Origin of the sequence: Burkholderia sp. LS-044 (genome assembly GCF_004803625.1) — a bacterium.
Taxonomy (GTDB): Bacteria; Pseudomonadota; Gammaproteobacteria; order Burkholderiales; family Burkholderiaceae; genus Burkholderia; species Burkholderia cepacia.
The window spans coordinates 285,983-369,032 of the sequence record NZ_SSWO01000009.1 but is presented as its reverse complement, the minus strand read 5'-3'; the positions used below and the strand labels follow the sequence as shown (position 1 = coordinate 369,032).

The window sequence follows — 83,050 nt, the reverse complement described above, 5'->3', positions numbered from 1 at the left end:
CCCGTTCAGGCGCCGGCCTTCGACACTGCGTAACGGTTAAAGCGAGGAAAGAGACGCAGCAAAACCGACCTTAAAACCGGACATCTCTAAATAGCTGGAAGGTGGACATCTGAATCCGGGTATGACAGATTTTGTAGCGGCTAGATTGAAATATCCGCTTTTCGACCCATCGTAAGCTGATCGGCCGCTGGGAATCCAGCGCCGGAGGCTGCGATGGCTGGAACGGATCACGATGACGATGCGCGAGCTGGACAGGTTTAAGGTCATCCAGGACGTCGCGGACCGCAAAAAAGTCATGCTGATTCCATGATGGCCGTGCCGCGGCCATGGGCATCGAATTTGATTCGATAATCCGTGCGATTTTCGAGCATCGCGAAATATTCGCGAAACTCGGTGTTAATGCGTAGCCCGCGGTGTTTACCGCAAGCATGCATCTGCTATCCGGCTGACGTCATTTTTCCATGACAGGGAACGCGGGTTCCCGGAAAGATGTAACGGTTCGGTCGATTATTATGGATTTCGTGTTCGATCGGCGCGATTGCTTCGAAAAATCGCTTGAAAATCGAGAACAGTTCATCCGCTGATCGAACAGTTGGCTGCGGCAAATTGTTGCATTGTTCGAATTCCCGCTTCACCCGATCGGCCGCAGCGTTTGTTACTGCGCGGTTCCCGCCATTTGTCACGGCGATAGTTCGCGCGATCGCAATAACGAATGCAATCGTGAATGCATGGTTCGCGTGCGGCAAAGTTTTAGCCCATGGCCAGTTCCTGATCACGACGGCGATCGATTATCCTATTCAGGATCCGCCACGCGCACGATCCGCAATCGAGATGCGCGAAACCCTCGTGGACAAACCCGCCCGCGCTCGCTCGCCTGCCGCTGCGTGCTACTCTCGCAACCGGCACCGGCCAGGACAGTACAGTACAGTGGTGCGCGACCAGTGAACATTGTGGATTCACGCATCATGTACTCGATCTTGCCCGCGTTCGTCTCTGCGTTGTTTCTCGGGTTCGGCCTCTACGTGCTGGCCACCAAGGGCCTCACGCGGGTATCCGTCCCGTTCGCCTTGATGTGCGCGGCGACCTTCGTCTGGCAGGGAACGTGGGCCTTCCTGTTCCAGACGACCGACGCGGACGTCGCCAACTTGCTGGTCAAAGCAGGTTATCTGTTCATCCTGTTCCTGCCGACGACCTTCTATCATTTCGTGACGGAGATCGTGTCGCGTCGTGACGAGCGGCCGTTCATGTTCGCCTCCTACGGCCTCTGCGTGCTGCTGGCCATATTGCTGGTCACGGGCAATGGGGTCGTCGATGGATTCCGCCTGCATTTCTTCGGCCCGTATCCCAAGGCGGGCCCACTGCATCCGCTGCACGTCGTGCAGACCGTCCTCCTGGTCGGCCGCAGCGGCTGGCTCCTGATCGAGGCACGACGACAGACGCGCGCGCGGGATGTCCGGCAACTGCTCACGCAATGTCTCGTCAGCCTGGGCCTCTACTCGCTCGCGGCCACCGACTACGCGGTGAACTACGGCGTCGAGTTCTATCCGGTGGGGGTACTGTTCATTGCGATGAGTCTCGGGATTCTCGCGACGTCGATCGTCCGCTATGGCCTGATGGGCCCCTATCTCCTGGCCGCGACGGTCGCGCACGAAGTGGCCACGCCGCTGGCGGCGATCGGCCTGCATGCGGACGAGCTGCGCAACGTCCTGCCGGCGCTGCTGCGCGGGTATCGGCTGGCGGTGGAGCACCGGTTGTGCGCCGACAGCTTGTATCCGGGGCAGCTCGACCGGCTGCCGACGCTCGCATCGTCGATCCGGCGCCAGGTCGACACCACGAGCACCGTGGTCGAAATGTCGCTGGCGTCCTTTACGCTGGACCGCCTCGATCGCCACGGCTTCGCGGCCTATCCGATACGGGCCTGTGTCGACGCCGCGGTGGATCGCTTTCCCTTCCGTCCGGGGGAACGCGACCGCGTGTCGGTCGGCGCGATCGATCCGGACCTCCGGTTCTCCGGAACCGACTCGCTCGTGATCTTCGTCATCTTCAACCTGCTGAAAAACGCCCTGTATGCGATCGACGCAAGCGGCCGTGGGCAGATCGAGATCGACGCTCATCGCAGCAACGGTTACTGCGTGGTGCGTTTCAGCGACACGGGTCCGGGCATCGCTGCCGAGGTGCTCCCTCAAATCTTCGACGCCTTCTTCTCGACCAAGTCGCACGGGTGCGGCGCCGGCATGGGATTGAGCTTCTGTCGTCGCGCATGCGAAGCGCTCGGCGGCGCCATCGCGTGTGAATCCATCCCCGGCGTGCGGACCACGTTCACGATTCGGCTGCCGGAGCCCGGTTCGCCGGCGGACCAGGCATTGCGCGATCCGCCGGCGCCCACCCGGCACTATCGCATCGGGTAAGGCAGTCTCACCTTCAGTTCGCGGCGGACGGCAGGATCAGTTCATACGCCTTGACGCGCTCGATGATGCCCGCCGGAAACCGGCTGATCCGCTTGTCGGGCCCGGCAAACACGATCTGCTGGTACCCCAGCGACACCTGTCGCCCGTCGACGTAGAAGCGAAACAGCAGATACGCCGAACACTGCCGAACCTCGAACGTATTGAGGAAGCAGTCGACCCGCTGGAACGGAAACGTCTCCTGGACGTATTCCTGATGCGCGCGCTTCGTCACGAACGACCCGCCGGCCGCCAGCAGGTTGTTGTGGATGCATTCGTGAAACCAGCGTTCACGGCACACGCCCTGCCATTCGAAGTAGCGTGCGAAATAGGTATTCATGAAGGCATTGGAATCCTTGAGGTAAATGTCGACCACGTGGTGGAAGGTTTTTTCGGACTGATGTGCCGTTTCGTTGGAAAGGACGTGAAGAATCGCGTCTTGCGTCAACATGGATAACTCCTTGAATCGCTACTGGCGGTAGCGGCGCATTCCTTCAACGAGAAGGAATGGCCAGATTCTCGCCGTGCAATTCTGTTGAGCGCTTCGGTCAATACATGCCAAATTAGTGGTTGACAAATGGTTGATGTAAATCCCACTTTCGCCCGATAATTGGCGCGGTCATGCAACGCGGCCGTCATTTTTTGGAAACGCGTCTCCGTTATCGAATCTTTTTCTGCTGATTTATCGACACTCGTATGCAAACCTTCGTCAGGCAGCCGGTGCTCTATCCCGTGTCCGTGGTGTTTGTCGACGACAATCCGGATTTCCTGCAGGCACTGCGGGGCGCATTTCCGGACGAACACCTGAACCGCTTTTTTACGCAACCCCGGGTGGCGCTCGACTTCGTGTCGTCGCGTGACGTGGAGATGCCACCAACGGCCGCGGACTATTTCGGTGCGGAGAAAAAAGGCGGCAATGCCATCGGCGAGGATGCGCTCACCGATCCCGCCCGATTCGAGGCGGTGGGCGCGGTGGTCGTGGACTTTTCAATGCCGGAGGTCGACGGCATCCAGCTTCTTTCCTCCATCCGCAACGCAAACTGCATGAAAATCCTGCTCACCGGCGTCGCCGACGAGCGCGAGGCGGTGGACGCGTTCAACGCGGGACTGATCGATTGCTTTCTGAAGAAAACCGACGTCGAGATGCCACGCAAGCTGGCAACCGTGCTGGACAACGCGAAACGCAAGCACTGCGCGGCTCGCGGGCACATCAGCCTGCATGAAGCAGGGTCGACCTACCGGGATCCGAGGATCGTCAAACTGATCGACGAGGTGGCCGCGCGGGAAGGCATCGTCGAATACTACTGGCGCCCCAATCAGGACGCGGTGCTGATGTTCGACGCCGCGGGCGCGCCGAGTGTATTTCTCGCCTGGAACGAAGAGGATTGGTCGTTTCACTGCGATATCGTGGCCGACGCGAACGGTCCGGCCGAATTGCGCCAAGGCATGGAGGCGCGCAGCATCATGCCGCTGTTCTGGCCATCGCAGGCCTATCGGCCGGGCCTCGCCGACGTCAAATGCGCGGCGCCCCTGCCCGTTCCGGGATGGGACGGCACGTTTTACAGCTGGACCCGTCTGGACGATACGGCCACCGAACGCGAGCTGCCGACGTTGGCGAAATGGCGTCACGCTTGAGGGATCATCTGCCTGTCTTCAATCAGGTGGTGCTGTCGTCGAGCCGGCAAGAACTCGATTTGAAGCAATCCCTGTCAATGTTGACAGTTATCGGCGGCACGGACTTTTGTTTCAATAGCGCCCTATTCCGAGGGCCACCCACTATTCCAATCAGGCGGCACATTCATTCAGGGCAGGTATCAGAAGTGCGGAAGGGCCATTCAGCAAGCGACTGATACCGCTGAGTATTGTTTCAGATGCCGCGTGGTAAGCCTTGGCGGATCTGGTTCGATCTACGCCGATAAAACGCAGCAAAATCAAGGCTCCCTGCTATCCCTGCGCGACCTCGATGGGTCGGCAGCACGTTTCCGGCCGGCGCCCATCGCGGTCGATCGTGGCTCCGTGACGCGCGTGTCGCCGCGCGGCGCTTGCACGGCGAGACCGGGTGAATTCTGCCCCAGACATTTCGATGTGCTCGATCTGCGCGTGCGTATTGCACGTGTCGTCGCCCGCGAGAACGTGATCCGCTCAGGACCTGCTGTATGAGGGCGATATCTGATCCAGAATGTCGTTGAACGCCCCTTCCGATACCGAGACGAAGGACTCGAAATGCAGATCGTCTGCGCGTCCAAACGCTCAATAACGGGTTCGTTCCTTATAAATTCTTCTGAAACCAGTTCATATTTGATTACGGCCGAAAACCCGGCGACGGCGGAGCCGTATCCGGTGCGGGTGTATGACGCAGCCCGAGCACGTCGAGATATGTGTCAAGCGAGCGTTGTGCAGATTCGGCAACCAGTCGCGTAATGTCGCCGTAATCGCCACTAACACATGCTTTGTCGAGCGCGTCGTAGTAGGCAAGCCGATCCTCTTTGCGGATGATCGCGGGCGGATAGCCCGCCTTCATCAACTCGAAGTTGAGCAGCAGCCGCCCCGTCCGCCCGTTGCCATCAATGAACGGATGGATCTTCACGAATCGCGTGTGCAGTTCCGCCGCCCGCTCGACCGGATGCCTGTCTCCGGCCGCCTCATACCAGTCGATCAGCGCGGCCATTTCAGCAGGCAGATGCATGAAATCCGGCGGGGTTGTACTCGCACCCGCGATCACCACGTTTTCGCGGCGATACCGGCCCGCTTCTTCAGCATCGATGCCCTTCAACACGAGACTGTGGATGTTGCGAATCTGCCATTCCGACAGTGCCTCCGCTTTCGCCACGATGTCCTCGACATAGACGATCGCGTCACGATGGTTTGTCGCCTCGAAGTGCTCGCGAAGGGATTTTCCGCCGACCGTGATGCCTTCGAGCACCACCTTGGTTTCTCGCAGCGTCAGCGTGTTGCCCTCGATCGCGTTCGAGTGATACGTCCACTCGAGCAACAACTTTTCGCGCAGCGAGGCAACGGTGTGCTGTGGCAGCGGACGCGCGGCGTCGAGTGTCGCCTTGTCGGCGTCGATCGTGTTCAGCAGCGCGGAAGTTTGATTCGGCATTTGCTTCTCAAGGCGAGGTTCACTATTCGTCAGTATATATCCCCAATGGGGACAATCAAGCGGGTTTCCGCATTTTCTGCCACTGCAGGATTTCCAGCACGTATGATCGGCCCATATCGGGCATGGTGCGCGAGTCTGGCGAGTCTGCCGGCAGAAGCCACTTGTCCAGCGTCCGCACGGCAATGCTCAAGCGCGCGGCAAACTCCGCTCGCGTCATACCTAGTCGATCCATCGCTACGCGCAGCAGTTCCTGCTGGGGAAGTGCTGCGAGATCTTCCTTCGTAGTCATGCGTCAATTCAACGGTCAAAGTCACTTCCGGACTTATATCCCCAACGGGGATGACAATCAAGCATCAGCGAAAAATCCGTCGAGATCGGCCATCGCCTTGCGCCTCGCCTTCTTCGAGATCTTGAGATATGGAGCGAAATGATCAAGATGGATGTGGCCGAGAAGTGACTGCACCGTTTCGATTGAGTGACGCTGTGCAATAAGGCGATTCGCGAAGGTCCGGCATCTTGGGTGGCTTGAAATCCCTCGACCGAAACCAGCGGCGCGGTACAGTCCGGTTACATCGTGCTGAAGGCTGTCCACCGCGAGATGTTTGAACGTTTCGCCGTCGTCGTTGACGGGACGCTTCACGTTCAACTCGTGGCGTGTACGCTTGTGCGTCAAGATGAGCGGCACGGCAGGCATAGTCCCCGCCACTTGCTCCGGTCGGGCGGCGTTACTTTGCTGCGCTTCCAGCGCCATTCGATGTATCGGTTCATGGTCGCGACGGTTTTCGGGTGACTCAGGGAGACGCATTGGTGATCACACCTCGAAGGCCCACTTCCTCGCAGCACCCACCGCCATCGCACGACATGGCCGATTTTCGGTGGATCCTCGGGCAGCGTTAGAATAGCGCCCCTTCTCATGGGAGACGAAAATGTCCTGGTTCGTTTACGAAGTACCCGAATACCACGAAGACGCTGCACGCATCGAGCCCTTCAGCGACCTGCGCAACCGTGTGTTGAAAGTCGGTGACCCGGCCATGGCTGAAGAACTGGAAAGCGTTCGCGAGAACGCCGCGGCGACCGCCGACACGCCCGAGCGCCCCCTGCGGACTCCGGAAAATCCGCACGTCTTTCCGATTCCTTACGCCGAATCCATGATCCTGGTCGGGTTCATCTTCGATCTGAAACGCGAATTCCGGCAACTGGTCGTGTCACCCGTGGAGATGCCCTGGCTGAAAGACGCGTAAGAGGCGGTCCGAACGGAAGCGCGACCTCGCGCTCGCGTGCGCGCTACCCGTTGACGTTTGGTCAGGCCCGGCACTCACTCGCGGAAGAAACCGGTGCCGGCGCCGGGCATTGACGCAGGAGCGAACGTCGGCGGCAACGCGAAGGCGCGACAGACGCAAGGTGCCTGCGATCGGCGGTTCTCTACAACAACGACAACTGAGCCGGCATGCTCGTGCGACCTGCCTGATCGCTTTCGTTTACCGCCAAGTCCTGCCGGTTCGTGGACTGAGCATCGCCGTCGTCCTGTCGATATTTCCGCGCCCAATCGACGCCAAGCACATCAGATGAGAACACGACGCCGGGCGCAATCTGAACAAGCTGGCTCATGTGCGGATTTTCCTAAGCAGTCTGAACGTCGAAGTGTGCGGCTGCATAGCGTGCACTGCAGTTCCACACCTCGACGCCGTCACGGGTAAAGGTAGCCCATCCGTCCTTGACGATCACCTCTGCACCGGGAAAGACGTCACCATATCCATTTGCCGTGGCAGCGAAAACCGTTCGCTCGCGACACGTCGCCCAGTATTTCCCGTTTTCCAGGGTTAGCGGCTTTGTGCTCAATCGTCGACTCGACTCATTGTTTGATCAAAAAACGATCGCGGCTCTTTGCTCCCGCAATCCATTGAGGCGCCCTGTCAGGGGCATGAGCAAGGTAAGCGCAATTCCCTATCATAAGCCGTGACGTCATGACATCTCTTGTTATCGGCCCGGTATTGACTCTACCCTTTCCCGTCGCTTGTATTCACGGTCGCTAACCGGTCGTGGCCACCGGAACCGGGAGCGAATCGCCCATCAATTCCGCAGGTGCCTGCTTCGCACCCGGCCCTCGGCTTTCGACCGGCACGCTAGATCCGTCGGACATACCGCTCCGAAACGACCGAGCGTTGCTGGATCCATGCGACGGCAAGCTCCAGCGCTTCATCGCGAGCCTCCTGGGCGTTGGCGAAATCGCCATCGACGCCGAGCGTGCGTGTCTCGCCGGCCCGGTCGGTGACAATGGCCGCTGCCGCGTAGCGGCTGTTTCCGGTGACGGTTACCACCGGCCGGACCTCGCAGCCGTGATACTCCATGACGTTGTCCGTTTGCATATGACACCTCCTGCAGCGTGTTGCACCCGAAGCGAGCCCGGCGATGCGGGATCTTGGCGTGCTTGCCCTAGCCGATATCGATCGTGCGACCGGCGGACTGCACCGGTTCCGATTTCGGCACGGTCAACGTGAGTACACCGTTATCAAACTTTGCCAGGGTGTGGTCGGGATCAGCGTTTTCCGGCATCGGGATCGTGCGCATGAAGCTTCCATGGGCTCGCTCCAGCCGGTAGCAGCCGTTTTCCTCGCTGCGCACATCCTGCTTTTTCTCTCCACGCAGCACGATTGCTCCATCCTCGACGCTCAACTTCAGATCTTCGCGCTCCATTCCGGGCAGTTCGGCGGTCACGCGCAGCACCTGCCCCTCATCGACGACGTCGATGCGCGGCTGGAAGCGCGACGAGCTGAAGTCGCCAAACCAGCGTTCGAGCGCGCCACCGCCTGCAAACGGGTCGTGAAAGAACGCCTCCATTGCACGCCACGGGTCGCGTGAGAACAATCGCGGGATGTCAGGCCACGAAGCCCGCCACTGTTCGCCTGTCGGCGTGCTTTCCGCGCCTTCCGCATCGGACTTGCGGGCAGTTCCGCGAAGGAACTTGAAGGGGTTCCACTTTTTCAAATCGGTATTCATGGCGTCCTCCGATTCAGCTTCAATCTGATTTCACCGCGTACTCGACCGCATCGCGCCGCGCTTCGCCCGCGCTTGTCCAGCGTTTGCTGAAACGCGGCAGATGCCGGTCGGCCGACACCTCATCGTTCCGTTCGATCCGGACGATAGCGATGTAGCCCTCCAGTGCGGACAGGCGGGTCACGATCCGTCGCACGGGAATGGCGCGGAGATCGATCGCGTGTCCTTTCCAGGACTCCTGCGTAACATCAGACACCCGCCCCCCGCTGCTCCTGGTCCGCGCAGGCGGCAGCGCGATCGCTGCCGCCCTGGTTGCCGACCTGCCGTTGCCGAAGGATCAGCTGGTCCTGACTTCAACGCGCCGTGGGCGCGCCTCGTCGCGGCGCGGGATTGTCAGCTTCAGCACCCCGTCGTGAAGGCTCGCCTCTATCCGTGACGTATCGAAGTCCGGTGACAGCGTGAACGTCCGGGCGAAGTGCGGTTCGCGGACCTCGGCATGCTGCAGCCGCAGATTTGCCGGCGTCGGCACCGCCGCCTCGGCCTCGATCGAGAGGCTGTTGTCGTGAACCTTGACGTCCAGCTTGTCCCTCGTCACGCCGGGCAGATCCGCCCATAGCGTGACGACCTGGCTGTCCTCGTATATGTCGACGGCCGGGACGAGCGTGATCCGGCGCTTGGGCTGTTCCGTGTCGCGACGTGCCACGGTGGACGGGCCGCGTTCGGCCAGTTGGGTCGTGTCATTCATGATCGGCTCCTCGGATTACTGGATAGTGATGGCGCGCGGCTTGGACGATTCGCGCCTGCCGACACTGATCGACAGACAGCCATTTTCGTAGCGCGCCTGCACCTTGTCGGGATCGGCGGTGTCGGGCAGCTCGATGACGCGCCTGAAGGCGCCGGCAAAGCGCTCCTGCGCATACGTACGCGTCTCGCTGCCAGTACCGGGCTGTGTCGATTTGCGTTCGCCGCTGATGGTCAGCAAGCCCTTGTCGATCGATACGTCGAGTTCGGCGGCGTTGATGCCCGGGGCGAAGGCGACGATCTCGATCGACTCGTCGGTCGCACCGATATTGATCTGAGGAAACGCGCCAAGCCGGCCAGCGCGGATGCTGGACGGAAAGCCGCCGAGGAGTTGCGCCATCTGCTGCTGCAGGCGGTCGAACTCGCTGAAGAGGTCGGTTCCGAAGTAAAGATCGCTCATGATCGTATCCTCCTTGAATGCAGCCGGGAGGCGAACGGGCCTACGCGCTCCAGTTCGCCTGCCAGACTGTCGGCAAACAAATCGAAACACGCAGCGCGCGGGATCCGGAGGCCCGCGCATCTGCCTGAGCGAAACCTAAGATAGGCACTCCGCGAAAAATTTCAAGGTGCGTCGGCAGATTTTTGCACTTGAAATTCCGGTGCTGGAACCTATCATCGCAGCGGCTTGGAACTGCATGCGGAGGACGCCATGGAATTCGACACGGACTGGCTTACGCTGGGCAGGCATCGTATCCGGCTGCGCTCGACGAAGGGCTTTCCGACCGAGACGATGCGCACTGTGACCGAGGTCGTCAGGCTCGCGATCGACAACAACATGAGCGCGCGGGCGCGACTCGTCGAGGTCGTCTGCCGGCACGAACAGACCTACGACGTGCTGGTCGGCACGACGATGGCGGAGGACAAGGTTTGTGCACCGCAACTTGAAGCCGCGGTTGCGGTTGTGCTGGGCCTGTTGCCCGACCAGATCAACATCACGGTCACCCCGGTCACGCAAAAGGAGGTCGATCTGCACTTTGGCGTGTACGAGCGGATGCTGTCGGAGAAGCTGAGTACGGCCCCGCCGACCCGCTGACCGATCGGTCCAGCGCTCGGCCATGCGTCGACGGGGTCGTGACCGACATTCAGCTCGGCCAGGCAAGCAGCACCGTGCACTTGCTGTTGTTGCCGTAGCTTAACCAGCGGGGCGCGGTGAAAGGACGTATTACCTGACCGGATTCCGGAACCCGGTTTGCACCGACGCCGGACTTCGCATTTCCGATCGGCCGACCCGGCGGGAGCGCTTCCAGGGCGCATGCACTACCGTGCGCGGCGTCCATTTCATCCGCATCATCGCCTCCGATCCGGATCATGCGACCGATGACATGCGAGTCGTCCGATGCACGGATGAATGGCGCCGCTGATCGGCCGGCGTCGCGTGTACGCCATGGCCCCTGAAATACGCCGGCGTGCCGACCGCCGCCATCTCCAGTGACGGCGTGATGGAGACGGCAATCACGTGCGGCGCGAGGCTCTCGCCGATCCGGATGCCGACATCGCATCCGTCCGCCACGATGTTGGCCAGGCTGTCGTCCATGACCAGTTCTAGGCCGAGCGCGAAAAAACGCGTGCCGAACTCCTCCAGGTGCGGCTCGATCAGGATCGAGGCCGCAACGCGGGCGGCCAAGACCAGACGCGCCAGCCCTGGGCCGTCGGCTACGACTACCTACGTGGACAGAGCCCGAACACGTCGCCTCCGGCACGCGCCCGACCGCGCCCGTGCCGATCGCCCGGCCGTTCCCCGTCCCGGTCTACTCGACGTTGTCCGACACGTCCGTCATCCGGATCATGTGCGGCTTCACACCGTCGTCGTCATCGGCAGGCACGGCCTCCTTCGGATGAATCAGCGCTTCGAGCCGCGCCTTCGTCGCGACGAACGCCGGCGAATTGACCTGCGAATAATCGCGCGGCCGTGGCACCGGCACCTCGATCAACTCCTGCACCGCGCCCGGATTCGCCTTGAGAACGAGAATGCGATCCGCCAGGAAAATCGCCTCGTCGAGATCGTGCGTGATGAACAGGATCGTCACGTCGATATTGCGCCAGATGTCGAGCAGATGCGTCTGCATCCGCGCGCGCGTCTGCGCGTCGAGCGCACCGAACGGCTCGTCCATCAGCAGGATGCGCGGGCGGTTCGCCAGCGCACGGGCGATCGCCACGCGCTGCTTCATCCCGCCGGACAACTGGTGCGGATACACGTCGGCGAAGCGCGTCAGCCCGACGAGATCGAGCCACTGCAGCGCTTCGCGTTCGGCCTCGCCGCTGCTGCTCCCGTTCATCCGGAGACCGAACATCACGTTCTTCTTCACGGTGAGCCACGGAAACAGCGTATAGCCCTGGAACACCATCCCGCGATCGGCGCCCGGCCCCTGCACAGGCTTGCCGTCCAGCAGCACTTCGCCGCTTGTCTGCGCTTCGAGCCCCGCCAGGATGCGGATCAGCGTCGACTTGCCGCAACCGGACGGGCCGATCACGCACACGAATTCGCGGCGGTGCGTACGGAAGCTGATGTCGTCGAGCGCGACGCACTCGCCCTGCGGCGTCGCGAAGCGCTTGCCGACGTGGCGCACGTCGAGTATCACGTCGCGGGTTTTCAGTCGTGCGAAGCGCTCGCGCACCGCGTCGGACTGCATCAGGTACTCGGGAACGGCTTGCGGATTCTGCATGATGCCCTCTGCGGAAATCGGTTGACGGTTGCGAATCGAAGGGCATCACGCTTTCAGCGTGCGGTCCCACGGAAACAGCTTGCGGCCGAGCACCCCGAGCACGATGTCGGTCCCGAGGCCGATGACCCCGATCATCAGGATCGCCGCATACACGTTGTCGAAATGCTGGTAGCGCGCCTGCTGGCTGATGTACCACGTGATGCCCGAACTGGTGCCGACGAGTTCGGCAACGATCAGGTAAGTCCACGCCCAGCCGAGCAGGATCCGCTGGTCGCGATACAGGTCCGGCAGCACACCGGGAATCACGACGTGGGTGAGCAGCTTGAGCTTCTTCGTGCCGAGCGTCATCGCGGCCTCGAACAGCCCGTATTCGAGCTTGCGTGTCGTGTTCGCGATGATCAGCACCTGCTGGAACAGCGTCCCGATCACGATGATCGCGATCTTCGGTGCGTCGTAAATGCCCAGGATCGCGACCATCAGCGCGCCGAACGCCGGCGCGGGCAGGTAGCGGAAGAACTCCAGGAACGGCTCCTGAAGTCTCGCGAGCGCGCTGAAGGTGCCGCAGACGATGCCGAGCGGCACACCGATCGCGGACGAGATCACGAAGCCCCAGAAAATGATCCGGATGCTGTGCCACAGGCTCTCGTGCAGCCATACGCCGTCGCGGGATGCGGGCGGGGTCGTGAATGCGGTGTAGAACGCGCGCAACACCTGGTGCGGCGCGGGCAGGTAGACCGGATTCGCGCGCACGCCCTCCGGCACGGCCGCATGCATCTCCCGTGCATGCGCGAGCTCGTCGTCGAAGACGTCGCGATCGATCTGCATGCCGGTCTGGAAATAGTCGACGCTTCCCGGATTCGTGATGCGCATCTGCGGATGCCAGACGAACGGCACATAGCTGATCAGGCACCAGACGGCGAACGGCAGCAGGAAGGACGCCAGGCCGAGCGTCCATTTGCCGCGCGTCGTCAGTTCGCGGCGCACGGCCAGCCATCCGGTCGTGTTGCGGGTCATTGACATGGAAATCTCCGTATCGTTTCGGGTGCCGGTCGCGCAGCGCCCATGGCATCGCGCGACCGGACGTTCATTGCGAGGCGCTGCCCGCGGCGTGGGCGCGGTAAGCCCGCCAGCCGCCGAAGCGCGTGATGTCCGTCGCCTCGTCGAGCGCCGCGCTTTCGCACAGGAAGCCCTGCACGCGCGACCCGTCGGCGAGCGTCAGCGTGCCGATGCCGAGCGGCGCCGCAATGCCCGCGACGAAACTGCCGTACGCGTCGACCGGCATCTCCCAGATCTCGACCGCGATCGGCGCACCGCCGTCCGGCACGCGCACGAGCCCCGGCTTGGCGACGCTGCCGCCGGATGCCGCGCCGGACAGCGCGTAGAGACGGTACGTGGCCGCCGTCGTCGTCGCCGCGACGAAACGCGCGCGTCGCTGCGTGAGCTGCCCGTTCAACGGCTCGCCTCGCAGATGCGCACCGACGACGGCCACGCGCACGACGCCGGTGGAATCCATCGGCGCCGCATCCGCCGTTGCAGCGCCCCCGGACTCACGGACAGCCTGATCGCCGTCGCCCCACGCCTGCGCGAGATCGAGCAGCCGCGCATCGTCGTGCGCGCGGCCGACGAACGTGATCCCGAACGGCAAGCCCGCGTGCGCCCCGGTCTTGCAGACGCCGGCAGGCACCGCGATCGCCGACAGGTCGAGCAGGTTGACGAAGTTCGTGTAGTAGCCGAAGCGCGAATTGATGCCGATCGGATCGGCTTCGAGCGCGTCCACGGTCGCGGTCGTGGCCGAGGTCGGCATCACGATCGCGTCGAGCCCGGCCCATGCGCGGCCCGCCTCGATGCGCAGCGTCGCGAGCCGGTCGAACGCGGCGAACGCGTCGGCCGCGCTGAAGCGCGACGCGCCGCCGACGATCGTGCGAATCACCGGATGGAGCGCATCGGGCTCCCGCGCGGCGAATGCGCCGAGTGCGGCAAGCCGCTCGGCAACCCACGGGCCCTCGTAGAGCAGCCGCGCGGCGGCCAGGAACGGGCTGAAATCGATCTCGACGATCCGCGCGCCCGTCGCCCGCAGGCGTTCGAGCGCCGCCTCCCAGGCTGCACGATACGATTCGTCGCCGAAGAATTCGAGCTGATCGGCACGCGGTACGCCGAAACCCCACTGGCCGAGCGAACGCCCCCGGTCGACATCCGGCAGCGGCTGCCATGCGCGCCCGTAGGGATCACCTTCCGTCACGCCCTGCGCGACGGCGAACACCGACCGTGCGTCGGCCGGCGAGTGCGCGAACACCGACACGCAATCGAGCGACCGGCAAGCCGGCACGACGCCGAGCGTACTCAGCACGCCGCGAGTCGGCTTGAGTCCGACGAGCCCGTGAAACGCTGCCGGCACGCGCCCGGAACCGGCCGTGTCGGTCCCCAGCGAGAACGCCGCGACGCCGAGCGCGACCGCCACCGCCGACCCGGAACTCGATCCGCCCGACGCATAGCGCGGATCGAGCGCATTGCGGCACGCGCCGTACGGCGAGCGCTGCCCCGACAGCCCGGTCGCGAACTGGTCGAGATTGGTCTTGCCGACCGGAATCGCGCCGGCTGCGATCAATCGCTCGACGACGGGCGCGCTGCGATCCGGCGTGTACGCATAGGCCGGACAGGCCGCCGTCGTCGGAATGCCGGCGAGGTCGATGTTGTCCTTGATCGCGAACGGCACGCCGTAGAGCGGCAGCGACGCGATGTCGCGTCCGGCGAGCGCGTCGGCGTAGGTCGTCATCTCGGCATGCGTCAGCGGCCGGATCCACGCATGATGCGGATCGCCCGCGTCGAAATGCGCGGCGATCGCGTCGACGAGCGTGTGCGGCGTCAGGGTGCCCGCCTCGTAGCACGCACGCAGCGCGGCGATCGAGCCCGGCCCGGGCAGCGGCGAACGTTGTGTCGTGCTCATGCCACCTCCTCGGCGGCGCCGGTCTTCTGCACCATCAGCCGCTGGCCGGCCACGACCGCCGCGCCCGGCGCGCAATCGATTGTCTCGATCGTGCCGTCTTCCATTGCCGTCACCGCCACCTCCATCTTCATCGATTCGACGATCGCGACGACCTGCCCTTCGGTCACGCGCTCGCCGGGTTCGACCAGCACCTTCCACACGCTGCCCGACACGTCCGCGGCAATCGCGCGCTGCGTATCGTCGAGCGCGGCCGTTTCCCGCGCCGCCTGCGCGTCGCCCTGCTCCGCTTCGCCGACGTACTCCGCGTGCCCGGCCGCTCGCCACCGCTCGCGCTCGGCTTCGAACGCGGTTTGCTGCGCGGCCTTGAACGTCGCGATCGACTCCGCCTCGTCGCGCAGGAAGCGGTTGTACGCGCCCAGGTCGAACACGGATTCCTCGATCTTCAGCGACGCGCGGCCCGCGATGAAATCCGCGCGCAGCGCAGCCAGCTCGGCCTCGCTGACTTCGTAGAAGCGGATCTCGTCGAAGAAGCGCAGCAGCCACGGCTTGCCGGCTTCGAACTCCCGAGTGGTGCGGTGACGGTTCCACATCTGGACGGTACGGCCGACGAACTGGTAGCCGCCGGGCCCTTCCATGCCGTACACGCACAGATACGCGCCGCCGATACCGACCGCGTTCTCGGGTGTCCAGGTACGCGCGGGGTTGTATTTGGTCGTCACGAGCCGGTGCCGCGGATCGATCGGCGTCGCGACCGGCGCACCGAGGTAGACATCGCCGAGCCCCATCACCAGATAACGCGCGTCGAACACGATGCGCTTCACGTCGTCGATGCTCGCCAGCCCGTTGATCCGCCGGATGAACTCGATATTGCTCGGACACCACGGCGCATCGGGCCGCACCGACTGCATGTAGCGCTCGATCGCGATGCGCGTCGACGGGTCGTCCCACGACAGCGGCAAGTGCACGATGCGGTTCGGCACGCGCATGTCGGCCACGTCGGAGAGTTCCCGCTCCGCAGTCTGCAGATGCGCGAGCAGTGCATCGAGCGGCAGCACGCGTGCATCGAACTGCACCTGAAGCGAGCGGATGCCCGGTGTCAGGTCGAGCATGCCGGGCAACCGGTGCGCGTCGAGCCAGCACATGAGGGCATGCACGCGAAAACGCAGGTTCAGGTCGAGCACGAGCGGCCCGTATTCGACCAGCACGTTGCGGTCGCCCGAGCGCCGGTAGACGACACCGATGCCGCCGCCCGCCGACGGATCGCGATGCAGCACGCATTCGCCGGGCGCGGCGGAGGCAGCCGTGGCGACGTCGCGCGTCGGTTGCGCGACCGCAGCGGCCGCGCGCACGAACTGCACCGTATCGCCCGGGCGCAACTGGCCGAGCTTCCACAGCTCGTCGCGCACGACCGTCACCGGGCACACGAAGCCGCCGAGGCTCGGGCCGTCCGGGCCGAGGATCACCGGCATGTCGCCGGTGAAATCGACCGCGCCGATCGCATACGCGTTGTCGTGGATGTTCGACGGATGCAGGCCGGCCTCACCGCCGTCCGCGCGTGCCCATTGCGGTTTCGGTCCGAGCAGCCGGACGCCGGTGCGGCTCGAGTTGTAGTGGACCGTCCACTGCTTGCCGTAGAGCATCGCGATGTCGTCCGGCGTGAAGAAGTCCGGCGCGCCGTGCGGCCCGTCCAGCACACCGAGCGTCCACGCATGCGTCAAGGCGGGAATGTCGTCTTCGGCCAGCGTCGCGCCGGCATCGCCGCGCCCCGCGTCCGCGTGCAGATGCAGCACGTCGCCCTTGCGCAGCGCGCGCCCCGCGTGGCCGCCGAACTGGCCGAGCGTGAAGGTGGCCTTGCTGCCGAGATAGTCGGGCACCTGCAGCCCGCCTTTCACGGCCAGGCACGCGCGCACGCCCGCGCCCGTCACGCCGCCGAGCTTCAGTACCGTGCCCGGTCGAGCGCGCAGCACCTGCCAGAACGGCGCGGGCTCGCCGTCGAGCGTTGCCGCGAGCGGCGCACCGCCGAGCACGAACAGCGTCGCGGTGTTGAAGCGCAGCGTCGCGCCGACCATCGTGAATTCCAGCCCGGCCGCGTCGCGTGCGTTGCCGAGCAGCGCGTTGGCGAGATCGAACGCGCGATCGTCCATCGGACCGGACGGCGGCACGCCGACGCTCCAGTAACCGACGCGCCCGGGCGCCTGCTGCACGGTGGTCTGCACGCCGCCGTCGAGCACGTCGATCGTGTGCGGCGCGAATGCGAAGCGCGACAGGAACGCCGTCGTCGGCGCGCCGCGCGCGAACGTATCCGAGCCGGCAATCGCGCGCAGGTAGTCGAGGTTGGTTTCGATCCCGTACAGCTCGGTCCGCGCCAGCGCGGCCTGCAGTGCCGCCAGCGCGTCGCGGCGCGTATCGCCGCGCACGATCAGCTTCGCGAGCAACGGATCGTAATGCGCGCTGACCTCGGTGCCCGCGTCGATCCAGCCGTCGACGCGCACGTCGTCCGGAAAGGCGACATGCGTGAGCACGCCGGCACTCGGCTGGAACTGCTTGTGCGGATCTTCCGCATAGAGCCGCACCTGGATGCTCGCGCCGCGCGGCGCGACGGCGAGCGTGTCGAGCGGCGGCAGGTCGCCTTCGGCCTGCAGGATCATCCATTCCACGAGATCGATGCCGGTGACTGCTTCGGTCACGCAATGTTCGACCTGCAACCGCGTGTTCACTTCCAGGAAATAGAACCGGCGCGCGTTCGCGTCGAACACGAACTCGACCGTGCCGGCCGACGCGTAGCCGACCGCGCGGGCGAGCCGCACCGCGCTCGCGTGCAGCGTGGCGCGCTCGGCATCGGTCAGGTCCGGCGCGGGTGTCTCCTCGATCACCTTCTGGTTACGGCGCTGCACGGAGCAATCGCGTTCGCCGAGCGCGATCGCGCCGCCGCGGCCATCGCCGAAGATCTGCACTTCGATATGCCGCGCGTGCTCGACGAATTTCTCGAGATACACGCCCGCATGCGCGAAGTTCGCGTTGCCGAGCCGCACGACGGATTCGAAGGCCGCCTCGAGCTGCGCGGCGTCACGGCACAACGACATGCCGATCCCGCCACCGCCGGCCGTACTCTTCAGCATCACCGGATAGCCGATCGCATCGGCTTCGGCGAGCGCCGTCGCCACGTCGTCGAGCAGGCCCGTGCCCGGCAGCAGCGCGACACCCTGTGCGGCCGCGAGCGCGCGCGCGGTGTGCTTGAGGCCGAACGCTCGCATCTGGTCGCCGCGCGGCCCGATGAAGCGCACGCCGGCCGCTTCGCATGCATCGGCGAAACCGGCATGCTCGGACAGGAAGCCGTAGCCGGGATGCACGGCCTGTGCGCCCGTCTCGCGCGCGGCTGCGAGGATCGCCGCGACGTTCAGGTAGCTCTCCGACGCCGGCGCGGGGCCGACCCGCACGGCTTCGTCGGCGAGCGTCACGTGACGCGCGTCGCGGTCGGCGTCCGAGTAGATCGCGACCGACGCGATGCCGAGCCGCTTCAGCGTCCGGATCACGCGGCACGCGATTTCGCCGCGGTTCGCAACGAGGACTTTGGCGAATCTCATTCGGCCTCCCACACGGTGAGACGCACGGGCGTCGGGTTGTAGCCGTTGCACGGGTTGTTCAGTTGCGGGCAGTTCGAGATCAGCACGGTGATGTCCATCTCCGCGCGCATCTCGACGTACTTGCCGGGCGCGGAAATGCCGTCCTCGAACGTCAGCCCGCCGAGCGGCGTGACGGGTACGTTCATGAAGAAGTTGACGTTGCCGACGAGGTCGCGCTTGGTGAGCCGCGCGCCCGTGCCGCACGTGCAGTGCGCGATTGCATTGAGGAAGCTGTCGCGGCAGTTGTGCATGTGCCGCTTGTCGAGCGCATAGCGCACCGTGTTGCTCTCGGCCGCGCATGCGCCGCCGAGCGTGTCGTGACGCCCGCACGTATCGGCGACGATCGTCGCCATCGCGTTGCCCCGGCTCGACAGCAGCACGCTGCCGGCGCTCAGGTACAGGTTGCGCTGCGCGCGGATCGTGTCCTGCGCGCTGTAGCGCTCCTCGGGGTCGTCGGACCGGTAGAACAGCGTGTCGACGGCCTGGTTGCCCTCGAGGTCGAGGATGCGGAAGACCTGCCCGCGCTTCAGGTCGTGCAGCCACGGTTCGCCCGCGTTCAGCGTGATGTCGTGGATCGCGTCGCGCGGGTCGAGGCGGCTTTCGATGATCGGCATGGTGCGGCTCCTTACGCGAACAGGCGGTCGGTGTTGGTGAAGCCGCGCATGTTCTCGGCGCACGCGCGCCGGCACGGATCGTCTTCGGGTGCGGCGGCGTCCGCCGGATACGCGCGGTACGCGATCAGCTTCACCGGCTTCGGCGCATAGTCCGCACGCGGATCGAGCGGATGCGGCGCGGTCGAGAATGCCGCGAGCGTGTTCATCTCGAAGCGCAGGTCGACGGCACTGCCGGCCGTCGAATGGCCGGGGACGAAATCGAGCGTGCCGTCGTCCCCCGTCTCGAGCTTGCTGAAGAAATTGACGTTCGCGGCGAGGTCGCGCGCCGACAGCCCGTACTTCGCGAGTTCGAGCACGAGGCTGTCGCGGCCGTTGCGGATCATCGCGTTGCGATCGGCCTGGTACGTCGTCGTGCCGTACTTGTGTGCGAACAGGCGCGCGTCGCCGACGCCGCCGAGCGGGTCGTGCCAGCCGAGCGTGTCGGCCGTGATCGACGCGATCACGCGCCCCATGTCCGTGTACAGCGCATGGCCGCGCGTGAGATGCGCGGTGTGCTGCGCCTTCAGCGTATCGGCCATGTTGTAGCGTTCGAGCGGGTCTTCCTGGCGATGAAATACGGCGGACAGGTTCGCACCGCCTTCGACATCGACGATGCGCAGCGCGAGGCCGCGGCGCAGGATGCCGGACCAGTGGGTCCCGGCGGGAATCAGCGTTTCCCACGCGACGTGCGGTAGTGGGGCGAGGACGGCTTGGGGGCTCGGCGACATGGCGGCTCCGTGGTCGGTTGGATAAAAGGCGTGAGAGGGCGACCGAACGACATCGCGACCTCCCGGGCTTTTATCCCTCCGTGGAGCCTCGCCGCTGCCTCGTATCGAGGCGAAGGCAAGACCGGATTGCTCTCGGACCAGGCATCGTGCGGCGCGAACGCCGCATGACCGGAACCCTAGCGATCCTGAAGATGATGCAAATTGCTTCGCACCTCTCGGGCGACGATCAAGCGAGTTGCGTGCCAGCCTCGACGAAACGGCTGCACAACGCGGTGCGGCGGCCCGCACGTGCGCCGCATGCACGACATCGCGGCGGCCCCGTGCCCTCGCGGCGGGCGTGCCGCGCACCAGGCGAACGCGATCCCGCACCGGCGCAGTGCGTGTCGCATGCGCATGCACGGCACGATCCGCAATGGCATGGGCATTGCATCGATGGCGATACCTTCACTCGACATCCAACCGCTCATGAACAAGCTCGACCTGCTCCGGCGCGCGCTGACAGCCCTCTTCTCCGCCCGCTTCATCGAACTGCAACGCGCCGCGCGCCGCCGCTGAGCCGCCCTCGTCGCACGTCGTTGGCACGGTTCTCGCTCGGCATGACGCCGAGAGGTGCGGCGGCGTCGCATCTTAGGGATGCTAGGGTTCCGGTTCATCGAACGTCTGGTCCGAGAGCAGCCCGGCACGGGTTCGTCCGATCGCGAGAGCGGACGCGCACGCGCTACACGGCGGGACAAAAGCCCGGGAGACTGGCGATGGCAACGGCCATCGCGCCTCTCCGTGGCCGCTTCGTTCGTTCCGCATCCGCAGGAACCGGCTACGCAGCCGGACCGTGCTCCTGCACGGTCCGTATCGACGATCCCGATCCCGGTCTCCTGGAGAAACACGATGACCCGTCCCGCCTCGGCACTCCGCCGCCTGCTGTCCTTCCGTTCCGCCCGTCGTGCATTGGGTGCCGCCGCCACGGCCGCGGCGCTGCTCGCGGCGCCCGCCGTTCACGCGGCGGCGCCGCTGAAGATCGGCTACAGCGACTGGCCCGGCTGGGTCGCGTTCCAGGTCGCGCTCGACAAGGGCTGGTTCAAGGAGGCCGGCGTCGACGTCGATTTCGAATGGTTCGATTACTCGGCGTCGCTCGACGCGTTTTCCGCGGGCAAGCTCGACGCGGTCGCGGCAACCAACGGCGATGCGCTCGTGACGGGCGCATCCGGCGCGAAGAACGTGATGATCCTGCTGACCGACTATTCCGCCGGTAACGACATGATCATCGCGAAGCCACCGCTGCGCAGCGTCGAGGGGCTGAAGGGCAAGAAGGTCGGCGTCGAGCTCGGCCTCGTCGATCACCTGTTGCTCGAAACCGCGCTGCAAAAGCACGGATTGAAGGATGGCGACGTGACGCTGGTCAATGCGAAGACCAACGAACTGCCGCAGGTGCTCGGCTCGTCGACCGATGTCGCCGCCGTCGCCGCATGGCAGCCGAACGCGAACGAGGCGTTGAAGCGCGCGCCGGGCGCACGCGCGATCTTCACGTCGGCCGACGCGCCGGGGCTGATCTACGATGCGATCACGGTCGCGCCCGCGAGCCTCGCCGCGCGCCGGGCCGACTGGGCCAAGGTGATCAAGGTCTGGTACCGCTGCGTCGCGTACATCAACGACCCGAAGACGCAGGCAGATGCGGTCAGGATCATGTCCGCGCGCGTCGGGCTCACGCCGGAGCAATACCTCCCGCTGCTGAAAGGCACGCACCTGCTCGACGAAGCGGCCGCGAAGCGTGCGTTCCGCAAGGGCGACGGTCTCGATTCGATCTATGGCTCGACGCGCAACGCGAATGCGTTCAACGTGCGCAACGGCGTGTACAAGCAGTCGCAGAATATCGATGCGTATATCGATCCGCGATTCGGGATGCCGAACTGACCGTTGCGCGCGGTCGGACCTTTGACGGCTCTGTCAGGCTGGCGGGGCGCCTCCCCGGTTCATCGAGCACGGGGAGGCGCATTTTCGAGGATGTCGAGGCAGGCGTCACCCATCAGCGGTGCTTGCGCAGCTGATCGCGTGCTTCACCGGTCGCGTGTTCGGCAATCCGAAGATGATCGACGATTCGATCGGGATCCCGTGACTTTTACCGTCACGAAATCCCCCTTTCCCAAGCCCGCCTCTTTTCCATCATTTCGCTCATTCTCCTCGATCGTTTCTCAAACAAAAATTGATTGATTTGGCGAAACCGCATTCGCATACTGCGCAAGCTTCGTTCGCAATGCGTTGTCGTTGTCCTGAATCGGTCCCGACGCGCTGTGCCAGCGGCAAGCGGGATCGATATCGCGCGGTTTCCACTCTCTCGATGGAGAAACGTAATGGGCGTTACCGTCATTCCCCGGCTGCTCGGCCTGAAGGACGAGAAGAAGATTGCCACCACCGTTGGCGAAGCCCGGTTGAGCGGGATCAACTACCGGCATCCCGATTCCGCGCTGCTGTCCTATCCCGTCGCCGCCGCCGCGCCGTTGGGTACGCTGCCCGCCGGCAACTACAGGATCGCCATCGTCGGCGGCGGAGCAGGCGGCATCGCCGCACTCTACGAACTGGGCCGGCTCGCGGCGACGCTGCCGGCAGGAAGCGGCATCGACGTGCAGATCTACGAAGCCGATCCCGATTCGTTTCTTCATGACCGGCCGGGAATCAAGGCGATCAAGGTACGCGGGCTCAAGGCCGGAAGAGTGTCGGCGGCGCTCGTTCACAACGGCGATCCCGCCAGCGGCGACACCATTTACGAAGTAGGCGCGATGCGCTTTCCGGAAATCGCCGGATTGACCTGGCATTATGCGTCCGCCGCATTCGGGGACGCGGCGCCGATCAAGGTATTTCCGAATCCCGGCAAGGTGCCGACCGAATTCGTGTTCGGCAATCGGGTCGACCGTTATGTCGGGAGCGATCCGAAAGACTGGGAAGATCCGGATTCGCCGACGTTGAAGGTACTGGGTGTCGTCGCCGGCGGGCTGGCGGGCAACCCGCAAGGCGAGAATGTCGCGATGTATCCGATCGCCAATGTGGATCCGGCCAAGATCGCGGCGATCCTGAATGCGGCTACGCCGCCGGCCGATGCCCTCGAGCGGATTCAGACGAAGTACTGGCCCGAGTTCATCGCGCAATACGATGGCCTGACGCTCGGTGCGGCCGTCCGCGAGATCGTGACGGTTGCGTTCGAGAAGGGAACGCTGCCGCCGGTCGACGGTGTGCTCGACGTCGATGAATCGATCAGCTACTACGTCGAACTGTTCGGCCGCTTCGGCTTCGGCACCGGCGGCTTCAAGCCGCTGTACAACATCTCGCTGGTCGAGATGATGCGGCTGATCCTCTGGGACTATTCGAACGAATACACGCTGCCGGTCACGGAAAACGTCGAGTTCATCCGGAATCTGTTCCTCAAGGCGCAGGACGTCGGCGCCGGCAAGCTGGTCGTCCAGGTTCGTCAGGAACGCGTCGCGAACGCCTGTCATTCCGGCACCGCGTCGGCGCGCGCGCAACTGCTGTCATACGACAGCCATAACGCCGTCCATTCCGAAGCCTACGATTTCGTGATCCTCGCCGTCCCGCACGATCAGTTGACGCCGATCGTCAGCCGCAGCGGCTTCGAACATGCCGCCAGCCAGAATCTGGGGGACGCGGGCCTGGGCCTCGAAACGCATACGTACAACCAGGTCTATCCGCCGCTGCTGCTGAGCGATAGCAGCCCCGCCGCGAACGCCCGGATCGTCACGGCGATCGGCCAGCTTCACATGGCGCGCTCGTCGAAGGTGTTCGCCACCGTCAAGACCGCCGCGCTCGACCAGCCGTGGGTTCCGCAATGGCGCGGCGAACCGATCAAGGCCGTCGTCTCCGACAGCGGCCTCGCGGCGAGCTACGTGGTACCGAGCCCCATCGTCGAAGACGGCCAGGCGCCCGAGTATTCGAGCCTGCTGGCCAGCTACACGTGGGAGGACGATTCGACCCGGCTTCAGCACGATTTCGGGTTGTATCCGCAAAACCCGGCAACCGAGACCGGTACGGCGGACGGGATGTACCGGACGATGGTGAATCGCGCGTATCGGTACGTGAAGTATGCGGGCGCGTCGAACGCACAACCGTGGTGGTTCTATCAGTTGCTCGCGGAAGCACGCACGGCGGACCGCTTTGTCTTCGACTGGACGACCAACAAGACAGCCGGCGGCTTCAAGCTCGACATGACGGGCGACCATCACCAGAGCAACCTGTGCTTCCGGTATCACACGCATGCGCTCGCCGCGTCGCTCGACAACCGCTTCTTCATTGCCAGCGACAGCTACAGCCACCTCGGCGGCTGGCTCGAAGGCGCGTTCATGAGCGCACTGAATGCGGTGGCGGGCCTGATCGTGCGCGCCAATCGCGGCGACGTGAGCGCGCTGTCCACTGAGGCACGTCCGCTCGTGATCGGTCTGCGGCCCGTCGTGAAGGTCCCCGCAGCGGAGCTGGCCACCAGCCAGTAATTCGCGAACGAGGAGACGCGTGCGTCGCGCGTCATCATGCGCCCGCCGTCCGGCGGGCGCGTTTCACATCGATCGAAACAGGGGCGCGCGGCCGGACGGCGGAATCGGGGTATCCGGATTAACGCTCGCTCACCTTCACGCGCGGCAGCCATTCCGCCTCGGCACCCTGCGTGCCTTTCAATTGGGCGGGAATCGCGTCTTGCACTTGCGCGTCGTAGCGGCGTACCGCCTCGGTGTCGAGATGACGGCCGTCGAACGTCGACTGGCGACGGGTAATCATGTTGATGCGAAGGCGTTTTGCCGCCATGGTCGGTCTTCCTTGAAAAATCGGCACCCCGCCAACTGGCGAAGTGCAATAGATGTACGTGAGAAAGATGTCGCCAAGATGACGTGATGTGAAACGCACGTCTCCCGCCATCCTACGGCGGCTGCGCATGCACCGCAATGACCTCGAGCAAGCATCGCAGTTCACTTCTCCGCGATCCGCTTGCCGTCCGGCTTGATGGGTCGTTTCAAAGAAGGCACTCGAGGCGCGCCGCACGATCGACACGCTCCGCACTGGGTGCAGCGTCGAGGTACAACGGGTCGAAGGCCTGCCGGACGTGACGCCGTTCGACTTCGACCGCATCTGACCTCGCAGGCCGGACCGTGATCGGGCCGCCGTTATAATCGGTGCGACTCTACGGCGGCCGCGCGTGTCGGCTGCCGGCTGCACGCCGGGATGATTTCCCTTTCGGGCGCGACGCGCTCGAGGATTTCTTTCTCCCCGAGCGTGAAGCGCCTTGCGCCATTCCCCGCGCCTGCCATTCATGCCCGGCCGGGCAACGGATGGTGACTGCGCGAGTTGCTTCAAATATGACGGTTTCCCGTGCTGCCACCGGGTTCACGGGGATCCTCGACAAAAGGACAGAGGGCCTCGCCGATGCCGGTTTCCACTGGTTTTGACCGCAACGCATTCAGGGCGTATCCGCTGGACGGCGCGCTGCTGCGCTTTCACCCCGCGACAGGAACGCACGTCCGGATCGAGAACGCGGCGACCCGCCACTTGCGGCGCCTCGCACCCCGAGTCGTGATGTTCGGGATAACGAACAAGTGCAATCTGTCTTGCGACTTCTGCTCGCGTGATGTGCGGCGCGACAGCGCCTGGTCCGTCCAGTCGGCCGCCGGCGTCCTTCGCGGCCTCGCCACGGCAGGCACGCTGGAAGTCGCCTTCGGCGGCGGAGAGCCGTTCGCGTTCCGTGGATTCGCCGAGCTGATCGACATCCTCCATCACACCACGCCGCTTGCGCTGAACGTCACGACCAATGGAACGCTGATCCGGCGCAACACGTTCGCGCCCTACGCGGGCCGCTTCGGCCAGGCCCGCGTCTCGCTCTACGACGACGTGCGCTGGCGCGACGCGGGCACGGTCCTCTCGGAATACGGGCAAAGGTGGGGCGCCAACCTGATCGTCGACGACGCCGTGCTGCCGGGCCTCCCCGCCCTGCTGGCCGAACTGGCCGCGCTGGGTTGTCAGGATGTCTCGTTGCTGTCCTACATCGGCCCCGATTTGCGCAGGCACCTTTCGCCGAGGGGGCGCGCGCAGCTTGCGGCCATCGTGCAGGATTCGCCGATCGCCTGCTGCCTGTCGGTGTGCTTCGGCGACGCGGTGCCCGTATCCAGATTGTTCGACGGAGCCGATGGCAGTGGCGACTGCGGCGCGGGGCTGGACTTCGTCTCCATCACGCCCGATCAACGCATGCAGGGCTGTTCGTTCCAGGACGGCGGCCTGCCTGCCGCCAGTGCGGAGGACATCCTGCACGGGTGGCGCAACGCGCGTGCGCATCTCGAGCAGCCCAGTGCGCGGCGCGGTTGTGCACGTCGCGGCGCAGATGCCGGTCGAACCCGGTCAACGCCGCCGGTCAGCGTGTGGCAGGCCTTCTCCGGCAACAACAGCGGTGAGTGCGTGATGGTCGCTAAATTCGAGACCATCGCGGATGCGGACGCCTACCTCGCACAACTGCTGCCGTCATGGGCGCCCGATGCCGAGTATTCGTCCGAGTGGAAGCGCCTGTTCAAGGAAGAAGCGGTCGCGGGGCCGGGCTTGTCGGGCGGAGGGTCGCCTCGCGAGCTGGCGGCGATCGGCCGCTCGGTGATCGCGACGGGATACGAGGCAGACGACCTGTTTCCGGAATTGCGTGCGCTGGCCTGGAAGAAAGGCGCATACGTGGTGCCCGGCGGCATCCACGCCCACGACGTGTTCCTGCTGGCCGCGGTGCGTGCGTCAGGCGCGGATGACGCACGCGATCTGGCCGCCCGGAAGCCCCATCCCGCCGCCAGGACCTGGCTGCATGGAGAGGTCGTCCTCGTCACGCTCGAGCTGCAGGGTGATGGCGCGCCAGGTGAACTCGTCGAGATTCGGCAACTGCTCACCGGCTATTGCGCCGGTCGCCCGCTCGCCGCGGAACTCGTGTTCGACGACATCGACGACGCGGCCATGCTGTCGGTCAAGAAGCGGCTCGGCGCGGAAATCGGTCGAACGCCAAGGCTTGCGCTGCATTTCGGCTCGCGTGAGGATTCCGGCGAGCGGGCGGTTCGATTCGCGCAAATGATCGCGGAAGGCCAGACCAACGTCGCCGGCACGTGTGTCCTGGTATCGGGAATCGAGCGGCGCAAGCGGCTCGCGGTGCTCGCCTATCGGCAAGGTGCGCATGTCGGCGCCATCGACGGCCCGGAAGTGCGCGTCAGCGCCTGTTTTTTCGTGCGTGATGTCACCCCTCGGAAAGGCCGGCGCGCGGAACCCGGCGAGATCGATATCGGCCTGGTTCGCGAAGCGCTTCACCAGCGCTTTCCGGGCGGCGTTCGCATCGAAGTCAAGGCGGGATATCGTCGGGGTATGGCCTTCGTGACCATCGTCACCGCGGACCCCGGATACGCTTTCGGTCAACTCGAGCAGCTTGCGGCGTCGTTCGATGCGAGGCTCAGCATCGGGGTGCACGAGGTCGATCCGCTGGCGTTTGCCGTTCGACGCGTGATCTCGGACGTGCATTCCTGACCCGCAACGCAACCCGCCCGGCGCGCGCAATCGTCATCCCGGAATGCACGTTTTCGGCCTTCAATCGATCCGGGTATCGCGCAGTCCGGCCGCGTCGCCGTCGCTCACGCCCGCCTGCCCGTCGACTGCGCAGCCAGCGCGGCCCGCTCGATCCAGCGAATGGCCGGCGCATCGTGCTCGCCCGGCGCGGGCTTGCCGATCAGGAAGCCCTGCACCTCGCGGCAGCCGGCATCCGTGATGCACGCCAGTTGCTCCTCCGTCTCGACGCCTTCCGCGACGGTCGTCACGCCGAGGCGCTTGCCGAGATCGGCCACCGCGCATACGACGGCCGCGCAGTCCGGTCGCGAGATCGCATCGCGCACGAAGCTGCCGTCGATCTTGATCTTGTCGAACGGAAACGCGCGCAGATGCGCGAGCGACGAGAAGCCCGTGCCGAAATCGTCGAGGGCGACGCGCACGCCCATCGAACGCAGCGCGCGCAGGTCCGCGATCGCCTTGCCCTCGTCATGCAGCAGCGCGGTTTCCGTCACCTCGATTTCCAGCCGGTCGGGCGTGAGGCCCGCGCCGGCCAGCGCCGCCGCGAAGGCCGGCACGATCGTGCCGTGGCCGAGCTGCGCCGCCGACACGTTCACGGCGACGCGTGCGCCGTCCGGCCAGCGCGCCGCCTCCCGGCAGGCATGGTCGAGCACGAAGCGGCCGAGCCGGTCGATCAGGCCGCCGCGCTCGGCCACCGGAATGAAGTAGCCCGGCGAAATCCAGCCGGAGCGCGGGTGATGCCAGCGCAGCAGGGCCTCGCGCGTCGTCACCTTGCGAGTCAGGACATCGACGATCGGCTGGTAGAACACGTACAGCCCCTGGTTCTCGTCCAGCGCGACGCGCAGCTTCGATTCGAGCGCGATCCGCTCCTGCGCGCTCGTTTCCATGTCCGGCGAGAACATCCGGTACGTCCCCTTCCCGGCTTTCTTGGCCGCATAGAGCGCCATGTCCGCGCGTGACAGCAGCACGCCGGCGTCGTTGCCGTGATGCGGCGCCAGCACGCAGCCGATCGACGCGCCGATGCGGAACTGCCGCTCGGGCGACGGCGCATAGGGCGCGACGAGCGTGTCGACGAGCCGCGCGGCCGCGCCCATCGCACCGTCCGCGTCGGTGTCGCGCAGCAGCACCGCGAATTCGTCGCCGCCGATGCGCCCGAACATCGTCCTCGCTTCCGGGCACTGCCCGCGAAGGCGTTCCGCAACCTGGCGCAGCACCTCGTCGCCCGCCGAATGCCCGCACGCGTCGTTGATCAGCTTGAAGCCGTCGAGGTCGATGAAGAGCAGCCCGAGCGTCTTGTCCGAGCGGCGCAGGCTCGCGTCGAATTCGGCGAGGAAGGTCGCGCGGTTCGGCAGGCCGGTGAGCGAATCGTGATGCGCGAGCTGGTGGATGCGCGCTTCCGCCTCGGCCTGCTGCGTGACGATCGACCACGACAGCATCGGGCCGATGTAGCGCCCCTCGGCATCGCGCACCGCCGAGACCTGGAGGTCGAGCACTTCCGGCCCGAGCCGCACGCGGCCGCGATGCGGCAGGTTCGCCGGATCGGCGAGCAGGCGGCGCTGGTGCTGCGGGTGCGGATGGAAGAAGTCGATCGATGCGCCGAGCGCATCGTCCGCGCGAATCGGCAGCAAATGCTCGATCGAGCGCAGCAGGTTTCGCGACGCCGTGTTCAGGTAGTTGATGCGGAACGTCTCCGGGTCGGCCGTCATCACGGCCACCGGCATGTCGTCGATCATCCGCATCAGCCGCGTCTGCGCCTGCTCGCGCATCCGCGATTCGGCCTGCGCGTCGACGGTACGCACGAAGCCCCGGTAGTTGACCGAGATGACGGCGATCAGCGCGGCCGACACGAAAGCCATGTTGACCGCGGTGGCGACGAGCGTCGGCTGGCCCGTCGAGAGGAAGAACGCGATGAACGCGGCGTTGACGATCACAGCCACGATCAGCGCGGCCGTGCGCAGGTACATCAGGCTGAAGATGCAGCCGATCACCGTGATCGCCATGTAGAACGCGACCTGGGCCTTTTGCCACGCGTCGCCGTACGGGAACAGCAGCAGCGCCCAGAGGGTGAACGTCACCGCGATCGGGATCACCAGCCAGTTCGTCATCGTGAGCGCACGCGACACGGTGTCCGGCGTCGGCTCCACCAGCCGCGCGCGGCGCCAGTGCAGCAGCCGCGCGAGCGACACGAGCGTCATCCCGGCCGGCATCGCGACCGACAGCCACCACGGCGTGCTGCGCAGGTGCGTGACGGCGAGGCTCCAGGTGCTCGAGACGAGGATCAGGTACATCACCGGTAGCTGGCCGGCGAATACCCGGAATTGCGCCGCGAGCAGGTCCGGGTTCCGGGCCGGCGCCGCGATGCTTGCCAGTCTGACCATCCGTGCGTAGTGGGTTTTCATGTGAGCCTGCCTGCTGCAACCTGCGTTCGGATTGCCGTATCCGGCGTTGTCGCTTACCGGCGCGGGCCCGGATCCAGCTCGGCCGTGACGGCCGATCCGGACGCGGGAACCGGCGCGCTGGCGCGGTTGCTGCCGGTCAGCGCGATCTGCCCGCTGCCGACAATCTCGTTGAGTGGTGCGGGCCTGCCGAGCAGGAAGCCCTGCGCTTCGTCGCAGCCTTCGTCGGCCAGCAGCACGAGCTGGTCGCGCGTCTCGATGCCTTCGGCCAGGATCGGAATGCCCAGGCTCTTGCCGAGCGCGAGCACGGCGCGGATGATCGCGCGATCCTGCGGTTTCGCTTCCGCGTCCGCGACGAACGACTGGTCGAGCTTGATGCGGTCGAACGGGAACGAGCGCAGCGTGTCGAGCGACGAATAGCCGGTACCGAAATCGTCGAGCGCGATGCTCACGCCCAGCGCCTTGATCTGCCGCAGCGTATCCAGCGCGCGCTCGCGGCCGGCGAAGATCGTCGATTCCGTCAGTTCCAGCTGCAGGCGCGATGCCGGCAGGCCGGTTTCCTCGAGCACCTCCGCCACGAGCGCCGTCAGGTCCGCGTGCATGAACTGCACGGCCGATACGTTCACCGAGACCGTATAGGGCGGCTCCCACGTGGCCGCGCGCGCGCATGCCTCGCGCAGCACCCACGCGCCGATCTCCAGGATCACGCCGTTTTCCTCGGCGAGCGGAATGAACTCGGTGGGCGGTATCGTGCCGAGCGTCGCATGCTGCCAGCGCAGCAGCGCCTCGTAGCCGCGGATCTCGCCGGTCGTCAGCGACGTCTGCACCTGGTAGTGGATGCTCAGCTGGTTGTCGGCCACCGCGCGGCGCAGGTCGGCCGCGAGGCTGCGGCGCGCGCGGACGATCAGGTCCATCGCCGGCTCGTAGAAGCAGATCGATTGCGCGACGCTGCCCTTCGCACGGTACATCGCGAGGTCCGCGTTGTTGATGAGGATCGCCTTGGTGGCTGCGTCGTCCGGGTAGATGGCCACACCGAAGCTCGCGCCCGGCACGACCTCGTAGTCGTCCAGCCTGACCGGCTTGTAGAGCGCGGGCTCGAGCCGTTCGAGCAGGTCCATCAGGCGTGCGTCGTCGCCCATCCGGCAGAGCGCCGCGAATTCGTCGCCGCCGATGCGGGCGACGAATTCGCCTTCGCGCAGCAGGTTCGACATGCGCCGCGCGAGGATGCGCAGCACCTCGTCGCCGGCGTGGTGGCCGCGCAGGTCGTTGATTTCCTTGAAGCGGTTCAGGTCGATGCCGATCAGCGCGAGCTTCGTGCCCTGCTCTTGCGCCAGCGCGATTTCGAGGTCCAGCCGCTCGTTGAAGCTCGCCCGGTTCGGCAGGCCGGTCAGCATGTCGCTCAGTGCCAGCCGGCGCAGGTGCTCGAGCGATTCGGCCCGCACGTTGCTGTCGATCACGTAGCTCACGAGCCCCGTGCAGACGATCACGAGCGACGTACCCGCGACCGCGAGCGCCAGCGGACGCAGCGTGTTCACGTCGGTCCACGCGCCGTCGAGCGTCAGCGGCGTGATGCGCAGCGCGGACATCCCGGTGAAATGCAGCGCGAGGATCGCGAGCGACAGCACGCCGGCCATCTGGTTGACCGCGTGCGGCGACGGCCGCAGCGCGAGGTGCAGCGCGAGCGCCGCGAGGGTCATCGCCAGCAGCACCGACGCGACCAGGTAGCCGATGTCCCACGACACGATGCCCTCGACCCGCCACGCGAGCATGCCGGTGTAATGCATCAGCACGATCGCGACGCCGACGATCGCGCCGCCGAGCGCGGGCGCGATCCTGACGATGCGGCAGGTCGTCAGCACGAAGCCGATCGTGCTGCCGCCGACCGCGATGAGCAGCGACACGAGCGTGAGCGGCAGGTCGAATTGCACGGGCGCGCCGGCATCGAAGCCGAGCATCGCGATGAAGTGCGTGCACCAGATCGCCACGCCGGCCGAAATGGCCGTCAGCACCTGCCAGCCGAACCGCTGCGTGCCGGAGGTGTTCACCGTGCGCTGGAACAAACGCGCGGTGACCCACGAGCCGGCCCCGCACAACAGCGCGGCAAGCAGGACCAGCCAGTGATTGTGCCGTTGAACGATGCACCCTAAAACTGTCGCCAAAACCTTTCTTCCCCTATCCGTCGCATGCGTGGATGCCGTTCCCGATCGAAACCGCGGGGCGATGCCGCTTCGATCAGGCGCGCCTTCCGGATATCGGCATGCGATGAATAAACTGAACGCCGCGCGGCGGCACGCAAACGATTGCCCGGAAGATATTTTTTCTGGGAAAAGTGCCGGAACGAGACGGGGCGGGATATCGAAGGATCGGCCGATGGTTTGCCGATCGACCGACGGGTGTGGGCGATGGGTGATACGGCTGGATTCCGCCGCGCTTCACCGTCAGGTTTCTTCCAGGTTCGTCACGGACAGCCGGGGAACGCGGCGCGGTTATCGAGGAAGGTGCGGCAGGCGCAACCATGTCGGCACGCAGTGCCGAAAAGCGGGCTACGTGGCTGGCGGGATAAAAACCGGATTCCAGAGATCGACCGCCAGCAATTGCAGGCGGTCGATCAACACGCGTCCGTCATTTGCCCGGGCGTCGCGTGGCCTCGATCGGCTCTCCGTTCTCCGACACGAAATGCCGCCACGCGATCGATCCTCGGGCATTCAACGCACTGGCACACACGCCATCAATTCACCCCGACCGCGCTCCATGCGCGAGCGACCGTCGCGCTTTCGGCCGAATTCGCGCCGTACAGGTCGTTCGCCGCCTGGATCGACGCACGCCGCGCGTTCGGGTAGCTGGAGTTGGCGTTCAGATACACGGTCAGCGTCCGGTACCAGATCTTGCCGGCCTTCTCGCGCCCCAACCCGGTGAAGGTCGTGTCGCCGTTGCAGACCAGTTTCGCCTTCGTCAGGCCGGTATCGGTCGACGGCACCGTCGGGCCCTCCGCCAGCAGGTAGAAAAGGCGGTTGCCGACACCCGACGTGAAATGCGGATCGTGGCGCGGATTCGACCACGAGAATCCGCCGGACGGGTAACAGCTGAACGACCTGCCATCGAGATCCTGCTTGTACATCTTGCGCAGGCCGCCGCTCACCACGCGCGCACCGATCACGTAGTTGCCGGGATCGTTCGGGTTGTTCGCGTAGTACTTGACGAGCGTGCCGAAAATGTCGGAAGTCGCTTCGTTCAGCCCACCCGCGTCGCCCGAATAGTTCAGGTTCGCCGTGGCCTCGGTCACGCCGTGGCTCATCTCGTGTCCGGCCACGTCGACCGACACGACCGGCTTCGGCAGGCTCGTGCCCGGCTGGCCGTCGCCGTACACCATGATGTGCGACGGCATCCATGCCGCGTTCGCGCCGGTCGTGCCGCTGCCGGTGTCGAACACCACGTGCGCGAAACTCTTCACGCCGCGCCCGTCGTTGAAGATACCGTTGCGATTGTGCGTCGTCTTGTAGTAATCCCAAGTTAACGCCAGACCGTAATCGATGTCGGCGGCGACGGTCTGCCGGTCAGTGGTCGCGTTGTTGCCCCACACGTTCGTGCTGCTCGTGAAGATCGGCAGGTCGGTCGCCTGCTCGACGTCCTCCGCGATCAGTCCGCGGCCGTCGTATACGGAGCCGCCGCCGCGATTCGGATCGAGCATCCGGTACGCGTTCGTGCCTGTCTGGTCGGTGGTCAGCGTCAGGTTGCCGTAGTACAGCGAGCGGCCGGTGCCGGTCGCGGCGGCGGTCTTGATCAGGTCCTGCGCATCGAGCACGGCGCCCGTGCGTGCGTCGACGTAGTACAGCACCGCATCGCCGTGCACGTCGTTCGACTTGCCGTATACGCGCACCGCGTAGGCCAGCGTCGGCGTGACGTCGCGTACGAACACCACGAGTTCCGCGTCGTCGACGCGGCGCACGTCCGAGTTGAAGCGCGCGGTCGCGATGCGCTTGACCCTGGCGTTGCCGATGTCGGGCGCGTTGCGTATCACGGAGCGGTTTCCGACCTTGCCGATCGTGCCGGCGAGATTGATCGGCGCGAGCTGGGTCACGCTCGCCTGCTTCAACTGCCCCTTGCTCGAATGGACGACCACGTCACCGCCGATCACGGGCAGGCCCGCGTAGAAACGGTCGAAACGCACGTGCTCGGTGCCGTCGGGATCGACGATCACGTCGCGCACCTCGAATTGATCGCCGTCCGTCGGCGCACTCGCCTGCGGCCCTGCGAACTTCAACGTGCGTGCTGCGCCGCCAGCGGCCAGACTGAAGGCGGACGGGTTCTGCTGGATCAGTTGCAGTGCCTTGTCGACCGTGGCCGACTGGTCGCCGGCCTGGGCAAAAGCACTGAGACTCGCGACGGTAATCGCGGTGATGGACAGCAGGCGAGACAGTTTCTTCATGTAATCCCCCGGTTATGTATGGGTGATGTTCGAGGAATGCATCAAGTACAGACTTTGATCCAGGACATGTCACGAACTGCAGAGGGATGCTAGGAGGTCATTTTTATAATTACAAGATATTTTCTGACAGGTTAATATTTTCTGTCGGCGATGTTAATCGAGTCATGATTTGGTGAGAAATCTGAAATGATCTCGTCGGCTGCGATGCCGGTTTCGGCAACGCCGCATCGGCGGAATGCGCGTGCCGGGCCCGCCGTTACTGGGGAAAGGCGTGCGTGGCGCGGGTCGGACGGAATGGAAGATGTGAAGCTCGAGGTAGCGCGGCAGATGCTATTTGCTTTATTAAATATTGATTTTGATTATTGCCATTCCGGGCGCACCACCGGGATTTTTAGTGGCTTTCCGATTCTCGCCCTTGATGACACCGCCTTTTAATGCGTAGTAAAAGCCTCGCGAACGACGCATGAGAACAAGTTTTCTACGAATCGTTCGTTTAAGCGGTACGGCTCATCCGGCAGCATGAGTGCGTCACACTGCCTCTGCATCGCCCTATCCGCGCAGCGTGACGCGGATGCGCGGCCGCACGCCGCTGTTTTCGCGAGAGATGCATACGGCCGATGAACCGTCCGTTGACGTCGGCCGCCTACTTGCCCCGCACCTTGACCTGCACCACCAGCCACGTCAGCGCCCCCAGCACGAATACGGCGAGCGTCCACGCGCCGCCATGGTGCTGCAGCACCGCGGCCGTCGCGGCGATGCCCGCCAGTCCCTGCTGCAGGAAACCGCACAAGGCCATCGCATGCGCGCCGTGTTCATGCGCATCGCTGACGGCGGTCGCCATACTGTTCGGAAACAGCACCGCCTGGCCGAAGATCGCCAGGCAATACAGCGCGATGAAGATCCACAGGCCGGTGAAATGGGTCAGCAGGCCGCTCAGCCACGACACCAGCATCAACGTGGTTGCGAACGCAAGCAACGCGGCACCGGCATGCATCAGCCGGGCGCCGCCATGCCGTCTCACGAGGCGGTTGACCAGCATCGCCCCGCTGAAATAAGCCACGCCGAGCAGCAGGCCGATACTGCCGAAGCTCGTCACGGCCAGCTTGAAATGCTCCTGGAACACGAACGGGCTCACCTCCTGCAAGGTGACGGTCGTCGCGAACCCCAATCCGCCCGCGCAGGCTGGCCACAGGAAGCCCGGGCGCCGCAGCAGGAGCCAGTAAGTACCGGCCAGGCCCGACGGTTTGGCGGCACGGCTTCCCGCCTTCAACGGCAACGCGTACGACAGCGCGATCGCCAGCGCGGCGACGACGGCCATCAGCACGAAACCCGTTTGCCAATGACTGTATCGGCCGATGAGCCCGCCGATGAACTGGCCGCCGCCCAGGGCCGTGATGAAGGCGATCGACAACACGGAGAGGCGTCGCGCCAGTTCATCGCCGCGCCAGTTGTCGCGGACGATGATTCGGGCGATGATCGCCGCGCCGCCGCCGCCGATGCCCTGGATGGCGCGCAACACGAGCAGTGCCGGTGCGACCGTGCAGCCGGCGAGCAGCAGGCTGCTGCCAATGAACAGCAGCAGCGAAATCAGCAGCGGGCCGCGCCGGCCCCAGCGTTCCGCGGCAGCGCCCCAGAATGGCACCGGCAGCGCGGCACCGATCACATAGGCGGAGATGGATAACTCGGCACCGCCTTGCGTCATCTTCAACTCGCGCATGACGACAGGCAGCGACGGCAGGTACACCGTCGTCGCCATTTGCGCCATGAATACGACCAGGCACGCCAGCGCCATCAAGGAAGCAGCCGACGCCGCAGGTTCGCACGGCGCACCGGCGGCAAGAACGGGTTTGTCGCTCATGCCAGCCCTCGATCCGATCGGGACGCGCACCCGGTCGTTGCCCATCCGGGCGCACATGACGAGCTCCCGTCGCGGGCGCTATCCGCGTACATGCGCGTCTGAAATCCGGGTTCGGTCGCCATCGTTTCTCTCACGTTATTTTTTTCGGGGTTTGCCGCGGCAGTGGGCGGCAGGACTGAAGCGGCTGATTGTACAAAGGTGCGGGAAACGAATGGTAGACGCCGAATTCAAATGACCGTTGCGGAGCGGCGAGGGGCTCCCGGCTCCGCCCGCTCCGACAATGCAGGGAGTGCGGGGGGCAAACCGGGCCATGGCCGATATTCAATGACGAACCGCAGTCGAGCGACCGCTTCGTGCATGAGGCACAATACCCGGCTTCAACATTCAACCGCGATCAAACCCATGCGCTTCGTCGTCGTTGGAACCAGCGGAGCGGGGAAATCCACCTTTTCCAGCGCACTGGCGGTGGCAGCAGGCTGCCCGTACATCGAGCTGGATCGACTCTACTGGGGCCCCGACTGGACAGCCGTGCCGCCGGAACAGTTCGAGCGCGCCGTGCTGGCCGCGACGGCCGGCGACCGATGGGTCGCCGACGGGAACTACAGCGCCGTGCGCGACGTGCTCTGGTCGAGAGCCACTCACGTGATCTGGCTCAACTTCGGGCGGCGGACGGTGTTCTCCCGCGTGCTCTGGCGCACGTTGAGCCGCGGGCTCATGCGCACCGAACTTTCGCACGGCAACCGCGAGTCGCTGCGGATGGCATTTTCGCGAGAGTCGGTGCTGCTGTGGTCGTACACCACGTTCGCCAGGAATCGTGTCAAGTTCGCCGGCCTGCGTGACGACCCGAAATACGCGCATCTGCACTGGACGGAGATCACCCGGCCGTCGCGCACCCGCGCGGTCATCGACATGCTGGTTCGCGCCGGCGGTTGAGCGCGGCGCGACGCGCGTTTGCGGCGATGCGAATTCACTTCACGGCCGCATTGCCTCCGTCGGCGAACAGGGCCGAGCCGGTAACGAAACTGGCCATCGGGCTCGCCAGAAACAGCGCCGCGGATGCGATCTCGTCGGGGCGGGCGATGCGCTTCATCGCGTGGAGCCCGGCCGCCCATTCCTTTTGCTCGGGGTCTCCCCCCATCGCGGTGTCCACACCGCCCGGCAACAGTGCGTTTGCCCGAATCCCCCGTGCCGCGTAGTCGGCGGTGATGCCCTTCACCAGTCCCATCAAGCCGGCCTTGGACGCACCATACGCGGACATGCCGGGTAGCCCGACGCTGGTTCCGACGAAGCTGGACGTGAAGACGATCGAGCCGCCTCCGCGTTCGAGCATCGCGGGAATCTGGTTGCTTGCGCCCAGGAAGGCGGCCGTCAGATTGGTAGACAGCGTGTGCTGCCAATCGTCGAGCGAGATGTCCGCGAGCGGTTTGAGCGGCCCGACGGTTCCCGCGTTGTTGATCGCGATGTCGAGACCGCCGAACTCGCGCAGGGCCGTCGCGACGAGCCTTCGATGCGTATCGACGTGACAGACGTCGCCGGCGCAGGCGAACGCCTGCCCGCCGTGACGACGAATCTCGCTGGCCACCTGATTCAACGCGGATTCGCTTCGCGCACCCAATACGATTGACGCGCCATGCGCCGCGAACATCAATGCGATCGCCCGGCCGATTCCGGTGGAGGCACCGGTGACGATGGCGACTTTCCCGTCGAGTAAGGTCATCTTCTTCACATCCCGTGAGTGAGGTCAGTCACGGCAATGTAGGCGACCGTTTGCAGGCAGACACTCCGTTTCTTGCTGTTGAAGTCCGGTGCAACGGCATCGCGGGTGGTGCGGCACGGCCATGTCGCGCGCTGCGGCGATCTGCACGTGATGGAGATGCGCAGCCTTCCCGACCTGCACGGTCATTGAAATGGCGGCCCGCGCCGGCACCCGAACGCGGTATGACGCTTGCCGGCGTCAGTCGTCGAACGTGCCTTGATATTCCGGCGCGGCATCCGCGCGCGTGTTCAGCTCGAACATCACGCCGCCCGGCGCGCGGCAGAAGAAGCGCGAACCGCGCCCGTTGTTGAAGACGTCCGTCACCATCTCGACGCCCTCTTCCCTGAAGCGTTCGAACAACGTGCGAACGGCATCGAGGCTCGGCAGTTCGAACCCGACGTGGAAATTCGTCGGCCACGCGGTCTCATCGTCGCCGGCGTGATCGATCACTACGTCGAAGCCCGGGCGCTTGAGGATCCAGGATTTGTCCCAGCTTCCCGCGATCGTGAAGCCGAGATGCCGCTCGAAGAATCGGGCCGTCGCCAGTGTGTCGGCGGAGGGGAAGCTCAGGTGATTGAGCTTCATGGTTTGCGTCATGGCAGTCATTGCGAGTCTCCGTCATGCGTCGATCGGCGGAGGCCCCATGCCGTTCCGCCCGACGCACCCAGAATACGAGCCGCGGCTCGCATTCGACAATTCGCATTCGCCGCCTGGCTCGACAGCGCGCGAACCCGCGAGAAATCGCGGATCGGGGCGCGGTTGCGAGCGCGGCGGATCGCGCCATTCGCATTTGTATCTGTCCGTGATTTGGCTGAACCACATCACTTCCGGCAGCCGCCCACCTTATTGCTCGAGAGAGCCATCTCCATTGGATCCTCTTTCTGGACAGGTGGAACCTTCGTTGAAAGCGACACGCCCCATGCCGCCCTACGTCTTCACCGCTTCGTAAACCTTCGTCTTCGGATTGAACCGGTATTCGACGACATCCGCGGCGCCGTCGGTCTTTTTCCGGCCGGCGTTGTCGATGCCCGTCCCGGTCATCGCCACGCGAAGGCGCGGCCAGTCCCGGCCGTCTGCCGGCAGGAACGTCAGCGTCGCAGAGCCTTCCACGCACGGTATCCGGTTGCCGGTACCCGCGGCATCGCATGCCGCGCCGCTGTCGTTGCCGCGAAATACGTTGCCGGCATAGGTCCAGTCGGTATCGTCAGGATTGCTGGACGCATCGGTGCGCCGATAGACGAACATGCCGAACGACTTGATCCGGGTACCGGAAGCCAGGTACCAGGTCGGCACGGCCAGCACGATCCGCCCGTCCGGCAGGGTCGTGCTCACGGCGGATTCCTTGTCGTCGATCGTGTCAGCCTTTTCGTAGCGGCCAAACTCGCCGATCGAGCGTTCCGACTCGACCATGTTCCAGCCGGCCACGCCGCCGTCCGAGATCCATTCGAAGGTCGCCTCCGTGATCGTCACCCTGGCATCGGGCGCCGGCTCGGCGGTTTTCTCCTGTTCGGCGTACTTGTTCGGCGTCTCGTACGCGAAGCCGGTGAAGTAGCGGCCGCCGTTCAGGTCGAACGCGTGGCCGTACCAATACGTGGCCTGGCTTCCGTTGGCGATCTCCATCGTCGCCTCGCCATGCGCGTCCTTCTGGTAAATGCCCTCCAGCACCTGGCCCGGCCTGGGCGGCACAGGCGAGTCGCGCCCTTCGCGCTGCGAGGTAACGGCCTGCGTCGCCGACGCGGCCGCCGGCTGCGCATTCGATGCGGTATCGGCCTGACCGGAACGATCCCCGCATGCCGCGACCAGAAGCGAAACGACGGACAGCCATGCAATTTTCCCGATCATGTGCCTTTACCCCGGATGCGTCTTCAAGTGACCCGATGCACGCTCACGGGTGCACCAATTGATATCGCCGTTCGATACCGGTTGCCCGGCCGATCGATTCGGGCGCCGGTTCTCTTGTCGAACCCATGGCGCGGATTGTCCGGGCGCTAGCGGCACCTGCCGCCGTAACCGGCCGGCAAAGCCGATGGCAACGCGGCGCTCGCCGCGAAGGCAGGCAGCCCAATGTGACGCGGCAACGCGACGCGCTGCGCGGGAAGCATCCTGTTCTCGGGTTTCATCGTTTTCATTTTGTCGTTGTCGGCGCCAATACGGGACTTGAAGACGTGCTCGGACACGCTCAATGCGGAGTGCATTGCGCCAGCGCCGATTATCTCCACAATCGGCGAATAAATCATCCATCGACGGCATCGCCTGCCGGACGAGCCCGGCGTAGCCATACCGCTCTTCGCGACGCCTCAAGCGTCGATGGCCCGGGGTCGACAGACACACCCCGGGCCACGGATCGCCCGCCGGTGCCGGGCATCACGACCGCTGCCCGACACCACCGTTCGATCGATACTGCGCGGACAACGTCAGAACTGGTAACCCGCGCCCACCACCGCGCCGAAGTCCGAACGCGTGTTGCCCGTCACCGACGCCTTGACGACCCAGCGGTTGCTTTCCGTCACGTACGAGTACCCGGCGGCGAAACCCTGCTGGCCGTGATAGTTCGACGTCGCCGCCGAGACCATCGAGCGGCCCGCGCCCGTCGGTTGCGGCAGGCCGGCCACGGCCATTGCCGATGCCACGCCGCCGTACATGTCCTTCTTCAGGTCGTTGAACGAGTTGTACACCTGGCCGATGCGCTGGTCGGTGTAGCCCTTCGCCTGAGACGTGGCGGTCGACAGGTTGTCGTTCAGCTGCTGCACGTTCACCGCGTCGGTCGGCGCCGTGCCGGCCGCGACGTTCGTGACCTGGCGCTCGCTGCCCTTCGCACCGACCGAGAACGAATTGTCGCGATCGGCCACGGAGCCCTGGCCGACCGCCACCGCGTTCTTGCCGGTTGCGGTTGCCGTCGACCCGATCGAACCCGCATCGGCACGTGCGATCCACGTCGTGTTCGCATCGGTCGCCGCCGCGCGGATCTGGTCGTTGGCCGCCGCGTTCTTCAGCGCGTTGTTGAACTGGCCCATGTTGACCGCGTCGTTGTCCTTCACGCCCGCCGCGACACCGGTCAGCACGCGGTCGCCCGACGTGCCGGAGAAGTTCACGCTGGTGCCGCCGGTGTCCTTCCCGACCGTGATCGCGCCGTTCGGATCCTGCTGCTGCACGAGGCCGGCCTTGCCGTTCGCGATGTTGTTCACGTTCCCCTGCAGGTTCGTGATGTCGGTCGTGTTCTTCGCGACCTGCTGGTTGGTCGCGTAGAGCTGCGAGCCGTTCACCGCATCCGTGCTGGTTGCGCTGAGCGTGCCGGCCTGCACGTTGGTGATGCGCGTGCCGCCTGCGCCGCCGAGCGTGATCGAGCTCTTCGACGCGTCGTCGTATTGCACCGCGAGCGCACCGAGCTGGTTGAGGCTCGACTGCACGCCCTTCAGCTGCTTGACGTTCACCGCGTCGGTATCGGCGGTGCCCGCGGCGACGTTCTTCAGCACGACGGCCGCATTCGCGTCGCCGCCGATGAGCGATACCGAATTCAACCGGTTGCCGTTCGCGTCGACGTCGTACTTGACGACGTTCTTCACGGCCTCGCCCGCCTGGTTGGACACCTGCGTGATCTGCTGTTCGAGCGACGATTTCACGCCCGACAACTGGCCGCCGTTCACCGCGTCCGTGCTGCCCGCGGCGACGTCGCCGTCGGCCACGTTCGTCAGCTTCGTCGGTGCACCGCCGCGCGCCGCGTTGTAGGCACCGAGCGTCGGGTCGAACTGCAGCGCGTCCTGCTGCAGCCCCGCGATCGCGGCCGTGTTGCCGGCGATGTTCGTTTCCGCATTGCCGAGGCGCGTTTCGTGATTCTCGAGCGTCGTCGTGTTGTTGAGAACGCGGCCGTCGAGATTCGTGAGCGCGTCGCCGACATTGTTGAACGAACCGCCGCCGACCTTATAGTCCGGCGCGCTGATCGAGCCGTCCGGATTCGCCGTCGCACCGCCGCCCAGCGCGGCCGCCGCGCCGTCGGTTGCACGGCGCAGTTGCGCGCCGTTCACCGCGTCCGTGCTGCCGGCCGCGACGTTGCCTTCCGCGACGTTGGTCAGGCGCACCGGGCTCCCGCCGTTGCCCGCGCCGAGCGAAACCTGCTTCTTGCTCGCATCGTCGTACTTCACGGCGAGTGCATCGAGCTGGCTCGTGCCGTCCTGGATCGCCGCGTTCAGCTGGTCGACGTTGACCGCGTCCGTGCCGTTCTTGCCGGCCGCGACGTTGCCGATGCGTTGCGGGCCGTTGCCGCCGTGGCTCGCGTCGTAGGTGCCGAGGTTCGCGTTCCACTGGAGCGCGTCCTGCTGGAGCGCCGCGATATTGCCGGTGTTCGTCGTCACCTGGTTGCCGAGCGTCGTCACGTTGTTGCTGACGTTCGTAATCGACTGGTTCAGCGTATCGGTTGCCTTGCCGAGCTGGCCGACGTTCACGGCGTCGCTCGCGGCAGTGCCGTCCGCCACGTTGTGCAGGCCGACCGTCGACTGCGCGCCCTTGCCGCCGAGCGTCACGCCGCTGTGCGCATCGTCGTCGTACTGCACCGCGTTCTTCGTCGCGTTGCCGATCTGGTTGTTGATCGACGTGCTCAGGTTGCCGAGCGTCGTATTGATGTTGTTCGTCACGCTCGTGCTGAGCGACGACAGGCCGCCGTTCAGTTGCCCGACGTTCACCGCGTCGGTGTTCGCGACACCGGCCGCGACATTGTGCAGCGTCGTGCCGTTCGTGCCGGCGAACGTCACCGAGTCGAAGCCGCTCTGGCCGTCGTACTTGACGTTGCGCGTGTCGGCCGCCTGCAGGTTGCTGATGTTGGTGGTCGCCGTGCTCAGCGATGCGTTGATGCCGGTGACGTTGCTCTGCAGGTTCGTGATGTTCGACGCGGCGGTCGAGATCGACGATTGCAGCGGCGCGACGCTGCCGTTCAGCTGACCGACGTTGACCGCATCGGTGTCGGCGACGCCGGCCGCGACGTTGCCGATGCGTTGCGGGCCGTTGCCGCCGTGGCTGGCATCATATGCGCCGAGGTTCGTGTTCCACAGAAGCGCGTCCTGCTGGAGCGCCGCAATGTTGCCCGTGTTCGTCGTCACCTGGTTGCCGACATTCGTAATCGACTGGTTCAGCGAGTCGGTTGCCTTGCCGAGCTGGCCGACGTTCACGGCGTCGCTCGCGGCAACGCCGTCCGCCACGTTGTGCAGGCCGACCGGCGACTGCGCACCCTTGCCGCCGAGCGTCACGCCGCTGTGCGCGTCATCGTCGTACTGCACCGCATTCTTCGTCGCGTCGCCGATCTGGTTGGTGATCGACGTGCTCAGGTTGCCGAGCGTCGTGCTGAGGTTGTTCGTCACACTCGTGCTGAGCGACGACAGGCCGCCGTTCAGTTGCCCGACGTTCACCGCGTCGGTATCGGCGACACCGGCCGCGACGTTGTGCAGCGTCGTGCCGTTCGTGCCGGCGAACGTCACCGAATCGAAGCCGCTCTGGCCGTCGTACTTGACGTTGCGCGCGTCGGCCGCCTGCAGGTTGCCGATATTCGTCGTTGCCGTGCTCAGCGATGTATTGATGTCCGTGACGCTGCTTTGCAGGTTCGTGATGTTCGACGCCGCCGTCGAAATGGACGTCTGCAGCGGGGCGACACTGCCCTTCAGCTGGCCGACGTTGACCGCATCGGTGTCGGCGACGCCGGCCGCGACGCCGCCGATCGTGGTGCCGTTGCTGCCGTCGAGCGCGATCGCCGCGTGCGAATCGTCGGTGTATTTCACGACGTTCTTCGTCGCCGTCACGATGCTGGTGCTGAGGCTGTTGCCCACGCTGGTCACACGCTGGTCGACGTTCGAAATCGTGGTCGACAGCGAATTGCCGACCGACGTCACGCGCGCGTCGACGTTGGCGATGCTCGTGCTGAGCGTGCCGTTCACGTTCTTCAGCTGCTGGACGTTGACGGCATCCGTATCGGCCGCGCCCGCCGCGACATTCTTGAGCTGACGCTCGGCGCCGATGGCGCCGAACGACACCGCGCCGCCGACCGGCGCGGCCGTGCCGCCGAACACCGGCGTGCCGCCGTTGTTCGCGCCGACGCTGCCCGAGCCGATCGCCACCTGGTTGTTGTCGTTCGTCTGCGCGCCCGCACCGATCGCCACGGACTGCGTGCCGCCGGCGCGCGTCTGTGTCGCCGCGTCGTACGACGCGCCGGCCGACACGCCGTCGCTCGAGGTCGGGTTCGCACCGCCGATCGCAACCGAACGGTCGCCGCTTGCCAGCGCCGAGTGGCCGAGTGCGATCGAGCTCGTGCCGCGCGCATCGGCGACGTTGCCGAGCGCCATCGAGAAGTCGCCGACCGCGGCCGACTGGCGGCCGACGGCGAGCGACGTATTGCCTTGCGCGACGGCTACCGTGCCGATCGCCGTGGCCGAGTTTGCCAGCGCCTGCGAACCGACGCCGATCGCAATCGCGCCCCCGCTGCTGGTGCCGCCCTTGCTGCTCGCATTCGACTGGTCACCGATCGCGATCCCGCTGGTACCGGCCCTGGCGTTCGTCCCCATCGTGACGTTTGCCGTGCTCACCGCCACGTAACTTCCGCTCTTGGTCGACACGCACAGCGGGTTCGTCCCGTCGATGCACTGGCCGTTCAGCGCGTTGTCCGGGTTGCCGCGGTCGACGAAGTTGTCCGCATGCGCGGCCCCCGCGATCAGGACACCTGCACCCGTGAACATGGCGGCGGCAAGCGCCGAAATCTGCTTCCTCTTCATGGTCTTCTGCTCCGTTTTGTAGCGTCTGGTTTGTATACGGACTACTTAATTTGCTTGAAGGATTCAGCTGCGATTGCGACTGCGATTACGATTACGACTTCAGTGCGGAACCCGATTTCGATGCCCGGCCCGAGCGTGCCGAAGGCGACACGCATCGCCCGCCCGTAGCGACGGGACGTTCGAAAGCCCGGGCACGCCGTTGGTGTGACGGCCCGTTCCGTTAATCCGCTTAATGCATTAGGAATGCATATCGTTTTATATGGGCGAATTCGCCCATCGATTGAATCCGGAGATTCAACCCGCCGTTATGGACACCCCTGATTTGATGTCGCGCCGACCGCGACCAACCCCGCTTCTTTTATTTCATCGACGGCAACCGGACGTGCGCCTGAGCGCTACGGACATGCGTTCGGACGAGCATCAATTGATGCCACGGCCCCGAATCACGCAACGTCCGTCACAACCCTCCGTGCCTTGTGCTGCCCCGTGCAACCCTGCGTTCAAAGTTCGGACGAATTATGAGACACGCACTTAAATTATTGAAGGCGACATTCTTTATAGATTGTAAAATCCAATATATTCAATAAGTTGCGTTAAAAATGCGCATCTCGCAAACGATTTCGCGGCGCCGGAATTAATCCAGATGTTTTGTCGAGCGGACAAATGCTTTGCCGAAGCGGATTAAAAATAAATTCCGGCGAAAATATTTCTGCAGAAAAACCACCGAGCCGCTCGATCACGTGCGGGCAAGAATGAAAATGGCGGAAATGGACAGGCATCAGGGTGCCACACCGCCAACGCAAATCGCAATATCTGATTAAGAATCAGAGAACTTGAATGAAGTAAATAGAGTCAATGCGTCTGGCAAGAATCGAAATATCCCCCTACAATTCGGCTCGCATCGACACGGTCAGCCGCACCCTTTTCCACGCGCGGCGACGGCAACGCTTCGCGTCCTTACCGGATCAGCGATCAATACAAGCAACGCCGGGTATTACGCCGACCGGTCGTCTGTCGCGCGGTTCGCGCGAAATCCGAATATCGATGCGCTTGTGCGTTGCCATAGAGCAGTTTCCAACGATTATCCGAGCCGGGCCGGCCACCCGCAGGAACGCAGCCAGCAGCCATTCCAGAACAGGTGCACGATGCATCCATCGACCTCCGCATTGGGCGACGCCCATATCCTGATCGTCGACGATCAGCCCGACCAGCTTCGCTTGCTGATCGACATCCTGCGCGGCACCGGGTGCCGGATCAGCATTGCATCCGACGGGCTGCAGGCGTGCCAGCGCGCGCAGGCGCTCATGCCCGACCTGATCCTGATGGATGTCCGGATGCCGCGCATGGACGGCTTCACCGCGTGCCGGCTGCTGGCCGCCGATCCGCTGACGTGCGCGATTCCTGTCATCTTCCTGACCGTGGCGGGCGCGTTGCACGAGCGCCTCGAGGGGTTCGAGATCGGCTGCGTCGACTACGTGGTGAAGCCGTTCGAGCCGGCCGAAGTGCTCGCGCGGATTCGCGTGCAGCTCGCGCGGGCGACGCGCGAGCGGCCCGTCGACACGGAAAGCGTGTTCGTGACCGGCAAGGACGACGACATCATCGTGCGCGCGGCCATCCGCCACCTGGCGCGGACGCTGAACGATCCGCCGACGGTGGAACAACTGGCACGCGCGGTCGGCACGCATGAAAAGCGGCTGTCGCGGGCGTTTCGCGACAATCTCGGCCAGACGGTGTTCGAGTATCTGCGGCACGAGCGGTTGCGGATCGCGCAGGATCTGCTGGATTCGACGTCGCTCAGCATTGCCAGCATCGCGAAGGAGATCGGTTTTTCCACGCCGGCGAATTTCGCCACCGCATTCCGCGAACGTTTCGGCCTCACGCCGACCGAGTGGCGGCGCCAGCGCCACGCCGGTGAACGCGCCGCGCGCCGGGAGCCGCAACGCGACGCCTAGGACGCGTTCCGCGCGCTCGCGCTACCAGTTGTATTTCGCGCTGGCCAGCGCGGTCCGCTCGTTGCCGAACACGCACACGTTGTACGACTGGCAACCGCTGACATAACGCCGGTCGAACAGGTTCGCGACGTTCAGCGCGAACCGCCAGTGCGGGATCTCGTAGTGCAGCGCCAGGTCGACCAGCGTCACGCTCGGCACCGTCAGCGAGTTGTCGGGCGCGCCCGCCGACGCGCTCTGGTAACGCACGCCGCCGCCGAGCCCGAGGCCCGACAGCGCGCCCGTGCGCCAGGTCCAGTCGGCCCACATCGAAGCCATCTGCCGCGGCAGCGGCACGGCCACCGGCCAGTGGTTCAGCGACGCGTCGTTCGCCTGCACGTTCTTGACGTCCTGATGAACGTACGACGCGACGACCGACAGCTCGCGGGTGACCTTGCCGACCGCGCTCAGCTCGATCCCGCGCGAGCGGACCTTGCCGGTCTGCACGGACGTCGTGCCGGTCGGGTCGAGATTGACCGGCGTCGGCGTCACGACGTTGGTCTGGTCGATCTGGTAGAGGGCCGCACTCAGCATCAGGTTCCGGCCCGGCGGCTGCCAGCGCAACCCGGCTTCCGTCTGCGTGCCGCGTGTCGGCTTCGGCAGCCCGCCGCCATACAACCGCACGCCGATGACGGGATCGAACGACGTCGAATGGCTCACATACGGCGACAGCCCGCCGTCGCCCCGATAGGTGAGCCCGACGCGCCCGGAGAATGCACTGACGTCCTGCCGCGCCTGCTTGCCGGCCGTCCGGTCGTCGAACCGCGCATTGACGAAATCCTCGCGGCCGCCGAGCGTCAGCGTCCAGCGCTTCCAGCGGATCTGGTCTTGCGCGTATACACCGAACGTGTTCATCGCCGTGTACTGGTCGACGTGGCCGAGCGACGTCGGGCCGGAGAAAATCGCGTCCGTGACGGGCCGGTACACGGGGTGATACAGGTTGAGCGACGGCGCGATCGCAAGCCACACGCTGTTGGTCGTCGTCTGCCGGTCGTATTGCACGCCGAGCAGCAGCGTATGTTCGAGCGGCCCCGTGCCGAAGCGGGCCTGCGCGTGGTTGTCGATGTCGAGCCGGCTGTAGTTGAGCTGGAACAGCCCCGCGGTGCGCATCATGTTGGTGGTGCTGCGGGGCGCGAAGCCGTTGCCGAACACCGTCGCGTCGTCGAGCGACAGGTGCGACCAGCGCACATCCTGGTGCAGCGACCAGATCGCGTTCACGCGGTGCTCCAGCGCGTAGCCGAGCGACCACTGCTTCTTCCGGTAGTCGTTGAACCCGGGGTCGCCCATGTAGATGTCCTGCGACAGGCGGCCGTTCGGGTTCGGCAGCACCGTGCCCGACGCAGGCAGGAAGTTCGACGAAATGTCGCCGCTGTCCTGCAGGAACGTCGCCGAGAGCGTCAGCGACATGTCGGCATTCGGCCGCCAGCGAAACGACGGCGCCAGCGCGACGCGACGGTCGCCGTTCGGGCCCGTTTCCGCGTTGCCGTCGCGCGCCACGCCGACGAAGCGAAACGCGTACCGGCCGTCCGGGTCGAGCGTATCGCCGACATCGACCATGAATTGCTTGCGCGCGTCGTTGCCGATCTGCACGCCGGCTTCACGGACGCGTTCGCCGTCGGCGAGCTTCGTGTGCGCGTCGACGATCGCGCCGGGCTCGCCCGCGCCGTACAGCACCGACGTCGGCCCGCGCAGCACCGCGATCGAGTCGATCGTGTACGGGTCGACGCGCCAGTCCGCGATCACGGCCGTATGCGGCGCGGCCACGCCGTCGACGTACAGCGTCGGCGTGAAGCCGCGCAGCGCCGCATACGAGTCGGTGCGGCTGTCGGCACCGAACGTCGCGAATCCCGGCACGTAGCGCAGCGCCTGGTTCAGGTCGGTCGCGCCGGTCATCTCGATCTGCTGCGCGGTCACGATGTTGATCGTCTGCGGCACTTCTGCCACCGGCGTGTCGGTTTTCGTGCCGGCCGTGGTGCGCAGCCCGACGAGCCCGCTCGACGAGCGGTCGCCCTTCCCCGTTACGTCGATTTCCGGCAGCACGGCCGCCGGCGGCGCTGCCGCACCCGATGCCTGCGCGTGCGCGCCGCCCGCTGCCGCCACGTACAACGCGCCTCCGGCGGCGATCGCCATCGCGCGTTTCGCCGCGCCCGTCCCCGTTACCATCGTTCCATGCTCCGTCGTGCTGGTGGCCGATTCGACCCGATCGCGGCCCGATCGCGGCGCGACGCACCGCCGGCGCCCGCCCCGTGTTGTCATGCCGGCGATGCTGGTTGCGCGCGAGTCGGCATGCAACGGCCAATGGTGTCGTTCGCGAGCGCAGCGATCATACCGGGCGAACGTAACGGAGTCTTTAAAAAAAGTGCGCCGGCGGGAAAAGCCGGCGTTTGGCGCGTTGGAGGCGGGGCCGGCGCGGGATCGATCCGTGCGGCGGCCCGCGAGGAAGGCAGATGAAAGACGGGAACGCCAGGCTGCATGCGCCCCGGGAACGGCCGTGGGCTGCCGCCGGAGGGTCTAGGCGCGCACGCGCCGCATCCTGAGCGTCGCCGACGGCGACTCGCCGAACGCCCGCTTGTACTCGATCGCGAATCGCCCGAGATGCGCGAAGCCCCATTTCAGCGCGATGTCCGTCACCGATGCGAGCCCCGGCGACTCGTCGGCCAGCAGTTCCTCGCGCACACGTTGCAGCCGCAACTGCCGCACGAAGCCCATCGGCGTGATCCCGTGGCGATGGCGGAAGCCGGCGAACAGCGTGCTCGGGCTCACGCCGGCGAGGTCGGCGAGCCGCTCGATCGTCAGCGGCTCGTCGAGATGGGCGCGAATGTAATCCTCGACGCGCCGCACATAGAACGGCGCGAGCGCCACCGGCAGGTGCCGCGTGCCGTTGCGCGCGCTGTTCGGGTGGCCGTGCAGCAGCAGGTTGAGCAGCGTCGATTCGAGCGGCTCGAACGCGAGCGGATGACGCAGCGGATGCGCGTCCGTTGCGATCGCGCCGGCGAGGACCGGCAGCAACTGCGCGAGACACGCCCCTTGCGACGACGACAGGCTGAATGCCGGTTCGAATTCGACCGGTGCGCGCCGGTCGTCGCCGAAATGCCGCTGCGCATGGCGCTCCATCACTTCGCGCTCGATGCGCACGATGACCTGCGGACACGCGTCGCCCCAGCGCATCTTCAGCGGCAGCGTCGGCGAGATCAACGACGCGGTGCCCGGCGACGACACGAAACGCGCCGATCCGCACTCGATCTCCGCGTCGCCGCGCAGCGGGATCTGCAACAGGAAGAAGTGCTCGAGCGGCCCGGGCTCGATGCTGACCCCGCCGCCGTAATCGAGCAGGTTCAATGACAGGTTGCCCCAACGCGCATGATGCATGCAGCTGTGCAGCGCGCGCGATTCGCCTGTCGGCGTGAGCCGGTGCGGCTTGAAGACGTCGGCGACACGCGCGCGCACCTCGTCGACATCGTTCGACTGCAGCAGCAGATTGTCGTGATTGAAACAGGCGGTGTCGGCCAGCCAGCCCGTTCCGGAAAATTGCGCCATCGATGTTCTCCCGTCATGCTCGGTTGCACTCGCGCCGTGCATGCGTTCCCGGTGTGGGGGCATTCGCCGCACGATCCGGATAGCGCCCGGAGTATCCGGACAGTCCGGCCGCCAAAGCACGCAAGTCCCGCGCAAACGACGCAAGAAACGGACCGTTCGCGCATCGTAGAAAACTGTGCGGGCTTTCCGCATCCGCACATACCCGCAGTCGGCCGCGCGCCTGCCCACGCGCGGCGGCCGGTGCCGCAGGTTTCCGGAATTCGCGGATACCGGCCGAAGAAAGCGGATAGAAGCGCACGTTTCGTCCGCCAATACTGGGCTCGTCGCAGCAATGAATTCAACGGAGGGACAGATGAAAGGACGTCACATCGAGATTCCGTCGCCGGACGGCGGAACGTTTCGCGCCTACCTGAGCACGCCGGCCGGCGGCAAGGGGCCGGGCATCGTGCTGTGTCACGAGATCTTCGGCGCGAACGCGACGATGCGGGAGGCCGCCGACTACTACGCGGAGGAAGGCTATACGGTGCTCGTGCCCGACCTGTTCTGGCGCCAGGCGCCGGGGATCGAGCTCGGCCATGCGGCAGCCGATGTCGAGCGCGCGATGGCCCTGTATCGCGAGTTCGACGAGGACAAGGGCGTCGAGGACATCGGTGCCGCGCTGGACGCGCTCAGGCAGCAGCCGGAATGCACGGGCGAAGCCGGCGTGCTCGGCTACTGCCTCGGCGGCAAGCTCGCCTATCTCGCCGCGTGCCGGCTGCCGGGCGTGGCCGCGGCGGTCAGCTACTACGGCGTGGGCATCGAGCAGGCGCTGGACGAGGCCGCGCACCTGCAGGGCCGGCTCGTGCTGCAGATCGCGGGGCTGGACCGCTTCTGCCCGCCCGACGCGCAGCAGCGCATCGCCGACGCGCTGTCCGGCCGCGACGGCGTCGAAGTGTATGTGTATCCGGGCGTCGATCACGCGTTCGCCCGCGTCGGCGGCGATCATTTCGACAAGGCCGCCGCGGTCATGGCCCACCAGCGCGCGATCGCCGCGTTCCGCGCCGCGCTCGGCCCGCACTACGACCTGTCCACACTGTGGGAAGCGCATCTCGAACACGAATTCGCCACGCGCAACGTCGATGCCACGATGGCGACGATGGTCGCCGAGCCGTACGTCAACCATGTTCCGACGCTGACGGGCGGCGTCGGCCACGACGAGCTCAAGCGCTTCTACACGCATCACTTCGTGCATGCGAATCCGCCCGACACGACGATCACCCCGATCTCGCGCACGATCGGCGCGAGCCAGGTCGTCGACGAGCTGCTGTTCTGCTTCACGCACACCACCGAGATCGACTGGATGCTGCCGGGCGTCGCACCCACCGGCAAGCGCGTCGAGATTCCACTCGTCGCGATCGTCAAGTTTCGCGGCGACAAGCTCTATCACGAGCATATCTACTGGGATCAGGCGAGCGTGCTCGTGCAGATCGGCCTGCTCGATCCGGCCGGCCTGCCGGTCGCGGGCGTCGAAACGGCCCGCAAGCTGCTCGACGAAACCGTGCCGTCGAACGGCCTGATGCGCCGCTGGCAGGACAGCGAGCCGTCGACGGATGCGCACTGACGCGCCCCCTCCCTCACCCCACGATTCACGGAGACACCCCATGACTGCCCTTGCTGGCAAAGTCGCGATCGTCACCGGCGGCGCCACGCTGATCGGCGCCGCGGTCGCGCAGGACCTGAGCCGCGCCGGTGCATGCGTCGCGATACTCGATCTCGACGCGGACAACGGCGCGCGCGTCGCCGGTTCGCTCGGCGACAAGGCCATGTTCGTCGCGCTCGACATCACCGACGATCGCGCGATCGAACGTGCGATATCGGCGATCGTCGAGCGGTTCGGCGCGATCGACGTGCTCGTCAACCTCGCGTGCAGCTACGTCGACAACGGCATCCAGGCGACCCGCAACGACTGGCTCGCCGCGATGGACGTCAACGTCGTGTCGGCCGCGATGCTCGCGAAGGCCGTGCATCCGCACATGGCCCGGCGCGGCGGCGGCGCGATCGTGAACTTCAGCTCGATCTCGGCCGAGTGCGCGCAGACCGGCCGCTGGCTGTACCCGACGTCCAAGGCGGCGATCCGCCAGCTCACGCGCAGCATGGCGATGGATCTCGCGCCCGAGCGCATTCGCGTCAACTCGGTATCGCCGGGATGGACGTGGTCGCGCGTGATGGACGAGCTGACGCACGGCGACCGCGCGAAGACCGATCGCGTCGCCGCGCCGTTCCACCTGCTCGGCCGCGTCGGCGATCCGTCCGAGGTCGCACAGGTCGTGACGTTCCTGTGCAGCGACGCGGCGAGCTTCGTGACGGGCGCCGACTACGCGGTCGATGGCGGTTATTCCGCGATGGGCCCCGAACAGGCGGTGCCGGCCATTCCGCGGCTCGCGGAGTGACCGTTCCCCGCCGCCGCTTCCCGCAATCATTCCGGCCGGCATCCGGCCAACCAAGGACATCCCCATGAGACGCATCGCCATCGTCGGCGCCGGCCAGTCCGGCCTGCAACTCGCCTTCGCCCTGCTCGGCCAGGGCTACCACGTGACGCTCGCGACCAATCGCGACGCCGAACAGATCCGCACGGGCAAGGTCATGTCGAGCCAGTGCATGTTCCATACCGCACTGCAGATCGAACGCGACCTCGGCCTGAACACCTGGGAGGAAGCGTGCCCGTCCGTCGAAGGGATCGGCATCGCGGTACCGCATCCGGACGGCGGCGGCCGCAAGGCGATCGACTGGTCGTCGCGGCTGACCCGCTACGCGCAGTCGGTCGACCAGCGCGTGAAAATGGCCGACTGGCTCGACAGTGTGCGCCGCCGCGGCGCGGACGTGCGCATCGGCGACATCGGCGTGCCCGAACTCGAGGAACTGGCGCGCAGCCACGACCTCGTGCTGCTCGCGGCCGGCAAGGGCGAGATCGTCAATCTGCTCGGCCGCGACGACGCGCGCAGCGCGTTCGACCGCCCGCAACGCGCGCTGGCCCTCACCTATGTGAAAGGGATGACGCCGAGCCAGCCGTATTCGCGCGTGCGCTTCAACCTGCTGCCCGGCATCGGCGAGTATTTCGTGTTCCCCGCGCTGACCACGACGGGCCCGTGCGAAATCATGGTGTTCGAAGGCATTCCGGGCGGCCCGCTCGATTGCTGGGCCGACGTGAAGACGCCCGAACAGCATCTGGACCGGAGCCTGTCGTTCCTGCGGCAATACGTGCCGTGGGAATTCGAGCGCTGTCGCGACGTCGAGCTCACCGATTCGAACGGCACGCTGGCCGGGCGCTTCGCGCCGACGGTGCGCAAGCCGTTCTTCCGGCTGCCGTCGGGCCGCACGGTGTTCGGGATGGCCGATGCGGTGGTCGTCAACGATCCGATCACCGGGCAAGGCTCGAACAACGCCGCGAAATGCGCGAACGCATATTTCGATGCGATCGTCGCACGCGACGCCGCGCCGTTCAGTGAAGACTGGATGCAGCAGACGTTCGAAGGCTACTGGGCCTATGCGCAGCATGTCGTGCGCTGGACCAACTCGCTGCTCACCCCGCCGCCGCCGCACATCCTCGAACTGCTCGGCGCGGCCGGCCAGTTGCCGTCGCTCGCCGCGGCGATCGTCGACGGCTTCGACGATCCGCGCCGGTTCTCGCCGTGGTGGTTCGAGCCGTCGGCCTGCGCGGCGTTCATCCGCGAACACAGTGCGCGTTCGGAGTAACCGGCATGGAAACGATCGCTACCGACCGCCCGACCCTCGACCCGATGCAGCTGCGCGCCGCGTTCGGGCAGTTCCCGACCGGCGTCACCGTGATCACCACGTGCGCGGCCGACGGACGCAAGGTGGGCCTCACCGCCAATTCGTTCTCGTCGCTGTCGCTCGATCCGCCGCTCGTGCTGTGGAGCCTTCGCAAGGTCGCGCCGAGCCGCCCGGATTTCGTCGCGGCCACCCATTTCGCGATCAACATCCTCGCGCACGACCAGATCGACCTGTCGCGCCGCTTCGCGACGCCCAGCGCCGACAAGTTCGACGGCGTGCCGCACGCGGATTCGGACGCCGGTGGCGTGCCCTGCCTCGACGGCGCGAGCGCGCGCTTCGTGTGCCGCAACGTCGGCCATTACGAAGGCGGCGATCACCTGCTCTTCATCGGCCAGATCGAACAGTTCGACGCGTTCGGCAAGGCGCCGCTCGTGTTCCATGCCGGCCAGTATCGTGCGATCGCCGATCACCCCGATCTTTTTCGCACCGTTTGATTAGTTATACCGATAAACAACCAGGAGGTGGTGAACATGAAACTCGGCTCTCGCCTGCTCGTCGTCGCGGGCCTCTCGATCGCCGGCATGGCCGCAAGCGCGCCGGCCCGCGCAACCGACCTGCCGGCGGTCAACCTCGGCATGACCAGCTTCCTCGACGGCATGCCGCCGGCCGGCTCCGGCTGGTACGGCACGCAGTACCTGCAGTACTACACGGCCGGCCGCGTCAACGACAACGCGGGCAACAAGGTCGGGTTGCCGAAGCAGGACATCGACCTGTTCGCGGGGCTGAGCCAGCTCGTCTATCAGTCGCCGCTGACGTTCGCGGGCATGCATCCGGGCCTCGACGTAATCCTGCCGTGGGTCGCATCGGCGCGGACCGACGACGGCATCGGCAACGTCGCGCTGAATGCGCGCGCCGGCTTCGGCGACCTGCTGATCGGCCCGTTCGTCCAGTTCGATCCGGTGATGGGCGCGCAAGGCCCGCGCTTCGCGCAGCGCGTGGAATTCCAGTTCATCGCGCCGACCGGCGCGTACGATCCGTCGCGTGCGATCAACCCGGGCAGCCATGCCTGGTCGTTCGACCCGTACTGGGCGGCAACGCTGTGGCTCACGCCGAAATGGACCGTGTCGTGGCGGCTGCACTATCTGTGGAACACGACCAACCATCGGCCGGCCACGTCGCTCGGCCCGGACGTGACGTCGACGCAGGCCGGCCAGGCGATCCACGCGAACTTCGCGACCGAGTACGAGGTGCGCCCCGGCCTGCGGCTGGGGCTCAACGGCTACTGGCTGCGCCAGACCACCGACATGAAGGAAAACGGGCAGGACGTGCCGGGCACGCGGGAGGCCGTGTTCGCGATCGGCCCGGGGGCCATGTACAGCTTCTCGCAGCAGGATCACCTGATGTTCAACGCGTATTTCGAGACCTATGCGCGGAACCGGCCGCAGGGCACGCGGATGGTGCTGCGGTACGTGCATCACTTTCAGTGACGGCCGCGACCGGACGAACGAGCCCGGTCGGTTTCATCGGACGAATGATGCATGCTGCCCGCACCGGCGCGCCTGTCCTATAGTTTTTGAGAAGACAACGCAGGCAATACGTCACGACCACGGAGGACCCGCGCGATGAATCCTTCAGCAACCTCCCGGTTCTTGTCGAACGTATCGCGGCGGCTGGCGCACGGCATGGTGGCCGTCGCGCCGGCCGTGGTCATCGGCATCGCCGTTTCCGCGTGCGGCGGCGACAGTTCGCCGGGCTCGAGCGTGCCGGCGTTCGCGAACGCGGCGCGCCCCCAGATCAACGCACTGCTCGCGGATACGCAGACACCCGGCGCAGTCGTCTACGTGCAATCGCCGCAGGGGAACTGGCTCGAATCGTTCGGCACGGCCGTGCGGGGCACGAACACGCCGATACCGACGAACGCGCACTTTCGCGTCGGCAGCGTGACCAAGACATGGACCGGCACGGTGATCCTGCAACTCGTGCAGGAAGGCCGGCTGAGCCTCGGCGACACCGTCAGCAAGTTCGTCGCGAACGTGCCGAACGGCAATACGATCACGATCGAACAGTTGCTGACCATGCGCAGCGGCCTCTACAACTATTCGACGAATCTCGCGTTCAACCAGACGCTCGACGCGCAGCCGGACAAGGTGTGGACGACGTCGGAACTGCTGGGTATCGCCGAAGGCCAGCCGGTCTATTTCGCGCCCGGCGCGGATTTTCGCTACTCGAATACGAACACGGTGCTGCTCGGGCTCATCATCGAGCAACTGACCGGCATGAGCGCGGCCGATGCGATGAACGCGCGCCTGTTCGCGCCGCTCGGCCTAGTCAATACCTTGCTCCCGCCGCAGCAGGATACGTCGCTGCCGGCACCGGCGCCGCAGGGCTATCAATGGGGCACCAATGCCGAGACGACCGACAGCGACGCGCTGTCGCCCCAACGCCAGGCGGACGCGAAAAACGGCACGCTGCAACCGACGAACGTGACCCGCGTGAATACGTCGTGGGCGTGGACGGCGGGCTCCGGCATTTCAACCGTGACGGAACTGGCCGCATACGTGCAGCGGATGGTGGGCGGCGGCTACCTGAACGCCAACCTTCAGGCGCAACGGCTCGCCAGTTGCACGCCGATCGATTCGTCCGACCCGAGGTCGGCCAGCTACTGCTTGGGCCTGGCCAAATTCGGCACGTTCTACGGACATACGGGCGAGATCCCGGGCTTCAATACCTTCATGGGCTACGACCCAGTCACGAAGACGACGATCGTCACGTGGGCGAACACGGCGGCCGCGCCGGATGGGCGCGCACCGGCCAACGTGATCGCGCAGATCGTCATGGGCGAGCTCAGCAAGGCGGCCGAAGTGCCGAGCGAAGGGCGGCCGTGATGCCGCGCGAACACCGCTGCATCGCGTACAACGTGATGCCGGCAAACTTCGCCGGCATTCAGGTTAGCAGTAGGGGGCAGCCGATCAGGCGGTGGACTACGGCTACTTCCATGGCCGACCATGGGTCCAGGATGCATTGACGCCGCTATGGTCAACCTGTCTCGCGGCGCCGCCTGGGGAGGGAGCCTCCATGAAGCCTGTCGCCGTGCCGGCCGGCGGGGGTGGCCGCCCGGCACGCTGAACCTTCAGTGTCGATTCCGGCGCAATTCCGGCTCGTCGTTCACTGTGCGATGCCAACGAATGTCGGCAGCAGCACGCGATAGACGTGGATCATGGCCGGCCCGAGCAGCACCACCATCAGCGCGGGGAAGATGCAGAAGATCAACGGGAACAGCAGCTTCAACGCGATCTTCGCGGCCCGCTCCTCTGCACGCATCCGGCGCCGCGTGCGCAGCATGTCGGACAGCACGCGCAACGATTCGCTGATGCTCGTGCCGAACCGGTCGGCCTGGATCAGCATTGCGCAGAACGCCTCGATGTCCTCCACGCCGGTACGCAGCGCGAGATTGCGCAGCGCCGTCTCCTTAGTGAAACCGGAGCGCATCTCGAGCAGCAGCAGGTCGAGTTCGCTCGCGACCACCTCGCTGCTGAACCGCAGCTCCTCGCTCACCTTCATCAGCGCCGCGTCGAGCCCGAGCCCCGCTTCGACGCAGACCGTCAGCAGGTCGAGCGCGTCCGGGAAATCCTCGAAGATCTTCTGCTGGCGCACCTTGACCCGCTGCGACAGCACGATGTTCGGGATGTAGTAGCCGATGCCGGCAAGCGCGACGAGGATGACCGACAGGATCTCGCGCTCGTCGCCGAGCCGGGTCGTGATCAGCGCCAGCAGCGCCGCGCACGGCAACCCGAGTGCCAATGCCGTCTTCGCGGTGAAATAAAGCGCGGCCGCACTCTGGTTGCGCCAGCCGGCATTCATGAGCCGGATGCGCAGCGGCGAATTCTCCCAGCCCTGCTTCGGCACCGACAGCCTCGAGATCGGGGTAGACAGCTCCACCAGCTTCGCAACCCAGCGCGACGCCAGGTCGTCGCCGTCGCCGGTGCCCGCGACGGCAGTCGCGCCCGCCCCGGTTCCACCGGCCTGCTGGATCCGGCGCTGGATGCTGCGTGGCGCGAACAGCAGCATCGCGACAAGCGCGCCGCCGGCCACGAAGATGAACAAGCCGCCCAGCATCACGGCCTGGACTACGCTCAGGTTTTGCATGACAGCCTCGCAACGGTTCGTTATACGATTCGCGCGTCAGACGCGAATGCGGACAATGCGGCGGATCCAGAACAGGCCGAACAACATCGACACCAGCATCGTGCCGACCATCCTGATCCCGGCCGGATCTTCCCAGAGCACCGACAGGAATTCTCGGTTCAGCACGGCCATCACCGCGGCTGTGCCGAACGGCAGCAGCCCGAGAATCCATGCCGACAGCCGCCCTTCCGCGGACAGCACGCGCACCTTGTCGAACAGCTTGAAGCGCTCCCGGATCAGCGCGGCGATGCTGTCGAGCAGCTCGGCCAGGTTGCCGCCCGTCTCGCGCTGGATCAGCACCGCGATCACGAAGTAACGCAGGTCCTGTACCGGCACGCGCGTGGCGAGGTTCATCAGCGCGTCGTGCAACGGCACGCCGTAGTTGACCTCGTCGAAGGTGACCCGGAACTCGCCGCCCATCGGGTCGGGAAACTCGTCGCCGACCATCCCGAGCGTGCTCGTGAACGAGTGACCGGACCTCAACGCGCGCGCGATCATGTCGCAGATGTCCGGCAACTGCCGCTCGAGCTTGCGCATCCGGCGCCCGCGGCAGCGCAGCACGTACATGATCGGCGCGCATCCGGCGAACAGTGCGAGCGGCAGCACCGCGAGTTGCGGCAGCGTCGCGAAGCTCAGTACGAGCCACGCGAACGCCGTGAACACCGTGCTCAGCATGATCAGCTTCGGCAGCGTCCAGTCGAGCCCCGATTGCTGGATCACGAGATCGAGCCGGTGCACGCGCGGCACCCGCAGCAGCAACCGGTCGAACGGCTTCGATTCGTCGAGCATCCGCTTCTTCAGGATCGACAGCCGTTCCTGCTGGACGTTGCCGCCTGCCGACATCGAGCGGATGCGCGATTCGATCCGGCGCGCGGCGGAGCCGTGCCGCGCGTTCCACCATTGATAGCCCCCTTCGATCGCGAGCACCACCGCGACGAAGGTGAGAATCACAAAACCGTAAAAGATCGTGTTCATGAAGCCTCCCCGGCAGCGAACAGCGCCCTGTCGTCAGTTCGTCTCGTACCGCTGAGACGGGTCGTACAGCGAATCCGGCAGGTTGATGCCGAATGCCTGCAGCCGCTCGACGAACTTCGGCCGCACGCCGGTCGCGCAGAAGTGGCCGCGTACCGAGCCGTCTCGATCCACACCCGAGCGCTTGAACGTGAAGATCTCCTGCATGTTGATGATGTCGCCTTCCATCCCGGTCAGTTCCTGGATGCTGACGATCTTGCGCTTGCCGTCCGTCAGCCGCGCCGCCTGCACGACCACCGAGATCGCCGATGCGATCTGCTGGCGCATCGTCTTCGGCGGCAGCGTCAGGCCGGAGACGCTGATCATGTTCTCGAGCCGCGTCAGCGCGTCGCGCGGTGTGTTCGCGTGGATCGTCGCGAGCGAGCCTTCGTGGCCGGTGTTCATCGCGTTGAGCATGTCGAGCGCTTCGGCGCCGCGCACTTCGCCAAGGATGATCCGGTCGGGGCGCATCCGCAGCGCGTTGCGCACCAGTGTGCGCTGCGTGATCTCGCCCTTGCCCTCGATGTTCGGCGGGCGCGTTTCGAGCCGCAGCACGTGCGGCTGCTGCAGTTGCAGCTCGGCGGCGTCCTCGATCGTCACGATCCGCTCGTTGCGCGGAATGTAGCCGGACAGGATGTTGAGCAGCGTCGTCTTGCCGCTGCCGGTGCCGCCCGACACCAGCACGTTCACCTTCGCGCGCGACAGCGCATCGAGCAGTTCGGCCATCGGCGGCGTCAGGCTGTGGTAGCGCACGAGGTCGTCCATCTTCAGCGGATTGACCGCGAAGCGCCGGATCGACATCAGCGGCCCGTCGATCGCGGACGGCGGGATGATCGCGTTCACGCGCGAGCCGTCCGGCAGGCGTGCATCGACCATCGGGCTCGATTCGTCGATGCGGCGCCCGACGCGCGACACGATCTTCTCGATCACCTTCATCAGGTGCGCATCGTCGTAGAACGTCACGTCGGTCAGTTCGAGCTGGCCGGCGCGCTCGACATAGACCTGCCTGTACGTGTTCACGAGGATGTCGGAAATGCCGGGGTCGCGCAGCAGCGCTTCGAGCGGGCCGAAGCCGAACATCTCGTCGTACACGTCGATCGCGAGCTGCCGCCGCTCGATGTCGTTCGCGGGCAGCCGCTCCTCGTCGAGGATGCGCGCGATCAGGGCGCCGATCTCCATGCGGACCGACTCTTGCTGCATCCGAGACAGGCGCTCGAGCTCGACGCGTTCGAGCACGGCCAGGTGGATTTCGCGGCGCAGCTTCTGGTATGCGTCGCGCACCGACGAATGCGCCGGGCCGGCCGGTTCGCTGCCCGCCGCGTGCGGCTGGGCCCGGTGCAACGACATCTGTTCGCGCAATGACATGATGGTTCCCCGAAAGATTTACATGGACTTGAGCTTCGGCGTGGCCCTGCGGCCGAAAAGCCGGGACATCAGCGGTTCGCTGTGCGTGGTGCCGTGCCCCGCGCGCACCTCCCCGTCGACGAGTTGCTTCGCGCAGCCTTGCAACGCGCGCACGACCGCCGTGCCGCGCGCGAGCCGCGACACCGGATGGCCCTGGTTGATCGCTTCGAGCACGGTGTCCGCATCGTCGGGGATCGTGCAGGCCGCCTGCAGGCCGAGCACTTCCTCGAGCGCGGTGCGGGTACGGTCGCTCGCGCGCGTCGCGCGGTTCACGATCAGACGCAACTGGTCGGTCGAGTAGCCGAGCGACACGAGGATCTCCAGCAGCCGGCGGCCCGCGCGCACGTGCGGCATCGCAGGCTGCAGCACCAGCTGGATCTGGTCGCTGCGATCCAGCGCGACCATCGACAGCGGATTGATGCAGACACCGACGTCGAAGATCACGAAGTCGTAGCGCGGCGCGGCAACACCCAGGATCCATTCGAGCGCGTCCTCGCGCATCTCGGCGGCCTTGACCGGGTCGCCTGCGCCCGCGAGCACGTGGAAGTTCTCCGTCACGTGCGCGACGCTCGCGTCGAGGAATGCGCTGTCGAGCCGCTCGATCTGCGTGCACAGTTGCGGCAGCGTCGACGGCGGGGTTTCGTCGCTGACGAGGAACGCCGCATCGGCGAACTGCTGGTTCAGGTCGATCAGCAGCACGCGTCGCTTGAAGCCTTCCGCGATCTCGAATGCGATGTTGCTGGCCGCGAAGCTCGTGCCGGCCCCGCCCTTGCACGACATGAACGACACGATCCGCGTATCGTCGGTGTCGCGCCGCGTGCTTTGCGCGGCCGCGCGCTCGAGCGCATTGCCGAGCGCCTGTGGATCGAGCGGCCACTGCAGCACGTCCCGCGCGCCCGCGCGCATCGCGTCGAGCAGCATGTGCTGCGACGTGTCCGCCGTCACGAGAATGCAGGTCAGGCCCGCGTGCGCGCGGCAGATGCGCTCGATCGCCGACAGTTCGGACGGCTCGAGCGACGTGCCGTCGACCAGCAGGATGTCGAACGCGTCGAGCCCGTCGGTACGATGTTCGATCTGCGACGGGCGGCCGGTCGCGCGCGTGGCGCGATAACGTCCGCAGTCGGCCACGAGGCGCGCGATCTGCGTGAGTCGCGCGGTATCGTCGGAAGCTACGAGGATGTTGATCATGTCGTGTGCCTCGCCTGTTCGATCAATTGCAGTTTGCGCCGCCGGTCGCGGAAGTCAGGCTTTCGCGCGGCAGCGTCGTCGCGAAAGCCGGCATCCTGACCGAGACATTCACGAACGGGATCATCGTCTTGACCGTGACGTTCGTGACGCTGACGGTCACGAACGCGCACGAATTCACGTCGCAGCTCGCCGGCGAGTAGTTCACCGACACGTTCGCGTTCGACAGCAGCGGCAGCAGCGCCCTCACGCGCTTCGCGACGCCGGCGGCGTTCACGTCGCACACCACCGCCGTGCGCGCGCCGAGACGCACGGCTTCGCTCGCGGTGTTCCAGTAGAACAGCACGCGGCCGAATTCGAAGATGCCGATCAGCAGCATGATCAGGACCGACGCGATCAGCGCGAACTCGACGATCGTCGAGCCGCGCTGGGCGCGGCGGCGTGACTGGGGGGCATGGCGTGCGTTCATGACACTTGCCTCATCACGGTGACGATGTTGTTGAAGGTGATCGACGGCAGCCACGGGTAGGCGGGAATCGGCTTGTACTTGTAGCCCGAGATCTTCACTTCGACGACGTTGATCGCGCCCGTCGCCGTCCCGCTTGCCGTGTTGTTGTTCGAGTCGTAGGTCGGCAGGTTCGCGAACTGCGACGGATCGGACGTGTCGCTGCAGCCGGTCGTGCGCTGCGCGTCGCAGATCGTCACCATCGACGTCGTGAGCCCAGGCACCAGCTCGGTGCCCGACGAGCCGCACGTCGTGCTGCCGTAGACGACGAGGCACTGCGCCTGCGACACCGGGTACGCGCTGTCGGTCGGCAGCCAGACCGACAGGTAGCGCGCCGCATTGCGCGTCGCCTTGGTCAGCGTCTCGTACTGGTAGATCGCGCGGCCGAACTCGGCCACGCCGGTCGCGAGCATGATCATCGGTACCAGCACGAGCGCGAACTCGACGGCGGCGACGCCACGGGTGCGCGAACGGCGAAACGGCGGCTTCTTCATGATCATCTCTCCGCTATTGAACGAGCATCGGAACCTGGGTCCCGGACGCGCTGCCGCTGCCGGGCAAGCCGTGCGTCGCGCACGGGTTGTTGCCGGAGACCGACGAGCCGAGGTATTCGAGGTGCGCCACGACGGCGCCGCTGCCGGCGCTGAACGGAAGCGGATCGAGCATCAGCACGCAATCCCATTGCGTGACGTGCACCTTGCCGCTATTGCCGTTCAGCGTCGAGCAGTCGCCCTCCGGCGCGAGCGCAACGCGGCGGTCGCCGCCGAAGGTCTGGTAATTGCTCGCCGTCGCGGTGCCGTTGGTCGAAATCCCGCTGCCTGACGGCGGCGCGCCGTCGCCCTGGTAGGGCTTGAAGCTCGCGCGGTCGGCGACGAACTGCGTGTACGCGTCGCCCTTGATGCCGGCCGTTCCGGGCGGCCCGTAGTTAGGGCCGACGTACGCGTAGCCGGTGAAGTCGGGCTGGCCGCTCGACCCGTTCGCGCCGTTCGTATAGATGCCGAAGCGCGTATTCCAGGCACGCAGCGACGCGGACTTCAGGCCCGTGGTGCTGAGGTCCGGCGGGCTCGTGATGTTGCAGGTGTTGCCCGACAGCTCGCCGGCCAGGGTGGTTTCGTTCGTCGAGCCGTCGAGCGCGGCCCAGCCGAAGCTGCCGGGGCCGTAGGTCGACGACGACCCGGACGGCGACGTGATCCAGTCGCCGACCTTGTACGCAGGTGCGCCCGCCGCGCGGCACACGAACACCGGAATCGCGCAGGTCGTCTGCCCGCCGCCGACAGTCGCGATCGCGCTGGCCGACACCTCCGCCGCGTTCGCGAGCTTCGTGCCGGGCAGCACGTTCAGCACCTCGATGAACCAGTGCGCGATGTTGCTCAGCGTCGCGGTGCACTGCACGTACTTGACGTTAGCCGGCGTCGTGACCGCGCTCTTCGTCAGGAACGGGTTGGACAGCGAATCGCTGAACGTCACGTTCGCGTTCGTCGACATCTGCACCGACTTGTTCTGGAAAAACACGAAATTCAGGTGGCCGGCGGCGATCCCGTCCGCCTCGGCCACCGACAGGCTGATGGCTGAAGTCAGGTCACGCGCAGCCGACAGCGCGCATGCATCGGCGCTGTTCTGCAGTTCGCTGCGCGTGACGTACAGCTTGCCGAGATCCAGCGCGAGACCGACGAACCCGATCATCACCGCCAGTGCGAGACCGACGATGATCGCGACGGCACCGCGCTGGCGATGCAGGCTGCGACGCATGACTTTCGGATAGCGGGCTGCGCTGTTCATGGCGTTCTCCCTGAGCGTGCCGTCGTTACTGGGTGGCCTTGCCGATGCCGATCACGAACGCATTGGCGGGCGGATCGACCTGCTTGAACGACTTTTCGTAGTTGTCGAGCGCCGACGCTGCCGCGCCGCCGTCGACCACCGTCGTCGCGGCCGCGTGTTCGGCGGCATGCGGGTCGATGATCTGGGCCTGCGTCACGGCGCGGACCGATTCGCCGAAGCGGGTGTCCCACACCGGGGTCGACGACATGCAGCCGGCAAGCGCGAAGGCGAGCGGTGCGGCGAGCGCCGCACGGCGCACGAATACGAAGTAGGCGGATTTCATGAGTGTCCCCTTGGATGGCATCAACGATCGGTGGGCTCGGATTCCGAGCGTGCGACCTGCGCGTGGGCGGCCGCCGGGAGCCGGTGCGCCGGCTGGGCCGGTGTGGCCGGGCCGGCCGCGGCAAGACGCGCGGCGGTGGCTTCAATGCGCGCGACACGGGCTGCGTTGGCTGCGTTCGCCGCATTGGCCGCGTCGGGCCGCGGCGCGGCAGCGGCCACCGGCGCGGGCGTCTTCTGCGGTTCGGCCGGTACCGGCGGCTGCGCGTCCGCGCCTTGCGGCACACGCGGTGCGGGCAGCGCGGCGGCCGCGGCGGCCGCGGCATCCGGTTGCGGCGCCGGTACGGGTGCCTGAGCCGGTGCCTGAGCCGGTGCCTGCGGGGCAGCTGCCGCGCCGTTCGCCGGTTGTGCGCCGGGCTTGCGCACACCGCCGCGGCCTTCCATGTTGCCCGTCGCGTACACGTCGACTTCGTTCGGCTTCGAGAAGCTGTCGGTCGGCAGCGGCACGTCGGCGGTCTGCAGCGGCTTCACCAGGTGCGGCGTGATCAGGAAGATCAGCTCGGTGCGATCCTGCTGGAACGACGTGCTGCGGAACAGCGCGCCGAGCACCGGCACTTCGCCCACACCCGGGAGCGCCTTCAGCGCGCCCGTCACGTTGTCCTTGATCAGCCCGCCGATCGCGAACGATTCGCCGTCGCTCATCTGCACCGTCGTCGATGCGCGCCGCGTCGTGATCAGCGGCAGGATCGACGTGCCGCCGATGTTGGTGGCACTCAGCGTGACGCCCGTCTGCGACAGCTCCGACACTTCCGGCGCCACCTTCAGGCTGATCCGGCCGTTGGCGAGCACCGTCGGCGTGAACTTCAGCGCGACGCCGAATTCCTCTTCCTGCAGCGTGATCGACGACGTGCCGTTGCCGCTGCTCTGCGGAATCGGGATGAAGATCTTGCCGCCGGCGAGGAACGTCGCTTCCTGGCCGCTGATCGTCACGAGATTCGGCTCCGCGAGGATCTTGACCAGGTTGTCGGTGTTCTGTGCGTCGGCCGCGAGGTTGAACGGCTTGTTGTTCGCCTTGCTGAAGGCGACGCCGCTCGCCACCCCCGCGAGCAGGTTGCTGACCAGCGCCCCGCTCCACGAACCGAACCCGCCCTGGATGTTGAGCGCGCTGCCCATCTGGTTGATCAGCGTCTTCGACACCTCGGCCACCTTCACCTCGAGCATCACCTGCTGCGGCGACGTGACGGCCAGCATGTTCAGCACGCCGCCGCCGCTTTGCTTGCCGCCCGCGGCCGGGTCACCGGCGCTGTCCCCGTAAGCGCGCGCGATCTGCACGGCCTGCTGCGCGGCCTGCGAGCTCGACACGGTGCCCGACAGCACGATCGTGCCGGCCGCCGTCGTCACGCGGATGTCGCGCTCGTTCGGCATCAGCTGCAGCAGCGACGCCTGCAGGCCGCCGGCATCCGCGCCGACCGCGACGTCGATCACGCGGCATGCGCCGCTCTTGCCCTGCACGATCATGTTGGTCGTGCCGACCGCGAGCCCGAGGATGTACAGCGTCTGCGGTGACACCATCGTGGCCTGCGCAACCGCCGGATTGCCGATCGTCCGATTGCGGACCGGCTCCGGCATCGGCACCAGCAGCGACTTGCCGAGCGGCACGCTGACGCTGGTCGACTCGCGCACGGCGCCGACGCAATTCGGCCCGCGCAGCGGCCCCGCCGACGCGGCGGGCGCGGCGGCCACCACCGGCGCCATGCTGATCGTCATCTGCATCGGCCCCTTGCCGACGGCGGTCGGCGCGCTGGCGCCGCCCTTCGTCAGCACCGCCGACTCGATGCCTTCCTGCGCGAGTGCGCCATAAACCGTCAGCCATCCCGAACAGAGGATCGCGACCATCATCGTGCCCCGTGCGACGCGTGTGCGCAGCGGGCCGGTATCCGTGCATTGCGGCTTGATCTTCATTTCGTCTGATCCCCCGAGAGACCGGCACCGTGCCGGTTATCGACTTCCAGGGCCGCCGCACGTTGCAGGCGGCCGTTTATGTGACTGTGTTGATCTGCTTCAGAAACACTCGACGCTGCCCTTCACGCCCGTCAGCACGCCGACGCAGTCGCGCCGCGCTTCCGGCGCCGCATGCGATGCGACGTGCACGCGTACCGTCCGTACGCGAGCGGGCGCCGCGGGCGCTTCGGGTGCGGGCTCCTTGCCGAGCAGCGTCAGCTTGGTCGCCCCGTCGGTGTTCAGCGTCTTCTGGTCGACCTGGTTGCGCAGCACGAGCGACAGCGTGCCGACGCTGCGCGCGAGGTCGAGCCGTTCGGCCTGGTCGGGCGTGACTTCCAGCGTCACCGCGTTGACGACCTTCGGCGCCGTGTCGTCGCGGCTCACCTGCTGCGCGACGGCGAGCACGAGGATGTGCTCGAGCACGATCTTCGAGATGCTCTGCCCGTCGGTCTTGCCCTGCTGTTCCTGCGTGTTGACGATCACGTCGACGTAGTTGCCCGGCAGCGCGAAGCCCGCGACGCCGACCACGTCGTTCACGCGCACCGTGATCGCGCGGCTGCCGTCGGCGATCACCGCGGACAGCCCGCCCTTCGTGCCGACCGGCGCGAGCTTCGTCTCGATCACCGGCTCGCCGCGTGCGAGGCTGGTGCGCACGACGCGCCCTTCGAGCGCCTTCGTATCGGTGAACGCGCCGGTCGGCACGCTGCCCGACGGCCAGCTGACCATGTGAATCTGGTTCGGCCCGAGCGGTTCGCCCAGGTTCAGGTCGGTGGTGGCCACCGCGACCGGCGTGACCGAACTCGTGGATGTCTGTACCAGCCAGTGGGACGCGAACACGACCGCGGCAAGACCCGCGACCATCGCGACGACCAGCATCATGACCGCTCGACTGTTTTTCATGGCAATGCTCCTCGACGAATCGTGAAAGAAACGGCTCAACCGGTGATGAAGGTGCGTCCGCCGCGTTCGACGGGCGGCGGATGGACGCCGTCACGTTCGGGTGCCGCGCCGAAATAGCTCACCCACGCGTCGTACAGCGCGTCGTGCGTCACCTCGGGAGGATCGCCGCGGTAACGCGCGCCGGCGGCCACGAGACGCAGCAGGTCCGCCGGAAAACAGGCGAGAAACGCCTTGCCGGTCGGCAGGTGCAGCCGATGCAGCAGGTAGTCGAATGCATCGCTCGCCGATACGAGCCCCAGCGATGCGCAGGCTGCGTCATACACGGCGCGGTAATCGTCGATCGCCATCGCGCCCACGTGAAGCTTCGAACCGAGCCGGCGCAGGAACGCGTCGTCGCAGAACTGCTCCGGCGCGAGGTTGCTCGAGAACACCGGCCAGACGTCGAACGGCATCACGAAGCGGTTGCCGGATTCGAGCGTCAGGTAATCGACGCCGCGATCGAGCGGACGCAGCCAGCGGTTGAGCAGGTCGCGCGGCTCGACGCGCTGGCGGCCGAGATCGTCGACGACGTACATGCCCATGTTCGCCTTCATGTGCGGCGGCGCCTGGTAAAAGCCGGCGACTTCGTCGCGACGCAGGTCGAGCTCGTCGAGCGTCAGTTCGCCGCCCGACATCACGACCGGCCGTTCGCACAGGCGCCAGCGGCGATCGACCGACTGGCCGCCCGACGACGTTCCCGCATCGACGTGCACGAGCGGGTCGTAGATCTGGATCACTTCGCCGGCCGCGCAGATCGCGTACGGCACCGGCACGCGGCCCCGCATCAGCGAACCGAGCCGCTCGGCGAGGAAGGTCTTGCCGCTGCCGGCGGGCCCGTAGATCAGCAGCGGACGGCCCGCGTTCAGCGCAGCCGCGGCCGCATCGAGCACCGCCGTGTCGATCACGATGCCTTCGAACGCCGCCCACACCTCGTCCTGGCTGATGTGCAGCTTGCGTACCGAATGCGCGTTCAGGCACGCGAGATACGCGTCGAGCGTCACCGGCGCGGGCCCGCTGTAGCCGCTGCGCGCCCGTTCCTCGAGCGCCAGCACGCGGCCCGCGTCGGTCAGGCGGAACGTCACGTCGAGATCGGTCGCACCGCGATGGGTGAGCTCGACGAGATGCTCGCGCACCAGGAACGCGAAGACGTCGTCGAGCACGGCGAGCGGCAGGCAGTGCCGTTCGACCAGGTCGCCGTACGACGGGCGGCCGAGCATCAGCGTCGACTTCAGCACGAGACCGGCGACGAACGTCATGCTCAACCCGGTATCGTCGAGCGAGCGCGGCGCCGCCGGCAACTGCGCGCCCAGCTTCGTATGCGCTTCCCGCGACGGCAACGGATCGGGCAGGCGTGCCACCTGTGCGTCGCGTCTCGGTTCGGTGTGATTCGTGTTCATGATCGTTCCGTCCTCGTTGCAGATCCGTCGCGCTACGCGCACGACGCGAACAGCATGCCCAGCGTGCCGGCCGCGATCGCCACGCCGTACGGCAGCGTGCCGACCGATGCGATTTCGACGGGGCCGCCGGTGGCCTCGGCGCTCGCGCCTGGCGAGCGCCGCGCGATCAACGCGCGCACGTTCGCCCACATCTGGCGCATCCGCCCGCGCAGCAGCGCGTAGGCGATGGCGCCGATCCCGCCGGCCAGGAAGGTGGCCAGCACGATGTAAAACGTCATTTCCGCGCCGACCCAGGCGCCGATCGCGAGCATCAGCTTCACGTCGCCGGCCGCCATTCCGCGCAACAGGTAGAACGGCAACAGCAGGCCGAAGCCGGTCGCGGCACCGGCGAGCCATCCGAGCGCGCCCCCCGCGACACCGTGCAACAGGCACTGGGCAACCAGCGCGCCGGCCAGGCCGAGCAGGACGAGACGGTTCGGAATGCGGCGGGTCGCGATGTCCGTGCTGGCCGCGGCGACCGCGAGCAGCGTCACGCACAACGGAACCGGGTAAGGCGGCGCAACAGGTAGCATGGCGAACCTCGCAGTCGAATCGGTGGATCAGGAAACCATTGCCAGCGCGGTGGCCACGGCGGCCGTCACGGCCGTTGCGATCACCTCGTACGCATTGGCAAGCGAACCCTTCAGCGTGACGACCGTCCCCAGCACCGCGACGGCGAACATCGCGCCGAGCAACGCATATTCGATCGACGTCACGCCCTGCTCGTCGCCGATCCAGCGACGTACGACACGCATCCTGGCTTGCATGATGGTCTCCGGTTCCCGGTTGATCGGATCGCCGGGGACGGCTCGAGCGCTGCACCGGCCGAGCCGTCCGCGGCATGCTCCATCAGATACCCGCCACCGCCGAGTCCAGGTCGGCCGCGATCGTGCTGAACACGGTCTTGAGGTCCTTCCCGATGGTCGACAGCGCGAGGATGATGCCGACTGCGATCAGTGCGGCGATCAAGCCGTATTCGATGGCGGTCACGCCGTCTTCATCGCGAACGAAACGGCTGGCTTGTTGAATGAACTTGGACATGTTGATCTCCTTGGGTGGTCACTTTCAAAGCCCTCGCGTGCCGGCTGGTCGGATGACCGTGCATCGATACGTCGAGGAATGTCGTTGATGCCGTGTGGTGCCGACGAACGATTCGGACGAGCCGTTCGTCGTACCGTCCATCAGATTCCTGCTACCGCCGAGTCCAGATCCGCGGCGATCGTGCTGAACACGGTCTTCAGATCCGTACCGACCGTCGTCAACGCGACGACGATGCCGATCGCGATCAGGGCAGCGATCAGGCCGTATTCGATGGCCGTCACGCCGTCCTGATCCTGGACGAACCACGCGATCTTTTCGATGATTCTTGTCATGAGCATTCTCCTTTCGGACTGCTACGAAATTCCCTTCGTCGGTCAGGACGTCGGGGTTGGGCACCACCGGCACTACTCGAAAAATCGGGACGCGTCGCTCAGCCGCGGGAGCGGGGATATGCACCCCTGTCCGTGCGAATGGGTATCAGTGACGCAGTGAACGAGAAAGGCGTGTACGGTGCGACCGGCCGGATGAACCGGACCATCCGATCGACCGGAACGGCACGACTGCCGTTCGACGCATGGAATCCAGATGAATGGGAGACAAACTCCCGGATAAGCTGCAATATGTTTTTAATCCGGTTCTCGAACCGTGATGTGCTGTGGTCTTTCATTTTTATTCCCCATATGCGGCCATGCCGACTTTTTATTGCCCTGACGATACCGGGTCTCATTGGTCACCCGACGAAGGCTTGCGCGGTTGATCGACCTGGAGCTGCTTGTTCCCCGATGCGCTCCGGCCCTTCTTTCCGCCTGTGATTCCAGTGCCGGGTTCCGTCTGTCTTTTGCCGGAACCGCCCGGTCGTCACATCGTCGACTGCCGTGCCAACGCTTACGCAAAGAGCAGGCCACCCGAGGCGAAATCGAGGCGCATCAAGGGTTCCGGTGATGCCCGCTCTCCCCGGTCCGGGGTGCAGTGTGCGAAATGTTTCAAAATTGATATATGTTTCCCGGCGAGCGTTTCACGCCTGAATGCCCGCCGCCGCGCTGCGCAAAGGATCGAAAATTTTTTCTTGGGATTTTCCCGGACGCTCGACGGCGCTCGCGTCCCGAGAGATCGCCGGGGCGCGGAACCGGTCGAAATGACGGAATGTTTCAAGGCAGAAACACGAAAGCCCGCAGTTCGGATTTCTCATACCTGAAAATGCGGTTTTCACGTGCGTCTTAGGCCAGACTAAATCCCGGCATTCAGCGGGTGATTTGCAACGCGCCATTTTTTCTCCAACAATGACCTCACCGGACAACGCCATTTCAGAGCGACTCGATCCGCAGGCACCACAAGATCAAACGGCTGCGATTGACCAAGCGGCCTCTACCAAATACGGGGAATCATGTACACAGCCAATCGTGAAATGCGCGGGCGGGCAACACGCCGCGCTCAGTGGCTGACAGCCGACCGGATCATTCCGTACAGCTGCATCATGCTGATGCTCTTCGCCGCGTTGCTGGTTGTCTGGGGCTTCGTGACCAGCGGCTTCACGTCGAATGTCGCCGTCCGGCCGGGCGTCGATTTCTCCGTCTTCTGGACCGCATCGCACCTGGTGTTGCAAGGCCATGCCGCATCGGCCTACGACCCCTCCTTATTCCTGCAGGCCGAGCTCGCGCATTTCGACACGTATTTGCAGCACCGGTCGCTTCCCTGGCTCTATCCGCCGACGATGTTGCTGTTCATCGCTCCGGTTGCCCTTGTGCCTTTCCTGCCCGCATATTTCCTCTTTTTCGCGGGCAGTCTTTTATGCTACGCGTTCGCCGTCTCGCGGTTGTCGGGATTGCGCGCGCATCTTCCTGTGCCGCACGCCGCGGCGATCGTCGTGGTCGCGTATTCGGCGGTGTGCATGTCCGCGCTGTTCGGCCAGAACAGCATCCTGACCGCCGGCATCGCCGCGCTCGCGCTGCATCTGCTCGGCAAGCGTCCGGTCGCGGCCGGCGTGCTGATCGGGCTGCTCGCAATCAAGCCGCAGCTGGCCGTGGTGTTCCCCGTCGTGCTGATCGCGGCACGTGCGTGGCGCACCTTCGCGGCGGCCGCGATCACCGCCGCGCTGTTCGCGGCCGCCGGCATCGCACTGGCCGGCCCCGGTGCGCTGCACGGGTTGAGCCAGGCACTGTCGACGGTGCGCGAACAGCATTTCATGCTCCCGTCATACTGGCTCGCGTCGCCGACGCCGTTCGCCGCATTGCGGCTCGCGGGCATGCCGGTGACGGCCGCACTGGTCGCGCAAGCGGCGGTCGCGCTGCTCGCGCTCGCCGCGGCCGTCGACGTATGGCGCCGCACGCCCGACATGCGCCTGCGCGGCGCGGTGCTGGCCGTCGCCACGCTGCTGACGACGCCGTATCTGTGGAACTACGAACTGACGTGGCTCGGCATCGCGATCTTCTGCCTGATCGCGCACGGTCTCGACAAAGGCTGGCTGCCGGGCGACCAGGGCATCATCGTGCTGGCGTGGCTGCTGCCGATCTTCGAGATGTTCAACCGACTGATGAAGCTGCCGCAGATCGGGCCGATCGTGCTGCTCGCGGTGCTGTTCATCGTCGTGCGCCGCACGGCGCTCGAATCCCGGAGCGCACGATGAGATCGTCACCTTCCGCACGCCACGCGCACCCGGATACCGACGTGCATCCGGAACTCCCGATCGCGGGCCCGCGCCGCTACCCGCACTGGCTCAATCGCGAGCGCGTGCGCCTCTATGCGGGCGCCGCACTGGCGAGCGAGCTGCTGTTCATCTGCATCTACGTCACCCGCGTGTACCTGTCGCACAACGGCGCGCTGCAGCCGCTGTCGCAGGATTTCTCGCCGATCTGGAGCGCCGCGTGGCTCGCCGCGCACGGGCATGCGGCCGATGCCTGGCATTTTCCCGCGCTGTTCGCAGTGCAGAAGCTCGCGATCCCGACGATGACGCTCGCGGACGGCACGCTGCCGTGGCTCTACCCACCCTCGATGCTGCTGCTCGTGCTGCCGCTCGGCTGGCTGCCGTACACGCTGGCGCTCGTGCTGTGGCTCGGGCTCACCTATGCGCTGTTTTCGGCAACGATCCGCGCGATCGTGCAGCGAGATGGCGCATGGTTGTGCGCGTTCGCATTCCCCGGCGCGTTCCTCACGGTGATCGTCGGGCAGACCAGCCTCTTCACCGCGTTGCTCGCCGGTGCCGGCCTGCTCGCGCTGGCCCGCCGCCCCGTGCACGCCGGGATCTGCTTCGGCTTGCTGACGATGAAGCCGCAGCTCGCGGTGCTGTTCCCGCTCGCGCTGCTGTGCGCCGGCCAATGGCGCGCACTGGCCGCGTGGGCCGCGACGATCGCGTGCAGCGCCGCACTCGCGACACTCGCGTTCGGGTTCGGCCCGTGGATCACCTTCACGCATGTGATCGACAGCGTCTACACGATCGTCGGCACCGGCCAGGCCAAGCTCGCGCGCATGCCGTCGGTGTTCGCGCTCGCGACGATGGCAGGCCTGCCCACCTTCGTCGCCAGCGGCCTTCAACTGCTGTCGGCCGCGGTCGCCGCGATCGCCGTCGTCTATGCGTGGCGCGGCGACTGCGCGTACGCGCTGCGCGCCGCGACGCTCGCGTGCGCGTGCCTGCTCGTCAGCCCCTATCTGTACGACTACGACCTGACCTGGTACGGCCTCGTGATCGCGTGGTACGCGCGTTATGCGTGGACGCACGGCTGGCGGCGCTTCGACCGTGAATGGCTGACGCTGCTGTGGCTGATGCCGCTCGCGGGCCTCGCGGTCGTGCCGCATCTGTCGTTCCAGTTCATGCCGCTCGTCACGCTGGCGTCGCTCGGGCTGCTCGTCAGCCGGATCGCCCGGGACCGGCGCGACGTGCCGTCGATGCCGGACGCACGCGACCACTCGACCGACACCGCGTTCACCCATTCGGCAAGAACGCACCACCGCCCGGCGTACGGATTGCGCCGCACCGGCCGACCGACCATCGGCGTGCATCGGTGAAGCGACATCACAGGGGAAATCATCATGCGGGAACCACTCTATATACCGCTCGTATCGCTGGTCGTGCCGTTCTATAACGAAGGCGAGGCCGTCGAACGCTTCTTCGACGTCGTGATGCCGTTGATGGCGTCCATCGACGGCATCCGGTTCGAGATCGTCTGCGTGAACGACGGCAGCCGCGACGACACGCTCGAGCGGCTGATCCGGATCGGCGCCGGCGAACGGCGCGTGCGGGTGATCGACCTGACCCGCAACTTCGGCAAGGAAGCGGCGCTCACGGCCGGTCTCGACGAAGCCCTCGGCGACGCGGTGATCCCGCTCGACGCCGACCTGCAGGACCCGCCGAGCCTGATTCCGGTGATGATCGAACACTGGCGCGACGGTGCGGAAGTCGTCGCCGCGAAGCGCAGCAACCGCGCGTGCGATTCGTTCGCGAAGCGCACGGCGGCCGCGATCTACTATCGCGTGCACAACCTGCTGTCGGACGTGAAACTGCCGGAGAACGTCGGCGATTTCCGGCTGATGGACCGCAAGGTCGTGAACGCGCTGCGCAGCCTGCCCGAGCGGCATCGCTTCATGAAGGGGCTGTTCGCGTGGGTCGGCTACCGGACGGTCATCGTCGAATACCAGCGTGACGCGCGTAGTGCCGGGCACTCGAAATTTTCCGGCTGGAAGCTGTGGAATTTCGCGCTGGAAGGCATCACCAGCTTCAGCACCGTGCCGCTGCGCAGCTGGACCTACATCGGCGTCGGCATCGCCGCGCTCGCGTTCCTGTACGGCGCGTTCATCATTCTCCGCACGCTGCTGTTCGGCAATCCGGTGCTCGGCTACGCGTCGCTGATCTCGGTCACGCTGTTCATCGGCGGCATCGAGCTCATCGGGATCGGTGTCGTCGGCGAATACATCGGGCGGATCTACGACGAGTCGAAGCAACGGCCCGTCTACCTGATCCGCCGCCGCTACCAGACGCACGGCAAGGTGGTCGAACTGCGGGTCGCGCGCGATGCGCGCCGCCAGAGCGCTCGCCGGCGCGTGCAGCCGACCCGTGCGCGGATCGGCGAACGCTGACGCGCGGCGACGGCCATGATCGGCCTGCTCGATGCCGAGCGTACGCGCCTCGTGCGCTTCGGCGTGTCAGGCCTCTGCTCGACCGCGCTCCACACGCTGGTCGCGGCGGCGCTGTTCGCACGGTTCGACGCGACGCTGGTGACGGCGAACACGATCGCGTTCCTCTGCGCGACGGCGTTCTCGTATCTCGCGAACACGCTGTGGAGCTTTTCGTCGACGGTGCGCACGCGCAACGCGGTGCGCTTTCTCGCGGTCACGCTCGCCGGCTTCGTCGAAACCCTGCTGCTCGCGCGTGCGGCCGAAGCGCTCGACGTGTCCCGCGCAATGAGCATCGTCGCGATCGCGTTGCTGATTCCGCCGACGACGTTCCTGCTGCACCGGCTCTGGACCTATCGTTGAACGCCCCTTCCCGCCGCCCCCCGAAAATAATCGGCCATTCAATTAACAGATTCAATGTCGGCATATTTATGTCACGCATGAATCCGATTGATTCCGATTTTAAAATTACCGCCAGAAACAAATTAAATACCCTGTTTACTTTTACAGCTTCCAGAAACAACCGAACGGGATAATCTGCCTTCGCCATCTCGCCAGCACGGGCGTCGAACGGCGACGAGCCTTGCAGGACAAGGCAATGGCGGCTGCGCGACGAAATTCGCGCAACAATAATTCCCATTCATTCAAACGGGAGCTTCTATGTCACGCGTTACCGATGTGCTCGTCTCTTTCGATACCGAAACCATCCTCAAAAAATATCCGAATCCCAGCAAGAATCCGAATAGCCCGACGCTGATCGACTGGAAGCACGTGTACATGGTCACCAACCAGGACAACGTGGTGTCCGGGCAGGCGGGCGGCGAACTCGACCTGAAGGCGCAGGTCGGCGACCTGATCCGCTGGCGTGAAACGAGCCTGTCGCTGGGCTTCGAGAACCAAGTGGTGTTCTACAAGTTCATCGGCAACGTCGGCAACGAACTGATCTCGACGCCGACGCCGCGCGTCGCGGAAGCGTCGATCCCGGTGCCGAACACCAGCAAGCCCGAGGTGCCGACCTGCCAGAAGGTCGCGAACTACTACTGGTCGTCGGAATGCCTGAAGGTCGGCCGCGTGACTTACCACTTCCAGTTCCAGATCATCGATCGCAACTGCCAGAGCCAGGGCTGCTTCTCGTGGGATCCGTTCATCTCGATCCATAACTGATCGCGGCAGGCGGGCGGCCGCGCGGCGGCTGCCCGCATCAACCCCTTGTTGCGGAGGAAGCGCTCATGCCTGGTCTTCGTTCCGATGTGCTCGTGATCGTCGACGCCGTCACGCTGCTGTCGGCCTACCCGGAGGCGAGCCGGGACCCCGACGCGCCGACCGTGATCGACGGCCGGCACCTCTACGTGGTGAGCCCCGGCGACGCCGCGCAGCTCGGCCACAACGACAGCCGGCTCTTCGCCGGGCTGTCGCCGGGCGACCAGTTGCGCCTGCGCGAGACCGCGCTGGCACTGCGCGCCGAGGCGAGCGTGCTGTTCGTCCGGTTCGCGTTGAAGGATGCGGGCATCGTCGCGCCGTTCGAAGCCGAAGTACGCGACGCGGCCGCGCCGGTACCCGATGCCGACGACCTGCTGCATCCGCCATGCCATCCGATGAAGGACCACTACTGGCGCAGCGACGTGCTGGCCGCGGGCGCCACCACGTGCACGGCCGATTTCGCCGTGTTCGACCGCGACGGCACCGTGTCGGGCTATTTCCGCTGGGAAACGTCGATCGAGATCGGCGCCGGCCAGCCGGCCGCGAAACAGCCGGATTTCAAGCCGTCGTCGGATCGCAACGGCAACTTCACGCTGCCGCCGGATACCGCGTTCAAGGCGATCTTCTACGCGAATGCCGCCGACCGGCAGGACCTCAGGCTCTTCATCGACGATGCGCCGGAACCGGCCGCGTCGTTCGTCGGCAACAGCGAGGACGGCGTCAGACTGTTCACGCTGAACTCGAAGGGCGGCAGGATCCGGATCGACGCGTTCGCCAACGGCAGAAAATCCGCGACCGACGCGCGTCTCGCGCCGCTGTCCGCGGGCGACACCGTCTGGCTCGGCTGGCTCGGCGCCGAAGACGGCGCCGATGCCGACTACAACGACGGGATCGTGATCCTGCAGTGGCCGATCACCTGAGCATCGCGGCGATCGGCGCCCGGGTGGTTCAGGTGCGCGGCAGCCCCGGCGGATTGGTCTGCGACCGGTCGATCGCTTCGGCGTCGAGACTCCAGCGGCCGAGCACCTTCCGGTAGCTGCCGTTCGCGATCAGCGCATTGATCGCGACCGTCAGCGGATCGGCGAGGCCGCTGCCCTTGCGCGTCGTGATCGCGATGTCCGCGGTGCGCGGCCAGCCGCCGCTCACGGTGCCGATCAGCTTCGCGTCGCCGCGCAGCGATGCCTGGTACGCGAGCATCGAGTTCACGCTGAAGATCGTGTCGACGCGCCCCGACTGCAGCGCGACCCAGCGCTCCGCCGCATCCGCGTAGTACTGGATCTCGACCGGCGCGAGGCCGCGCGCGAGGTTCTGCCGGTTCCATTCGAGCAGGATCTTTTCCTGGTTCGTGCCCGAATCGGTCACGACGCGCAGCCCGGCAACGTCCTTCGGCTCGCGAATCGACGCGATCCGGCTGCCGTTCTTCACGTAGAAGCCGAGCTGATCCTTCCGGTAGGTCGAGAAGTCGAATTTCTCCTTGCGCTGTTCGGTCACCGTCACGTTCGAGATCACCGCGTCGACCTTGCCGGACTGCAGCGCAAGCGGCCAGTCGGCCCACGAGAGCGGCACGATCTTCAGCTTGCGGCCGATGCTGTCGGCGACGAGCTGGGCGAGATCGGGATCGAAGCCGACGACCGTTCGCGCATCGGTCGCATAGGTGCTGAGCGGCGGCAGGTTCGGCGCGATGCCGATCGTCAACGTGCCCGCTTCGGCAAACCGGTAGCCGGCCGGCAATGCCTGCTCAACCGCCGGGTTCACGGTGCCGCGCTGCCGGCCCGGCTGCTCAGGGCTCAGGTCGAACGTCGCGGCCTGCGCGGCGACGCTGACGCCGATCAGGACGGCGGCCAGCGTGTGAGCGATGCGTGCTGCGGGAATTGCTGTTCTTCTCATGTCTTCCGGATTCCTTGATGTTTGACGAAGCGTGTGCCGAACGCGGGCGGCGCCGAACGATGCTCACCGCCCGTTCGCCGCCCTTCTCCTCCCGGCGTTCCCGGTACGCTCACGCGGGCGTCGCCTCGAGTTCGGCGGCGGCCGCGCGTTGCGTCGCCGGTTGCGCGACCGGCGACGGGCGCGTCGCGTGCGCGTCGCCCGCATACAGCGCCTTCGGATCGAAGACCCGCGCCTGCAAGGGCGTGAACGCGCGGAAGTTCCACAGGCTGCGCGCGACGAACACGCGCTGCACCCAGCGGAATGCCCGGTCGTTCTCGTCGTATTGCGGATCGAAACGGTCGCGCGAATGCAGCGTGAAATGATTGTTGATCAGCACCAGCTTGCCGGGCTGTACCTGCACGCCGAACGACACTTCGCGCACCGCGCGATACAGGTTGGCCAGCGCCTCCTGCGCACGCGCATTGACCGCCAGCACCATGTCCGGATAGAACGCGACCGTCACGCGCGGCGCGTCGAGCGGCCCCGACAGCACCGCGCTCAGGTCGGTATTGTCGCGCGGCGTCGGCGCGGCGCCGCGCCACCGGTACGGCACGCGGATGATGTAGTGCTCGCCGTAGAGTTGCGCGATGTCGTCCGGCGACAGCAGCTGCAGCGCGCGGCGCGCGTCGGCGAGCCGCGTGTACGGGCCGCCGCCGGCTTCGCTGCGCACGCCGAGCAGCAGCAACGCGAACGGCGACGTGTCGCCTTCCGGCATGTGCGCCTGCGCGGCGTTCTCGATATGGAAATCGAGCTCGACCTCGGAGCCGAGGCCCGTATAGTCGCGTGCGGTCGCCTTGTGCGGCGTGAGGTTGTTCACGAGCTCGCGGCCTTCGTGCGCGATCGAATACGGCTCGCCGGCCAGCGTGCTCAGGGCGACCAGCACGTTCTCGCTCAACACGCCGGCCTTGAACGAGCGGCCGGTCTCCTCGAACCTCGGGCTGCCCTTCACGTCGTCGTCGATCGGCAGGTTGTCGATCTCGATCGAGCCGTGCGCGTCGGCGGTTGGTGCCTTCGCGCGATCGAACGCGTCGACGATCCGGTCGGGAAACGCGTTGTAGGCGAGCTTGCGCACCGCGCTGATGTAGCCCGCGCCGCCGGCCGGATCGTAGGCCAGTGCGCCGAGCGTCTTCCGGATGTGACCGGACTCCGCTGCCGTCAAGACGATGCGTTCATCTGCGAGATAGGTCATAGGTCTCTCGTATAAAGATCGGGGTTCGAAGAGCGGCATGGCACTGCCGCCGCGCGTTGCCGTCCTCGGGGCGCAGCGCTCGACAAGACTAGGAGACCGACATTGCATTGCGAAATGATATTAAGTCGATTGCAAACAAAAATTTTCGATATAAGTTCAGCAATCCCGGCGGCGTCAGGCAGCGTCGATCGCACCACGCCTTAACACGAAAAGTGGTTAAAAAATCGCTGGTTATTATTTATATTCGTTAGCAGGTCGATGCTAGTTTTCTGTCGGATTCGACGATGCGGCCGGCCGTCGATCGGCAGCCGGCGCCCTTCCTCCGCCCTACGGAAATCTGCCCGATGACCCGATTCCGCCTGCTGCGCCGTTCGTCCGGTCACGACGTGACCCTGCCCGCGTACTGCCTTGCGCGCCACCCGGCACGGAGGCCGCAATGAGCGAACGCGCTCCGGCGCTCGGCGGCGCGCCGGCCGCCATCGCACCGCCGCATCGCACGTCGCTGCGCGCGATCCTCCCGACCGTCGCGGCCGCGAGCCTCGGCTTCGCGATCGTTCAGCTCGACGTGACCGTCGTCAACGTCGCGATTCCGAGCCTCGGCCATTCATTCGGATCGAGCGTCCACGGGCTGCAGTGGATCGTCGATGCGTACACGCTGTCGTTCGCCGCGCTGCTGCTGACGTCCGGCACGCTGGCCGACCGCTTCGGCAGCCGCCGGCTGTTCGCGTACGGCCTCGCGCTGTTCCTGCTGGCATCGCTCGGCTGCGCGCTCGCGCCGTCGCTGGCCGCGCTGATCGCCGCGCGGGTCGCGCAGGGCGTCGGCGCCGCGATGATCCTGCCCACGTCGCTTGCGCTCATCACACATGCGTGCGCGAACGATGCCGCCGCGCGCGTAAGGGCCGTCGCGTGGTGGAGCGCGACCGGCGGCGCGATCAGCGCGGCCGGGCCGACGCTCGGCGGGCTGCTGATCGATTCGCTCGGCTGGCGTGCGATCTTCTTCATCAATCTGCCGATCTGCGCGGCCGGGTTGTGGGTCACGGTGCGCCATGTGCGGGATTCGGCCGCCGCACGCACGCGGCTGTTCGATCCGGCCGGCCAGCTCGTCGCGGTGCTCGTGCTCGCGCTGCTGACGGGCGGGATCATCCGGGCCGGCGCGCAGGGGCCAGGCGACCCGTATGCGGCCGGCGCGCTGGCCGCGTCGGTCGCGCTCGGCGCGCTGTTTGTCGCGATCGAGCGCCGCGTGGCCGCGCCGATGCTGCAGCTCGCGTTCTTCCGGATCGCGCGCGTGCCGGGCGTGCTCGCGATCGGCGCGATCACGAATGCCGCGTTCTACGGGCTGATTTTCTCGCTGAGCCTCTATTTCCAGAATGCGCGCGGCTTCACCGCGACCGAATCGGGGCTCGCGCTCGCACCGCTCACGATCATCATGCTCGCCAACATCGCGAGCGCGCGCCTCGCCGTGCGCCATGGATTCCGCGCGACCGTCATCGTCGGGCTTGCGGTATCGCTCGCGGGCTACGTGTGGCTGTGGCGGACCCTCGGTGCGCATACCCCGTATGCGCTGCTCGCGCCGGGGCTCGCGGCAATGGCGATCGGCGGCGGCATCGCGATTCCCGCGCTGACGTCGACGCTGCTCGGCAGCGTCGAGGCCGGCCGCTCGGCCACCGCGTCGGCGATCCTCAATACCGCGCGCCAGGTGGGCGCTGCCGTCGGCGTCGCGGCGCTCGGCGCGCTGGTCGCGGGCCAAGGCGCCGCGATCGTGGCCGGCGCGGCACACGCATTCGCCGTCGCGGCCGTGCTCGTGGCCGTCTGCATCGTGCTGGCCGCACGCTGGCCCGGCGATGCGCCCGAATCCGGCACGCGGGCCTGATCCCGCACCGGCCGCCTCCTTCAACCGATCCCACAGCCCAGCGAGGAATCCATGCCGCATCGTTTCATCGATACCGTCCTGATCGTCGACGGCGCGTCGACAGCCGCTTATCTGGCGCCCGCGTTTCGCGCCTACGGCATCCGTTGCGCGCACGTGATCAGCGACCCCGATCTGCCGGAGATCTACCGGAACCAGTTCGTCCCGTCCGACTACATCCGCCAGGTCCAGCATCGCGGCGACCTCGACGCGACGCTCGCGCAGCTGGCCGACCTGCGGATCGGCGCGGTGCTGCACGGCCTCGACGCGGCGCTGGAACTGGCCGACACGCTGGCCGAGCGGCTCGACGTGCCGTACCGCAATCCGCTCGCGACCTCGGCCGCGCGCCGCGACAAGTACGTGATGAACGAGCGCATCCGCCAGGCCGGCCTGCGCGCACCGGCCCACTTCCACAGCACGTCGGTCGACGCCACGCTCGATTGGGCGCGCGCGCACGGCAGGCTGCCGCTCGTGGTGAAGCCGGCCCGCAGCGCGGGCGTGGCCGGCGTGAAGATCTGCCGGACACTCGACCAGGTCGAGGCCGCCGCACGCGACGTGCTCGCCACCCGTTCGCTCTACAACCAGCCGAACGACGACATCGTGATCCAGAGCTATTCGGAGGGGCAGGAATATATCGTCGATTCGGTATCCTTCGAAGGCCGCCATCGGGTGGTCAGCCTGTGGGAAGTGCACCGCGACCGCACGCATGCACCGCGGCTCGACAAGATGCTGGTGCTGAATCACGCCGACCCGCGTTACGCGCCGCTGCTCGACTACGCGGCCGACGTGCTCGACGCGCTGGAAGTCCGCTTCGGGCCGACCCATCTCGAACTGTTCGATACGGCCGACGGCCCGACGATCGTCGAGCTGAACGCGCGGCTGCACGGCAGCCTCGATCCGCGGCTGACGAGCGCGGTCAGCGGCGAGAACCACGTATCGGCCGCCGTCGAGGCCGTGCTGCATCCGGAGCGGCTGTTCGGCGAAGCCGCCGCGCCGACGGATTTCCGCGGTTACTGCGGGCACGTGCTGCTGCTGTCGTCGCGCAACGGCGTGCTCCGGCAGGACTTCACCTGGCAGGCGATCCAGGCGCTGCCGTCGTTCGTCGGGCTCAAGCAATGGGCCAAGGTGGGCGACACGCTGCGCGTGACGACCGACCTGCAGACGGCGCTCGGCACGGTCGGCCTCTACAGCCCGACGTTCGAGCGCCTGCTCGAGGATTGCCGGCGCATCCGCGAGATCGAGGCCGACTTCTTCGCGGACGAACGGGCGGTCGAGTCCGCCTAGTGTCTCCGCTTGGTGCGATCGGCGCCGCGCATGCGGTGCGGTGCGCTTGCGTTGTACTCCGCTAACGCGCGAGCAGCGCGCCCGCCTGCCGGCCGAGCACCGCGCGCAATGCGTCGAGCTCGGGCAGCGCGGGCGCTTCTTCGGGCGTGACGAGATAGGTCGTCACGTTGTCGAGATCGTCGAACGCGTGCGTCCGCAGCTCCTTGCGCGCCACGTGCTCGGTCGTGATCCGCTTCGGCAGGATCGCGACGCCCATGCCGGCTGCCACGCAGCCGAGGATCGCGCCGAACGTGCCGAACGACGCCACCGACCCGATCGCGATGCCGCGCGCCTTCAGCCAGTGCTCCGCGACCGCGCGATACGGACAGCCGTCGTGAAACGCGAGCAGCCGCACCGTGTTGTCGGCCAGTACCTGCCGTCGCGTGACGGTGGCCGCGCTCACCAGCACCATCTCTTCGGCGAACGCCGGCTCGTAGCGCAACCCGGGCCGGACGACCGCGCGCGCGGTCAGTGCGGCGTCGATCCGGCCGCGCAGCAGCGCGTCGGCCAGATCCGGCTCGCTGCCGATCTGCACCGTGAGGCCGAGCGCCGGATCGTGCGCCTTCAACGCGGCGGCGAGCGCCGGCAGCCGCGTGGCCGCCGTG

Annotated in this window: 74 protein-coding genes and 2 riboswitches (1 of these 76 only partly in view); of the genes, 26 read left to right on the top strand and 48 right to left on the bottom strand. The window is 66.1% G+C overall.

The annotated features are described in order from the left end of the window. Positions 1 to 555 precede the first annotated feature (555 nt). Entirely contained in the window at positions 556 to 945 is a 390-nt protein-coding gene (locus E9536_RS24355) for a hypothetical protein (RefSeq protein WP_136470995.1), read from the top strand. A gap of 20 nt (positions 946 to 965) precedes the next feature. Next, positions 966 to 2,408, top strand: coding sequence for a sensor histidine kinase (locus E9536_RS24350; protein WP_136470993.1), 1,443 nt, complete (start codon positions 966 to 968; stop codon positions 2,406 to 2,408). Between the two features lie 13 nt (positions 2,409 to 2,421). Here E9536_RS24350 and E9536_RS24345 read toward each other — a convergent pair whose 3' ends face one another. Continuing rightward, positions 2,422 to 2,895 carry a thioesterase family protein gene (locus E9536_RS24345; protein WP_021158078.1) on the bottom strand — a complete coding sequence of 158 codons (474 nt, stop codon included), beginning with the start codon at positions 2,893 to 2,895 and terminating at the stop codon, positions 2,422 to 2,424. A 245-nt stretch (positions 2,896 to 3,140) separates the two neighbouring features. Here E9536_RS24345 and E9536_RS24340 point away from each other — a divergent pair, with 245 nt between their 5' ends. Continuing rightward, the gene (locus tag E9536_RS24340; protein ID WP_060084679.1) at positions 3,141 to 4,079 is read left to right on the top strand and encodes a response regulator; all 939 of its coding nucleotides are present in this window, start codon (positions 3,141 to 3,143) and stop codon (positions 4,077 to 4,079) included. 667 nt (positions 4,080 to 4,746) lie between these two features. Here E9536_RS24340 and E9536_RS24335 read toward each other — a convergent pair. The 3 genes from E9536_RS24335 to E9536_RS24325 form a co-directional block, all read right to left on the bottom strand. Beyond that, on the bottom strand, positions 4,747 to 5,526 hold the full coding sequence (locus E9536_RS24335) for a Fic family protein (RefSeq protein WP_319000453.1): 780 nt from the start codon (positions 5,524 to 5,526) through the stop codon (positions 4,747 to 4,749). A 76-nt stretch (positions 5,527 to 5,602) separates the two neighbouring features. Further along, complete coding sequence (locus tag E9536_RS24330; RefSeq protein ID WP_060316699.1) at positions 5,603 to 5,836, bottom strand: hypothetical protein; 234 nt, start codon at positions 5,834 to 5,836, stop codon at positions 5,603 to 5,605. Positions 5,837 to 5,893: 57 nt separating this feature from the next. Beyond that, entirely contained in the window at positions 5,894 to 6,298 is a 405-nt protein-coding gene (locus E9536_RS24325; RefSeq protein WP_136470991.1) for a hypothetical protein, read from the bottom strand. 175 nt (positions 6,299 to 6,473) lie between these two features. Between E9536_RS24325 and E9536_RS24320 the strand changes: the two genes are divergently transcribed. Continuing rightward, positions 6,474 to 6,788: a hypothetical protein gene (locus E9536_RS24320; protein ID WP_027792681.1), complete on the top strand. Its 315-nt coding sequence runs from the start codon at positions 6,474 to 6,476 to the stop codon at positions 6,786 to 6,788. A 181-nt stretch (positions 6,789 to 6,969) separates the two neighbouring features. On the opposite strand, the gene E9536_RS24315 is transcribed toward E9536_RS24320, so the two are convergent. The 7 genes from E9536_RS24315 to E9536_RS24285 form a co-directional block, all read right to left on the bottom strand. Continuing rightward, positions 6,970 to 7,155 (bottom strand): hypothetical protein, encoded by a 186-nt coding sequence (locus tag E9536_RS24315; protein ID WP_119336727.1) that lies wholly within the window; start codon positions 7,153 to 7,155, stop codon positions 6,970 to 6,972. Between the two features lie 12 nt (positions 7,156 to 7,167). Then, the gene (locus tag E9536_RS42175; protein WP_080981988.1) at positions 7,168 to 7,386 is read right to left on the bottom strand and encodes a hypothetical protein; all 219 of its coding nucleotides are present in this window, start codon (positions 7,384 to 7,386) and stop codon (positions 7,168 to 7,170) included. Positions 7,387 to 7,670: 284 nt separating this feature from the next. Beyond that, a complete protein-coding gene (locus tag E9536_RS24305) occupies positions 7,671 to 7,913 on the bottom strand; it encodes a hypothetical protein (protein WP_059699325.1) in 243 nt (80 codons plus the stop codon). Between the two features lie 67 nt (positions 7,914 to 7,980). Next, on the bottom strand, positions 7,981 to 8,544 hold the full coding sequence (locus E9536_RS24300) for an Hsp20/alpha crystallin family protein (protein ID WP_124920067.1): 564 nt from the start codon (positions 8,542 to 8,544) through the stop codon (positions 7,981 to 7,983). A gap of 19 nt (positions 8,545 to 8,563) precedes the next feature. Continuing rightward, positions 8,564 to 8,725, bottom strand: coding sequence for a hypothetical protein (locus E9536_RS24295; RefSeq protein WP_244115788.1), 162 nt, complete (start codon positions 8,723 to 8,725; stop codon positions 8,564 to 8,566). 153 nt (positions 8,726 to 8,878) lie between these two features. After that, positions 8,879 to 9,286, bottom strand: coding sequence for an Hsp20/alpha crystallin family protein (locus E9536_RS24290; RefSeq protein WP_027792686.1), 408 nt, complete (start codon positions 9,284 to 9,286; stop codon positions 8,879 to 8,881). A gap of 15 nt (positions 9,287 to 9,301) precedes the next feature. After that, entirely contained in the window at positions 9,302 to 9,742 is a 441-nt protein-coding gene (locus tag E9536_RS24285; protein ID WP_060196843.1) for an Hsp20/alpha crystallin family protein, read from the bottom strand. 249 nt (positions 9,743 to 9,991) lie between these two features. Between E9536_RS24285 and E9536_RS24280 the strand changes: the two genes are divergently transcribed. Next, positions 9,992 to 10,375: a hypothetical protein gene (locus E9536_RS24280; RefSeq protein WP_021158088.1), complete on the top strand. Its 384-nt coding sequence runs from the start codon at positions 9,992 to 9,994 to the stop codon at positions 10,373 to 10,375. Positions 10,376 to 10,648: 273 nt separating this feature from the next. Here E9536_RS24280 and E9536_RS24275 read toward each other — a convergent pair whose 3' ends face one another. The 7 genes from E9536_RS24275 to E9536_RS24245 form a co-directional block, all read right to left on the bottom strand. Next, positions 10,649 to 10,966 carry a hypothetical protein gene (locus E9536_RS24275; RefSeq protein ID WP_211097489.1) on the bottom strand — a complete coding sequence of 106 codons (318 nt, stop codon included), beginning with the start codon at positions 10,964 to 10,966 and terminating at the stop codon, positions 10,649 to 10,651. 124 nt (positions 10,967 to 11,090) lie between these two features. Next, a complete protein-coding gene (locus E9536_RS24270; RefSeq protein ID WP_021158111.1) occupies positions 11,091 to 12,005 on the bottom strand; it encodes an ABC transporter ATP-binding protein in 915 nt (304 codons plus the stop codon). A gap of 45 nt (positions 12,006 to 12,050) precedes the next feature. Next, entirely contained in the window at positions 12,051 to 13,025 is a 975-nt protein-coding gene (locus E9536_RS24265) for an ABC transporter permease (RefSeq protein WP_027792689.1), read from the bottom strand. A gap of 64 nt (positions 13,026 to 13,089) precedes the next feature. Then, positions 13,090 to 14,949 carry an allophanate hydrolase gene (atzF, locus tag E9536_RS24260; protein ID WP_136470987.1) on the bottom strand — a complete coding sequence of 620 codons (1,860 nt, stop codon included), beginning with the start codon at positions 14,947 to 14,949 and terminating at the stop codon, positions 13,090 to 13,092. Beyond that, a complete protein-coding gene (gene uca, locus E9536_RS24255) occupies positions 14,946 to 18,533 on the bottom strand; it encodes an urea carboxylase (RefSeq protein ID WP_136470985.1) in 3,588 nt (1,195 codons plus the stop codon). Before uca ends, atzF begins: the two co-directional genes overlap by 4 nt. Then, on the bottom strand, positions 18,530 to 19,186 hold the full coding sequence (locus E9536_RS24250) for an urea amidolyase associated protein UAAP2 (protein ID WP_059699337.1): 657 nt from the start codon (positions 19,184 to 19,186) through the stop codon (positions 18,530 to 18,532). The genes uca and E9536_RS24250 overlap by 4 nt, the downstream gene beginning before the upstream one ends. An 11-nt stretch (positions 19,187 to 19,197) precedes the next feature. Beyond that, a complete protein-coding gene (locus E9536_RS24245) occupies positions 19,198 to 19,953 on the bottom strand; it encodes an urea amidolyase associated protein UAAP1 (protein ID WP_060084668.1) in 756 nt (251 codons plus the stop codon). A 57-nt stretch (positions 19,954 to 20,010) separates the two neighbouring features. Continuing rightward, a riboswitch (guanidine-I (ykkC/yxkD leader) is annotated at positions 20,011 to 20,144 on the bottom strand. A gap of 106 nt (positions 20,145 to 20,250) precedes the next feature. Between E9536_RS24245 and E9536_RS41870 the strand changes: the two genes are divergently transcribed. The 3 genes from E9536_RS41870 (at position 20,251) to E9536_RS24230 (ending at position 24,443) form a co-directional block, all read left to right on the top strand. Next, positions 20,251 to 20,508 carry a hypothetical protein gene (locus E9536_RS41870; RefSeq protein ID WP_211097488.1) on the top strand — a complete coding sequence of 86 codons (258 nt, stop codon included), beginning with the start codon at positions 20,251 to 20,253 and terminating at the stop codon, positions 20,506 to 20,508. A gap of 70 nt (positions 20,509 to 20,578) precedes the next feature. Further along, a riboswitch (guanidine-I (ykkC/yxkD leader) is annotated at positions 20,579 to 20,700 on the top strand. Between the two features lie 138 nt (positions 20,701 to 20,838). After that, positions 20,839 to 21,861, top strand: a complete 1,023-nt coding sequence (locus E9536_RS24235) for an ABC transporter substrate-binding protein (protein WP_136470983.1) — start codon at positions 20,839 to 20,841, stop codon at positions 21,859 to 21,861. Positions 21,862 to 22,298: 437 nt separating this feature from the next. Next, entirely contained in the window at positions 22,299 to 24,443 is a 2,145-nt protein-coding gene (locus E9536_RS24230; protein WP_136470981.1) for an FAD-dependent oxidoreductase, read from the top strand. A gap of 118 nt (positions 24,444 to 24,561) precedes the next feature. On the opposite strand, the gene E9536_RS24225 is transcribed toward E9536_RS24230, so the two are convergent. After that, positions 24,562 to 24,750: a hypothetical protein gene (locus tag E9536_RS24225; protein ID WP_027792696.1), complete on the bottom strand. Its 189-nt coding sequence runs from the start codon at positions 24,748 to 24,750 to the stop codon at positions 24,562 to 24,564. Positions 24,751 to 25,365: 615 nt separating this feature from the next. Here E9536_RS24225 and E9536_RS24220 point away from each other — a divergent pair. Further along, a complete protein-coding gene (locus E9536_RS24220; RefSeq protein WP_136470979.1) occupies positions 25,366 to 27,477 on the top strand; it encodes a radical SAM protein in 2,112 nt (703 codons plus the stop codon). Positions 27,478 to 27,581: 104 nt separating this feature from the next. Here the strand turns inward: E9536_RS24220 and E9536_RS24215 are convergent, their stop codons facing one another. The 3 genes from E9536_RS24215 to E9536_RS24205 form a co-directional block, all read right to left on the bottom strand. After that, positions 27,582 to 29,912, bottom strand: coding sequence for an EAL domain-containing protein (locus tag E9536_RS24215; protein WP_136470977.1), 2,331 nt, complete (start codon positions 29,910 to 29,912; stop codon positions 27,582 to 27,584). 53 nt (positions 29,913 to 29,965) lie between these two features. Continuing rightward, complete coding sequence (locus E9536_RS24210) at positions 29,966 to 32,068, bottom strand: EAL domain-containing protein (protein WP_136470975.1); 2,103 nt, start codon at positions 32,066 to 32,068, stop codon at positions 29,966 to 29,968. A 569-nt stretch (positions 32,069 to 32,637) separates the two neighbouring features. Beyond that, positions 32,638 to 34,335, bottom strand: coding sequence for a M4 family metallopeptidase (locus E9536_RS24205; protein WP_136470973.1), 1,698 nt, complete (start codon positions 34,333 to 34,335; stop codon positions 32,638 to 32,640). A gap of 186 nt (positions 34,336 to 34,521) precedes the next feature. On the opposite strand from E9536_RS24205, the gene E9536_RS24200 reads away from it, so the two are divergent. Continuing rightward, entirely contained in the window at positions 34,522 to 34,770 is a 249-nt protein-coding gene (locus tag E9536_RS24200) for a hypothetical protein (RefSeq protein ID WP_136470971.1), read from the top strand. Between the two features lie 208 nt (positions 34,771 to 34,978). Here the strand turns inward: E9536_RS24200 and E9536_RS24195 are convergent, their stop codons facing one another. Further along, complete coding sequence (locus E9536_RS24195) at positions 34,979 to 36,193, bottom strand: MFS transporter (RefSeq protein WP_247873502.1); 1,215 nt, start codon at positions 36,191 to 36,193, stop codon at positions 34,979 to 34,981. A 402-nt stretch (positions 36,194 to 36,595) separates the two neighbouring features. Between E9536_RS24195 and E9536_RS24190 the strand changes: the two genes are divergently transcribed. Then, positions 36,596 to 37,126, top strand: a complete 531-nt coding sequence (locus E9536_RS24190; RefSeq protein WP_060084660.1) for a toxin — start codon at positions 36,596 to 36,598, stop codon at positions 37,124 to 37,126. 34 nt (positions 37,127 to 37,160) lie between these two features. Here the strand turns inward: E9536_RS24190 and E9536_RS24185 are convergent, their stop codons facing one another. The 4 genes from E9536_RS24185 to E9536_RS24165 form a co-directional block, all read right to left on the bottom strand. Next, positions 37,161 to 37,910, bottom strand: coding sequence for an SDR family oxidoreductase (locus E9536_RS24185; RefSeq protein ID WP_136470969.1), 750 nt, complete (start codon positions 37,908 to 37,910; stop codon positions 37,161 to 37,163). Between the two features lie 237 nt (positions 37,911 to 38,147). Beyond that, positions 38,148 to 38,555: a VOC family protein gene (locus tag E9536_RS24180; RefSeq protein WP_027792704.1), complete on the bottom strand. Its 408-nt coding sequence runs from the start codon at positions 38,553 to 38,555 to the stop codon at positions 38,148 to 38,150. A 321-nt stretch (positions 38,556 to 38,876) separates the two neighbouring features. Beyond that, the gene (locus tag E9536_RS24175; RefSeq protein WP_136470968.1) at positions 38,877 to 39,791 is read right to left on the bottom strand and encodes a hypothetical protein; all 915 of its coding nucleotides are present in this window, start codon (positions 39,789 to 39,791) and stop codon (positions 38,877 to 38,879) included. Positions 39,792 to 40,363: 572 nt separating this feature from the next. Continuing rightward, positions 40,364 to 44,662, bottom strand: coding sequence for a YadA-like family protein (locus E9536_RS24165; RefSeq protein ID WP_247873504.1), 4,299 nt, complete (start codon positions 44,660 to 44,662; stop codon positions 40,364 to 40,366). A 1,181-nt stretch (positions 44,663 to 45,843) separates the two neighbouring features. On the opposite strand from E9536_RS24165, the gene E9536_RS24160 reads away from it, so the two are divergent. Then, on the top strand, positions 45,844 to 46,650 hold the full coding sequence (locus tag E9536_RS24160; RefSeq protein WP_027792706.1) for a response regulator: 807 nt from the start codon (positions 45,844 to 45,846) through the stop codon (positions 46,648 to 46,650). Positions 46,651 to 46,671: 21 nt separating this feature from the next. On the opposite strand, the gene E9536_RS24155 is transcribed toward E9536_RS24160, so the two are convergent. Then, a complete protein-coding gene (locus E9536_RS24155) occupies positions 46,672 to 48,849 on the bottom strand; it encodes a TonB-dependent siderophore receptor (RefSeq protein ID WP_136470963.1) in 2,178 nt (725 codons plus the stop codon). Positions 48,850 to 49,197: 348 nt separating this feature from the next. Continuing rightward, entirely contained in the window at positions 49,198 to 50,223 is a 1,026-nt protein-coding gene (locus E9536_RS24150; protein WP_060196878.1) for an AraC family transcriptional regulator, read from the bottom strand. A gap of 352 nt (positions 50,224 to 50,575) precedes the next feature. Here E9536_RS24150 and E9536_RS24145 point away from each other — a divergent pair, with 352 nt between their 5' ends. From E9536_RS24145 to E9536_RS24120, 6 genes are all read left to right on the top strand, one after another. Further along, positions 50,576 to 51,823 (top strand): dienelactone hydrolase family protein, encoded by a 1,248-nt coding sequence (locus E9536_RS24145; protein ID WP_136470961.1) that lies wholly within the window; start codon positions 50,576 to 50,578, stop codon positions 51,821 to 51,823. Between the two features lie 40 nt (positions 51,824 to 51,863). Then, positions 51,864 to 52,652 (top strand): SDR family oxidoreductase, encoded by a 789-nt coding sequence (locus tag E9536_RS24140; protein WP_048027245.1) that lies wholly within the window; start codon positions 51,864 to 51,866, stop codon positions 52,650 to 52,652. A 64-nt stretch (positions 52,653 to 52,716) separates the two neighbouring features. Then, entirely contained in the window at positions 52,717 to 53,955 is a 1,239-nt protein-coding gene (locus E9536_RS24135) for a styrene monooxygenase/indole monooxygenase family protein (RefSeq protein ID WP_027792711.1), read from the top strand. Positions 53,956 to 53,960: 5 nt separating this feature from the next. Next, on the top strand, positions 53,961 to 54,488 hold the full coding sequence (locus tag E9536_RS24130) for a flavin reductase family protein (protein ID WP_059699362.1): 528 nt from the start codon (positions 53,961 to 53,963) through the stop codon (positions 54,486 to 54,488). Between the two features lie 36 nt (positions 54,489 to 54,524). Next, the gene (locus E9536_RS24125; protein WP_091922157.1) at positions 54,525 to 55,481 is read left to right on the top strand and encodes a transporter; all 957 of its coding nucleotides are present in this window, start codon (positions 54,525 to 54,527) and stop codon (positions 55,479 to 55,481) included. Positions 55,482 to 55,616: 135 nt separating this feature from the next. Further along, complete coding sequence (locus tag E9536_RS24120; protein ID WP_060174392.1) at positions 55,617 to 56,879, top strand: serine hydrolase domain-containing protein; 1,263 nt, start codon at positions 55,617 to 55,619, stop codon at positions 56,877 to 56,879. A gap of 280 nt (positions 56,880 to 57,159) precedes the next feature. Here the strand turns inward: E9536_RS24120 and E9536_RS24115 are convergent, their stop codons facing one another. From E9536_RS24115 to E9536_RS24040, 16 genes are all read right to left on the bottom strand, one after another. Then, complete coding sequence (locus tag E9536_RS24115) at positions 57,160 to 58,140, bottom strand: type II secretion system F family protein (protein ID WP_060084650.1); 981 nt, start codon at positions 58,138 to 58,140, stop codon at positions 57,160 to 57,162. A 36-nt stretch (positions 58,141 to 58,176) separates the two neighbouring features. Then, on the bottom strand, positions 58,177 to 59,154 hold the full coding sequence (locus E9536_RS24110; RefSeq protein WP_060084649.1) for a type II secretion system F family protein: 978 nt from the start codon (positions 59,152 to 59,154) through the stop codon (positions 58,177 to 58,179). A gap of 33 nt (positions 59,155 to 59,187) precedes the next feature. Then, positions 59,188 to 60,555, bottom strand: a complete 1,368-nt coding sequence (locus E9536_RS24105) for a CpaF family protein (protein WP_060084648.1) — start codon at positions 60,553 to 60,555, stop codon at positions 59,188 to 59,190. Positions 60,556 to 60,573: 18 nt separating this feature from the next. Next, positions 60,574 to 61,782 carry an AAA family ATPase gene (locus E9536_RS24100; protein ID WP_059688218.1) on the bottom strand — a complete coding sequence of 403 codons (1,209 nt, stop codon included), beginning with the start codon at positions 61,780 to 61,782 and terminating at the stop codon, positions 60,574 to 60,576. Positions 61,783 to 61,804: 22 nt separating this feature from the next. Further along, on the bottom strand, positions 61,805 to 62,248 hold the full coding sequence (locus E9536_RS24095; RefSeq protein ID WP_059485645.1) for a TadE family protein: 444 nt from the start codon (positions 62,246 to 62,248) through the stop codon (positions 61,805 to 61,807). Further along, on the bottom strand, positions 62,245 to 62,778 hold the full coding sequence (locus E9536_RS24090) for a TadE/TadG family type IV pilus assembly protein (RefSeq protein WP_060358119.1): 534 nt from the start codon (positions 62,776 to 62,778) through the stop codon (positions 62,245 to 62,247). The genes E9536_RS24095 and E9536_RS24090 overlap by 4 nt, the downstream gene beginning before the upstream one ends. Before the next feature lie 13 nt (positions 62,779 to 62,791). Beyond that, positions 62,792 to 64,063: a TadE/TadG family type IV pilus assembly protein gene (locus tag E9536_RS24085; protein ID WP_060084646.1), complete on the bottom strand. Its 1,272-nt coding sequence runs from the start codon at positions 64,061 to 64,063 to the stop codon at positions 62,792 to 62,794. 25 nt (positions 64,064 to 64,088) lie between these two features. Beyond that, positions 64,089 to 64,385, bottom strand: a complete 297-nt coding sequence (locus E9536_RS24080) for a hypothetical protein (protein ID WP_059648656.1) — start codon at positions 64,383 to 64,385, stop codon at positions 64,089 to 64,091. A gap of 20 nt (positions 64,386 to 64,405) precedes the next feature. Further along, positions 64,406 to 66,343, bottom strand: a complete 1,938-nt coding sequence (locus tag E9536_RS24075) for a type II and III secretion system protein family protein (RefSeq protein WP_136470959.1) — start codon at positions 66,341 to 66,343, stop codon at positions 64,406 to 64,408. A 99-nt stretch (positions 66,344 to 66,442) separates the two neighbouring features. Beyond that, positions 66,443 to 67,282, bottom strand: coding sequence for a Flp pilus assembly protein CpaB (cpaB, locus tag E9536_RS24070; protein WP_060084644.1), 840 nt, complete (start codon positions 67,280 to 67,282; stop codon positions 66,443 to 66,445). A 35-nt stretch (positions 67,283 to 67,317) separates the two neighbouring features. Next, complete coding sequence (locus E9536_RS24065) at positions 67,318 to 68,718, bottom strand: hypothetical protein (protein WP_060084692.1); 1,401 nt, start codon at positions 68,716 to 68,718, stop codon at positions 67,318 to 67,320. A 32-nt stretch (positions 68,719 to 68,750) separates the two neighbouring features. After that, the gene (locus tag E9536_RS24060) at positions 68,751 to 69,290 is read right to left on the bottom strand and encodes a prepilin peptidase (RefSeq protein WP_059688223.1); all 540 of its coding nucleotides are present in this window, start codon (positions 69,288 to 69,290) and stop codon (positions 68,751 to 68,753) included. Between the two features lie 27 nt (positions 69,291 to 69,317). Beyond that, positions 69,318 to 69,524 carry a Flp family type IVb pilin gene (locus E9536_RS24055; RefSeq protein WP_059485633.1) on the bottom strand — a complete coding sequence of 69 codons (207 nt, stop codon included), beginning with the start codon at positions 69,522 to 69,524 and terminating at the stop codon, positions 69,318 to 69,320. Between the two features lie 82 nt (positions 69,525 to 69,606). Next, positions 69,607 to 69,798, bottom strand: coding sequence for a Flp family type IVb pilin (locus E9536_RS24050; RefSeq protein WP_011349893.1), 192 nt, complete (start codon positions 69,796 to 69,798; stop codon positions 69,607 to 69,609). Positions 69,799 to 69,938: 140 nt separating this feature from the next. Then, positions 69,939 to 70,130: a Flp family type IVb pilin gene (locus E9536_RS24045; RefSeq protein WP_059688225.1), complete on the bottom strand. Its 192-nt coding sequence runs from the start codon at positions 70,128 to 70,130 to the stop codon at positions 69,939 to 69,941. Between the two features lie 683 nt (positions 70,131 to 70,813). Continuing rightward, a complete protein-coding gene (locus E9536_RS24040) occupies positions 70,814 to 71,101 on the bottom strand; it encodes a hypothetical protein (RefSeq protein ID WP_136470957.1) in 288 nt (95 codons plus the stop codon). An 81-nt stretch (positions 71,102 to 71,182) separates the two neighbouring features. On the opposite strand from E9536_RS24040, the gene E9536_RS24035 reads away from it, so the two are divergent. The 6 genes from E9536_RS24035 (at position 71,183) to E9536_RS24010 (ending at position 77,021) form a co-directional block, all read left to right on the top strand. Beyond that, positions 71,183 to 72,421 (top strand): glycosyltransferase family 87 protein, encoded by a 1,239-nt coding sequence (locus E9536_RS24035; protein WP_136470955.1) that lies wholly within the window; start codon positions 71,183 to 71,185, stop codon positions 72,419 to 72,421. Beyond that, positions 72,418 to 73,797 carry a glycosyltransferase family 87 protein gene (locus tag E9536_RS24030; RefSeq protein WP_136470953.1) on the top strand — a complete coding sequence of 460 codons (1,380 nt, stop codon included), beginning with the start codon at positions 72,418 to 72,420 and terminating at the stop codon, positions 73,795 to 73,797. The genes E9536_RS24035 and E9536_RS24030 overlap by 4 nt, the downstream gene beginning before the upstream one ends. Positions 73,798 to 73,821: 24 nt before the next feature. Further along, the gene (locus E9536_RS24025; protein WP_136470951.1) at positions 73,822 to 74,865 is read left to right on the top strand and encodes a glycosyltransferase family 2 protein; all 1,044 of its coding nucleotides are present in this window, start codon (positions 73,822 to 73,824) and stop codon (positions 74,863 to 74,865) included. A gap of 15 nt (positions 74,866 to 74,880) precedes the next feature. After that, the gene (locus tag E9536_RS24020; protein WP_136470949.1) at positions 74,881 to 75,264 is read left to right on the top strand and encodes a GtrA family protein; all 384 of its coding nucleotides are present in this window, start codon (positions 74,881 to 74,883) and stop codon (positions 75,262 to 75,264) included. Positions 75,265 to 75,561: 297 nt separating this feature from the next. Then, entirely contained in the window at positions 75,562 to 76,065 is a 504-nt protein-coding gene (locus E9536_RS24015; protein WP_027792733.1) for an inclusion body family protein, read from the top strand. Positions 76,066 to 76,130: 65 nt separating this feature from the next. Continuing rightward, positions 76,131 to 77,021 carry an AidA/PixA family protein gene (locus tag E9536_RS24010; RefSeq protein ID WP_080981943.1) on the top strand — a complete coding sequence of 297 codons (891 nt, stop codon included), beginning with the start codon at positions 76,131 to 76,133 and terminating at the stop codon, positions 77,019 to 77,021. A gap of 28 nt (positions 77,022 to 77,049) precedes the next feature. Here the strand turns inward: E9536_RS24010 and E9536_RS24005 are convergent, their stop codons facing one another. Both E9536_RS24005 and E9536_RS24000 read right to left on the bottom strand, forming a co-directional pair. Continuing rightward, positions 77,050 to 77,988 (bottom strand): ABC transporter substrate-binding protein, encoded by a 939-nt coding sequence (locus E9536_RS24005; protein WP_136470947.1) that lies wholly within the window; start codon positions 77,986 to 77,988, stop codon positions 77,050 to 77,052. 109 nt (positions 77,989 to 78,097) lie between these two features. Then, positions 78,098 to 79,216, bottom strand: a complete 1,119-nt coding sequence (locus E9536_RS24000) for a TauD/TfdA family dioxygenase (protein ID WP_060063766.1) — start codon at positions 79,214 to 79,216, stop codon at positions 78,098 to 78,100. 436 nt (positions 79,217 to 79,652) lie between these two features. Between E9536_RS24000 and E9536_RS23990 the strand changes: the two genes are divergently transcribed. Further along, on the top strand, positions 79,653 to 81,086 hold the full coding sequence (locus E9536_RS23990; protein ID WP_136470945.1) for an MFS transporter: 1,434 nt from the start codon (positions 79,653 to 79,655) through the stop codon (positions 81,084 to 81,086). Positions 81,087 to 81,137: 51 nt separating this feature from the next. Further along, positions 81,138 to 82,406 carry an ATP-grasp domain-containing protein gene (locus tag E9536_RS23985; protein WP_136470944.1) on the top strand — a complete coding sequence of 423 codons (1,269 nt, stop codon included), beginning with the start codon at positions 81,138 to 81,140 and terminating at the stop codon, positions 82,404 to 82,406. Positions 82,407 to 82,467: 61 nt separating this feature from the next. Here the strand turns inward: E9536_RS23985 and E9536_RS23980 are convergent, their stop codons facing one another. After that, positions 82,468 to 83,050, bottom strand: partial view of a LysR family transcriptional regulator gene (locus E9536_RS23980; protein WP_059675392.1) — the 3' portion only. The gene runs 293 nt beyond the window's last position; only the last 583 of its 876 coding nucleotides appear in the window; its start codon lies off the right edge, out of view; its stop codon occupies positions 82,468 to 82,470.

Bases quoted from the DNA above. Each gene is read 5' to 3' on its own strand.
- E9536_RS24350 (WP_136470993.1), top strand. From the start codon at position 966: ATGTACTCGATCTTGCCCGCGTTCGTCTCTGCGTTGTTTCTCGGGTTC.
- E9536_RS24345 (WP_021158078.1), bottom strand. From the start codon at position 2,895: ATGTTGACGCAAGACGCGATTCTTCACGTCCTTTCCAACGAAACGGCA.
- E9536_RS24340 (WP_060084679.1), top strand. From the start codon at position 3,141: ATGCAAACCTTCGTCAGGCAGCCGGTGCTCTATCCCGTGTCCGTGGTG.
- E9536_RS24330 (WP_060316699.1), bottom strand. From the start codon at position 5,836: ATGACTACGAAGGAAGATCTCGCAGCACTTCCCCAGCAGGAACTGCTG.
- E9536_RS24325 (WP_136470991.1), bottom strand. From the start codon at position 6,298: ATGGCGCTGGAAGCGCAGCAAAGTAACGCCGCCCGACCGGAGCAAGTG.
- E9536_RS24320 (WP_027792681.1), top strand. From the start codon at position 6,474: ATGTCCTGGTTCGTTTACGAAGTACCCGAATACCACGAAGACGCTGCA.
- E9536_RS24315 (WP_119336727.1), bottom strand. From the start codon at position 7,155: ATGAGCCAGCTTGTTCAGATTGCGCCCGGCGTCGTGTTCTCATCTGAT.
- E9536_RS24305 (WP_059699325.1), bottom strand. From the start codon at position 7,913: ATGCAAACGGACAACGTCATGGAGTATCACGGCTGCGAGGTCCGGCCG.
- E9536_RS24300 (WP_124920067.1), bottom strand. From the start codon at position 8,544: ATGAATACCGATTTGAAAAAGTGGAACCCCTTCAAGTTCCTTCGCGGA.
- E9536_RS24290 (WP_027792686.1), bottom strand. From the start codon at position 9,286: ATGAATGACACGACCCAACTGGCCGAACGCGGCCCGTCCACCGTGGCA.
- E9536_RS24285 (WP_060196843.1), bottom strand. From the start codon at position 9,742: ATGAGCGATCTTTACTTCGGAACCGACCTCTTCAGCGAGTTCGACCGC.
- E9536_RS24280 (WP_021158088.1), top strand. From the start codon at position 9,992: ATGGAATTCGACACGGACTGGCTTACGCTGGGCAGGCATCGTATCCGG.
- E9536_RS24270 (WP_021158111.1), bottom strand. From the start codon at position 12,005: ATGCAGAATCCGCAAGCCGTTCCCGAGTACCTGATGCAGTCCGACGCG.
- E9536_RS24265 (WP_027792689.1), bottom strand. From the start codon at position 13,025: ATGTCAATGACCCGCAACACGACCGGATGGCTGGCCGTGCGCCGCGAA.
- atzF (WP_136470987.1), bottom strand. From the start codon at position 14,949: ATGAGCACGACACAACGTTCGCCGCTGCCCGGGCCGGGCTCGATCGCC.
- uca (WP_136470985.1), bottom strand. From the start codon at position 18,533: ATGAGATTCGCCAAAGTCCTCGTTGCGAACCGCGGCGAAATCGCGTGC.
- E9536_RS24250 (WP_059699337.1), bottom strand. From the start codon at position 19,186: ATGCCGATCATCGAAAGCCGCCTCGACCCGCGCGACGCGATCCACGAC.
- E9536_RS24245 (WP_060084668.1), bottom strand. From the start codon at position 19,953: ATGTCGCCGAGCCCCCAAGCCGTCCTCGCCCCACTACCGCACGTCGCG.
- E9536_RS41870 (WP_211097488.1), top strand. From the start codon at position 20,251: ATGCACGACATCGCGGCGGCCCCGTGCCCTCGCGGCGGGCGTGCCGCG.
- E9536_RS24235 (WP_136470983.1), top strand. From the start codon at position 20,839: ATGACCCGTCCCGCCTCGGCACTCCGCCGCCTGCTGTCCTTCCGTTCC.
- E9536_RS24230 (WP_136470981.1), top strand. From the start codon at position 22,299: ATGGGCGTTACCGTCATTCCCCGGCTGCTCGGCCTGAAGGACGAGAAG.
- E9536_RS24225 (WP_027792696.1), bottom strand. From the start codon at position 24,750: ATGGCGGCAAAACGCCTTCGCATCAACATGATTACCCGTCGCCAGTCG.
- E9536_RS24220 (WP_136470979.1), top strand. From the start codon at position 25,366: ATGCCGGTTTCCACTGGTTTTGACCGCAACGCATTCAGGGCGTATCCG.
- E9536_RS24215 (WP_136470977.1), bottom strand. From the start codon at position 29,912: ATGAAAACCCACTACGCACGGATGGTCAGACTGGCAAGCATCGCGGCG.
- E9536_RS24205 (WP_136470973.1), bottom strand. From the start codon at position 34,335: ATGAAGAAACTGTCTCGCCTGCTGTCCATCACCGCGATTACCGTCGCG.
- E9536_RS24200 (WP_136470971.1), top strand. From the start codon at position 34,522: ATGATCTCGTCGGCTGCGATGCCGGTTTCGGCAACGCCGCATCGGCGG.
- E9536_RS24195 (WP_247873502.1), bottom strand. From the start codon at position 36,193: ATGAGCGACAAACCCGTTCTTGCCGCCGGTGCGCCGTGCGAACCTGCG.
- E9536_RS24190 (WP_060084660.1), top strand. From the start codon at position 36,596: ATGCGCTTCGTCGTCGTTGGAACCAGCGGAGCGGGGAAATCCACCTTT.
- E9536_RS24185 (WP_136470969.1), bottom strand. From the start codon at position 37,910: ATGACCTTACTCGACGGGAAAGTCGCCATCGTCACCGGTGCCTCCACC.
- E9536_RS24180 (WP_027792704.1), bottom strand. From the start codon at position 38,555: ATGACTGCCATGACGCAAACCATGAAGCTCAATCACCTGAGCTTCCCC.
- E9536_RS24175 (WP_136470968.1), bottom strand. From the start codon at position 39,791: ATGATCGGGAAAATTGCATGGCTGTCCGTCGTTTCGCTTCTGGTCGCG.
- E9536_RS24165 (WP_247873504.1), bottom strand. From the start codon at position 44,662: ATGTTCACGGGTGCAGGTGTCCTGATCGCGGGGGCCGCGCATGCGGAC.
- E9536_RS24160 (WP_027792706.1), top strand. From the start codon at position 45,844: ATGCATCCATCGACCTCCGCATTGGGCGACGCCCATATCCTGATCGTC.
- E9536_RS24155 (WP_136470963.1), bottom strand. From the start codon at position 48,849: ATGGTAACGGGGACGGGCGCGGCGAAACGCGCGATGGCGATCGCCGCC.
- E9536_RS24150 (WP_060196878.1), bottom strand. From the start codon at position 50,223: ATGGCGCAATTTTCCGGAACGGGCTGGCTGGCCGACACCGCCTGTTTC.
- E9536_RS24145 (WP_136470961.1), top strand. From the start codon at position 50,576: ATGAAAGGACGTCACATCGAGATTCCGTCGCCGGACGGCGGAACGTTT.
- E9536_RS24140 (WP_048027245.1), top strand. From the start codon at position 51,864: ATGACTGCCCTTGCTGGCAAAGTCGCGATCGTCACCGGCGGCGCCACG.
- E9536_RS24135 (WP_027792711.1), top strand. From the start codon at position 52,717: ATGAGACGCATCGCCATCGTCGGCGCCGGCCAGTCCGGCCTGCAACTC.
- E9536_RS24130 (WP_059699362.1), top strand. From the start codon at position 53,961: ATGGAAACGATCGCTACCGACCGCCCGACCCTCGACCCGATGCAGCTG.
- E9536_RS24125 (WP_091922157.1), top strand. From the start codon at position 54,525: ATGAAACTCGGCTCTCGCCTGCTCGTCGTCGCGGGCCTCTCGATCGCC.
- E9536_RS24120 (WP_060174392.1), top strand. From the start codon at position 55,617: ATGAATCCTTCAGCAACCTCCCGGTTCTTGTCGAACGTATCGCGGCGG.
- E9536_RS24115 (WP_060084650.1), bottom strand. From the start codon at position 58,140: ATGCAAAACCTGAGCGTAGTCCAGGCCGTGATGCTGGGCGGCTTGTTC.
- E9536_RS24110 (WP_060084649.1), bottom strand. From the start codon at position 59,154: ATGAACACGATCTTTTACGGTTTTGTGATTCTCACCTTCGTCGCGGTG.
- E9536_RS24105 (WP_060084648.1), bottom strand. From the start codon at position 60,555: ATGTCATTGCGCGAACAGATGTCGTTGCACCGGGCCCAGCCGCACGCG.
- E9536_RS24100 (WP_059688218.1), bottom strand. From the start codon at position 61,782: ATGATCAACATCCTCGTAGCTTCCGACGATACCGCGCGACTCACGCAG.
- E9536_RS24095 (WP_059485645.1), bottom strand. From the start codon at position 62,248: ATGAACGCACGCCATGCCCCCCAGTCACGCCGCCGCGCCCAGCGCGGC.
- E9536_RS24090 (WP_060358119.1), bottom strand. From the start codon at position 62,778: ATGAAGAAGCCGCCGTTTCGCCGTTCGCGCACCCGTGGCGTCGCCGCC.
- E9536_RS24085 (WP_060084646.1), bottom strand. From the start codon at position 64,063: ATGAACAGCGCAGCCCGCTATCCGAAAGTCATGCGTCGCAGCCTGCAT.
- E9536_RS24080 (WP_059648656.1), bottom strand. From the start codon at position 64,385: ATGAAATCCGCCTACTTCGTATTCGTGCGCCGTGCGGCGCTCGCCGCA.
- E9536_RS24075 (WP_136470959.1), bottom strand. From the start codon at position 66,343: ATGAAGATCAAGCCGCAATGCACGGATACCGGCCCGCTGCGCACACGC.
- cpaB (WP_060084644.1), bottom strand. From the start codon at position 67,282: ATGAAAAACAGTCGAGCGGTCATGATGCTGGTCGTCGCGATGGTCGCG.
- E9536_RS24065 (WP_060084692.1), bottom strand. From the start codon at position 68,718: ATGAACACGAATCACACCGAACCGAGACGCGACGCACAGGTGGCACGC.
- E9536_RS24060 (WP_059688223.1), bottom strand. From the start codon at position 69,290: ATGCTACCTGTTGCGCCGCCTTACCCGGTTCCGTTGTGCGTGACGCTG.
- E9536_RS24055 (WP_059485633.1), bottom strand. From the start codon at position 69,524: ATGCAAGCCAGGATGCGTGTCGTACGTCGCTGGATCGGCGACGAGCAG.
- E9536_RS24050 (WP_011349893.1), bottom strand. From the start codon at position 69,798: ATGTCCAAGTTCATTCAACAAGCCAGCCGTTTCGTTCGCGATGAAGAC.
- E9536_RS24045 (WP_059688225.1), bottom strand. From the start codon at position 70,130: ATGACAAGAATCATCGAAAAGATCGCGTGGTTCGTCCAGGATCAGGAC.
- E9536_RS24040 (WP_136470957.1), bottom strand. From the start codon at position 71,101: ATGGCGTTGTCCGGTGAGGTCATTGTTGGAGAAAAAATGGCGCGTTGC.
- E9536_RS24035 (WP_136470955.1), top strand. From the start codon at position 71,183: ATGTACACAGCCAATCGTGAAATGCGCGGGCGGGCAACACGCCGCGCT.
- E9536_RS24030 (WP_136470953.1), top strand. From the start codon at position 72,418: ATGAGATCGTCACCTTCCGCACGCCACGCGCACCCGGATACCGACGTG.
- E9536_RS24025 (WP_136470951.1), top strand. From the start codon at position 73,822: ATGCGGGAACCACTCTATATACCGCTCGTATCGCTGGTCGTGCCGTTC.
- E9536_RS24020 (WP_136470949.1), top strand. From the start codon at position 74,881: ATGATCGGCCTGCTCGATGCCGAGCGTACGCGCCTCGTGCGCTTCGGC.
- E9536_RS24015 (WP_027792733.1), top strand. From the start codon at position 75,562: ATGTCACGCGTTACCGATGTGCTCGTCTCTTTCGATACCGAAACCATC.
- E9536_RS24010 (WP_080981943.1), top strand. From the start codon at position 76,131: ATGCCTGGTCTTCGTTCCGATGTGCTCGTGATCGTCGACGCCGTCACG.
- E9536_RS24005 (WP_136470947.1), bottom strand. From the start codon at position 77,988: ATGAGAAGAACAGCAATTCCCGCAGCACGCATCGCTCACACGCTGGCC.
- E9536_RS24000 (WP_060063766.1), bottom strand. From the start codon at position 79,216: ATGACCTATCTCGCAGATGAACGCATCGTCTTGACGGCAGCGGAGTCC.
- E9536_RS23990 (WP_136470945.1), top strand. From the start codon at position 79,653: ATGAGCGAACGCGCTCCGGCGCTCGGCGGCGCGCCGGCCGCCATCGCA.
- E9536_RS23985 (WP_136470944.1), top strand. From the start codon at position 81,138: ATGCCGCATCGTTTCATCGATACCGTCCTGATCGTCGACGGCGCGTCG.